This window comes from Candidatus Dormiibacterota bacterium (assembly GCA_035532035.1).
GTDB lineage: Bacteria > Vulcanimicrobiota > Vulcanimicrobiia > Vulcanimicrobiales > Vulcanimicrobiaceae > Tyrphobacter.
In genome coordinates this window covers 1-115,343 of sequence record DATKRS010000019.1, presented here as the reverse complement: position 1 = coordinate 115,343, position 115,343 = coordinate 1, and the positions used below count along the sequence as shown (strand labels likewise).

Here is a 115,343-nt window from a genome sequence, read left to right as displayed (position 1 = left end):
GTAGTCGGCGAATCGCAATGGGACGAGATGGCGCCACTTCTCGCTGCTGTCGAGGCGGTCGACGACGAGAATGTCGTCGATGCCGCGGCGGTTGAGTGCCCAGATGACGGCGCTCCCGATGAGGCCAGCGCCGCCCGTGACGGCAATCGTTCCGCGCGCGAGATCGTGCTTACGAGAGATAGTCGACCTCCGTCATCATTCCGTCCATCATGTGGACTTCGTTGTGGCAGTGGAGCAGCCAACGCCCGGCAGGCGACGTGGCGTCGAACGTCCAGCTCAACGTTCCGCCGTTTGCAGGAACGAGGGAGACGTCCTTTGCCAGCGGTCGCAGCAGAGCCTTGCCGTTGATCGCGACGATGGAAAAGACGTGCCCGTGAAGGTGCATGGGATGCTCCATGTCGGTCTTGTTCGTGAACGTCACGGCGACGCGGTCGCCGCGCCGAACGTGAATCTTCGGCGTGTTGGGCCATTGCTTTCCGTCGATCGACCAGATCGACGTCCCGTACGTGCCGCCGCCGAGGGTCAACGCTTTGCGCACGTCGGCCGGGCGTTCCCGGTAGTCACCGCCGACGCCGCAGGCTTTCTCGTAGGTGAAATAATCGACGCCTTCGAGCGATTGCGAACTGCTCTGCGGCGAGACGTTCTCCATGCCGGGCGTGCGAACGACGACGGCCTGTTCGAATGCGAGCGGATCGCTCGAGAGGCCTTGGAGGAGCCACGCTCCCGGCCGCGTTACCTCGAACCATGCATCGTAACGCTCGGCAACGCCGATGCGCAACGCGTCCACGTCGACCGGTCGCTCGAGCGGATTGCCGTCGGCGTGCGTAACGGTGAGGCGATGCGCCGCCAAGCGCACGTATCGCGTCTGCGTTGGGTTGGCGTTGAGAATGCGCAGCCGCACGCGCTCTCCGACGTTGACGGTAAGCGACTGCGTTGCGGGATAGCTTTCGCCGTTGATGCAGTGCGCACGATACGAAACCTCGTCCCCCATACGGTCGTTGGGCATCATCTCTGCCATCTCGGGAGAGCCTACCGGGTCCGTCATCGGCGCGGAGCTGCGCCCGGCCATGGCCGCGTGCACGCTCTGCATGTCCGGCACGTCGTGGAAGACCAGCGCGAACTCTTTGTCCGCGCGCTGCTCCTTCGGATCGTCGACGACGAACATGCCGAAGAGCCCACGCACCGCGCCGAGCATCATGCCGTGATCGTGGTACCAGCGCGTTCCGGGTGGCCCCGGCGCGAACTCGTAGCGAAAGCTCCCGCCGTGCAGCACCGGAGCTTGCGTCACCCCGGGAACGCCGTCCATCGCGTTGGGCAGGATCATCCCGTGCCAGTGCACGGTGGTCGCAACGCCGGTGAGATTTCGGTAGAGGACGCGTACGCGCTGGCCGTGGACGACCCGAAGAAGCGGACCGGGAACGCGCCCGTTGTACCCGAGCGCGGGGAACGCGATACCGGGCGCCGGCGTGAAGGTCAGCGCTGCGGCCGTGAGCGCGTACTCGACCACGTCGCTCGCGAGCGCGCGTTCCGAAAGCGGCGCGATCGACGCGACGGCCATCGCGCCGGCGCTGCGCCGCAGGAACGCGGCGCGGTTCACGAGCCGCCCCCGACTTCGATCGGTTTGTCAATGACCGTACTCCCGTAGCGGACCTCGACGACCCACGGTCCTGCCATGTTGAAGCGCAGAACTCCGCTCAGGACGTGTGGGTCGCTCGTCGGCCGAAGCGTGACCGCGTATTGATGCGTCTCTATCCCCATGTGCATGATCGCGGCGGCGGTTACCAGCGCCGGTATGGTGCCCGGAAAACGAACGGTCAGCGTCGCGGTCGTCGCAGGGTTCTGCGGGCTCAGCGAGATCGTCGGGCCGGCTCCCGCGGCTCCGCCGTCGAGACTCGAGAGATAGGCGGCGATATCCGCTACTTGCGCCGCGGTGAATCCGAAGTTCGGCATCGGTGGATGCGGATGCAAGATCGCAAACGCGATTCCTTGCGGCGTCAAGCGATGCTCGATTCCGAAGAGCGCCGGACCGATCCCGCCTTGGAAGTTCGTGCCGTGGCAGCCCGTGCATCCGTTCTGCGCGACGAGCCCTGCGCCGGCGTTTGCGGACGCGGCGGGGGCGAGAGGCGAGGCTGCGGCAACGCGGGGTACGATCGGCTCGACGGTGACCCCGGCGGGTTCGCTGAACAAGAAACGCTTCCCGGGCTCGTACGGTCCCGCGAAGGCGAGCTGGAGTCCGATCTGCGGCGCCGCGTTCGGCCCCACGAGCAGCTCGCCGATAAGTGCCATATTCGGCTGGAGATTGTGCGAGAAGTCGAGCACGTACTGCCGGTTGAGCGTGTCGGAGCTCGCGACGTCGTAACGGAGCAGGACGTGATTGCGCCAACCGATGTCGCGCTCCACCTCCAGCATGAAGCCGTTGAGCGGGACGTCGCGCTCCGAGAGAGCAGGTTGCGCGTCGAAGCCGTGATAGAACATCGTTTGGAAATGCCACTGCGGCGTCTGGTAGCCGTAGTAGAGACCTTCGCGCGTGAAGGGATCGGTGCCGGCGAACGCTCCGAGCGCGTCGTGCAGCGGCGCGAACCCGCGCATGCCCACGATTCCAATGCTCCACGGCTCCGACATGCCGCCGTAGGAGACGTTCGCATCGAGCGTTCGTGGATTCACGGTCTGGTTGTAGTCGAGCGCGTCGCCGGTCGCCCCGCTCCCGGTGAGGTACGATAGATTGTACATGAACTCGTTCGACATTCCGCTGAAGGCCATTCCCCAGCGCGCTTCGTTCGGGTTGAAGACGTTCTGCCCGGTCTGCTGCGTCGCGAGCAGGTAGCTGCCGAGCGTCCAGGCGTGCGCCGGCATGAACGGGAAGGGCGTGTGAAACTTTCCGAGCTGCAGCGAGTTCGTTCCATGGAAGAGGCCGTTCCACGAAAGCCACATCTGCTCGGTCTGTCCGATTTGCCCGGAGTCGATCGCATGCTGCTCGAGGTACCACGTGAAGTTGCGGCCAAGGAAGCCGCCGCCCAAGAGCGACAGATCCGAGACCATCAGCGCGCCGGGCCGATCCTTGTTGGCGAGATACGATGTGACGTACGCGCGCACCGCAAAGGGCAGCGCTTGATCCTGCAGGTGACGGTTGAGCGTTTGGAAGTTCGTCATCATGACCATCATGCCGTACGGCGTCATGCCGGGAAAGGTCGTGTGGCACTCCTCGCACGAGACGCCCTGCCCGTTTGCGAAGACCGGTACCGCCCGGGCCGCGCGCGCAGCAATCAGGAACAAGAATGCACACGCGCAGCAGAGCCACGCGATCGAAATGAGGCGCCTCATCGGAGCTCCTTATTCATTCGTTGCACCAGCAGTCCTCGCTAGAAGGCCTCGGTCAATCGCACGAGCGCACTGCGCCCGGGCGCGATCTGCGTCGTGTTGAAGCCGTTGGCTATCTTGAGGACGTATTGATGGTTTAGCAGATTCTCGACGTCGACCCGAACGCCGAGGCCGTGGTTCGGCGTCCCGACGAGCGTTCGGCCAAGGGATGCGTCGAACGCGAGATGCGAGGGGAGACGCCCCGAGAGCGATGTCGTCGCGTTCTCGAATGCGACTGGATAGCCCGTACCGTAATCGCCCTGCAGCGTTGCGTACCACTCCCGCGCGGGCCCGAAGCGCGCCGTGTATCCTGCCGTCGACGCAACCGTTTGGTCGTGATCCTCCGGCGAAAGCAGTTCGGGCGAGGTCAGCGGCACTCCCGGCGGATTCGGCGCGGGTCCGAAGAGGAACGTCGAGCCCGATATGCCGCCGGCCTGCGACGACGAGACCGTGGTCGTGACGTACCACGAGTTGCCGTTCTCGAGGCGATCCTCGAGGCGCATCTCGACGCCCGTATAGCGGCCGAGCGCATTGTTGAAGACGGCGAAGAGCGGCGTATTCAAGAGCTGCGTCGTGTCGAGCACGTTGATGACGTTACGCTCGTCGAGGTTCACGTAGCCGGTCATCGTCGGAGAGAACGCGTGCTGCAAGCCCATCTCGAAGTACGCGTCTCGCTCGGGCTGCAGGTTGTAGACGGGATTCGCCGGGCAGCCGCCGGAGCCGGCTCCCAACAACGCGCAGGCTTGGCGAACGTCCTCCAATTGAGGCGCTGCGTAGAACCGCCCGTAGTAGACATGGACGATGTTTTTGGGATCGGCTTGGAGGTTCGCTGCGATTCGCGGTTCGAGCATGTCCCCGCCGACGTAGCCGGTCGAGCGATCGTATCTCAGGCCGTACTGAATGGAAAGGATTCGTATCGGCGTCCACGTGTCTTGCGCGTAGAGTCCGATCGCGGAGCCCGCCCGAGCTTGCGCCGTGTAGACCGGGTAGTACGGCGATACCGGTGAGAGCGTCGAATTGCACTGGACGTAGTAGCATGCGAAGGTCTCGTTCGCCGTAAAGTTCTCGCGATCGGCATCGATCCCGATCTTCCACGCATGCGTTCCCGTCGCGCGAAAGTCGCTGACGCGGATCCCGGCGTAGGCGGCCAGGCGATCCTGATCGAGTCCTACGAGGTGGTCCAGCGTTCCCGTGTTGGGATCGAACTGGGTTGCGAGCACGTCATTGGCCAAGTCTCCCGCGTAGACGACGCGCGTCATGCGATACCACGGAATCACTTGGAAGACGCCGCTTCCGTCGCGCGACGCAAGCGTGTAGTTCGCGCTCGCGAAGCGGTCGTACTCGCGCTGTACGTCGTCGGTCCCGGGAGCGCTCGTCACGGGGTCGAGCGGATTGCTCGGGTCGGCGTTGATCGGAATCTCGAACTGCGAGAACTGATTGCCGTAATCGAAAGCGAGCGTGGAGCGGCTGTCGATCTGCGTGATCGCACGCAGGAACTCGTCACTCGAGGAGCTGTTGTCGTGGATGGGCACGTACGTCGGCGCGTCGATTCCATAGTTCGTCTGCTGGGTGTTCACGTCGAGAAACACCTCGGTCGAGCCCGAGCGTGCCTCGTCGGCCAGCTCTGCGATGGCTTGGCCGTAGTTGCCCACGCCCTCGGTTAACCGGCCGAAGTTTCCCTGTCCGATGTCGCTCGAGCGGTCGGTGATGACGTTGACGAGGGCGCCCATGCGCTCGCCACCGTACTCGGCCGGAAAATCACCCGTATATATCTCGATCGAATCGATGTCGGCAGGATCGACGATCTGCGCGAAGTTGGAGCTGGTAGCGAGCGGGAGCGGAGCCCCGTCGATATTGTAGGTGACGCCGTGAAAACCGAGCGCAACCGGCTCGTCATAGGAGAAACGCACGATGCCCGGCATCGTCTCGATCAACCGGTTCAGATCGTTTTCATCGGGGGAAGCCTGGATCGCGCTACGGTCGATCTGGTTTACGCCGACTGGCGTCCCCGTGACGCCTGCGTTCGCGGCGACCGTCGCGTGGGCGATCGCGTGCAGATGAGAGAGTGCGACGTCGACGGTGACGATGGAGTCGCTCGAGACACTCAGTGTATAGGAGCGGGCCAACGCGCTGTCGGCGTGCGCGGTCAGAAGGTAGTCGCCGAACGGAACGGTTGAGAAGACGTACACCCCGTGTGCGTCGGTCGTCGCGACGAAGCGCGAGCCCTCGCCCACGAGCGTGACGCGCGCTCGCGGCGCCGGCGCGCCATCGAGCGTAACGGTGCCGCGGACGAGACCTGTCGTCGCCGCGCCGGCGACGGCAAATGCGAAGGCGAAGGTTGCAACCTCGATGCTGAGTGCGGCAAAAAGCGCCGCAAGAATGCGAAACACAGACTCCCTTTCGAAAGGAACGCGGTAGCGGTTGGAAGAGGCGCTTACGCGCCGAGTACCGCGGTCGGGGGAGGACGAGCGTAACGGCGGGCCGCGCGCAGGATGCGTGAGACCGTCGGCGTCGGGCAAGCGCGGATGCGCCACGCGAGAGGGCGCTGGGCGAAGCGGCCGCAGCGAATCGCGATGGCGGCTGCAGCCAAGAGGGAGATAGCACCGCGCGCCAGGACCAGCAGCAGCCATGCAGCTAGCGCGACGGCTGCGAGCAGCAACGGCGGCGAAACGGTTTGATGCCGCGGTTCGAGATGCTCGGCGAGCGCCAGCCACGAGGCGGCAGCCACAGTGAGAGCGGGCCAGCTCGGAACCGCGGTTTTCAGCCGGGCGGCCAGAATGGAGCCCTCTTGCGTTCGTCCGGCGCCCGCCCAAGCGAGCGCCCCAACGGCAAGCACTCCTCCGAGCAGCGCGAGCGCGCTCAGCACGAGGAGTAGCTCGTGGTAGGAGCCGCCTATCGCGTGGCCGCTGCCGTAGCCGGCAGCATGGGCCAAAAGCGAAGCAATAAGCCCGAATACGACGGCTCCTGGGAGCTCTCTCGCCCTCATCGAGGCCGCAACTTTCGTCCAGTCGCAAGGGTTGGCCTTGAGCGGGCGTCGTACACTCCCGGCCCCTCCCCCTAGGCGCAGCCCGTCTTTTGGGGGATACGTATCTCCAAGAAAGGCATGGCGACAGCACCTAACGTGAACTCCCGCCTCCCGGTCGAGAATGCCGACACGGTCAGCTTGGTCTGCGCGCTCCTGGCGCGCTTTCCGGAGCTGGCTTCGATTCGCGCCATGCCGGCAGAGGGTACGGTGCGTCTCACCTTCGCCGTGCGGCAGCGGCTCGACCGCGCCGCCCAGCGGCAGATCGCCGAGCTCGTGAGCGATCACGTCGGCGCTTTCGTTCTGCTCTCCGGCGGGGCGCCGGAGAGTCTGCGGGTCGAGTGCGAGAGCGAGCGGCCGATGAGCTTTATTCACGTGACTCGGGATTTGGAGAGTTTCTCGAAGGACGAGCTGGAGATGCTCGGGGCCTTCTTTCTTGCCCGCTTCGAAGACGCACTCGTCTGTAGTCCTCGCGCCGACGACGGCTTCGAGGAGGACGAAGCCGCCCAAGATGAGGCGGCGCTCTACGCGATCGAGGCGCTACGCGATCCCACGCAGTCGAAGAATCTCGTCGGCTTTCGCGAAGAGAAACGCGTCTTGGTGTATTTCCTGAAGGCCCAGAAGAAAGCAAAGGCATCGGCTCGCCGCTAAGCTCGCTGAATCTCCTCATCATCGGCGACGTCGTCGGATCCCCTGGGCGCGATACCCTCAAGCGCCTGTTGGCGTTGCTTCGGGAGCAGCACCGCGTGCACGCGTGCATCGCGAACGGCGAGAACGTCGCAGGCGGCTTCGGGCTTACCGCGCAGACCGCGCAGGAGCTCTTCGATACCGGGGTCGACTTCATCACCGGCGGCAACCACATCCTGGACAAACGCGATTTCGGCGCGTATCTCGACGCGTCAGAGCGCGTCCTTCGCCCGGCGAACTATCCCGAAGGATTTCCGGGCCACGGGTACGGCACGTTCTCGGTCGAGGGCGTCACGGTAGGTGTGATCAACGTCATGGGCCGCACGTTCATGCCACCCGTCGACGATCCGTTTCGCGCGGCAGACGCCTGCCTCCAGGGATTGAGCCCGCAGACGCGCGCGATCGTCGTGGACGTGCACGCCGAAGCGACGTCGGAGAAGGTGGCGCTCGGGCGGTATCTCGACGGCCGCGTCTCGCTGGTCTACGGTACGCACACCCACGTCCAGACCGCGGACGAGCAGATCCTTCCCGGCGGAACCGCCTTTATCAGCGACGTCGGTATGACAGGTCCGACCGACGGCATCATCGGCATGGAGCAAAAAGCCGTGCTCGACCGGTTCCTGGTGGGCGTCTCGGACCGCTTCTCGGTGCAGAAGACCGGGCCACGGCAGTTTTGCGCGATCGTCGTTGCCATCGATACGGCCAGCGGTAAGGCGACGGAGATCAAGCGGCTCTTCCTTCGCGGCATCCCGTGATCGTCGATTTTCACTGTCACACGATCGAGAGCGACGGCTCTCTTACGCCGCAGGCCTTGGCCGACTACATGCGCGATCGCCGCGTCGACGTCTTCGCGATATCCGACCACGACACGCTCTCGGCGTACGGCGCCTTTCGTGCGGCCGCCGGGACGCGCGTCGTCACGGGGATCGAGATCAATACCACCTGGCGGGACAATGAGGTACACCTGCTCGGCTACGCGCTTCCTTTAGATGATGCCGCGCTGAACGCGATGCTCGAGCGCAACCGCGCCGAACGCCGTGCGCGCGCAGAGCGCATGGTCGTGCAGCTTCAGGCCGCCGGCTACCGGATCACCTTCGGCGCGGTGCTCGAAGAAGCGCGCGGCTCGAAATCGCTCGGGCGCCCGCACGTCGCCAAGGCGCTCGTCCGCGCCGGCGAGGCCTCGGACGTGGCTGCGGCGTTTCGCGGCCTGCTACGACGTGGGCGCCCCGGCTACGTTCCCTCGACGCACGTAACGCCGCCGGAGGCCATTGCGTGCATCCGCGATTGCGGGGGCATTGCCGTGCTGGCGCATCCTGGCCGCTTGAAGGACCGGGGGATCATCGATGCGCTCGTCGAGCACGGCCTGCACGGCTTGGAGGTGTTCTACCCGCTCCATGACGACGACGACGTCCGCTTCTTCCGCGAGAAGGCGAAGGAACGTGGGCTCGTCATGACGGCGGGATCGGATTTTCACGACATCCGCTATCACGCCCACGGCGTCGGGATGCGCGTGGACGACGAGGCTATTGCGCCTTTTCTCGCGCTTGCCGGAGCAGCATAGCGCTCTCGGTTTCGTAGGCTTCCATCGCGTTGCGCTGGTCGTCCACGACCGCCCGATCGTTCATGGCGCGGTGGTTGATGCGCACGTTGTAGGCGCACGCGGCCAGTGCAGCCGCAGCGAACTCGCTTGCGCTCGCGGCATCGCTCGCAAGATGCGGGTTACCGAGGTCGAGCGCCTCGACGGCGAGGCGCTGCACGTCGAGTGCGAGCGACATCGCGCGCAGAGGCTCTTGCGCGGCGCGTATTAGTGCCTGCTGCCGAGCATCGCCGCGCGCTGCCACGACGGCCGCGAAGGCATCTTCGTCGCGCGACCCAGCCTCCAACAGCCGCTCGCGCAGCAGGTCGGCGCGCGACGCTATGCCGTGCGCGCGCCCGCGCTGCGGTGCGTAGCGCGGATTGCCCGCGGTGATGCGCGCAGCCATTGCAACGAGCGATGCCCCGAGCGCTGCGACGATGGTCGCAGCACTACCGCCGCCGGGCGTGGGGCTCGTCGAAGCAAGCTGTTCGAGGTATGCTGCGAGGCTCTTCACGAGAGGTGCATTTTTGCAACGGGGATGAGGGGCCTTTCGGCGAAGGAGCGCGGATGCAAACTGCCGTTGCGCCGCAAGGTGACGTCAAAGACCGTACGCTCGCCGAGCAAGGACGCGCGCGGATCGCGTGGGCCGGCGCGTACATGCCGGTCCTCGCACAGATTCGCGAGCGTTTCGAGCGCGACAAACCGCTGCGCGAGGTGCGGATCGGGGCGTGCCTGCACGTCACCACGGAGACGGCGAACCTCATGCTCGCGCTGCAGGCCGGCGGGGCGCAGATCGCGCTCTGCGCCAGCAACCCGCTCTCGACGCAGGACGACGTTGCGGCAGCCTTGTGCGAGAACGGCATACCCACGTTTGCGATCAAGGGCGAAGATCACGCGCGGTATTACGCACACATCGAGTCGGTGATCGCGACGCGCCCCCAGATGTCGATGGATGACGGCTGCGATCTCGTCACCACGATCTTCAAGAGCCACAAAGAGCTGCTCCCGCACATGATCGGCGGCTGCGAGGAAACGACGACCGGCGTGATTCGGCTACGCGCGATGCAGCGCGACGGCGTCCTGCCGTATCCCGTGGTTGCCGTCAACAATGCGCTGACCAAGCACATGTTCGACAACCGATACGGAACCGGGCAATCGACGCTCGACGGGATCATCCGAGCGACGAACGTGCTCCTCGCCGGCCGCACCGTGGTCGTCGTCGGCTACGGATGGTGCGGGCGCGGCATCGCCTCGCGTGCGGCGGGGATGGGTGCGCACGTCGTCGTCATCGAGGTCGACCCGCGCAAGGCGATCGAAGCGGTGATGGACGGTTACCGCGTGATGACGATTGCCGAGGCGGCGAAGATCGGGGACGTCTTCGTGACCGTGACCGGTAACTATCACGTCATTCGTGAGGAGCATTTCCGCGCGATGAAAGACGGCGCAATCGTCTGTAACTCCGGCCACTTCAACGACGAGCTCGATCTCGACGCGATTGCTCGTCTCGCCGTACGCAGGACGCAGCCTCGCGCCTTCGTCGAACAGTTCGAGCTCGCCGACGGCCGGCGGGTGTGCATCCTCGCGGAAGGCCGGCTCGTCAATCTCGCGGCGGGCGAGGGCCATCCCGCTGCCGTGATGGACATGTCCTTTGCAAATCAGGCGATGTGCGCGGCGTTCCTCGCTGCGGAGCACGCACGGCTCGAGAAGAAGGTGTACGACGTACCGATCGAGATCGACGAAGAGGTCGCGCAGCTCAAGCTCGCGTCGATGGGCATCGGTATCGACACGCTGACGCCGGAGCAGGAGAAGTACATGGCATCCTGGAGCGAGGGAACGTAAGTGGCATATCGTCGGCTCTTTACCTCTGAGTCGGTCACCGAGGGGCATCCCGACAAGCTCGCCGATCAAATCTCGGACGCTGTTCTGGACGCATTGCTGAAAGACGACCCGCAATCCCGGGTTGCCGTCGAGACGTTTGCGATCACCGGGCAGATCCATATCGCGGGTGAGGTGACGACGAAGACCTACGTCGACATTCCGCGCCTCGTGCGCGAAACGATTCGCGAGGTCGGATACACGCGCTCGTCCATCGGCTTCGACGCCGAGACGTGCGGCGTGAGCGTCTCGATCGACGAGCAGTCACCCGACATCGCGCTCGGCGTCGATAAGTCGCTCGAGGCGAAGGCCGGCGACGATGACGCGTTCGAGCTCACCGGTGCCGGCGATCAGGGCATGATGTTCGGCTACGCGTGCCGCGAGACCGACGAGCTCATGCCGTTGCCGATCGTGCTCGCACACAACCTCACCCGTCACCTGGCTGCGGTGCGGAAGAACGGAGCGATTCCGTACCTTCGCCCGGACGGCAAATCGCAGGTCACCGTCGAGTACGATGGCGACAAGCCCGTCCGTGTGGATGCGGTCGTCGTCTCGGCACAGCACGACCCCGAGATACCGCTCGAGGTCATTCGCAACGAAATTACCGAGCGGGTGATCAACCACGTGATTCCCGAGGCGATGCACGATGCGCGCACGCGCGTGTTCGTGAATCCGACGGGACGTTTCGTCATCGGCGGACCGAAGGGCGACGCGGGCTTGACGGGACGCAAGATCATCGCCGACACGTACGGCGGCATGGCGCGCCACGGCGGCGGTGCGTTCTCGGGGAAGGACCCGACCAAGGTGGATCGCTCGGGCGCCTACGCCGCGCGCTGGGTTGCGAAGAACGTCGTCGCGGCAGGGCTTGCGGACCGCTGCGAGGTGCAGCTGGCATATGCCATCGGCGTCGCGCATCCGGTGAGCGTGCTCGTGGAAACGTTCGGCACCGGGAGAATGCCGGACGAGACGATTGCCCAAGCGATTGCGGACGTGTTCGATCTGCGGCCGGCCGCGATCATTCACCATCTCAACTTGCGGCGGCCAATGTATCGGCAGACCGCATCGTATGGGCACTTCGGCAGACCCGAGCTCGATCTGCCGTGGGAGAAGATCGATCGCGTGGAGGCCCTGCGCCGGGCCACGCGTTTTACCGGCGAGTCTCTGCGCGTACCGAACTTCGCAAGCTAGCTCCTGCAGGCACCGCAAGGTGCCGCTCGAATGGACCCCCTCGGGCAACTACGCACTTGCCCATCGGAGGTACATGGTATGCGGCGTTTCCTCGTTTTTATCGCATTCGCCGGCCTGAGCTTCGGCCTGGCGAGCAGGTTGCCGGCTGTCGCGCAGCAGCAGCCATCCATCGCAGTAATGAACTTCTCAACGCAAGGTCTCACCGGTGACTGGTGGGGTCAGTTCCAACCCGGGGTTGCGCTCTCTGATCTCGTCACCGACGAGCTGGTCAACGAAGGCAACTTCAACGTTGTGGAGAGAGCGAAGCTCGGCGACACGATGCAAGAGCATCAGCTCGACACGTCAGGTGCGGTCGATCCCGAGACCGCCGTTCGGGCCGGTCGCTTGGTCGGAGCACACTTCCTGGTCGAAGGTAACGTTCTGCAGTTCGAGCAGACGGGAGCCTCGGGTGCCAACGCCGGGCAGGCCATCGGCGGAATTCTCGGCGGCGTCGCCGGAGGCTATCACAGCACGCGCGTAACGATCAAAGTCGCGGTGCGCGTCGTCGACACGCAGACCGGGCGTATCGTGCAAGCCTTTGACGACGAGCAAACGCAGACGGCGAACTCATGGGGCGCCGGCGGCATCAGCTTCTTGAGCGGCACGTACGGAAGCTACCACAACTCGAACTTCACGTCGTCGACGATGGGGCATCTCATCGACGCGGAAGCGAAGCTGATCGCTGCACACATCGATCCGCATCGGCTGGCATCGGTGCCGGCGATGCCGACGCTCTGGGGGCGTATCATCGGGTTCGACAACGGCTACTACATCATCAACGTCGGGTCGTCACGCGGCGTCTCGGTGGGACAATACTTCCAGGTCAACAAGGTGATGCAGGTTCGTGACCCGGGCACCGGACGTTATCTGACGGTGAACGAACCCACGGGCCGGTTGCAAGTTACGGCGGTGAGCGGCGAGACCGCGATCGCTCGACGCGTTTCCGGCGCTCCGAAAAAGGGAGAGCAGGTACAGTCGGAACCGTAACGCGCCTTTAGTCGCCGCAGCAGTTGGCCGCGAGCTGACCGCAATCGGCGCAAAAGGCCTTGGCGTGCTTGTAGATGAACGTCGTGCCGCCGCACTGGTAGCAGCGCAGGACATCGGCCTCGTTGGAATTTGCCTGGTTGATTTCCCTGCCTTATACTGCTGATGCGGCGGCCCCTTGCCGCACGTTCCGGATTAGCTCAGTTGGTAGAGCAGCTGACTGTTAATCAGCGGGTCGCTGGTTCGAGTCCAGCATCCGGAGCCACTTACAGGAGTGGAAACCCTTGATTTGTCGAGGGTTTTCGCTTTTGTAGGGATTGCGCAAGCGAGCGTGTCCGACGTTCTGGTCACCATTTGGTCACAGGAAGTCTCGGACGGCTGCATGAGCGAGGCTTCGAGCCGGTCTGCAGCAGCACGCTTCGCTCGCGTCGTGGCCTTGGCATAGACGCGCATCGTCATGTTCAGGGTCGAGTGTCCAAGGAAGTGCTGCACTGTTACCGGATCGACTCCCGCTTCGATGAGCAGGCTTGCGAACGTAGCCCTTAGGTCATGGAATCGAACCCGACGCACGCCGCACGTCTTTGCGAACTCGATCCACGCTTGGCCGAATGTATCCGGGTGCCACGGCTGGCCGTCCCCACGATCAAAGACCAGGGTCTCTGACTCCTGATCCAAGCCCAGAACCTGCAGTCGCTGTGCTTGAGCGACTTTGTACTCTCGAAGCTCCTCAACGACCGAGGCCGGAATCGGTATGGCGCGTTTGCTCGACGCGCTTTTTGGCGCCTTCTCTTTGATGGCGTAGCCGTCCAGTCTGTCAACTTCTAGCGAGCGTCGCACAGTGAGGGAGCCATCCACGAGGTCGAAGTCCTCCCACTTAACTGCGAGCAGTTCGCCTCGCCGAACGCCGGAGTATAAGGCGATTAGGACAGGGCAGAACAGAGCCGTGTTTCTTGCAGCGGAAAGCAGCGAGCGTACTTCCTCTGCCTCTAATGGCCGCTTCTCTGACTCGGACGCTTTTGGGGGTTTGACGTACCTGGCGGGATTCTCGTCCAGCCATTTACGCTCTATCCCAAACGTGAGCGCCGTTTTAAGGGTGCGGAGGACATATCGGGCCGTGGTTCCTGAGATTGTCCCCTTTCGCTTATCCTTGCGGCTGGCGCTCATCCAAGCGTCTCGCGCGGAAGAGATTGCCTCTGCCGATAGCTCGCAGAGTCTATCGGGACCTAGCTCTGGTCGTAGATACAGCCGGACCACGCTTTCGTATGAAGCGTAAGTCCGCGATTCAATCGAAGGGCGCACGTCGGCCAACCACGCATCGAGTAGATCGCCGACTGTTCGCGTCTGCGGTTGTGCTTTCTTTGCCTTAGCTTCGGCCAGGTACTTCAGCGCGAGTCGCTCGGTTTCGCCCTTAGTGCGCGAGGTAAAGCGTTTCTGCTTCCGCCTTCCGTTCTTGCGTGGCAGGTCAATGAGCACGCTCCACTTGTCGCCGCGTGCTTTGGCCTTGACTTGCAAGGTTGTTCTCCTTTCTCCGCCCGCGTAAGGGTCAGGCGGTGCCGGTCGGTTCGGCGTCCATACGGAGGACACTTTCAAGCCCGGCTATCGGGACCACTACGCGCCTTCCGAAACGCACGGCGGGAAGTTCTCCGCGCCTCACGGCCTCATAGGCGGTATTTATTCCGATGCCAAGCATTCCAGCGGCCTCAGCCACGGTCATGGTAAGACGCTTGTGCTCGGGCATGTTTGCAGAAAGCGGCGACGAGCTTTCGTCCCGCTTGGATCGTGTATGCAAGTTTGGTTTACCTTGGTCGCGCCCTACGGCCCTACGGTTCGAGGTTTTAGACGTATACCTCGAAGGCCGGTGCGCTCGCGCTATAGGCGGCGCTCAGTGTTTACGCGCTTTTTCGCTTTGTATTCTCCACAGAATACCTTTTGCCCCAGAATTGCGAATCGCGCCGACGCACTGCGCCTCGCGATTGTGTGACTGCTCCCCTTACCAGTATAGTACCGCGAAACAGGCCTTTTGTCGAGCACCTCTGTTGGATTTTTTCCTTCGGTGTACACCCGAAAAACTGGTCTACTGAATGGTAATGACGCAGCCGGGACTTTTTCGAGTGTAATTCGGTGGTTGGGCATCAGCCGGGTTACTGAAAGAGCGACAGTAGCCACCCGGCTAGGAGTAAGACCGGAATCGCGACGATGATCACGACCACCGCGATCCATGTCGCCGAGGCATTCTGTGGCTGTTGGCAGGGTTGTATTCGAGGCCGCGCGCTCAGGTCATCACTCCCTATCTCCGTCGCGTCGTCGTCATAGTACGCGCCGCGGAACGTGCCGAGGCTGGAGACGTTGCCGGGTTCGAATGGGTCGCTGCTCATGGGTTTGGGTAAGCCGCTTTGCGGTCGTAGTCGTCAGTCATACAGAACCCGACTCCCTTGAAGTTTTTCGCGCAAGCATCATGCACGTTGCGTGCTCGGTCTTTATCTCCAAGTGTTACAAAGCAGGCTTCCAGCGCTTTGGAGTACTCAGCAAGGGATAAGAGCACCACAGCGGCCGGATTCCTTGCATCCCCCGTCCATGTCTCAAGAAACATCGTCGCTGCTTGCGACTCGTCGCACGCTTTCCATACGGCCTCATAAGTCGTATCATCCAGGGACTGAGCACATTCGTCGCTTTCGAGCAAGCCTTCCAGAACTTTGGTAATTCGTTTCCATGCGGGGACAGAAACTCGTGCCTTGGCATCCATGCGCGACGTGTTATGTAGACGCCGCACGGTTCGCACCAGTTTTCTCTGAAACGCTGACGCTCGATGTTCTCGCTCCCGCGCCTCAAGTTGTTTACGGTATTCGAATTTTCGTTCTTCGAGTTGCAGTTGGTTCCCGAGCGATCCCCGCAAAGTCACGAAAGCGACAGCAGCGCTGATAAGACCGCCGACTATGGTCCCGATTAGCCCTTGAATCAATTGCTCCACATTCGCTAAGCAGGTCCTTCGGTACTGCGACGCCGCTGCCCTTTGGTGTGGTCTAGCATCACTGCCTAACGTCGCCACGCAGCGCGGGCTGAACGTCCGAACCAATGTCGCAATAATCGCTCGCACACGTTGACTCCGTTTCGACGAAGCGGTCGTGAGCGGCGCGGCCAAGTTGCACGACCTGATCCTCCGTGAGCGCGCCGCGCATCCAATAGCGCGAAGGCGCGACCAAGAGCCAGAAGCACTGCCGGTACGCGGCGTCAGTTCCAAACTCGACGCCCAAGAGCTTCTCGTACACGTAGGCTTGGCTCGCGAGTGCAGGTGCACGCTCCAGCGTGTTCGGCGTGTCGGCTTCAGTCACGCGACGGCCTTCAGTGCTGCGCGGCCTTCAGCCGTCAGGACGTAGACGCGCTCACCCTCTTGGACGTTATGGAGGCGCAATAGCCCGCGCGAGCAAAGCTCTTCAAGCGCACTGCTCGAATCAGATTCGAGGAATGCAGAGACCGCGGCGGCCCAAGCGCATTGCTCTTGCTCCTCGATCCAACTGGCGGCCTGAAGTGTTTCCATGAGGTCACCCGGAATTTTCAGCAGAGAGGCTTCGCCGGAGTCGCTCGCGCGAACCTCAGCAGAACCATCCCCCCTCTTAGTGCGCTGCTTCGCTTTCTTCGCGGCCTCCGCGCACTTGGCGGAACACGTTGACGACCGCCTAGCTCGGGCGGATGGTACTGGTTCGGAGCAGCGTTCACACTTGGCCGGAAGTCTTTTCATGTTCGATCCTTTTCGAGGAAGTCGGGACACGCCGAATGTCCCGACATAGCAAAATGTCCCGGGTTGTGTCCCGACTTTTGTCCCGGGTTAGGTTTTCGAATGGGAGGACGCAGTAGGTGTGGTGGTGGCCGGGCGACGATGTTTATCGTGCGCATGCTGCAACCCTACCCCGTCGACGTGACTTAGGTCATATCACTTCAGCGGTTCGACGATGTAGGATTGATACATGATGAACTTAAACGCAGTTCTCGGCCACATAATCGCTCGCTCCACAGTGCCGAACGTACCTGATATGAGAGTGCGCGACGCGTGCGCCATGATGGCGTATCTGTTCCTTCAGCGCTTACTGGCCGGTGCAGGAAGCTCAGTCGTGGTGCTCCGCCTATTTCAGTACTCCGGCCTCGGATATATGGCGCTCACGAAGTCTCGCTCGCTGCGCGCCGCGCTTGTCGCGCGCGGTTTCTAGTGACCAAGTTCATCGCGTACTACCGCGTTTCAACGAAGAAGCAAGAACGCTCAGGGCTTGGGCTTGACGCCCAACAGTCAGCCGTCAGCGAGTACGTAAGGCGCGAGGGTGGGCGCCTTATAGACTCCTACCGCGAGACGGAGTCCGGCCGTGTTAGCTCGCGGCCCGAGCTTACGAAAGCGGTTGCTCACGCGCGACGAGCCGGTGCAACCCTCGTTACCGCAAAGCTCGACCGGCTGAGCCGTGACCTTGCGTTTCTATCGGCCTTCATGAAGAACGGCGTCTCGTTCGTATCCTGCGACTTCCCACAGGCAAACGTGTTCATGCTCCAGGTCATGGGTGCAGTGGCAGAGTACGAAGCTAAACTCATTCGCGAGCGCACTTCGGCGGCTTTAGCAGCGCGCAAGGCCCGCGGCTTGCCCCTGGGATCGCATATCCCCGCATGCCGCAACAACCTCCGCGGAAAAGCCGCAGCACGTGGGCGTAAACTAGGCGCCAGCGCAATGCGGGCCAAGGCTACCGAAGCCTATGCGGACCTGCTACCCATCATCGAGTCATATCGTGACCAGGGTAAGTCGTTCGAGTGGATCGCGCACAAGCTAAACCGGCGTCACACCACCCGTACGGACAAGCCATTTACGCCTATGACGGTGCACCGCATCTTGGGTCGTGCTTCCAGAAAGCGCGCATTGCCACTTCTTTTCGCGCAGGCGCGGCTCTAACCGTTTGGACGACTCAGAGGTCATCGAACCCATGCAAAAACTTGCATACGGGCTAAATCCGAAAGTGAGGCTGGCGTGAAGATAAACCACGGCCCAGGGTTTGCTGGCAACTTTTACCACGCGGCGCGTCGGTACGCGTTCGTGAAGCCGCCCGATGGGCGAATCGGTAAGGTGAAAGGGTGGTTTCCGGGGTGCGTGCCTGGGCCTAAGAAACCGCGAATCCGCGTCCGTAGGAGCGTGGCGAAGCCGGTCGATCCCGTTACCGGGAAAAGGCCTTACCGCAAGCGCTACAACAGTGCAGAAGCGTTCGCAGAGTGGCTTGAAATGCTGCGCGCTCAGCAGTAGTCCCGTATGTCAGAACACCGGCAGAATCATGCGTCCTCGGCGCAGTTTGAACTTTTGTCCCCCTGTGCCTCCAGAAAGAAAACCGTCCTATAGCGCTAGGGCTTTGTCATCACTGCGTTAGTCGCCTGGAGTCTTACCACAGACTTCGGTCGCTAGTAATAGGTGTTCGTTACGTTTATCAAAAGTGCGGCTTTCCCGCGTGTATTATTCCAAACGGTCCCGTCTGTGTATCGTGCATTTTGCACTATCACGGCGATGCTCGCCAGGGTTGGAACATTCCATGAACCGGTCCAACAGTTTCGCGCGACTTGCTTCCCGCTGTAAACGTCGTCAACGCTGCGGCCTCCCTGGATTAGAATTCCAGGAGCAAAATCGCCAGTTCGGGCGCTCGTTGCGTCCCAAACCACTTCGTTGAACGCGTCTGCAAACACCACACGAAACCGAACAGCGCTCATTTCGCGAGTGGTGTTATTCGTGAAGTCTAGGCACCAGCCCCAGTCGTCCGTTTCCGTACGGTCGTGATACCATCCCACGTAACTAATCCCGATGGGTAATTGCGACGCGGCCTTGGGGAAATGCGAAACTTCGCACCAGTTGTATTCATCCGCATCGTTTGCTAGGTCGGAGAGCCCGACAGAGCACTTCTCCGTCTGAACGGTGTCAGTCGGTCCAGTTGGCTCTGCCATTCCAGTCTCGTCGGTCCAAGCTCGGCATGGGAAAAGAGAAGCTAGCAAGACCAGCGCCACAGCTAGGAGGTGTCTCACGGTATGTCGACTTTCAGAGCCGCTTCGTCGACTACCTTCCGTAGCCAACAGTGTCGAATCTGTTGCATTCGTTGGCGCAACTCGATCCGTCTTTCACGGCTCGGTCTATACCACGCGATCCGGCTCGCGGTCTTCGGGAATCGCTTCCTCAGCTCGCGCAGCGTCAATCGGTGCAGTCGCGCAATGTGCCCCCAAAGCCCCTTGGCCTGAATCTTTCGGTGTACACCCGAGGCCTCGCAAGGTTCACAAACGACGGGAGTCTCTGCCCATCCCGGCGGAGACGAGAACGTACCTCCCGATGGTGCTCGGCGAGGGCGACGCGCGTTCACCCTCTCATACGTCGCCAGCCTTCGCTTTCGCTTACACGATCCGCAGTACAGCCGGTTACGTCGCGGACTCGGATCGTGGAATGGCGCGGCGCAGTCGCGGCAGCGCTGCTCCACGAAGGGGTACAGAGCTAACCCGCCAATACGGCGAGCAGTTACGCTTGCTGCTCTTGAGCCAGGAAGGGTGAGACTTTGTTTAGGAATCTGCTTCTCCTTATGTTTCTAGCCGGTACAGGGCTAGCCCTTGCGCAAACGACTCCTGGCCCGATGCAAACACCGCGCACAACGGCCATCAGCATCCCGCGCGGCGTCGTCGTCCCCGTACTCGTTACGAAGGACGTTCGCGTCGGTGGCAATTCGAGTCTTAACGGCGTCGCAAACACGCCGGTGGAGTTTGCTGTCGCCCAGGACGTGATCTGGAACGGTTATGTTATTGCGAAGGCAGGCGACCCGGTAGAGGGTCAGTTTACAAATGAGCGCAACGCGACAGGCCGTGTCTTTTCTAGCTCAACTTCCCAAGAGGTTGACCTAGGCATGGACACCCTCATTAATTTCTGCGGGGACACGATCCATCTGCACTTTACCCGCACGTTCGTTGGCGGCTCCTACAATAACCATGTGGTTTCATTTTTCACCTTTGGGCTTACCGGGCATCATACGAACGATGCGGTTTTTAAGGCTGGCAAAGTTCTGGAAACCCGCACCGATCGCTTCGAAAAGACCATCTGCGCAGAAAAGACGACCGCGCTGCCCCTACCGTTGCCGACCGATATGATCGCGCCCGATGACGAGTTGACCCCGGCACCTAATTAGGAATCGCTACGGCCTCCGCCATTGCGCGAAACTCAAGTGCCATTCTGGAATATTACCTTCGTAGCTGGTCGCGTACTCGTCCAGCGTTACGCCGTGTTCTCTGAGGAGGTGCACCTCGACCTCAAGGGGCCGAAGTTCGGCGATTCGATTAGCTCGCGAGCACATGTCGCAAGTGTGCCACGTCTTCAGCCACGCTTCGGGATATGGGGCGTTTGTGCGCCAGCAGTACCATCCAGCTTTTCGACTGTCAAAGCACACCTCGTACTAGCAACCCTTTCACCTGCTCGCGCGCATCATCCGGCAGTGCGAAGCTTGGCGGCCTCCGATCCCGACGCCGGAAGTAACGAACCTCCACGATTTCGGTTTTGCATTTGCAGGAAGCGTGAGTGCACCCGCTATCGTCGTGGCCGTTCTTCGCATGGCCGCAGCGCATGCAGTGATACGTTCGGTTTTCCGCCACGTTAGACCAGGCGCCGCATTCGCTGCTTCGTACCGATGGGTAGCGAATTGGCCCATGCAGTCGATACTCCGCCCAAGCGTGCACCCTCAGCGATGACGTAAGCCTCGCTGAAGTCGGCAGACTTGACGATGCCAGTCTGCTGTTCGAGCTTTACAAGACCGGCGAAGAGCGCGCTTAGGCGTTTTGCCTCGCGCTCGTTTTCGCTACTGCACCCTAGCGCATTCGCGATAGCTGCGTCGAGTTTTCCTAACTGTGCTTTCTTGTGCGCAGTAGGCGTGAACGCGGGTGCGGAGGCAAGCTCCCTCTCACGTTTTGCGCGTTTGCGCCGTAAGAAGCCTAGATGTAGTTTGTCGATGAACGACTGCGATTCGGTCGCGCTACCGCGTTCAGTTTCAGTTGCGAGGCTCACGTGCGCTTACCCGTAATGGCTGCGATGATCTCGGTAGGTTTCGCAGTTCGTGGATTTACGCGCTCGGACTTGGGGCCTTCGCCAATGAGTGCGGCCTCTGCTTCACTGAGTTCGTGGTCTTCTGCGAGGATGCCATCCGCATCTTCGACGATTTCGACGACAGCACCGCCAGGCTGATTGGCGTCTGCATAGAGTTTTACGCGCTTCACGATCTGCGAGACTTTGGCGCGGTTCTCAATCGCCTGGGCGTATGCGGCTTCTTGAACTTTCGCGAAGAAGCCGTCGCTCCATTCGTCGCGGCGCTTCGGTATCTGCGGGGACATGTTGGGAAGCTCGATGAGGTGCACGTGACCCATGTCGAAGTCATGCAGCAGAACTTGCGAATCCCCGTACGGCGTGTTAACGGGCACCATGCGCGCGGATAGCACCGGGATCGCGTGATAGACTCCGTCGTCGAAGTCAATCATTTGGTTCTTCTTGTATTTGAACTTGATGCTGCTCACGTTATGCGGCCTCATCGGCGACTTGGTAGAGGTGCCTAAACGGCTCGCGCAAGCAGTCCTTGTGGATCAGTTTTGACAAGAACTCAGCGCGCACGCCGAGCACGACCGCAATGCGTCGAGCCTGGTTCGGCTTTAGAGTTTGGTTATTGTGTTTGGCGCGGCTGAGAGTGTATTGGCTCACCTTTGCGCGCTTCGCGAGTTCTTTCTCTTTCAAGCCCTGCGTTTGCCAAAGCAATGCAAGGTGCAAACCTGTGATGCAGTCACTGGGCTCGGTAAGTAGTTGGCTCATCGTATCCTTTGATGGTAGAGAGTGTAATGGTCGCGGCGCACAATATGGCCCGCGTGTTTCGCGAGTGTTGTCGCACTGGCAAAAAAGAGAGAGGGAGCCTCACCCGCTCGACCCGTGAGGAACAGGGAGCGGGTGCAGACTCGGCGCTACGCGCGGGCTGAACGATCCGCACGAAGCGTTGCCGCAGCAGTTCTCACAGTGCGGCACGTCGTCCGCGTTTCCATGTCCGAGGAGCGCGGGCGACGATCCGCCCAGGAAGCTGGGCGGACGTTAAAGACCAGCGAGCCGTGTTGGCGGTCGGCTCACTGGACATTTTTGTATGTTCTCTCAGCGCGTGACATACGCGAGCGCAGAGGCATAGCGCGTTTCGGCGTGCATGTCGCTCCACGACCGCAAAGGCATGCACACAGCAAGCCGTTTCATCGGGCCTGTCTTTCTTGTTTGGAGGCGAACGGCTGGAAACTTTAATCTAGCCGCCGCGGTTGCAGAATCACTGGCAGAAGTTAGGCACGAGTCGTGCATACGCGCAAAGTCGAAAGTACGCGCGAGCCTGAGTACATTGGTCGTGCGTTCCCGCGGCGTAGCCGTCTGATGGTTTGCGCTGTTGGGTTAGCGCATGCTAGGCTACCTACATGTTTGACGAAGCCGCAATGCCGACGCTTCTTTTCGAGGACATGAGCACGCAGGGGCGCGCCATGCTGCTAGATCACAGGTTAGCCGATTTGAGCACTGACCACCGCGAGTCTCTGCTGACAGACCCCGAACACCTGGGGCTTCACGCCGAGGCGTGGTGCGCCGACGTTGACCCGTGCTGGTTAGCGGAGGTGCTGTCCCGCGACGATCTGCAACGCCTTGCGAGTCTTGCCTGGGAGTCGCTGCTCGCGCGGCTGCCGTCGTGGCGCTAGGGCGCCACATTATTCTTCCCCTACACTGTGCAAGGCTGTTCGCGCACGCTACTTCGGGACAACGGCTGCACAACTTTGTTCTGAAGTTTGCGTCTGCATGAGGAGGCCGCTCAGTACGGCATCCGATAGGTAGCGCATCTCCCCGCCGGAGCGCCTACCGTCTGCGCCACGTCGACGACCTGCTACCCAGCGTCCGTTGCAGCTCGTGCAAACGAGGACGCGCCCCAGGCGAGCGCGGAGCTTTTCGAGCGGGCGCTCACGGCTGCACAGGGCGCAGCGTGGGCCCCACTTGACCAGCGCGGCTGCTCGCACGCGTTGTCGCTTGTTCGCCGGGCGTTTCGTGCCTCGTGGGTCCGTCGGATGCTGCTTTCTGTAAGCGGCCCTCCGACATTTTGGTAGACAAAACCTCGACGCATCGCGCTTGGCGATGTAGGCCTTGCCGCAGTGGTTGCACTCACGCCGACGCAGGCGCAGCGATCTCAGGCGTTCATCCGGCAATGAGAGGATAGACACGGCGCGTTGCGTGCTCATGCTGCGGCGCCCGTTTCTTGCTCTATGGCGCGCTTCACGTCGTCGCGCAAGTGCTCGGGTACGTCGTCAAGGCTCATGAAGCCTTTTAAGCCCCCCATATCCTCGATTTCCTCGACCCATCCGACGACCTCGCGTTCACGTTTCATCGTCAAGGCGATAGCGTGCTCGTTCTTCGTGGGACGGTCGCCGTTGGCTACGATCTTGGCGACATACGGGACGGGCTTCCTAATCGGGCAGTCCTTGCCGGTGCGCTGCGCGTTCCAGAGTCGCGTGAGGAGCATCTCGGTCGCGACGATGGCTTCGGGCAACTGCTCGAGCCAGTCATTTATCAGCGAGGCGTTAGGCTCTTCGTACCACGTCGCTCCGAAGCCGGGATCGTACAGCGTGGTCTTGACCCAGTCGAGACCGGCATCTTCCGGCGCGATCCCGAGGCCGTGCTGCTGATAGAACGGCGACGCTATCGCAGCGCTGCGCTCGTCTCCCAACCGGAACGTAGGTTCCGGTTCGCAATGCGTTTGGTTCTGAAGAGGATCACCCATCGTGGTGCCGATTGTCGCATCGGAGCCGTGCGCGACGGTCTCAGTCTCAGCCGAACAATCGAAACCATCCGGCTCGTCTCCAGCAGCGGCATTCGGTGCTGGCTCTAGCTCGCGGGCTTCAGACTCAGCACACGATCCGAACTCATCGTCACGATCCGGCTCGGCACTGGCATTCGCTGCTGAGTCGAGCGTGCGCAATCTGTCTTTTTCTTTTGTATCTATTTCCCTGAGTCTGATTACTGGCTCACTGGAGATACTTTGGTCGTGATCGCTTTTGATACTTTGGTCGATGCGATTTGATACGTTGGTCCACTCGACCAACGTATCACTCGCGATACCTTGGTCATCCCCGGACCTAGGGATCACCTGTGATACTTTGGTCCCGGCCTTGAGCGCCGAAACGTCGTACACGTTCAGGACGCCTTCGCGCTTCTGCTTGTCGCGTGCCTTGCGCCGAACGCCGATGCGTCCCTGAGAGCGCAGGTGCTCGAAGTGGCGCTTCGTGGTGATGAGCGGCCATCCAAGGTCATCGGCGAGCTTCTGCTGCGACGGCCAGCACGTCGCCTTGTCGCGCGCGTAGTGCAGCAGGCGCAACGCGAGCAGTCGGCAGCGCACGTCGAGCGTCGAGTCTGTGAGTAAGTGGTTTGGGGCTTTAACGAAGTTCTTGGTTACGGACATGCGGAGTTGGCCTCTCGAAGAAGGGTAGGAGTCCGGCCTGGCGCAGCTTACGGCGACGTTGCCGGACTGAAGTGTCTCTGATTCCGAGGGTGCGGCCTATCTCGAAGCTACTGCGCCCGGAAAGGATGAGCGAATCGAGCCGCTCGATGAAGCGGTCGGCATGGTCTCGCATATTGATGCGAACCTCGTTGTGGTTTTAGGTATCCTCGGCGATCATGGCCGCCGGTTATGCGCGCTCGCGTAGGGCGGCGCCGAATATGAAAAGTCGCTCAGGCGCTGCCGGGCGAGGGGATCATCTTTTATGCAGAGGCGACGGACGGTTCTCCCTCTACACCAGTATAATAGCATACAAGCAAGCGGTTGTCAACTAAACACTGCGAATGCGGAGTCCTCTTACAGGATTTTTTGGGTGTACACTAGGCCTGAAAATGCGAACCAGTCCGGATGCCGCTGAGAACTAGGCAGCCAGGGCAGAGTCGCCATCTATTTCTTCATCCAGGTCGTCACCGGCATGGCCGACGCGGGGCGTTTGGTCCTCATATAGGCGCACCTGTGGACGCATCCGTCCCGCCCGTCTTTCTGGTCATGATCTTCTTTCTCGCCTGGATTGCGATTCAGTTCCAGCAGTTCGCGTGGGAACACTCCACGCAGCCGCACCAGTCGCTGACGGACTTCCTGGACAAGCTCCCGGGCATGAAGCCCGATGATGAACCCGAGACTGAGAACGTGGAGAAGCCGTAGTCGAGACATTCGTTAGAGCTTTGTTAGATGGCTTGCACTGTTCCGGGAACTCACCCGCCTCTGCTACCGTCTAACATTCGTCTAACAGACTCGTCAGAAACGGGTGGTAACGACGGGAATCGGTCGGGATGCGCAGCGCCGGAAAGCCGAAATGACACTCGCCAGTGCGATCAGCGCCGGTCACCGTTTGGTCACAAGAAGTCGGGAAACGCGGTGAAAGGATGGTGCTTAACGTGACAGGCGAGCCCCATTTCCCTCAGGAGACGAGGCTCGCCGTGACTCTCAGTGACTCGCTGGGACTACTTTCGCGCCCTGTTAATCAGCGGGTCGTTGGTTCGAGTCCAACATCCGGAGCCAGCTTTTCGAGAAGCCTCGATACGGGGCTTCTCGATTTTCAAAGGCGCACTCAGGCAGAGGGCAGGAGAAGAACCGGCGTTCCCTGATTCTCCGCGAGTCGAGATAACGTCAGATCGGCCGTAGCCAGCGCGGCGCCGTCGCGCTGCGCGAGCGCAAGATACACGCAATCCGGAACCTTGTGCTCGAGCGTGAGCGCAAGCATGAGTGCAGGCGCGACGAGGTCTTCATCCTGGACGAACTGCACGATGCCGTCCGAGGCGGCTTGTCCAAGGATTGCGAGCGCCTGAACCGCATGTTCGACGCGCAGCTCGTTCGCGACGACCTTGCGGCGCAGCGCCGAAGCAACCTCCGTAACCAGCAGGCGCGGCGCGATCCAGGTGACTGGCCGTTCCATGAGAGCCGCTGCCTCGTCGCTCCCCCGCTCCGGCACGAGCCAGCGAACAGCTACTGAGGCGTCGAGGACGGCAGAGGACGGCTCGTCAGCCCCGGGCATCGCGTTCTTGCCGTATGATGCGAGCGCTATCGAGATCCCGATCCTTTGGTGGCGACCCCGCAGCTGCACGTAGGGCTGCCGCACGCCGGACGACGGCACTTCGCCGCCAGATCACGGAGCTGCCGAGCACGCGGCGCGCCTCCTCTTCGAGCGAAACGCCGTGGTGCTTTGCGCGCACTCGCAAGCTTGCGGCAATGCGGTCGTCGAGGTTACGCACTTTGAGGTCTGCCATTGCCCCGAGCATAACGCGTGACCCCACTCGGGGTCAACTTTCTATACTATATTGACAAATACCGATTCAATAAGTAATATCGATGCGTGTCAATGCAATATGCCTCTCCACCTCGGGTCAGCGACGAGGAGTTCAATCCAGCCGCGGCGCTCTTCAAGGCCGTAGCGGATCCGTATCGCGTGAGCATCCTCGCAACGCTCGCCGCCGCCGAGGGCGAGGTGTGCGTCTGCGAGTTCACCGATGCGCTCCCGGTCAATCAACCCACCGTTTCTCATCATTTGCGTATCTTGCGGGAGGCGGGACTGGTTGCGTGCGAGCGTCGCGGGACGTGGGTGTTCTATCGGTTGGCACCGGACGCGCACGAACGCCTCGGCAACGCATTGACCGGCATCTTTCAGCAGAAGGCACGGGCGTGAAAACGCATTTGAGCTTAGCTACGGTAGAGCGCGCGGAAACGTGCTGCTACGCCAACCGAACCAAGGTATGGGCCAGCGACCCGGAGGGCCGTCGCTGGGAAGTCTACGCGGTTCACGAGGACACCGAGGAGCGCGACGATGCCGGTATGCCCTGCTGCCCATCGAGGACGCCGGATGCCGTCACGTAAACCGCTCGTCCTCTTCGTGTGCCGCCACAACACCGGACGGAGTCAAATGGCCGAGGCCTACCTGCGCCGATTCGCCGGCGATGCGATTGACGTCGTATCGGCGGGCACGCAGGCTGCGGATGCGCTCGACGCAGGCGTCGTGACCGCGATGCTCGAGGATGGGATCGACATCTCGTCTGCGCGGCCCAAGCGCATCGACCCGGCGGTTGCATCGCGCGCGGACCGAATCATTTCGATGGGCTGCGACGTCGAGGGCATCGCGCGCATCGACGACGATTGGGAGCTGCCAGACCCGAAAGGCCAGCCGCCCGAGCGCGTGCGCGCGATCCGCGATACGATCAAAGCCAAGGCGATGCGGCTCGCAGACGATTTCCTCTCCGCGCAGGCGTAGCCGCTCCATGTCGACATTCGAGCGCTACCTCACCGCGTGGGTTGCGCTGTGCATCATCACCGGCGTCGCGCTCGGGCATTTTCTGCCGGGAGCGTTTCACGCCATCGGCTCGATGGAGATCGCCAAGGTCAACCTGCCGGTTGCGGCACTCGTCTGGCTCATGATCGTTCCGATGCTGGTGAAGATCGACTTCACCGCGATCGGGCGCGTGCGCAGGTACTGGCGCGGCATGGGCATCACGCTGCTCGTCAACTGGGCGGTGAAGCCGTTTTCGATGGCAGTGCTCGGGTGGTTCTTTCTCGGTCACGTCTTCGCGCGCTATCTCCCTGCGGCGCAGATCGATAGCTATATCGGCGGGCTCATCGTGCTTGCCGCAGCTCCGTGCACGGCGATGGTCTTCGTTTGGAGCAGCCTTTCTGACGGCGATCCATACTTTACGCTCACGCAAGTAGCCCTCAACGACACCATCATGGTGTTCGCGTATGCCCCGATCGTGGGGTTGCTGCTCGGGCTATCAGCCATCACGGTGCCGTGGCAGACCTTGGTGCTGTCGGTGAGCCTCTACATTGTTGTGCCGGTCGCGATCGCGCAGGTGTTGCGTTATCGTACCCTGTTTGCGGGTGAAGCCGCGTTGCAAAGGCTCTCACGCGCGTTGCAACCGATATCGCTCGTCGCTTTGCTCGCCACGCTGCTCCTGCTGTTCGGCTTCCAAGGCGAGGAGATCACCGCGCAACCCGTCATCATCGCGCTCCTTGCGGTTCCCATCCTGGTTCAAGTGTATTTCAACTTTGGCCTCGCCTACATGCTCAATCGTCTTGCCGGCGAAGCACATTGCGTCGCGGCTCCATCCGCTTTGATCGGTGCGAGCAACTTTTTCGAGGTCGCGGTTGCCACCGCGATCAGCGTGTTCGGCTTCGCATCGGGTGCCGCGCTCGCAACCGTCGTGGGCGTCTTGATCGAAGTGCCCGTGATGTTATCGGTCGTGAAGATCGTCAAAGCGAGCAAGGGCTGGTACGAGCGCGGCAGCGCCGTGCGGCACAACGCGGGTGGAAGGCCGTCGTCTCAGGCTACGTGTGTTGCATCCGTCCCGCCGCGTTGAGATGGTAGGCTGCGGCGAGATCGTGCATCGATGTGGCCGGATTCGTCATCGCTCGCGGTCGGGCGCGTCGTATTCGGTGATCTCATTGCCGTGACGCACGGTCGACAGCCTTGCGCGTGATGAATGGGCGAGCGAGTTGCGCGAGGAGTGCAATCCAAGCTGCGAGCCCAAAGATGGCCGCGAGCGGTTGCCGCGCGAGGAGCGCGACGACTCCCGCAAGCACCCAGAGGACGAGAATCGCATACCCTAGGCGTGAATCGTTCATTTCGCCAAGCGTCGGGATACTACGCGTGCCCTCGATACGAGAGCGACGAATCCACCAGATGAACGGCACGATGCGTTGTAGGTACCCCACGACGGCGGTGCCGATGTACAACCATACGGCGCAAATGACGGCCGCCGCCATTGCACCGGCGGTATAGGCCGCAGCTGCTGCCACTGCTCCGAGGGAACTCGTTAGGGCGTAGAGCAGCGTTTCACGCTGGTAGGCCGGGTTGCGTACGCGGGCGATCGCCACGACGTTGACGGCAACCGCCGCGGAGGCCGCAAGCAATGCATAGCGGCCGTAGCGCCCTCCTAGCGCAGCAAGGATCGCGGCAAGGCTTACCGCAAGCGCCAGCATTCCCGTGCGGCGCTCCACGTTTACGCGCTCGAACATGCGCAGAAGGCGGAGGCTAACTGCGGTAATGAGCGTTCCGAAGAAACCCGCGACGCCGAAGAGCGCGTGGAAAAGGGTTACGCCGTCGACGCCTCGATGGCGCAGGAATCGGTCGGCGAGCCAAACACCGAGGCCTGCCGTCGCGATTAGCCACAGCAGGGAGAGCGCAGCGCCCGCGGCCGGAGCAGGCGGAGTGTGGCCGCGCAGCGTCGCGCCGAGGACGATGGCTTCTATGCCGATACCAACGAGATGGAGCGAGCCGCCAAGGCGCACGAGCGCGAAGTCTGAGTGCTGGAACCCGCCAACAATGCAGAGCGTTCCCGTCAGAGCCAAAGCGAGATGAAGGAACGCGAGGTAGGGCAGACGCAGCGGCGCCATCGCGACGACGGGAACGAACTGATACAATAATCCCATTGCGATCGTTAAGAAGACGCCGACAACGAGGGCGTGCAGCAACGCGAGCGGCGCCGGGAGCGCAGCGATCGTCCATACGAGCGTCGCCACTAACGTCGCGAGTGCAGCAGCCACGAACGCGAGCGGGATTCGAGGCGATGGAACGGTGCTAGCCGCGGCGCTCCGAGCCTTCCCGAGCGTGAACCAGCGCTAGCACGCCGCGCGCGCCGTGCACAGCCGCAAAGCCGAGTACGAATCCGGTTGCCACGTCGATCGGCCAATGCAGATGAGCGAGCACGCGCGCTGATGCTATCGCTGCCGCGATAATTACCGTCACGCCGGCCATGCTCCGCGAGCGTGGCCAGAGGTAGGCGAAAGCTAGCCCGCACGCTGCCAGATGATCGGATGGGAACGCGTTGTCGGCGGCATGCGAAACAAGTGGGTGGAGATGTTCGACGACGAAGGGGCGCTTCTCGAAGACGAGTGCGCCGGCGATCTTCACGAGCGCTATCGTTGCGCCCCCGGCGACCGCCGCTTCGAGCACATCGTTCTTCCAATGTCTGCGCAACAGAATGCTTGCTGCGACGAGGGCGGCGGGAATGAGTATGCCCCATTGCGCAACGATGGCGATTACGAGGGTCATTGCCGTACGCTCCTATACCCGTGCAGCGGAGCGCTCAGAGGCGGAAACATACCCAGGACGAATGTGTATCATAGTGATGAAGCTCGTCGTTTGTGCCTTGGCCGCCGTTGCGTTGCCGGCCTTCCTTCTCGGTGCTGGCGCGTGGGGCCCGGCCTCATCGATGCACGTGCAGAACGTTCCCGGAATGGAGGTCGTCGTCGTCGACCACGGCCGGATCGTGACCGACGCTGCATACGGCGTGCGAAACGTCGACACGCAACAACCGGTCGACACGCACACCCGCTTCGAGATCGGCTCGATTACGAAGCAGTTCACCGCAGCGGCGATCCTTCAGCTCAGGGAGCGTGGACGGTTGTCGCTCGACGACCGCCTGGGCAAGTACGTTCCGCAGTACGTGCAAGGCCGTAACGTCACGCTTCGTCAGCTGCTGATGCAGGTCAGTGGGATTCCCAACTATACCGATACGCCCGCATTCAGATCCCTCGTCACCCTGCGCGGCACGACCGTCGTGCTGCGCCGCAGTGGCAACTTCGACGCCATACTCGCGCTCTTGCACGGGAAGCCGCTCGGGTTCAGGCCGGGGACGAGGTTCCAATACAGCAACAGCAACTACGTGCTGCTCGGGCGCATCGTCGAGATCGTCTCCGGCATGTCGTGGCAGCGCTACGTCGAGAAGAACGTGTTTGCACGGGCGGGCATGACGGAGTCGACGTTCATGGAGAACGAGGGCAACACTCCCGATATGGCGACGGGCTATCTGATGTTCCGAGGGCACATCCGTGACGCCGGCGGCACCCGCGGCACGTTCACCGGATGGGCCGAAGGTGCCGGCGCCATCGTCTCGACCGCGACGGATCTCGCGAAATGGGACGCCGCGCTCTTCGGCGGCCGGATCGTAAGTAGTGCGGATGTGCGCCTCATGACGGCGCCCGGCCGGCTCGCGGCCTTCGGGCCAGATGCGCATTACGGCTTCGGCTGGGTCGTCGACCGTTACGACGGCCAGCCGCGCATCTGGCACAACGGTGGAACGCTCGGGTTCTCCTCCAGCAACGAAATCTATCCCCGGCAGCATCAGATCGTGATCGTTCTGCTCAATACAACGGTCGCGAACGCCGACACGATAGCGGGTGCGCAGTTCGAGCGACTCCATCCGCGACTCGCGGCCGCAAGCCGAAGAGCGGTCGCCGGCGAAGATCCGGCGGTCACGAACCGCGCCAAAGCCGTCTTGGCGCAGCTCACGAACGGCTTGGTCGACCGCACGCAGTTCGACGCAGATATGAACGCACACTTGACGCCGGACCTTCTCGCCGGGGCGAAGGCACAGTTTTTGCAACTCGGCTCCGCGACGACGTGGGTCTATCGTGGAAAGCATGCTGTGGGCGCGCAGACGACGTACGCGTACCACGTGTCCTTCAGCTCGGGCGCTCAGCTCAACGTCTACATGTCCGTCAACGCAGCAGGCAAGATCTCGGGCTACCTTCTCTCACCCGGCTCCTAGTTGGTATCGGTGTATTGGCCACGTGTTCAATGCGAGCGATTTTGGCCATGTTCGAGGGGCGAGGAGTGCGGAATACCAGCGTCATCTGAGCGGCGAGCGACGACGAAATCGAGCAAAAGGACCGCAGCCGTAGCCCATTTTGTTGAACACGTGCGCAATACTCCGGCAGGTTCCTAGGCGAGGACGAGGCGCTCGATTGCAGAAATGCACGAGCGTATGTGGAGAATCTTCGTCTTGATTGCCGTCCTCGGTTCGACGGCTACGCTCGCCGCTTCAGCGGATGCCCCTATCCCGGCACAGATCCTTTCGGGGTTGCACTGGCGCAGCATCGGGCCGGCGGTCGGCGGACGGGTCGTCGCCGTTGCCGGCGTCGCGAGCAATCCGAATCTCTTCTACATGGGTGGCGTCGACGGCGGCGTCTGGCGGAGCACCGATTACGGCAACGTCTGGACGAACCTCACCGACGGCAGATTTCCGTCGTCGAGCGACAGCATCGGAGCGCTCGCGGTCGCGCCCTCGAACGCCAGCGTCATCTACGTGGGAACGGGCGAGAGCGACATCCGTGCAAACTTCGTGACGGGCGACGGCGTCTTCCGGTCCGCCGACGCGGGCAAGACGTGGCACTACGCCGGGCTGCGCGACACGCACACGATCAGCGCGCTCGTCGTCGACCCGCGCAATCCCAACGTCGTCTATGCGTCTTCCATGGGTCACGTCTTCAAGCCAAATGCCGAGCGCGGTGTCTTCAAGTCGACCGACGGTGGTCAGACGTGGCATAGGGTGCTCTTCGTCAATGCCGAGACGGGCGCAATCGACGTCGTCATGGATCCGCACGATCCGTCGGTGCTCTACGCCGCGACGTGGCAAGCGTATCGCACGCCGTGGACGTTGCAAGACGGCGGCCCCGGGAGCGGGATCTACAAGACGACCGATGGCGGTGCGCATTGGACGAATCTCACGCGCGCACCGGGCTTCGCGCGCGGGGTGCTCGGCCGTATCGGTCTGAGCGTCGCGGCAAGCGATCCGCGCATCGTCTACGCAATCGTCCAGGCGCACGATGGCGGCGTCTTCCGCTCCGCCAACGGCGGCGCGAGCTGGACGCGCGTGAACGACGAATGGAAGCTCCGTCAACGCGCGTTCTACTACATGAGCATCTTTGCCGACCCGACGAACCCGAACACCATCTACGCGCCACAGGTCGACGCGCTCTGGGTTTCGCACGACGGCGGCAAGAAGTGGACCGAGCTGCACACGCCGCACGGCGACAATCATATCGTTTGGATCAATCCGCACGATCCGCACATTCTGTTGGAAGGCAACGATGGCGGTGCCACGATCTCGAGCGACGGCGGCAGAACGTGGAGCGGCGAACACAATCAACCGACGGGACAGTTCTATCACGTCGCACTCGATGATCGCTTTCCTTTCCACGTCTATGGGGCACAGCAGGACGAAGGCTCGTTCGAGGGTCCGAGCGCCACGCCGGACGGAATGATTCCACTGGAAGACTGGCAACGCGTCGCCTACGGAGAGAGCACGTTCGTCGCACCGCAGCCCGGCGATCCTGAGGTTACGTACGGAGCAGGCTACTTCAGCATCTTCTTGCGCTACGATGAGGCAACAGGCGAGTACAGCAGCGTGAGCCCGTGGCCTCTCTACCAAGAGGGCGCCTCGTCCGGCGAGCTGCGGTATCGGTTCGGCTGGACGCACCCCATCGTTTTTTCGCCCGCGAACCCGAAGCAGCTCCTGATCGGCGCGCAGTACGTGCTCGTCAGCGACGACTACGGCAAGACCTGGCATCGTATCAGTCCCGATCTCACGCGCAACGACAGAGCGACGGAGGCACCGAGCGGTGGTCCCGTCGACCTCGATCAATCGAGTGCCGAAGTCTTCCCGGGGATGGCTTCGCTCGCCGTTTCACCGCTTGACGGAAACGTGATCTGGGTCGGCTCGGATGACGGTCTCGTGCACGTGACCACCGACGGCGGTACGAGCTGGTCGCTCGTAACGCCGCCGCAGCTGCCGCAATGGGCGCAGATCAGCTCCATCGAGCCCTCCCACACGGTCGCGGGCGCAGCCTATCTCACCGCCTCACGGTACATGTGGGACGATTTCCACCCTTACGTCTACGAGACGGCGGATTACGGCCGCCATTGGCGTTCGATCTCTGCCGGCCTGCCCGGCGACGAGTACGCCTTCGCGATCCGGCAGGATCCGAACGACGCCGATCTGCTCTTTCTCGGCACGAAGAACACCGTCTACGTGAGCCTCGACGGCGGCGCGGTGTGGCGTTCGCTCTCCCTCAATTTGCCGCACGTCCAGGTGCGCGACATCGCGATCGACACGCGTCAGGGAGACGTCGTGATTGCAACCCACGGCCGGTCGTTCTGGGTGCTCGACGATCTAACGTTGCTCGAGCAGCTCTCGAAGAATGGCGGCGAAGGCGCAGGCGGCGCGCGGCTTTTTGCTCCGCAAACAGCGTGGCTCAGCCACGCGTACGGCGCGGGCGAGTACGCACGGTTCATCCCTGCCGTGGGAGAGAATCCACCGTTCGGCGCGACGGTCTACTTCGATCTTCCGTCGAGCTACGACGGCCGTACGCCGGTCCGACTGAGCTTCCTCGATGCGAGCGGCGCAACGATTCGCACCGTCATGCTCCATCGTAAGGCCAAAGGCGTTGAGAACGGCGTCGTTCCCGGAGCGAATCGTTTTCAATGGGATCTGCGCTATCCCAGTGCGACCGACGTCACGGGGTTTCGCGCGCCGGTAGCTGCCGGAGGACTGGACGACAGCGTTCTCGGCCCGACCGTGGTGCCGGGAACCTACACCGTCGCGCTCGCGTACGGTGAACGCACGGTGCGGCAGCCGTTTGCGGTTGCGCTCGATCCGCGGCTTCACGCCAGCCAAAGCGATCTCGCAGCGCGGCTCGCGCTCGGCTTACGCATTCATCGTGCGCTCGATACGCTCGACCGGACGCTGAACCGCGCGATTGCGATGCGCAGTCGCATGCACGGATCCGAACGTACCGCGCTCGATCGCGAGATCGGCGATCTCGTGCAACTGGACATCCACTCAAGCGAAGGAGACCTGCTGCACGAGAGCAAGCTGCACAGCCATCTCGCCTATCTCGCTGCTGAGGTGGAGCTGAGTTACACAGCACCGACCGATGCCGAGAATGCCGTTGCCGAACAGCTCATCGGCGATGCCAAGCGCGGCGAAGCGGCGCTGGAAGCGGCGATGTCAGCGGCACCTCACTGACGAATACTACTTCGCTCGATGGGGTGCCATGATCTGCGCGAGCATGTCGGGCGTTCCCGGGATGCGCTCCAAGTGCGGATAGCGCAATCCGCCGTGATAGCGCACCTCATAGGTGTTCACCCAGCCGTCTTGCTCCACGACGAAGGGAATCGAGCCGCTCGCGTGCTCCGTCTCGCGCAGGAGGTAGTGCAACGCCTCCGGTGAGAACGTCTGGCCGCCAACGGCAAGAATCGTCATGTCGGGTCCGAGGCCCGCGTTCCACGCCGCGGAGCCCTGCGTAACGGCGAGGATCTTTCCTTGGTCGTCTGTGAAGAGCCCGACGCCGAAGCTCTCGTCGTCCGTATGTCGTGCGCGGTCGCGTGCTGCGATGAACTCGTTGGGGTGCTCGTTCCAGACGAGGCGCCATCCGGCGCGCGCGAGGTCGTCGTTCGGCGGGTGCGGCGAGACGCTGTACACGTAACGCTCGAAGAAGGCGTGCCAGTCGTAGGGCTGCACGTCACCGAGCAGGTGCTCGATCTCCGCGCGCGTGTACGGCTTGGTGATCGGCCCGGTGAGCGCCGGAGCGCTGTATAGATGCAAGAAATCGTCGAGTGACTTGTGGCCGTGCGAGTCTTCCCGAATGATCGTGTCGGCGTCGAGCCAAATCAGTTCGCCCTCCGTGTAGAAGTCGCCGGCGGTGCGGCGGAGGTTCGACCACGGCCCCCGCGCGGCGTAATAGTAGGGCGCGCCGGTCGTGAGGTCGATGAGCGGCGTCGCTTCGCGTCCCGACTCGGCGTCCATGCGCGCGTAGATCGACGCGAGGTACTCCGGGTACTTCGACGGCGCACGGATTCCCATGCGGAACGAAAGAAGATCGCCGAGGTACTGATTCATTCCCTCGTATACCCAGAGAAGCTCGGTATGTTCGGGTATCTGGAAGTTCGGTTGCCATAGATCGAACGGCCGCCGATACTTTCCGTTCCAGGAGTGCGAGAACTCGTGCGTCAGCAGATCGCCCGCCGTCAGCTGCCACACCGGGTTCGTCATGAAGTCCGCCGGCGCGCGATTGTCGCTCGACTGATGGTGCTCGATGCCCTCGAATCCGATCGCGTCCGAGAGCGTCAGGAGCGAGTGATAGACGTTCCAGTGACGCGAGCCGTACAGCGCCAGCGCCTCCGGCGTCATGTTCTCGTACGCATCGATGAGGCTGCTCGGAAAATCGAGATCCTGCGGCGCGTCCGCAAAGGCGTCGAGCACTTGCTCCGTGCCGTCACCGGACCACAGCGTCACGTGACGATAGTAGCGACCCATGTCGAGCGGCGAATCGACGAGCAGATTCAGCGCGGCGACCTCGAAGTCGACGCGATCGCCGTGCTGCGTCGGTCCGGGCAGCGCGGTGCCGTATCCCCACGCGTGCGGCAGGTCGAGGCTCACCTTGAAGAAGTCGTCTTTCGAGGCGGTGCCGTTCTGATAGAAGAGCATGCGATTCCAGTTGACGATCGCGACGTTCTTGGTCGACATGGCGTCGGGGGCGTTGAGAGCCACGTGAAAGTCGACGTCGATACGGCTCACGCCTTGCGGTACGCGTACGTGAAAGGCGTACATGTCGACCTGATCGCGCTCCCAGTGCAGCGCGTGGCCGTTTGCGCTCACGCGCATCTCCGTGATGTTTTCGAGCGGTCCCGTCGGCCCGTGTTCCCCCGGGATCCATTCGGGATAGACGAACGTGAACGTGCCGGGACGCACCGGGATCGTCAGGTGCGAGACCATGAGGCCGCGCGCGGCCTCGCGGGCGTCCAGAAGCAGGGTCTCCGGATCGCTTGCGGTGGCGTACGAGACGGCGCTCGCGTTAGGCTCCGCCGCGCGCGCCGTCGCGGGAACGAGGATCGTGAAGGCGCCGGCAACGGCCAAAAGGGCGCCGAAAAATCGACGAAGCTGCATGGCGGGATGCGTTACCCCGCCGCGGTGAACTCCCCTCCATGCGCTTTCTCGGCAGGCTCTTGGCACTCGTGGGGCTGCTGGCTCTGATCTATTTCGGCGTTACCGCGTATTTGGGATACCGCGTCGGAAGCGCCATTCACGCGGCGGAGCGTCGGCGCATCGTCCGAGCGGGGGCGCACGTCGTCGGGCGGCCTGCGGTCGAGCGTTATGCGATCAAACGCAGCGGCATCCCGGCCTTTCTCGTCGAGTCGCCGGCGTTCTGGTACGCGCTACACCGGACGGAGTAAGCCGAAGAGAGCCGGCGTCCTACACGCTGCGCAGCACGGTTCTGGAGCGGAACGGGATCTGATCGAGCGTGGCTGGGAGCCGGAGCAGAACCCGGCTCAACGCGTCGATAGCGTAGTGCGTCTCTAACGGCTTCAGCATCCCGGCGATCTCGGTGACGCGCCTCATGAGCATGGCGCCCAGCGCATCGCGCAGCCACGCGCGGTTCCTGGCGATGTCGCTCGCGGTTGGGCGTTGTGGCGCGACACGTTCTCGAAGAAGGACCAAGACGACGTTGTCCTCGACGCCGCGTGCGAAGTCGCGCTCGGCATCCATCCAGTCGTCGATGTGCGCGCAAATCTCTCCGAACGCACCGGTGGCGGCGATGGCGACGCGCACGCGCTCCTCCGGCCACAGGCCGTCGAGCACCGAACCAGCAATGAGCCGGAAGAAGGCGCCGATGCGCTCTCCACGCCGTACGATGGCATCGCTTGCGATCGACGCATGGGGGTTGAGGCAGATCTCGAGCGCGCGGTACAGCTCCGAGGACGCGCGCGCGTCCGGCGCACAATCGACGAATGCGGCGTGGCCGATCAAGACGTAGAGGAAGGCCAAATACGCCGAGCTGAAAGGCTCGTCACCGTCGGCGAGGTCGTCGACGATCGACGTCGAGAGGCTCACGGCGATCGTGGCTCGCGCTCGTTCGATGAGCGCTTCGCGCGTGGTGCCCGTTTCGGCAAGCAGACATTCTAGAAACCACACCGCCGGATAGCCCATGCACTTTCCGCCGACGTACGCCGCGATCGATTCGAGCTGCGAGGAGAGCGGCTGCCCGACGTCGTCGAGCATCGCGACGCAATACGCACGCAGCGCGGCCCTCGTCTCGCTGGCACCGAGCAACCCTTCGAGAACGTCGGACACGTAACGTCCGCCCGAGTTCGAACCCTCGGGGATCTGCGGCTTCATCACCCAAGCCGTTCTGCGATGGCGCAGTACCATCCCCCGGGCAGGGCTGCACCGCGAGCCCGTTCAAGGTGAATCCAAGGGAGAAGGGTCAATCACCATCGCACAGAGCCGGCGTTGGTGCCGTGCAATTTTGAAACGAGAGGCGAAGAGCTTCTTTCTTGCTACGCGCCTCTTGCCGCGTGCCAAACGCCAAGCCGTCGAAGCGGTCTACGGCCTCTTTCGTACGGTCGACGACGTTGCAGACGAAGGGAACGCCACCGGCGACGAGCGCCGTCGCAAGCTCGATGCGATCGCGCTCACCGTCGAGCGTATTCGCGATCCCGGCCACGAAGCGGACGATGCGTGGTTTCCCGCCGTGCGCGACGCGTTCGCCAGCTTTCCCATCCAAAGCAAGGATGCGCTTCGGCTCATTGCGGCCTGCCGTGCGGAGGTCGACGGCGTCGTCTGCGATACGCCCGAGGCACTCGAGGCATACTGCGCAGCCGTTGCCGGCACGGTCGGGCGGTGCGCGATGGCGATTCTCGGGGCCGGTGACGCGGACGCACTCGATCGTGCCGAGCGCTTGGGCATCGCGCTGCAGCTCACGAATATTCTGCGCGACCTCGGAAAGGATCGGGAGATCGGGCGCAACTACCTTCCCGGCGTGCTGTCGTCGGACGACGTCATTGCGCGTGCGCGCACGTACTATAAGGAAGCCGGCATCTTGGCGCGCCGGCTTCCGGATCTCGGCTCGCGCCTCGCCGTCATCGCGGCGGCGAAGCTCTACGAGCGCAAACTCACACGCTTACGGATATAGTCCCCGGAGTCTTGTCGCTTCCGCGACGCGCTCGACCGCGACCGCATAGGCACCGGTGCGCATGTCCACGCCGTGCCGCTCCGCCTGCTCCTGCGTTTCACGGAAGGCGCGCGTCATCTTCTGCTTGAGTCGTGCGTTGATCTCGTCTTCTTCCCAGAAATTCTCTTGCAGATCCTGGACCCATTCGAAGTACGAGACGGTAACGCCGCCGGCGTTTGCCAGAATGTCGGGAAGTACCATGATGCCGCGATCGTGAAGAATCGCGTCGGCCTCCGGAAGCGTGGGACCGTTTGCGGCTTCGGCGACGATCTTCGCGCGAATCTTGGGTGCGTTCTGAGCCGTGATGACCTTTTCCAGCGCCGCCGGAACGAGCACCTCGCAATCGCATTCGAGCACGTCTTTGTTCGATATCGCGTCGCCGCCGCCGAAGCCCACCACGGAACCCGTCTCGGTCTTGTGCGCGACAAGGCCGCGCACGTCGAGCCCCTTCGGATTCGCGACGCCCCCGCGCGAGTCGGAAACGGCGACGATCCGATATCCGCGCTCGCCCATGAGCGTTGCCGCGTGCATGCCGGCGTTGCCGAAGCCCTGAATCGCGACGCGCGCGCCCTCGATCGGCAGCTTACGCTCCTGCATCGCTTCGTCGACGATATAGAGGCAGCCGCGAGCGGTCGCTTTATCGCGTCCGAGCGATCCGCCGATTGCGATCGGCTTCCCAGTGACGACGCCGGGAATCGAATACCCCTTCTGCATCGAGTACGTGTCCATGATCCATGCCATGATCTGCGGCGTCGTGTAGACGTCGGGCGCCGGGATGTCTTTCTCGGGGCCGATGATGATCGATATCTCAGTCGTGAAACGACGAGTCAGATGCTCGAGCTCCTGCATCGACATCGCCTTGGGATCGCAGATCACCCCTCCCTTGGCACCGCCGAACGGAATGTTCACGAGTGCGCATTTCCACGTCATCCACATGGCGAGTGCCTTGACCTCGTCGAGGCTCACGTCGGGGTGGAAGCGGATGCCGCCCTTGGCGGGGCCGCGCGCCATGTTGTGCTGAACGCGGTAGCCGGTAAAGACGCGAATGCGTTTGTCGTCCATGTGCACCGGCACGGAAACCTCGAGCACGCGCTTGGGCTGACGAAGAAAGAGATGGATACCTTCGGTGAGACCGATGAGGCGCGCCACCTCGTCGAGCTGCTGTTGCGCCATCTCCCAGACATTTTGCTGTGCCTGAACTGCGGAACGGTCGATTGAAGTCGTCATGCGCCCGACTTAGCCTGGTGGCTCGCTCGGGCCTTCTCAGCGCTCACCGAAGGCGGCGCACTATCTCGGCTTGCGCTTCACCGCTCGGTGGACCGCTTCTTTGATCGAGGCGGCGCCCATGCCGTAGTGCTCGATGAGTTCCTTGGGGTCGCCGGATTGCCCGAAGGTGTCGTTGACGCCGATGAACTCGATGGGCACCGGGTGTTTGCTCGCGAGCAGCTCCGCGACCGCCGAGCCCATACCGCCGTGGATTTGGTGCTCCTCGACGGTGACGACCGCGCCGCACGCGCGCGCGGCGTCGAGGATCGCAGCGTCGTCCATCGGTTTGACGGTGTGGTTGTTGAGGACGCGGCACTCGATGCCGTCCTCTTCGGCGAGCTCGTCCGCCGCGACGAGCGCGTTGTAGACGAGGATTCCGCACGCAACGATCGCGGCATCGGATCCATTGCGAAAGATCTGCGCCTTTCCAATTTCGAATGGCGTCGCCTCGGTCGAGATGACCGGAGATTTCTCGCGTGCGAAACGCAGATACGCCGGTCCCCACGTCTCGGAGAGCGCGAGCGTCGCTTTCTTCGTCTGAATCGAATCGCACGGCACGACGACGCGCATGTGCGGGATCACGCGCATGATCGCGATGTCTTCGATCGCCTGGTGTGTAGCACCGTCGGGTCCCACGGAGACGCCCGCGTGCGCGCCTGCGATCTTCACGTTCGTTTCGTTGAGCGCCATGATCGTGCGCACTTGCTCCCACGATCGACCAGGATTGAACATCGCGTACGACGCGATCCACGGGATCTTTCCGCAAGCCGCGAGGCCGCCCGCCAGCGCGACGAGCATTTGCTCCGATACGCCGATCTCGAAGTACTGATCTGGATGCGCTTTCTTGAAGCCCTCCATGCGCGTCGATTCGGAGAGGTCGGCGCAAATCCCGACGACGTTGCGATTGCGGCTGCCGGATTCGATCAGTCCTTCGCCGAAACCGTTGCGCGTCGGCACCTGCTCGAGGGTGGCGGCGTCGCGGCGCGCTACGAGGTGCATGGACGCGGCGTCGCTCTGCGGAGCCGTGCTACGCATGGGCTAAAATCCTCGTCCGCTCCGCCTCCAACTCGTTCAGCGCGACGTCTGCTTGCGTGCTGTTCGGCGGCTTGCCATGCCACGTGTAGTCGCCTTCCATGTACGAGACGCCTTTGCCGGGCACGGTGTGCGCGATGACGACCGAGGGTTTGCCCGTGACTCGCTGAGCGCGTTCCACGGTATCGATGAAGGCGACGATATCGTTGCCGTCGCACTCGAAGACCTCCCAGTTGAAGGCGCGGTATTTGTCGGCGAGCGGCTCTAGCGGCATGACGTCCTCCGTGCTGCCGTCGATCTGGATGAGGTTGCGATCGACGATGCTGATGAGGTTGTCGAGCTTGAACTTGGCGCCGGTAAGCATGGCTTCCCAGTGGAGACCACACTGATGCTCCGCGTCGGACGTCACGACGTAGACGCGCCATGACTTCCCGTCGGTCTTTGCGGCGAGCGCCATGCCGACGCCTTGCGCGAGCCCTTCGCCCAGTGGTCCGGAGGTCGTCTCGGTGCCAGGTAACCGGACGCGTTCAGGGTGGCCCTGGAGACGCGTTCCGAACTTGCGCAGCGTTAGCAGCTCGTCGACGGGGAAGTATCCCGCATACGCCATGGCCGAGTACTGCACGGGCACGATGTGTCCGCACGAGAGCAGCAGCCGGTCGCGCTCTGGCCAGCCGGGGCTCTTCGGATCGTGCCGCAAGAGATGAAAGTAGAGCGCCGCGAAGACGTCCGCCATGTCGAGAGGTCCGGCGGAATGACCGGACCCTGCGGAGAGCAGAGCGCGAATGATGCCTTGGCGTACGTCGTTGGCGCGCAGTTTCAGCTCCGTGACGCGCTCGGGGGAGAGAGCCATGCGGCGCAATACCGGCTTCTCCCCGACAAGCCCTTCAGGGCCGATGGCGAAGGAGGCAACGATGGAGCATGGAGATGCGAATCCTGCGGTGGTGAAGCCGGAAGAGCAATGGAGGACCGAGCTTGGCGAAGAGCGCTATCGCGTGCTGCGTCGAGCCGGTACGGAGCGGCCGTTCACCGGGGCGCTGCTCGACGTGGATGCGGAGGGCGCGTATAGATGCGGAGCGTGCGGCGCCGCACTCTTCTCGTCGGAGGCGAAATTCGAATCGCATTGCGGCTGGCCGAGCTTCACGCATCCGGAACAACAAGAGAACGTCAGGCTCGTCGACGATGACAGTTTGGGAGTGCACCGCATCGAAGTGCGTTGCAAGCGCTGCGACTCACATCTAGGCCACGTCTTCGACGACGGACCGGGACCGCGGAACACGCGCTACTGCATCAACTCGCTGGCCTTGAACTTCACGCCCGAGCAGTAGCGAAAACTTGCGTCATCGTAGTGCCATACAGTCGGCACGTCAGCGCGCCATGATGAGCGTATGTACAACGATGAATGCGACCGTCTTGCCTTTGCTATGTGCTGCTTCGAGGCCGTGCTGTACGGCTCACGCGCCACGCTTCCATCCGTTCGAGGCGCCGGCGCAAATCACGTAGTTCCTCCGCAATCGCGATGTTTCCGACGGAGAGCAACCGATCGGCAGAACGTGATCCCGTTTCCGCTTCACCCGCCGTGAACGACGGGCGCCCGCACAACCGATCGAGGGAGACGTCGAGAACGTCGGCGATGCGCCGAAGCGCATCCGCGCGCGGAACCGCCTTCCCACCTTCGACGGAGGAGAGCTGCGCGAGATCGTACCGCGCCGCGGCGCTCAGCTCGCGCTGCGTGAGGCGGCGCTCTTCGCGCCAGAGGCGGATATTCGCGCCGAGCTCTTTGGGAAACGTGTCGCCGCGACGGGCGCGCTTCTTAGGCATCATAGTCGATTCGCTAAGTTTTCCACCGGTCTTTTAGTGAAAGGGCAAACTTACAGGAATGAATCTCGCCAAAGCAATTGCGAGACATGGCCAAAAGCCCTATAGTATGCTCGAACTCATGGCCAAAGCACGGACTCTACGGGAGTGGCGTGTCCTGCGAGGCGAGACGCAGAAGCAGGCGTCTGCCGCCGTCGGAATCCATCCCGTCACGTGGAGCGAGTACGAACGCGGAAGGATGGTGCCGTCCGCAACCATTTTGCGTCGGATCGCGCATCACTGCGGCTGTTCGTCCGACGACATTCTCTTGCTGGACCTTCGAAAGTCGCGAGAGCCGTGATGAGACGCTTCGGGCAGTCGCCGCGCGCACGCGAAGCAATCGAGAGCGCATACGCAGAAGCGGCGACGCAGCGCGCGCACGAAGCGCTCTTGCTGGAGGTGCTGCTCGATCTGCGCGATCTCACCGCCGAATGCGCGTGGCGGCTCTCCGACCTCCTCGATCAAGACCAACGCCGCTAACGGCCGATCTCATAGCGGCCTCGCAGGCCCCGCGTCCTTCTATGCGTAGTATCCGCGAGTGGGCTTTCTGATCGCGACGTGCTGTCTGCTGCACGGCTACGTGCACGCCGTCTCCGGGGCTTCGGTCGCAGGCGCGTCGGTGACCATCCTCGAGCGGCGCGCGACGGTGCACGCTCGGACCGGCGCGACCGGCACGTTTTCGATTCAGACACCTCCCGGGCCGGTTACGCTCGTCGTCGTCGCGCAGGGCTTTCGTAGCGTCGAGGTGGGGCCGATCGCGGTCGACGGGGATCAGCGGATCGACGTCGGGCTCGTCGTAGCCGACACGCCCGCGCTACGAACGATCGGGACCGTTCGCGTCAACGGCGCGCTGACGAACGTTCACCAGTTCGTACCGAACATCGAGATCGGGCGCGCACAGATCGACCAACTCGGCTTCGATCGCGTGATCCAAGCATTGGCCGACGTTCCGTCGGTCACGTTTGCTCGCCCCGACGGAGGCGCATCGACGGCGCCGGTCCCCATCGCGCTGCGCGGCCCCGACCCGTCGGAGACGCTGGTGATGCTCGACGGTCAGATCCTCAATGACGGCAATACGGGCGACGTCGACGTCTCGCAGCTTCCAGCATCGGCGTTCAGCGGAATCGAGATCAGCGAAGGGCTCGGGCCGATCGACCTCCAGGGAAGCAACACCTTCGGAGGAGCGGTGAACCTCTTCTCGCTGCGCCCGACGCTGCAAGCGCATGCGGCCCTCTCCGCATCGCTCGGGTCGTTTGGCAGAAGCGAGGTTTGGACGAACGCGACGGGAACGCAAGGAAGCCTCGGGTACGCGCTCGCCCTCGACGACACGCACGCGGACGGCTATGTCGACCAGGGCGTCACGCTCTGTGCGGGAGGTTACGACGCGGCGCTCGCGGCCGGCTCGCGATGCCTCGGACCGAAGGCCGTGCATCTTGGATCGACGTCGACCCAGCGTTCGGCGCTGCTGAACCTCGACGAGAATCTGTCGCAACGCTCCGACGTGGCGTTGCGCATCTTCACGCTGGGCGACCTGCGGGACATGAGCGGGAGCGAGAACGCGCCCGTCTTCCCAAACGCCCAGGGGCCGGGAGCGTACTTCGTCGGTCCGGGAAATGCCGTTTTTGGCCAAGATCTGCGCGCGTACGATCTTCGCGCGCGTTTTCCGCTCGGTGCGGGAACGGTCGTTGCCGACGCAAGCGCCGACGACGACAGCCTTAGCTTTACGGGCTCGGGCATCTCGCCGTACGACGTGACGCACACCGACCGTCGCGGAAACCTCGGACTCTCGTGGGAGCGCGACGGGGACGATTACGTCGTCGCGTTCGGCGGTTACGTTCGCCATGAGTCGCTCTTCGGCGATTTTATCGGGACGACGCTCACGCAGGAGATGCACAGTTACTTCGCGCGCGGCGAGATATCGCCGGTGGAGCGCGTCCACCTCGAGGGCGGCGCGTATCTTTCGGATTACTCGACCTTCGGAACGAGCCTTGACGGTCGCTTAGGCATCGCATACGATCTCGGGTCGTCGTCGGCGCTTCACGCGTCGGTCGGGACGGGATTCCGGGCGCCCTTGCTCGTCGAGCGGTACGTCTTTCCGCTGGCGGCCCTTCCGCGCGATGTCAACGGGGTGTACGTCGGCCAAGGGAATCCGAACGAACAGCCGGAGCGCGCAACCGAATACGAGCTAGGGTATTCGAAGCGCCTCGCCGACGCTCAGCTCGACGCGTCCGTCTATCGGACCAACCTGCGCCAGCCGATCGAAAACGTCTATCCCCTGGCTCGGGCGACGTCGGGCGCGTGTTCGAGCGGCTCGCCGCCGTGCGTCGAGTATCCGATCAACGTCGGAGACGCGGTCTATGAAGGATGGGAGATTCGTGCGACCCGCCGATTCGGCGACTTCACCGCGCGGTTGTCGTACGGCGTGAACGTCGCATATCCGGAGAATTTGCCTCCGACCGTTTCGAATCCGACGTCGGGCGGAAGCCTCGTCAACGGCGAGCAGTTTCTCGATATTCCTCAGCAGCAAGCGTCGTTCGATGCCACCTGGCGACGCGGGGCTTGGCACGCCGCGCTGAACGGGATCTATCGCGGGCGCAACAACGAGCTGAACGCCGCACCGTTCGGCATCGTCAACGCTGCCTTCGGACGCGCCGTGGGTGCGATCGACATAAGCGTCGCCGGCACCAATCTCACGAACGCCGTCTCCGGAAAGTTCACCCTCCTGGGCCACGGCGTAGCGTACAGCGGTGCAGGCGGCGAGATTCCAACCAACCTGTACGCGGTCGAGCCGACGGGTTTCCGTGTCATCGTTACTGCCCGGCGGTAAGGCCGCCGCGCTGATCGACGCGCAGCTTCTCGACCCTGACGGCTCTCTGCCCGGGCTCGTCACGTCTCTGCTGGCGCATCCGCCGCCGAACGACGCCGCGCGCCCGTTTTATGAGGGGATGCGCGTGCTCGGGCCACGTACGCCCCAGCTCGCCGTGCTCGCGCTGCGCCTCGTCCTCGCCGGAAGACGCGCGGATGACGCTTCCGTGCGACGCCTGCGCGCGCTCGTCGAGCGCGTTCGCGCGGGAGGTTCGGATGCGGCCGTCGCGCGGCGGGAGTACGCGTCCGAGCTGGAAGGTTCTCCGGATGGCACGTGAAACGAATGCTTGCTCTGCTACGTTACGCGAATTGGATCATGACCCGCCGCATCTTTGCCGCCTGCCTGCTCGCAGCGGTCGTTCCGCTCCTGCCCGCGGTCGCTCGCAGCGACCGGAGTCCGCACGAGGCGCACGTCTCAGGACGGGTCGTCAGCGTAGACTATATGAACGCGATCATCGTCGTTCGGACCGGCGAGGGAGTCCGGACTGTCGTGGTCACGCCGAGCACGGACATCGACACGCCCGGCGGCTACGCGACGATTACAGACATTCGGCCGGGACGCTACGTTGAAATCGACGCGAGCGTCATCCAAGGCCGAATCGTGGCACAGATCATCACCATTCGCTAGTCCCTGCGAGCCCGGCCTATACGTTGCGGATCTCGCATTCGCATACGCGCGCGCGCCGCGCGCGCGCGCCGCACTCGACGGCGTGAGCTTCTCCGTCGCCGCGGGATCGACGCTGGCGGTCGTGGGACCTTCGGGAGCCGGGAAGAGCACGCTGCTTCGCGTGGTTGCCGGTTTGCTCGCGGCACAGCGCGGCGAGGTCGTACTCGACGGCAGTGCGCTGGATGCTCTCCCCGCCCGGCTGCGGCGCATCGCGTTAGTGTTTCAAGACGACGCGCTCTTTCCGACGATGAGCGTGCGCGAGAATCTTGCGTTTGCGTTGCGTCGCGGTGCTCCCCCCTCGCGCGTCGAGCAGATTGCGGTCGCTCTGCACGTCGAGGTCCACCTGGAACGAAGGCCGCGGGAACTCTCCGGTGGCGAGCGGCAACGCGTCTCGCTCGCACGCGCGCTTCTTTCCGATCCGCTCGCGCTCTTGCTGGACGAGCCGCTGGCACATCTCGACCCAGCGCTGCGGGGGCGCGTTCGCGACGCGATGCGCGATCTGCGCGGTCGCTTCGGCGGCCCCGTGGTCTACGTGACGCACGACCACGCCGAGGCGATGATGATCGCCGACGTGCTGGCGGTTTTGGTCGACGGGCATCTCGAGGACTGCGGTCCGCCGCAACGCGTTTACGATGCGCCTGCAACGCTGCGAGCGGCATCCGCTGTGGGCGTTCCGCCGATGAACGTCTTGCGCGACGGCTCATGGATCGTGGGAATTCGTCCCGAGCGGGTGTGCGTCGTGGCGGACGGCTCGCTACGCGGCCCGGTCGAGCGCTGGGAATCCGTCGGTGCCGATGCGTACGTGCACGTGCGAACGAATCGCGGCCTCGTCTCTGCTCGCGTTCCGGTCGAGCGTACCTATGCGCGCGGAGACGTGGTTGCGCTGCACTTTCCGGCAGATCACGTACGGCGATTCGATGCGACGAGCGGAGCGGCGATTCCGTGAGCGCCTCGTTATCGGACCTCGCTGCGTCGGTCGTCGTGACGGGCGTGCGTGAAGAGGACGCGTGCGACGCGCGCTGGAGCGCCTACCCGTTCGGCGGCTTCATTTTCTTCGATCGTAACACCGAGTCGCTCCGTGCGCTTCGAGCGCTGACCGACCGGTTGCGCGCCCGGTACGATCTCGCGCCGATTCTGGCGATCGATCAAGAGGGCGGCCGCGTCATGCGCTTGCGCGAAGGCGTCGCGCCGATGCCTTCGGCCGCGGAGATCGGTGGCGATGCGGCGCGGGCTGAGCGAATCGGCGCCCGCTGCGCCGACGACCTTCGCCGTGCGGGGTGCAATCTCGACTTCGCGCCTGTCTTGGATCTTGCGGTCGATCCGAGGAATACCGTCATCGGAGATCGTTCGTTCGGCTCGGATCCGCACGTCGTCACCGAATCGGCGCGCGCGTTCGCCCGCGGACTCGAGAGCGGCGGAGTCGTGGCAACGTACAAGCACTTTCCCGGGCACGGAGCGACGGCGACCGATTCACATCATGGCTTGCCCGTCATCGCACTCGACGAGAGCACGCTGCGGTCGCGCGATCTCGTTCCGTTCGCAGCGGTCGCGTCGAGCGCTCGGGCGATGATGACGGCTCACGTCGTCGTTGCCGCGCTCGATTCCGAGTATCCGGCGACGCTCTCGCCGCGCATCCTCACGACCTTGCTGCGCGAGGAGTTCGGGTTCGGCGGCGTTTGCTTCACCGATTGCCTGCAGATGGCAGCCATCGCGAACGAGTACGGAAGCGCCGAGGGGGCGTGGCGCGCGCTGCGTGCCGGGGCCGACGCGGTCACGGTGAGCCACGATCCGACGCTCGCCGTTACCATCGCGCAGCGGGTCGTGCGCGCGGTGAAAGACGGGGATCTCGCGCTCGAGCGCCTGCAAGAGGCGTCGGGGCGGCTCAAAAGACTGCGCTCGCAGCTGCAGCCGCCGCTGCCGATATGAGCCGGGCGTTCGCTGGGGTCGACGCGCTGCTGCGTGAGGCGTGCGGCACCGCGTTCACGGCGGCCGTGGCGCGAATCGAGCATGCCGGGCGGCTGCGCTTCGAGCGCGCGTACGGCGTTACGCGAACGGACGCGCAAGCGCGGGCGGTTTTTGCCGACACGCGCTTCGACCTTGCGTCGCTGACGAAGCTTTTCACGGCGACCTTGGCGCTGCGCGCCGTCTCCGACGAGCGCATCGCTCTCGACGCAAGTCTCCAGGACCTCTTTCCCGAGTGGCGCGAAACGCCGCATGCCGCGATCACGCTGCGCATGCTGCTGGCACACGACTCCGGCATGAACTCCGGCGCGGATTACCGCCTCCTGCTCGACCACAACGTCGAAGAGTTTACGATTCGCGAGCCGCTCTCGGCGCGGCCCGGCGAGCGGGTGATCTACAGCGACCTCGGATTCATCGCTGTTGGGATGCTGCTCGAACGCCTCCACCGACGCTCGCTCGCGTCGGTCGTCGCGCACGCGTTCGCGCGGCCGAACCTGGCCTTCCGCCCGAGCGCGGGCGAGCGTGGGTCGATACCCGCGACTGAAGACGACGGCTGGCGCGGACGCGTTCAGGGCTATGTCCACGACGAGAAGGCATATCTCATGGGCGGCGTGGCCGGACACGCCGGTCTCTTTGCAAGCGCGGCGGACGTCGCGTGGCTGGCGGAAGCCTATCTCGGCCCGCTTCGTGGCCGTTCCAGCAGCCTGCTGCCGCCTTCGATGGTAGCGGAGGCAACGTGCGAGCAAGCATGGGATCCCGTGTTGCGGCGCGGCCTCGGCTGGGCTCTCAAGACGACCGACGAGAACTCCTGCGGACGGCTCTTCTCGCCGAGGAGCTTCGGCCACACGGGCTTCGTCGGCACGTGCGTGTGGGCGGACCCGCAGCGCGACCTCCAATGCGTCTTGCTGACGAACGGCGTCTACTTCGGTCGCAACGATACCCGCGATCTTCGTGCCGCCTTCTGCGAAACCGCAGCGTCGGAGCTGTCGTGATCGCCGTCGGAGTGATGAGCGGCACGTCGCTCGACGGCATCGACACGGCTCTCGTGCGGATTCACCCGCGCGGCGCGCGCTACACAATTGAAGTCATGCGATTCGCGACCCATGCCTTCGACGACGATCTCTTCACCGCGCTCGCGCGCGCGCTTCCGCCGAACCGCGGAAGCTTTGCCGAGGCCGCCGAGCTCCATCATCGCCTCGGCGAGGCCTTCGGGCGGGCGGCGTGCGCGGTTTTGAACGGGGAGCGCGCCGACTACGTGGCCTCACACGGGCAGACCGTCTTTCACGACGGCGGCCGCGGGATCACGCTGCAGCTCGGCGACGCCTTTGCAATCCGCGAAGCCGTCCGTGCGAGCGTTTGCTACGATTTTCGCAGCGCGGATTGCGCGGCGGGCGGTCATGGCGCCCCGCTCGTCCCGTATGTGGATGCGCTCCTCTTCCAGAGTGAGAACGAAGATCGCGTGGCGTTGAATGTCGGCGGCATTGCGAACATCACGGTCCTGCCGAAGGGAAGCGAGGAGATCGTTGCATTCGATACGGGCCCCGGCAACATGCTGGTCGACGCGCTCGTGCGAGCGCGCACGCATGGCACCGAGCGCTTCGACGAAGACGGCGCACTCGCAGCGCGAGGACGCGTCGACGAAGGTACGCTCGCGGCGATGCTGGCGGATCCGTACTTCGCTCTACCGCCGCCGAAGAGCACGGGGCGCGAGCGCTTCGGGGAGCACTTTCTCGCGGCGCATCGCGCGCTCGAGCACCTCTCGACGGAGGACGCGGCCGCTACCCTCACGGAGCTCACCGCGACGACCGTTGCCCACGACATAGCGGCGTACGCGCCGCCGCGCGCGCGCGTGATCGTCTCGGGCGGGGGTGCGAACAATCCAGCGTTGCTGGCGCGCCTTGCGGCGCGGCTTTCCGGCTCGCGCGTCGAACGCTCGGATGCGATGGGCATCTCGCCGGATGCAAAGGAAGCCGTCGCGTTCGCCGTGCTCGGCTACGAAACGCTACGTGGGCGTTGCGCGAACGTTCCTCGCGCGACGGGAGCGCGCACGCCGGTCGCGCTCGGCTCCATCGCTCCGTACGAGTTGAGCGCGCTGCTCGCGCGCGTCGAGGCAGAGTGCTAAGCGACGACCTTCCCGAGACGGAGGCCGTCGACGAGCGCAGTACCGATCTCGACGCTCTCTCCTCCGACGCGCTCGTCACACTCTTGATTGAAGCGCAACGCGGTGCCGTCGAGGCGGTCTTCGCGCGGCGGCACGAAATTGCAGGCGTCGTCGACGAGATCGTTCGCCGTTTGGAGGACGGCGGTCGGCTGCACTACGTCGGGGCCGGAACGAGCGGAAGGCTGGCGATGCTCGATGCTGCGGAGATGCCGCCGACGTTCGGGGTTGAGCCCGGGCTCGTCCGAGCGCACCTCGCCGGTGGAGCGAGCGCACTCGTGCGGGCGGTCGAGGGCGCGGAAGACGATGCGCGGGCAGGCGAAGAGGCTGTGCGCGACGTCGATGCGGGCGATGTGGTGATCGGGCTCTCTGCCGCCGGCGGTGCGTCCTTCGTGATCGCAGCGGTGACGGCCGCGGGTGCGCGCGGCGCATTCACGGTTGCAATCGTCAACACCGACCGGTCCGCGCTTGCTGCCGCCGCGCAGCGCGCAATCGTGCTTCACACGGGAGCCGAGCCGGTCGCCGGCTCGACGCGGATGCGTGCGGGGACGGCGCAGAAGGTCGTGCTGAACGCGATCTCCACCGCCGCGATGGTCCTGCTCGGCAGAGTGTACGGGAATCTCATGGTCGACGTCGTCGCCTCCAACCGCAAGCTCTCGGAACGCGCGCGACGGCTCGTCTGCCGTATCGCCGGCGTCGACGAGGCGCGCGCCGCGACGCTCCTCGCCGCGTGTGACGGGAGCGTCAAAGTTGCCGTCGTGATGGCGCGTCACGGCGTCGATGCCGCGACGGCGCGTCGCACGCTCGAGCGCGCACGCGGCCGGCTGCGTGAGGCGTTGTGAAGTTCGCGCTCGCGTTGATGGCCGCGCTTGCGCTCTCGGCTGGGCCGGCCGCTGCGACGCCGGGCGGCCCGATCGTCTTCGTCTCGATGGACGACCGGCCGGTGACGCTGCAGCTTCCGGTGTTGCTTGGGCGCATCGCCGGGCGCAGCGTCGTCACGCCGCCGCATGCGCTGCTCGGCCATTACTTGGAGCCAGGCTCCCCGGACGCAATCGTCGCTTGGCTGAACGCGCGCGCGCCGCGCAACGCGAGCGCGTACGTGCTCTCTACCGACATGCTCGTCTACGGAGGGCTTCTCGCATCGCGGGTTCCCGGCACGACCTACGACGACGCCTACTATCGCGTGCGCGACGTCATACGGCTGCGCGATCGTCGGCCCAAAGCGTGGTTTGCCGCCTTCGGCACCATCATGCGGCTCGCGCCGACGGGAATACCGGCAATCGGGCCCGGGCAGCCGTATTTTGCATCGGGTGCGACGTGGCAGTACTTGTGGAAGTACGCCAAGCTCCACGATCCGCTCTTGCCCGACGAGCAGGCGCGTGCCGAGCAGCTCCGCGCGCTAGCCGGCTCTGCATTCGACGAGTACGTGGCGGATCGCGCGCGCGATCTCGCCGTTGACCGATTGTGGGTGGCGAAGGCTGCTGCGCCTTCTTCGGCGCTCGATCTGCTCGTGCTCGGTCAGGACGATGCCGGACCGATCGGCATCGACGTCCCGGATCGTGTAGCGCTTGAAGGCGACATCGCCTCCGACAACGCTGCGCAGCGGGTCGCGATCGAGCCCGGCGCCGACGAGCTGGGAATGGCCCTCGTCGCGCACGCCCTGGCGCGCAGCGTCCACTGGCAGCCGCGTGTTGCGGTGCGTTACTCCACGCCCGGAGGAGCGCTCGCTCAGGACCCGCTCGAGTATGCTCCCGTTTCCGTGGCGATCGCACGGCTCATCGCGCTTTGCGGAGGCGTCGAGACCGACGAAAACCCCGAGATCGTGCTTTACGTGCGCGTTCCCGCGACCTCGGCGGTGCAGGACGATGCTTTCGTGAGCGCGATGCGTGCCGACGAAACGGCAGGGCGTTCCGTCGCACTCGCAGACATCACGTTTCTGGAGGGCGGAGGGAACCCTGGATATGCCGATCAGGGCGCCTTCGCCCGGCGCATTCTCGCCGATGGCGTCGCCAGGCGGCTCGACGCGTATGCCTCTTGGAACACCAATGCCAATACGGTAGGAACGGCGCTTGCCGAGGCGGTCGCCGCAGGCGTCGGCCGGCGCTCGGGAAGGTACGATGCCTTGGCGCACAAGGAGTTCACCTTCATGCGGTTTACCGACGATTACGCCTATCACGTCGAGGTGCGGCCTCTATTGAATGCGCAGCTCAAAGCGCAGAATATCGACCGTATGCTGCTCTTGCCGCCGAGCGCTGCAGCCGTCGCCCAAGAGAATCGGGCCTTGCTCTGGAATGACGCGCAAGGAATCTTAACGCAATTATATCCCGGATATCATATAGCGGCCATGCGCATCACGCTGCCGTGGGACCGTACCTTCGAGACGAAAATCGAGGTTGGCCTCGCTCCCGACGTCGTGGGGAGATGATTTCCGCTTCTTTCGGGGAATAGACCATAAATCTCCATGCAACTTGCAAAGCGACGCCTCTGGGCTCGCAGGCCCAACTGGACGAACGGCGTAGCGCTTGCGGCAATTCACGTCTGCGCGCTCCTGGCCGTCATTCCGGCATTCTTCTCGTGGCAGGCGGTCGCCGCCGCCGCCGTCCTCGCGTATGTGACCGGCGCGATCGGCGTGACGCTCGGCTACCATCGAACGCTCACCCATCGCAGCTTACGCTTGCGATGGCCTCTGGAACATATCGTCGCGACCGTCGGGACGCTCGCGATGCAAGGAGCGCCCATCGAGTGGGTGGCGACGCATCGCGTCCATCACGCCCACTCCGATCACGCGGGCGATCCGCATACGACGCGTCGCGGGTTCACGTGGGCGCACATCAAGTGGCTCATCGTGAAGAACCGTTACGTTCCGTCGAAAGAGGAGCGCGCGCGCCATTGTCCCGATTTGGTCGCCGATCCATACTACCGAGCGCTTTCGTACCTGTCGGTTCCGCTGCAAGTGGCCCTCGCGCTCGTGTTGCTCGCGATCGGGGGATGGTCGTGGGTATTCTGGGGCGTCTTCGTACGCCTGGTGTACACGTATCACACGACGTGGTTCGTGAACAGCGCGTCGCACTGGGCAGGCTATCGGACCTACAAGACCGATGACCGGTCGACGAACTCCTGGTGGGTCGCCTTGGTCTCGTTCGGGGAAGGCTGGCACAACAACCATCATGCGTTCCCGTTCTCCGCGCGCCATGGGCTTGCGTGGTTCGAGATCGACATGACCTGGTGGCATATCAAGGTCTTGCAGATGTTGCGGCTGGCGGATCGCGTACGCGTTCCCACCAAAGCGATGATGGAGCGCTTTGCGTTCCAGCCCGTATTCGTGCGGCGCACCGTTCGCTCGATTCGCTGAGGAACTGAAGAAGGGTCAGTCGCCCGCCGTCATTCGGGCAGCCTCAAACTCATTCGGGCTCGCAGAGCTCGATCAACACGCCGGCCGTCGATGCTGGGTGGAGGAAGGCGATGCGCTTTCCTTGAGCGCCGCGCCTCGGCGATTCGTCGATGAGGCGAATGCCGTTCGCTTTCAGTTCGGCGAGCGTGCTTTCGAGGTTCTCGACGCGGTAGGCGACGTGGTGCAGTTTTGTCGGCGCGTCGCCGCGGTAGCGCGCAATGGCCGAGTGTTCGTCGAGCGCGCGCAGTAACTCGATGACCGACTCACCGGCTTGCAAGCCCGCAGCTTCGACGCCTTGATCAGCGACGATCTCCCGGTAGAGCTGCCGAAAGCCGAGGCGCTTGGTGTAGAGTGCGATCGTTGCGTCGAGGTCGTCCGCGACGATTGCGATATGGTCGATCGGCCACGAGCCCGTCACCCGAAACCCTCGTTGGAGCGATACGTGCCGAAGACGTCACGCAGCTCGTTGCTGATCTCGCCGAGCGTCGCGCCCGCATCCACTGCCTCCACGAAGTGCGGCATGAGGTTTTCGCGTACGCCTGCGGCGCGCCGCAGCTCTTCGAGGCGTGCTCGAACCTGCGTCGCGTCGCGCGATGCCCGGAAGGCGCGCAAACGCTCGATCTGCTCTCGTTCGACGCGTTCGTCGATGCGTTGCAGGGGCGGAGGCGGCGACGACGCGTCTTCGGCAAAGAGGTTCACGCCTACGACGCGCGCGTCACCGCGCTCGATCGCCTGCTGCGCGGCGTAGGCGGAATCGGCGATGCGGCGCTGCATCCAGCCGCTCTCGATCGCGGCGACCGCGCCGCCGAGAGCGTCGACCTCAGCGACGAGGGCCCGCGCTTTCTCGATCAATGCGCTGGTGAGCGATTCGACGTAGTAGGAGCCGGCCAGCGGGTCGACGACGTCGGCGACGCCGCTCTCGTAGGCGATGATCTGCTGCGTTCTGAGCGCCACCTTCGCACTCTCCTGTGTCGGGAGCGCGAAGGCCTCGTCTTTCCCATTGGTATGCAGCGATTGCGTACCGCCAAGAACCGCGGCGAGCGCCTGGAGCGCTACCCGCACGACGTTGTTGTCGGGTTCCTGCGCCGTGAGCGTCGACCCGCCCGTCTGCGTGTGGAAGCGCAGGCGCTGCGATGCAGCGTCCGCGCAGCCGAACTCGTCGCGGACGATGTAGGCCCAAAGATACCGCGCTGCGCGGAACTTTGCGACTTCCTCGAAGAAGTCGTTGTGCGCGTTCCAGAAAAAGGAGATGCGGGGAGCGACCGATTCGAGCGCGATGCCCGCCTCGCGCGCCGCCTGCAGGTACGCCTTGCCGTTGGAGAGCGTGAAAGCGATCTCTTCGACCGCCGTCGAGCCGGCCTCGCGAATGTGATATCCCGAGATCGATATCGGGTTCCATTGCGGTACTTCGCGCGCGCAATAACTCATGGCGTCCGTCACGAGACGAAGCGACGGCACCGGAGGATAGATATACGTTCCGCGCGCGACATATTCTTTGAGGACGTCGTTCTGGATCGTTCCGCCGAGCGCGCGATAGGGGATGCCGCGGCGCCGCGCGACGGCGAGAAGCAGTGCCAGCAGAATCGTCGCCGGGGCGTTGATGGTCATCGAGATCGTGACGCGATCCAAGGGAATGCCGTCGAGCAGCGTCTCCATGTCGGCGATCGAGTCGATGGCGACGCCCACCTTTCCGACTTCTCCGCGCGCCTGCGGTGCATCGGAGTCGTAGCCAAGCTGTGTCGGAAGGTCGAAGGCAACCGAGAGCCCGGTCTGTCCGCGCTCAAGCAGGTAGCGATAGCGCGCGTTCGACTCAGCCGCAGTTGCGAAACCCGCGTACTGGCGCATCGTCCACAGGCGACCCCGGTACATCGTCGGATAGATGCCGCGCGCAAACGGAAACTCGCCGGGCTCGCCCAGGTCGCGCGGTTCGTCGACTGCATCGTAGACGGCATGCAGAGGGATGCTGGATCCGTTGCTCTCCCGCACTCGACGCGGCTCGGGCATGTCGGCCATGGCCGGTTGGTTCCGCGAGGCTGTGCGAAGGCCTCGCCGAAGACTCCTCGATGATCTCGAAGTTCGTGCCCGTCGCGCTTCTCGCGGTACTCGTCGTCGGATCTCCGGCGCTCGCGCAGCAGTATCCGCCCGCTCCGCCCGACGTCGGCGGGCAGCAGCAACCGCCGCCTGCTCCGGGGCAGCATCGAGGACCGCAGGTCGCGCCGCCGGTAACTGGTTTTCATCTTCGCGGCGTCGTCTCGTACTCGGTTCCCTACTTTCTCGTGCTCGACGCTCGCGGCAATCGGATTTCCGTGCATCTGCACGATGGGACGGTGATCCTACCGACGGGTCTGACGCTCGTTGCGGGAATGCGCGTCGCCATCGACGGCTACTGGGTGCGCAGGAACTGGACTGCGCCAGCCTTCGTCGCCGATCGCATCGTGCTGATTCGGTAGCTCACTCGATCGTCAGCAGAGGCGCGTTCGACTCGACCGTCGCGCCGGGGGCGGTATGTGCCGCCTTCACAGTTCCCGCGCGATGCGCGCGTATCTCGTTCATCATTTTCATCGCCTCGATCACTGCGACGACCTGCCCTACTGCGACGCGCTCTCCTCGCGACACGGAGATCTCGACGACGACGCCGTGCATGGGCGAGCGAATCTCGTCGCCGGTCGCAGCCTTCGCGGTGCTCGTGCTCGTATCCACACGCGGCGCCTTCGGTAGGCCCGCGGGCCGCCCGAGAGACGGAAGACGCACGCGGTAGAGCTTGTCGTCGACTTCCACGGCAATCGTGTCGTCCTCCTCGTGAACGCTCGCGGGCATCGCGAACGTGGGAGTCGCGGCCTCGCCGTGCGGCGCGGCTGCACGCTGCAAGCGAAGCGCCTGGGCGAATGCCTCGAGCGTTGCCGTGCCGTAGGTTGCGTCGCGCACGGCCTCGTGTTCGCAGAGCGCGCGCAGGATCGGTAGCGTCGTCGGGACCCCTTCGATACGATATTCGCCGATCGCGCGCCTCAGGCGCGCGATCGCTTCGCTGCGCGACGGCGCCCACACGACGAGCTTTGCGATCAGCGAATCGTACTCCGGCGTGATGCGCAAGCCGGCGAAGGCTGCGGAGTCGACGCGGACGCCGGGCCCACCGGGCTCGCGATAGGCGAGAATCGTGCCCGGAGCCGGGCGAAAGTCCTCATATGGGTCCTCGGCATTGACGCGCCCCTCGATCGCCCAGCCGAAGAAACGGACGGCATCCTGAGCGTATCCGAGCGGCTCGCCCGCGGCGACGCGAATCTGCTCGCGAACGAGATCGAGCCCGCTGATCATCTCGGTTACCGTGTGCTCGACCTGAATGCGCGTGTTCATCTCGAGAAAATAGAACGCGTCACCGTCGACGAGAAACTCAATCGTTCCGACCGAGTCATACGCGATCGCGCGGGCCGCGCGAAGCCCGGCATCGCGGATGCCGGAGCGCACGCTCTCGCAGACGTCGGCCGGCGCCTCTTCCCAGAGTTTCTGGTGGCGGCGTTGCAAGGAGCAGTCGCGCTCTCCCACGTGGAGCGTCGTGCCGTGCTTATCGGCGAGGATTTGCAGCTCTACGTGCTTGGGGTTCTCGAGGTAGCGCTCTGCATATACCGTCGGATTCTTGAAGTACGCCTGCGCCTCGCGCGTTGCAGTGGAGAACGCTGCGTCGATGTCGTCGAACGTTCGCGCGACTTTCAACCCTTTGCCGCCGCCGCCGCCCGAAGCCTTGAGTGCCAGCGGCAATCCGTAGCGCTCGGCGGCCTCTCGTGCCGCGGCAGCATCGGCGAGCGGCTCGACGCCCCCCGGCACGAAGGGAACGCCGGCGGTTTCCATCGCGCGGCGCGCGCGCAGTTTGTCGCCCATTGCGTCGATCGCATCGGGATGCGGACCGATCCACGTCAAACCCTCGGCGACGACGCGGCGCGCGAAGTGGGCATTCTCCGCGAGGAATCCGTACCCGGGATGGACGGCGTCCGCGCATGCGCGCCGCGCAACCTCGATGAGCCGGTCGACGTCGAGATAGCTCTGCTCCGGGGTGGCCGGTCCCAGCAGGTAGGATTCGTCTGCCATGCGCACGTGCATCGCGTCCCGATCGGCCTCCGAATAGACTGCGACGCAGGCGATGCCCATCTCTCGGGCCGTCCGAATGACGCGAACCGCGATCTCGCCGCGATTCGCGATCAGAACTCGTCGAAACACGGAACTCGGTGGCAGTCGAGGATGCTGTCGAGCATCGCCCGGCGCCACGCACTCTCACCGTGCCTTGACGGGGCGGACGCTCCTGCGCCTCGCTGAACATGCGTACGCTCGGCTCCGGAGCGCCCGTCCCGTCCAGGCACGATGAGCGCGCCGATGGCAACAGCGATTGCTACTGCCTCCTCCCGGCTGGGCTGCGGACCTTCGAAGACCAGCGCTTCAGGGGGCATCACTCCGGCGGGTACATCCCCATCGCATGGAATCCCGCGTCGACGAAGTGCACGTCGGCCGTGACCGCGCTGGAAAGGTCCGACGCCAAGTACACCGCGGTCTTCCCGACGTCTTCGGCGGTTACGTTACGGTGCAACGGCGCGATCTTCGGGACCACGTCGAGCATCTTGGTCGCGCCTCCGACTTGCCGCATGCTCGCGGTCTTGATCGGTCCCGCGGAGATCCCGTTCACGCGAATGCCGCGCTCGCCGAGATCGTAGGCCAGATAGCGCACCTCCGCCTCGAGTGCCGCTTTCGCGACGCCCATCAGGTTGTAGTTCGGAACGATGCTCGTTGCGCCGAGATAGGTGAGCGCCATGATGCTCGCGCCGTCAGCGAGTCGGGAGCGCAGCGCCGAAACGAGCGCGATCAACGAATATGCCGAGACGTCGAGCGCGAGCGCGTACCCCGCCCGCGAGGTATCGTACACCTTGCCGGCGAGATCTTCTTTGTTCGCATAGGCGATGCAGTGAACGAGCACGTCGATGGTACCGAGAGAGGCGGCGAGGCCTTGCAGCGATTCGTCGCTCGCGACGTCGCACGGGAAGGTCGGTGCGGCGCCGAGCTCGGATGCGAGTTTTTCGACTTCATCGCGCACGCGCTCGCCCTGATAGGTGAGTGCGAGCTGCGCTCCGTGCTCGTGCAGCGCTCGCGCGACGCCGGTCGCAATCGACCAGCGGTTGGCGACACCGGTGACGAGCGCGCGCTTTCCTTGGAGCAGGCTCACAGCGAGGCCTGCAAATACGTGAAGTGCGCCTCTTGGCAGGCGTTGATCGCCATGACGCCGGCGGGCACCGCCAACGCTGCTGGAACGAGACCGTGCAGAAGACGCCCGTAGACGTCAGCCGGCCGCAGATGCAACCCTTCTGCAATGGTATCGGCCGTACCCGAGAGCGCGTTGTTGCAGACGAAGAACGTACATCCGCGCGATGTCAGCGCTTCGATCGACGCATCGTCCTGGATCGCCATCGACCGGCGGCGGTGCAGGTACGGATTGCCGCGCCCCGCCCGAGCGCCCGCCTCGTCGAATTCGGCTCTCCACGATGACGGCAAATGCGGCAGCGCCGGGATCAACAGCTCGTTCCAGACGCGATCGCTCGCGGCGAGCGCGATCGACGCGCCGTGATAGAAAACGGCAACCGCATGGAGCGCTCCTGCGCCCTGCGCGAGCGTGATCTCGTACGCGTACATCGAAGCGACCATCTCGTTGAGGACGGTGGCTTTGGCGAGCGCCGTCGCGGCGAACGCCTGCCGATGCTGCGCCGGCTTCGCAAGGATTGCCGCAAAGCGCTCTTCGTCGAATTGAAAGTGCGGGTCGCCGGCCGCACGCGCGCGTGGTGCGGCGGCGCACCCCGCCATCACGGGGGCGAGCGCGACGCCGGCGCCGGCGGCGAGAAGTTGCTTTCTGCTGAGGGTCATGGTCACTGCTCCTAGAGAGGAATGTTTCCGTGCTTGCGCTTCGGCCGTTCCACGCGTTTGTTCTCAAGCATGCGCAATGCGCGCGCGACGAGCGGCCGCGTCCGCCGCGCCTCGATGACGTCGTCGACATAGCCTCGCTGCGCGGCAATATACGGATTTGCGAAGCGCTCCGTGTACTCGTCGATGAGTTCCCGCGTTTTCGCCTGCGAGTCCTTTGCGGCTGCGATCTCGCGCCGAAAGATGGTCTTGACCGCGCCCTCGGCGCCCATGACGGCGATCTCGGCGGTCGGCCAAGCGAGGTTCACGTCTGCCCTGATGTGCTTGCTCGCCATGACGTCGTAGGCGCCCCCGTACGCTTTGCGCGTGATGACGGTAACCTTCGGCACCGTCGCCTCGGCAAACGCGTACAAGAGCTTCGCGCCGTGAAGGATAATGCCGCCGTATTCTTGATCCGCCCCCGGCAGAAACCCCGGTACGTCCACGAACGTCAGCAGCGGAATGTTGAAGGCGTCGCAGAATCGCACGAAGCGCGCCGCTTTGATCGACGAGGCGATGTCGAGCACGCCTGCGAGCACGTCCGGCTGATTGGCTACCACGCCGACGCTGCGTCCCTCGATGCGGCCGAAGCCGCACACGATGTTCTGTGCGTAGAGCGGGGCGATTTCGAAGAAGTTACCGTCGTCGAGCACCGCCGAGATCGCACGATGGATGTCGTACGGCTTGTTCGGCGCGTCGGGAACGAGCTCGTCGAGCTCCGGCGCCTCGCGGTCCGGGTCGTCGTCGGCGGCGTAGACCGGCGGATCGTCGAGGTTGTTTTGCGGGAGAAAGGAGAGCAAGAGCCTGGCCTGGTGCATGAGATCGGCTTCATCGGCTGCGACGAGATGCGCGACGCCACTCTTCGTCGCGTGGGTCGTCGCGCCGCCGAGCTGCTCGAAGCTGACGTCCTCCCCCGTCACCGTCTTGATGACGTCCGGTCCAGTGATGAACATCTGTGAGATGGCTTCGGTCATGATGATGAAGTCGGTGATCGCCGGCGAGTAGACCGCACCCCCTGCGCAGGGCCCGGCGACGAGGCTGATCTGTGGGATCACGCCGCTCGCCTGGACGTTGCGCCAGAAGATCTCCGCGTAGCCTCCGAGCGAAACGACGCCTTCTTGAATTCGCGCGCCGCCGGAGTCGTTGATTCCGATCATCGGTGCGCCGCTGCGCACGGCCAGGTCCATGACTTTACAGATCTTCTCGGCGAACGCTTCTCCGAGCGAACCGCCGAGGACGGTGAAGTCCTGCGAGAAGAGGAAGATGCGGCGGCCCGCGATCGTCGCGTGACCGGTCACGACGCCGTCGCCGAGAAACTCCTTTTCGTCGAGACCGAACGCACTGGTGCGATGGACGACGAACCGGTCGAGCTCGGTGAACGAGCCCGGATCGACGAGCATCTCGACGCGCTCGCGTGCCGTTCTCTTACCGCGCGCGTGCTGCCGTTCTACCGCCTCGGCTCCGGCGGGCGTTTCGGCCTGCTTTCGCTTTGTCGCAAGCTCCGCATACCGCTGCGCGCGCGTCTTCATCCCAAGGAAGAAGCCTCGCCGTGCAGCCGCTCCTCCCCTGCCTACGCGTGGAAGTGAAGGAGCGGCAGCTTGCCGGAAGAACCACGAAAGGGTACTTCTTCAAAGAAAGGAGCCTTTCGTGTTTCGATGGTCGCTCGCAACCGCTGCTCTCGTCGCAATGACGACGAGCGTCGCCTTTGCTCAGGATTGGTCTGGCCCCTATATCGGGCTCCAGGTCGGCAGTACGCCGACGACCGCAAACGTTTCGATCATCGGTTCGGGCGTAAGCTTCAATCCGGCCCCATCCGGCTCGGTCGGCGGCGTCTTGGGCGGCGTCAACTGGCAGCACGGTACCACCGTCATCGGGCTGGAAGCCGAATACGCGGGCGTCTGGAACGGCTCGCCGTCATCGACGCTGACGCACGCACCCGATCCGGTGATCAATACCGTCTCCGACGGCACGAACTTGCGCGTGCGCGCGCGCTTCGGCGTCAGCGATGGATCGTGGATGTTCTTCGTTGCCGGCGGCTGGAGCCAGACCAGCACCCGGTTGCAGCTCCAGGGCCAGGCGCCGTTCGCCGGCCATTCGTCGGATCAGACGCACACGCTCGGCGGCTACAACGCGGGCGGCGGACTCGAGTACGCATTCTCGCCTCACGTCATCGCTCGCGTCGAGTACCTCTACGACCATTACGGCAACACGACGTTCGTTCCGAGCGATACGTTTTTCTCGCACCGTTCTTTCACGAACATACAGTCGAACACGTATCGGGCGGCGCTGAACTTCCGTCTCTGAAAGGCGGCAGAAACTACCAGATTCCGAGCATCGCCTTCACGTCGTCGCTCGCCATCGTGGCCGGGTCCCACGGCGGCGTGAAGGTGATCTCGGCCTTCGCCGTCTTCACGCCTTCTATCGATAGCACGTGATCCTCGACGGATTTTTTGAACATCGGACCGACGGGACACATCGGCGAGGTGAGCGTCATGACGACGGTCACGTTCTCGCCGTTCTCGCCTTCCACGACGACGTCATAGACCAAGCCGAGATCGAGGATCCCGAGGTTCAGCTCGGGGTCCTTCACGTCGACGAGCGCGTTGCGGACCTCTTGCGGTGTTGGCATGCCACCTCACTCTTGGAGCCGGAGGGTCCCGATTCCCCGTGACCTAATGTGGTGGGGCATGCGGAAGACGATTGCGATCGTACCCATGCTCCTCGCCGCGCTCGCTTGCACCGCTCCCGCGCCGGCCGACGTTTCGATCGCTGCCGGGGGCTGGGTCGGCACCTCTCCAGGCCAGAGCGGTGGAGCGATCATGCTGAGCACTGCATCGTCGATTCCGGTCGTCCCGGTCGGCCTTCAGGCGACGCTGCTCGTTCCCGTAACCGGCCAAGGGGGTTATGCCGTCACCGGTGAGATCCGGGGGCTCTCCGGTGGCGGATTCGGCGGAGCCTACGTCGGCGCGGGAGCGGGAATCGGGAATCTCTCCATCGGCCGAACGACCGGCCCCGTCGTGACGATCTTCGGCGGGAAAGGGATCGCGCCGCACGCCTCCATCGAGCTGCGGCTCTATCAAGGCTTGCAGACCGGCGGCACGACCGCAGGCTTTCTCGGCTTCCGGTTCAGCTTGTGAGCGCGCCGGAAACCCACACCCCCTCGCGCAGGGTCTGGTAGACTACAGCTATGTCAATGTGGGAACCCTTCACCGAGCGTGCGCGACGCAGTATCGTGCTCGCGCAAGAAGAGGCGCAGCGTCTCGGCAATAACTATATCGGCACGGAGCACATACTGCTCGGCATCATCTCCGAGGGAGAGAGCCTTGCCGCAAAAGTCCTCGAGTCGCTCGGCGTCAACTTGGCGAAGGTACGGCAAGAGGTCGAAGCGATCGTCGGACGCGGCGGTCAGACCGTGCAGCAAGAGATGGTCTTCACGCCGCGCGCAAAGCGCGTCATCGAGCTTGCGTTCGAAGAAGCCCGTCAGCTGAACCACAATTACATCGGAACCGAGCACTTGTTGCTCGGATTGATCCGCGAAGGCGAGGGCGTTGCCGCGCGCGTGCTCACGAATCTCGGCGTCGACCCTGCGAAGGTGCGCGTGCAGACGACGTCGCTGCTCGGCGCCGAAGGGCAACCGCCGGCTCCGAAGGGCAAGGGCAAGACGCCGACGCTCGATGCGTACGGCCGCGACCTCACGCAGCTGGCTCGCGACGGAAAGCTCGATCCGGTCATCGGCCGGAACCTCGAGATCGAGCGCGTCATTCAGATTCTCTCGCGCCGCACGAAGAACAATCCGGCATTGATCGGCGAGCCCGGGGTCGGGAAGACGGCGATCGCCGAAGGGTTGGCGCAGCGCGTCATCAAGGGCGACATTCCGGAGCCGCTGCGGGACCGCCGCGTCATCACGCTCGACCTCGCCGGCCTCGTCGCCGGGACGAAGTATCGGGGCGAGTTCGAAGAGCGCATGAAGCGCGTCATGGACGAGATCCGCAACGCTGCGGGCGAGATCATCCTTTTCATCGACGAGCTGCACACGCTCGTCGGAGCGGGCGCGGCCGAAGGCGCGATCGACGCGAGCAACATCATCAAACCGGCCCTTGCGCGCGGCGAGCTGCAGTGCATAGGCGCGACGACGCTCAACGAATTTCGCAAGCACATCGAGAAGGACGCTGCGCTCGAGCGGCGTTTCCAGCCGGTCATGGTCGGCGAGCCGACGGTCGAGGAGACGATCGAGATTCTCAAGGGTCTGCGCGACCGGTATGAAGCCCATCACAAGGTTCAAATCACCGACGAGGCGCTCGCAGCCGCCGCGCGTCTCGGCGACCGTTACATCACCGATCGCTTCCTTCCGGATAAGGCCGTCGACTTGATCGACGAAGCCAGTTCCCGCGTGCGGCTACAGGCAACGCTCCCGCCTCCGGAGATTCGCGAGATCGACGCACAGCTGCGTGCGGTCGTCGCCGAGAGAGAGACGGTCGTCAACAATCAAGAGTTCGACCGGGCGGCAGCGATTCGGGAGCGGGAAGAGAAGCTGCGGCTCGAGCGCGCTCGTTTCGACCAAGAGTGGAAGGAGAAGCGTGCCGGCGGCGATCGCGTCCTGAAAGTTACGGCCGATCACATTGCCGAGATCGTTGCGTCGTGGACGAAGATTCCGGTCAGGCGCCTCGCTCAAGCGGAGACCGAGAAGCTTCTCAACATGAAGGAAGAGCTCCATACGCGCGTCGTTGGGCAAGATGAGGCAATCGAAGTCGTCACGCGCGCGATCCGTCGCTCGCGGGCCGGCTTGAAGAATCCGAGTCGCCCGATCGGCTCGTTCATCTTCCTCGGCCCCACCGGCGTCGGCAAGACCGAGGTCGCTCGCAGCGTCGCAGCGTTTCTCTTTGACGACGAGGAGTCGATGGTACGCATCGACATGTCGGAGTACATGGAGAAGTATGCCGTGAGCCGTCTCGTCGGAGCGCCGCCTGGATACGTCGGTTATGAGGAGGGGGGCCAGCTCACGGAGGCCGTGCGCCGCAGACCGTACTCCGTCGTCTTACTCGACGAGATCGAGAAAGCGCATCCCGACGTCTTCAACTTGCTCCTGCAGGTTTTGGATGATGGCCGCCTCACCGATTCTCAGGGTCGCCAAGTCGATTTCAAGAACTGCGTCATCATCATGACGTCGAACATCGGCGCGACTGGCATGCAGACGACGAGCGACATCGGCTTCCGGCTACAGAAGCAAAGTGGTGAAGACGAGCAGCGCGCGTACGAGCGTATGAAGAACAAAATCCTCGAGGAGGTCAAGACGACGTTCCGGCCCGAGTTCATCAACCGCGTGGACGAAGTGGTCGTCTTCCACCAGCTCACGCACGAGCAGATCGAGGAGATCGTCGGGCTCGAGCTCGAAAAAGTGATGCGCGAGGTGCGCGCGCAGGAGATGGAGTTGAAGGTTACCGAGGCCGCGAAGGCGCTGCTCGCCCGTAAAGGGTGGGACCCGCAGTTCGGCGCGCGCCCCCTGCGGCGCGCAATTCAACGCAACGTGGAGGACGAGATCGCGGAAGAGATGCTCAAAGGTAAGTTCCAGAGCGGCGATCACATTCTCGCCGACGTCGATTCCGGCGATCCGGAGAAGCTGAAGTTCACGAAGATCCCGTCGATCGAGGCGCCGCAAGCCCCGGAGCCTGCCGTAACCTAAGGCTCCCTGAGCCAGGCCGCTCCGAGCGTCTCTCGTGCTCGCAGCATCGGTGTAGCCAGTCGACCCGCGCCGACGGATCTCCGATCGGCGCTCGTGGTAGGCTCCTCCCCGCTCCCCAGGCGCCAGCGTCGGCGGCCTCTACGGCTGCTTCCGCCAAATTGATAAAAGTTTGAGGGTGTGCGCGACATTTGGCACAGGGTCCCCGTAGCTGCGGCAGTATTTTTGCGGCATACGTTGGGGGGAGAGCTATGGAGCGCACGACCGAACCGAAGATCATCCTGCTTGTTCGCTTGCTGAACGCCATCGACGAAGGGCGGTACAGCTTCGAGGCGCTCAAGGACCGCGTCTCCGACGGGGGGGACCGGCGGCCGAGCACGCGGAGCCTGCGACGGTATCTGGCTATTCTGGCCGCTGCGGAGTTCCCGTGGTACTTCGACCGGACCACGAACACGTATCGGTTCGCCGAAGGCTATAGCCTCAAGCGTCTGCATCTTTCGAGCGGCGAACTCTTCGGGCTCGTGGCGCTGCGCTCCGTCGCGCATTCGATTGGGGGCACGATCGGCGCGTCGATCGGTGAGGTAACGAAGAAGCTTGCAGGAGCCACCGGAAACGGGAGCATGCACGCGAACGGGCACCCTACCGTGGCCTTTCGGCTCTCGGAGATCCGCCTCGACGAACAAGGCGAACGTGCTTTCGCGCTGCTCTCCAATGCGCAACGGCATCTGCGTAGCGTGCGCTTCACCTACGTCGACAAAGAGGAAAAACGCAGCACGCGCACCGTCGATCCCTACGGCTTCGTCGTCAGCTCCGGCAGAGTCTACTGCGTGGCCTTCGATCACGGCCGCAACGACCGGCGCAGTTTCGCCGTCGATAGCATTTCGGTCGTCGAGACGCTCGGGCAGACGTTCGTGAAACCGGCGGACTTCGACATTGAAACGTGGGCGGCGTCGTCGATCAGCGGCGTGCTGCACGGTACCTCGCCGGCGCAGGTCTGCGTGCGCTTTGCGCCGCGCGTCGCCAAGGCGGCGGTCGCAGCGCGTGTCGTCGCCGAACGCGACGTGCGGCGCTGCGACGACGGATCTGCAGAGATCGTCTTCCACGTCGACGACGTAGACGAACTCGTCCGCTGGGTGCTCGGCTGGGGCGATCAAGCTGAGGTCGTGGGACCCGCGAACGTCAGAGATCGCGTCGCATCCCTCGTCGTCTCGATAGCTCAAAAGTATCGATAGGCTAAAGCTCGAGAGAGGGTAAAAGCAAGAGCCGCAGAGGCGAAGCCTCCACGGCTCTCGACGTATTCGCTCACCGGTGCTCGCTCGTTTGGCCCCCGGGTGGAAGACCCCACAGCGCCGCTCCGGCGGTTTGGCCTCTCGGCCGCGACTGATACGCTCGTCGCACTTCGTTTTACCGAAGTAGATGCATCCTAACAGGTCGAAAACAACCATGCAAGAGCTCGATGCGCCTACCCACAAGCTCTCCACAGGATTTTTTATTTATGCACGGCGTACTTTCCGGTTATCCACTTTTCGCTGCGCTGATCGTCGTCGCGCAGTCGTTCTTCGGCAGCTTGCCGATCGACGGCATTAGCTGTGACACCGCAGAAGGCGCGGTCGAACACGTGCACGTTCATCTGCAGCTTTTCGAGCGCGGACGTGCGGTCGAGATCCCGGCGGGTATCGGCATCCCGGTCGACCGCGGTTGTCTGTACTGGCTGCACACGCACGCGCCGGACGGAATCATTCACATCGAATCGCCGGTGCGGCGCACCTTCACCCTGGGGGCGTTTTTCGACGTCTGGGGCATGGACCTGAACGCGCGCCACGCCGGCCCGCTCGCGGCCGTACGCGGCCGCGAGCTTCGGGTAACCGTCAACGGCGTACGATGGAACGGCGACTCACGCGCGATACCGTTGCGCGACCACGAAGAGATCGTGATTCAGGCCGGGCCTCCCTTCGCGAGGCCAAGGCCGGCAGCGTGGTCGAACCTCTGACCTCATGCGTGCTGTCACTGCACCGGAAGTCGAAATCGACGGCCAACACCTGACGCTGGAGTGCGTCGAGGCGATCGCGGACGGCGCGCCCGTGCGGGTCTGCGCGGCCGCTCGCGAGCGCGTCGCGAAGGCGCGCGCCTTCGTCGAGCGACGCTTCAGCGACGGGGAAGCGATTTATGGCGTCACCACCGGTTTCGGGCGGCTCGCAAACGTTCCGGTCGACGCTTCCGACGCCGAACGCTTGCAGCTCAATCTCGTTCGCAGCCACGCCGCTGGAACCGGGCCGCCGCTCGAGGTCCGTGCCGTGCGCGCTGCCGGCGCGCTGCGCGTCAATGCGCTGGCAGCCGGCCATTCCGGCGTGCGGCTGGAGACCCTCGACCTTCTGGTCGGACTGCTCAATTGCGGCGTGACGCCGTACGTTCCGTCGCAAGGCTCGGTCGGCGCGAGCGGCGATCTCGCTCCCCTTGCGCACATGACGCTGACGCTGATCGGCGAAGGCGAAGCAGTTCACGGCGGCGAGCGCATGCAGAGTGCCGTCGCGCTCGAGCGCGCCGGGCTGCACCCGATCCGCCTGGGCGTCAAAGAAGGCCTTGCGCTGGTCAACGGCACGCAGGTGATGACCGCGCTCGCGGCGCTCGGCGTTCTGCGTGCGGAGCGCCTGGCTGCGGCAGCAGACGTCATCGGCGCGATGTCGCTGGAGGCTTTCCTCGGTACTGACCGCGTCTTCGACCGGCGCATCAACGCGCTCCGGCCGCACGCCGGGCAGATGCGTGTGGCTGAGAACTTGCGCGCCTTGCTCGCGCACTCTGGGATCGTGGAATCGCACCGCGAATGCGGGCGCGTACAGGACCCGTATTCGTTTCGCTGCATCCCCGTCGTTCACGGCGCGGTGCGCGACGCGGTCGCATACGCCCGCGGCATCGTCGAGACGGAGGCGAACTCCGTTACCGACAATCCGTTGGTCTTCCCCGACGACGAAGAGTTTCTCTCGGGAGGCAACTTTCACGGCGAGCCTGTAGCGCTCGCGCTCGATTTCCTGAAGTTCGCGATCTCGGAGCTCGCATCGATCTCGGAGCGCCGGCTCTACTTGCTGCTCAACGGCGAGGAACGAGGCCTGCCGCTCTTCCTAACCGGCCGCTCGGGTATCCAATCAGGGCTGATGATCGTACAGTATACGGCCGCCGCGCTCGTCAACGAGAACAAGGGCCTTTCGTGGCCCTCGAGCGTCGACTCGATTCCGACGTCGGCTGGACAGGAGGACCACGTCAGCATGGGGATGACCTCCGCGAACGCGTTACCGCGCGTGCTCGACAACGTGGAGGGCGCGCTCGCGTGCGAACTGCTCGGCGCGCTCGCCGCGACGGACTTCCGCCGTCCGTTGCGTTCGGGCCTTGGAACGCAGGCCGCGTATGATGTCGCGCGAGAGCGAATCGCAGCCTGGGGCGACGATCGCGTGCCCGCGCCGGACATCGAGCGTGCTCGCGAGCTCATCGCAAGCGGTGCGCTCACCGGCGCCGCTCAGGGTGCCCTCGGGGAAACGCAGCTTTAGCGGCCGCTATGGCTCTACGTGTCGAGGGGAAGGGCAGGTCCCACGCTAACCTCGGATGTCATGAGCACGACCATCTCGGGTAGTCGCACGATTCGGGCACCGCGGGGCAGCCAAATATCCTGCCCGGCCTGGCCGCAGGAAGCGGCACTTCGCATGCTCATGAACAATCTCGACCCCGAGGTGGCGGAGCGGCCGCAAGACCTCGTCGTATACGGCGGCAACGGTCGTGCGGCGCGCTCCTGGGACGCCTTCGATGCTATCGTGCGGACGCTACGGCGCCTAGCGAACGACGAGACGCTCGTCGTGCAGAGCGGAAAACCCGTCGGCGTCTTCCGGACGCATGCACGCGCGCCGCGCGTCTTGATCGCAAACGCGAATCTCGTGCCGAAATGGGCCGACTACGCGACGTTTCGCGAGCTCGAGGGCCAGGGCTTGACGATGTTCGGTCAGATGACTGCCGGATCGTGGATCTACATCGGAACGCAGGGTATCGTGCAGGGAACGTACGAGACGTTCGCCGAGCTCGCGCGTCAGCATTTCAGCGGGACGCTGCGCGGCCGGGTCTGCCTGAGTGCCGGCGTCGGTGGAATGGGTGGCGCGCAGCCACTTGCTATCACGATGAACGGAGGCGTCGCGCTGCTGGTCGATGTGGATCCGGCGCGCTTGCGGCGCCGCTGCGAGCTGCGCTATCTCGATCGCGTCGCTGCAACGCGAGAGGAGGCGTTGCGCGAGATCGAGCGCGCGAAGCGGGATGGCATCGCTCTTTCGGTCGGATACGAAGGCAATGCCGCAGTGGAGTTCCCCGCGCTCTACGAGCTCGGTTTTCGGCCCGACGTGGTTACCGATCAGACCTCGGCCCACGATATGCTCGACGGATACGTTCCCGCCGGCCTCACGTTGGAAGAGGCGGCCGCACTTCGTAAGCGCTCCCCTGCCGAGTACGAGCGGCGCGGCCTCGAAAGCGTTACGCGGCACGTCGAGGCGATGGTGAATTTCAAAGAAGCGGGTGCCGTCGTTTTCGACTACGGCAACAACATCCGCGCGCAAGCCGAGCGGGGCGGCTATGCGCGCGCGTTCGCATTCCCCGGCTTCGTCCCCGCTTTCATTCGCCCACTTTTCTGCCGCGGTTCGGGACCGTTCCGTTTCGCAGCACTCTCGGGCGATCCGGCAGACATCGCGCGTCTCGACGAAGAGCTCGTGCGCCTCTTCCCTCACGACGCCGCACTGCAGCGGTGGATCGCACTCGCACGCGAGCGCATCGCTTTTCAGGGCTTGCCCGCGCGCATCTGTTGGCTCGGGTACGGCGACCGCGCGAAGGCCGGCGTCGCGTTCAACGCGCTCGTCCGGTCCGGAGCGGTTGCGGCGCCGATCGTCATCGGACGCGATCACCTCGATACCGGCAGCGTCGCCTCGCCGTTCCGCGAGACCGAGGGCATGAAGGACGGAAGCGATGCGATCGCCGATTGGCCGATCCTCAATGCCCTGCTCAACACCGCCGCGGGAGCGCACTGGGTGAGCTTCCATCACGGCGGCGGCGTCGGTATCGGCTACAGCCTGCACGCCGGGATGGTCGTAGTTGCGGACGGCTCCGAGGACGCGCGCGAACGTCTCGAGTGCGTGCTCACGACCGATCCCGGCTTGGGCGTGGTTCGCCACGCCGATGCCGGCTATGAACTCGCCGCCGAGACCGCGGACGAAAAAGGGATCGACTGGCGCCTTTGAGCGGCGCGCTCCTCATCCGCGCACGCGACGTCGTCACGTGTGATACGACCGCGTCTCAGGGCGACATCCGCTTCGAGGACCTCGGGCTCATTGCCAATGCAGCGATGCTCGTCGAGGGTGGGGCGATTGCGGCGGTCGGACGCGAACGCGACGTCGTCGCGCGCGCCCCGCGCGACGCCGTCGAGATAGACGCTTGCGATTGCACGATCGTGCCGGGACTCGTGGACGCGCACGCGCACCCGCTCTTCGCCGGAGATCGCGAACCGGATTTTGCGGCGCGCGTGCGCGGTGCGAAGGCGCGGCAAGGGATGCTCCATACCGTGGAGCAGACGCGCGCGGCGCTCGCCGACCCCGCAGCATTCTACGCGTGCGCCCTTCGACCGCGTTTGCATGCCATGCTGGCGCACGGAACGACGACGCTCGAGACGAAGACTGGGTATGCACTCACGAAGGGCGGCGAGTTCGCGTTGCTCGATCTCATCGCAGAGCATCGCCACGACAACGACGTGCCGTGGCTCGTCTCGACCTTTCTTGGAGCGCACGCGGTACCACCCGAGTTTGATTCCGCGGGTGCGTACGTCGACTATCTCCTTCGCGATTGCGTTCCGTGGGCCAAAGAGCACGGGGCCGAATACGCCGACGCGTTCTGCGAACCGGGCTACTTTTCGGTCGCGGATGCGCGCCGGTATCTCCAGGTTGCAAGGGAGCGAGGCCTTCGCTTGCGGATTCATTGCGACGAGATGGCCGATGGCGGAGCGGTACAGATGGCCGTGAAGTTGGGAGTCGACGCCGTCGATCATTGTAACTACATTGACGATGCCGCGGTCGCGGCGATCGTCAGCAGCGACACCGTGCTGGTCGCGTGTCCCGCGACGATTGCATTCTTGGGTATCGAGCGGCACGCGCCCGTGCGTGCCATCCTGGAACGCGGCGGGCGCGTCGCACTGGCGAGCGACTTCAATCCGGGAACGTCGCCGTGTTTCAATCTCCAAACCGTTGCGTATTACGGCCGCAGTCTCTTCGGCATGAGCGCGGCAGAGGCGCTCTACGGCGTGACGCGTGCCGCCGCGCACTCGCTGCGAAGGGAGGCCGGCATCATTTACGAAGGCGGCCCGGCGGATTTCGTCGCGTTGCGTATCGACGATCCGCGCGAGTTCGGCTGGCAGTTCGGTGGGAATCTGGCGAAGTTCGTCGTGAAAGGTGGCGCGGTGGTGGCGGGCATTGCGTGAGATCATCCGCTGCGCGCGGGCCGTCGCCGGCGGTGCGCTGCGCGAAGACTTCGGTTTCGTCGTCGATGGGGGCGCGATTGCGGATGCCGGCGACTTCGCCTCGGTGCGAGCGCGCCATCCCGGAGCATCCGTGCGCGCCTTTCCGGTCGACCGGCTGGTCGTCCCCGGCTTCATCAACGGGCACAGCCACGCGTACCAGATACTCTTACGCGGATGGGCCGACGATCTACCGTTCCAGCGCTGGCGCGATGACGCGCTCTATCGGGTGATCCCGCAGCTCGAGCCGGAAGACGTCTACTGGGTTTTCGTCGCAGCCTTTTCGGAGATGCTGGCCGCCGGTATCACGACGGTGGCGGAGTTCTTCTATCTCAACGGGCGGGGGAATCGGCACGCAGAGGCAGCGATTCGCGCGGCGCAACGAACCGGCATCCGTCTGGTCATGGCGCGTACGTGGATGGACGCGCCGCAGGCACCGCCGGCGTTTCGGGAGACCCTCGAGGAAGCGGCGGAGCGCACGCGCGAGCTTCGCGACGCCTTTCCGCACGCGCGGGTCTGCGTCGCGCCGCATTCTCTGCACGGTGCGTCGGAGGCGATGATTCGTTGCGCTGCGGAGTTCGCGCGCGAAGAAGGGTGCGATCTCCACATACACGTCGCGGAGACCTCATCGGAGGTCGCCCTTTCGCGCGAGCGCTACGGCGCAGAGCCGGTCGTGGTTCTGGATCGCTTCGGTGCGCTGAGCGAGCGCAGCGTGGTGGTTCACGCCATCCACGTAACGGAAAGCGAGAAGGAACTGCTCGCCGAACGTCGCGTGCGCGTGGTGCGCAATCCGACCACGAATCTCTACCTCGGCGATGGACTCGGCGACATCGTAGGATTGCGGTCACGCGGCGTCTGCGTCGGTCTTGGAAGCGACGCAAACGTCAAGCCGTCCGCGATCGACGAGATGCGTGCCGCGGCGTACGAGCAGAAAGCCACCACGCTGGACGGAAGCGCGCTTGGAGCCGGCACCGCCTTCGCGCTCGCCACCTCAGAGGGTGCTCGCGCCATCGGCGTCACGGCGGGGGACCTGGCGGCGGGTCAGGCGGCCGATTTCGTCGTGCTCGATGCTTCGTTGATCGACCCGTGGTCGCCGCCGGTCAACGCGCTGGTCTATCGCGGGGAGGACGCCTGGGTGCAAGCCTGCTTCGTAGAAGGACGCCGCGTCTACACCGGCGAGGCCTCCCCGCTCGCGCAGGAAGCGAGGCTCGAGGTTGCTGCGATCGGGCGGCGGTTGCTCTCCGTATAGTATGCATGTAAGTACTTGCATTGGTCGTTAGCCTATGGTATGGTTCGCGTGCGAAATAGGTACGAAAGCTATGGAAGGCACACGAATGAGGAATAGGCTCGAGCGGAAGAGCAAGCCGGCGCAGGTTGCGCTCGATTATCGCCCGGAGGATCCAAAAGGTATGCAACGGGAGGTCCGTGCCACGATCGAAAGTGGGAGACGGCAGATCGTTCTCACCCTCGATCACCTCGAGACGCTCGATATCGCCGGCGTGCGCGGCCTCATCGTGCTGCTGCGCAGCGCCAGGGCCGTAGGCGGCGAGCTCGCTCTGCGTACCTCGAGTCCGCAGATTCGGCGCTCGCTCGCGGTGACCGCGCTCGATCGGCTCTTCCACGTCAACCGTCAGGAGGCAGCGTGAGGATCTCCGCTGCCCTCGCGGCGGTGCTCGCATTCGCCGTTCCCGCCTTCGCCGCGGCCCCGCAGCCGCCGAGCGACGCGAGCGCCGTCATCGCGCAAATGCTCGCGAGCAACCCCGCACTCATCACGTATCGTGCGCGCGTGCACGTCGGCGTTCACATGCTGAACTTTCCGTATCTCAGCCCCGTGCTGGACGGAACGACGTACTACAAGCGCCCCGGCAACTTCGAGGTCGTCTTCGACAGCGTGCCGTTCTACATGAAGGGCTTCTCGCGGCTCTTTGCGGACATGGGCGATGCGGCCGTTTGGCAGCGCGATTCAAATGTTGCACTCTTGGGCACACGCAGCGTGGGCGGTCGGCCGCTACTCGTATTGCGCATGACGAAGAAGATTCATAGCGACATTCTCGGTTACACGGATGCGTACGTCGATCCGCGCTCGTACGAGTTGCTGCGCATGGTATGGCACTATCGCAGCGGCGGAACGATCGTCATGACGCAGTCGTATCGCCTGCAGTCGGGATTCGTGGTCCCATTCGAGCAGCACGCGACGATCGACATTCCGCACGTGCACGCGGTAGGCGACGCCGTCTACGGCAGCTATCAGGTCAACGTCGTCGTCGACGACGGGATATTCAGCAAACACCCGTGATCGCAGCGAAACCAGCATCGCCGGAGGAGACGCGCGGCCGGATACTATGCGCCGCCCGCGAGGTCATCGCTCGCAAAGGAAAGCGCGGTGCGACGACGCGCGAGATCGCGGAGGTTGCAGGAGTGAACGAAGGAACGCTATTCCGGCACTTCGGCAGCAAGAGCGCGCTCATCGTGGCGGTCGTTCAGCACGTTTGCGGCGTCGTCGAGCTGCGGGACGTCGTCGCCCAGCTGCGCGGCCCCGTCGAAGGAGACCTGCTCGCGGTGGGCCGCACCATGCTCGAGCGGATGGAGGCGCAGAAGGACATCATCCGCTGGTCCCTTGTCGAGGCGGAGTACGACAAGGACGTGTTTTCGTCGACGGCGTGGCGTCCGCAGCTCGTCATCCACGACATGATGGTCGAGCTCATGGAGCGCTACGTCGCGCGAGGCGAGCTGCACGGCGACCCCAAGGGGCTTGCAGCGCTCTTCATGGGAATCGTGTTCGTGCACGTGATCGCTCGAGAGAAGTTTCCCGATTCCGACTTTCACGATGACGCGGAGCGCGCGCTCCGATTCTACATCGACGTCTTTTTGAACGGCGTTCGGGCGAGTCGCACCGAGCAGGCCGAGCTTCCCTAACGATGGAGACGCGAGAGAAGGAGCAACTGCGCGAGCACGATGGTGCCGCCGCGCCGGCAACGGTAGAGGAGCCCGCGAGGCAGTTCCGCAAGCGTTGGCTCTTCATCGGCCTCGGCATCGTGGTCCTGATCGTCGCGCTCGTCTTCGGTGTGCCATGGCTGCGCTACATGCTTGCGCACGAGGGCACGGACGACGCACACGTGGACGCCGACATCGTGCAGATCACGAGCAAGATCCCCGAGCGCATCGGCGACATCCTCGTCGCGACGAACCAGCACGTGACGCGGGGTCAGCTGCTGATCGTTCTCGACGATCGTGACGAGCTTGCGCGTCTCCAGCAGGCAAAAGCGCAATACGACCTCGCGCTCGCGGACCAGCGAACGACGATGCAGCAGGGTCAGGGCGGCGTTGCGCAAGCGCGCGGGCAACAAGCGCAGGCAGCGGCGCAAGTCGACATCGCGCTCTCGCAGCTCCCCGGAGCGCAGCAGAATTATGATAAGGCCGAAGCCGATCTCTCGCGCGCGGCATCGCTCGTCGCGACGGGCGACGTCCCGCGCGAGCAGCTCGACGCTGCACGAGCGGAGGCAGCCGCCGCCTCGTCGCAACTGCACGCCGCGGAGAACGCGGTGGTGGCGGCGCGCGCGCAGGAGGGGGCCACAGGGGGCGGCGTCACGACTGCCCAGGGCCGTCTCGCTCAGGCCTCCGACTCGAGCCAGGCGCAGGCGGCGAAAGCACAGCTCGATTTGGCGCTCCGCAACCTGCGCTACACGCACATTGTCTCGCCGATCGACGCGTTCGTCGGGGAGAAGAGCGCCGAAATCGGCCAGACCGTCTCGGCCGGCGAGGTCCTGATGACGCTCGTGCCGAGCCGAGACATCTTCGTCACCGCGAACTATAAGGAAACGCAGATGGGCAACATGCGCGTCGGTCAACCCGTCGACATCCACCTGGACGCCTATCGCGGAGTGACCTTTCACGGCCACGTCGTCTCGATCAACCCGGCGTCCGAAAACACTTATGCGCTGGTTCCGTCGCAAAACGCTACAGGCAACTTCGTGAAGGTGACCCAGCGCATCCCCGTGCGCATTTCGATCGACGACCCGCGTCCCGATATGCCTTTGCGTCCAGGGATGAGCGTCGAGACCTACGTGAAAGTGCGTTAGGGAATCGCGGATGCGTCTCGTCACGTTCGTCGCGACCGCTGCCCTTGCGGCTCTTCCCTTTGCTGCCGGAGCGCAGCAGAGCGAACGTCTTCCGGCGCGGGCGACGATCCCGTCGCCGCCGCCACTGCCGGTTTTGCCGCCGGTACCGAGCGTTGCTCCCGGCTACAGCGCACCGAGCGTGCACGCGGGCACTCCGCGTATCGTCGGTACCGCTGGCGAGCCCGTCGTCGGCATCGTGCTCGGCGACGCGATCGCGATGGCGCTGCTGAAAAATCCGAATCTCGCGATCGCCGCCGGAAATCGCCGCATCGCGTTTTACGGCATCGAGGCGGCAAAAGGTGCATTTGACGTACGATTTCAACTCGAGCCGGAGATCCAGCGCTCGATCGCGGCGCCGCAGAATCCCTTCTTCGCGGGGCCGAGCTACGGTCCGGTCGTCACGGGAAATTCGTCCGTGTCGGGAAGCGTCTCCGGCGTCCTTCCGAATGGACAGTCGTACAGCGTTAGCCTTTCGCAGACGAGAGCGACGAACAACGAGATCGTCAATCTCCTCAACCCGACGTATTTGACCGCCCTCTCCTTCGTGCTGACGCAGCCGTTGTTGCGCGATGCCGGGATGAACGCGCCTAAGCGTGCCGTGGAGCTCTCCGTCATCAACGCGAATCAGACGCAAGAACAGACGCTGGCGACCGTTTCGGACACGATCGGCGCCGTCGAGGACGCGTATTGGGACCTCGTTTCGGCGTGGCGCAACGTCGCGATTCAAGAAGAAGCGATGCGCGAGGCGGTTGCCCAGCAGCGCAGCACGATCCGGCTCGCGCGTCACGGCGCCGGCGCTCCAGTGGATGCGGTCGAATCAGGCGCACAAGTCGACGCCGACGAAGCCGCAGTCGCGTCGGCCTTGCAGAGCGTCGCGACGGTGCAAAACCAACTCAAGAGCGAAATCGCGGCCGGGCCGTCCGATCCGGTGTGGACGGCGAACTTGGTTCCGACATCGCCGGTGCTACAGGTACCGCCGGCTCCGGCGTTTGCGCGGCTCGTCCAAGAGGCGATGCAGAACCGGCCGGAGATCCGCCAGACGCTCGACGCTGAGCTTCAGGCCGACGTCGACGTTGCGTACGCGCGCAATCAACTTCGCCCCCAGGTCGATCTGAAGCTGGGCTATACGACGAACGGTTACGCTGGAACGCTGCTGCCGCTGACGCCGAGCAATCCGCTCTACGCCTTCGTCTGCCCCACGTCGCCGTGCTCCTTCGCCGTACCGCCCCCACTCGTCGGCGGCTTCGGCCAGTCGTACAACACGCTGCTGCAGCAGCGTTACCCGTATTGGAACGCCGGCCTCGTCTATTCCCTGCCGCTGGGCAATCGCACGGCCCGCGCGCAGCTCGAGCAAGCGCTCGAGCAGCAGCGCGACGCTCAGATCGCACTGCAGGCCACCGAGGAGCGCGTCGTGGTCGAGGCGCGCAACGCGCTGCAAACCTACGAATCCGCTCTGTCGCGGCTTGCGGCCGCGCGCGCCGCACGACACGCGAGCGAGGTCGTGTATGCGAGCGAGCTGCGCAAGTTCCACAATGGCACCTCGACGACGTTTCTGGTCCTTGCGCGGCAGGTCCAGCTGGCACAGTACCGCGGCTTGGAGCTCCAAGCGCAGACCGACCTGAACAAAGCCGTCGTCGAACTGCAACGCGTGAGTGGGGCGATCCTCACCGCCAACGGCGTGAACGTGGAGACCTTAGGTTCTCGCGCCCTGCCCGCAGTGCCCTAACCGGCCGCAGCCGCTGCTGCGTCGGCGTACCAGAGAAGGCGGCCGCTATGCGGTTTGACGATCTGCGCGGGATAACGCCATGGATCGTACGGCCCTTCGCGAATCGCTTTTAGCGCGGCAGCTTTTTCGGCGCCGCTGACGCCGAAGAGCACTTCGTGGGAGGCGTTGATGACGTCCGGCGTGATCGTCAGGCGCCACATTCGAACAGATTGCGCGTAGACCGCGCGCACGAGCGCATCGTCGTCGGCGAGCGGGTTCTCGCCTGGGAAGAGCGATGCGGTGTGACCGTCGGCGCCGATACCAAGCATCACGAGATCGAGCACCGGACGCTCGCCGATCGTGTTGCGCAGCACGAGCGCGTACTCGAGCGCCGCTTGCTGCGGGTCGATCTCGCCGCGCATGCGGTGAACCTGCGCCGCCGGAATCGCAACGTCGTCGAGCAGCGTTTCCTTTGCCGTGTGATAGTTCGAGGCGGGGTCGTCGGGCGGCACGCAGCGCTCGTCTCCAAAGTACACATGGACCGCGTTCCACGCGACGAGCGATCGCCGCGGATCCTGGGCCAAGAGCGCGTAGGCACCGCGCGGCGTCGTTCCGCCTGCTAAAGCGACCGTGAAGCGGCCCCGCGTCGCGATCGCATCGCGCGCGGAAGCGACGAACGCGTCGGCCAGCCCGCGCGCGAACAGCTCGGGCGTCCGGAAGACGTGAAGGTGAGGTACGTCCGACAAACTCCTAGCCGCCATCGGCCGCGAGAAGATGCCCCGCGACGTCGAGCGACTCGCGGAAAACGGGATCGCGCTGCTCGTGCAAGATCGCGCGCTCGATGAGCGAGGCGACGTCCACGCCGTGCAGGGGCGCGACGCGCGGGGGGCGCTGCTTGGTCCCGCTGACCTCGAGCGAGACGGCATCGGTATCGCAGAGCTGCGCTTGAAAGCGCGTTGTTCCCGATTCTAGGGTGATGCGCTTCACCCGGCGTGGTTGGCCCTCACGCACGATTGCGTAGGCGATCCCTCGCGCGCGGCGCTTCTGCCGGAAGGTGCGATTGCCGTCGGGCGTCCACGAGAGCCGGCTCGCGAGCCACCCGAGCAGGTAGTAGCCTTCGGCGTCTGAACCGCTCGCAATCGTGACGCGGCGAAGGTCGAACAGATCCTCGACGAAAGCGCGCTCGTCGAAAAAATCCGCAACGACCTCTTGCCAAGGCGCTAGCCGGAGATAGGCGAGATCGTGAATCGATTCAGCGCCGCAGTTCTCGCCGCAGAACGCGACGAGATCGCGAAGCGCGGCATCGTCGTCGCGCGCGCGCGAGCTGTCGAGGAGCGTCGTGCGCATCTCCGGTGCGAGGCGCACGAAGCGTTCGTCGCTTGCGGTTTGCGGCGCCGCCCAGAGAAGAATGCGGGGCACCGCAGGCGGCAAGAGGCGCGACGCAAGCACGTGGATATTCTCCGCCGACGCTCCTTGCACGCCCACTTCGGTCCATTCCGCGCCGTCCGTCTGCTGCGGATGGCTCTGCGCAAGGCCGGCATTCAGGAGGACGACGCGCGACGCATGCCGCCGGGCCAGCCGCTGTGCGCGCTCGCGCACCCACGGCACCAGCTGTGGATCTTCGACGAAGACGAGCAGCGTCATCGTCGCGATGCGCGCGTTGACGCTCATAATCGCCGCCACTCTGGAAGGAGGCGAGAGGCCGAATCCGGGCCCTGGCTTCCGGCAGCATAGTTGGGGAAGGTGAAGTCTTTCGTGTTCTGCCACACGTCGAGAACCGGCGTGATAATCTCCCAGGCAAGCTCCACCGCATCCCAACGCGTGAACAGCGTCTGATCTCCGCGCATCGCGTCGGCGAGAAGGCGCTCGTACGCAGGCGGCGAGTGAAATCCAAAGCCCGTTCCGTAGTTGAAATCCATGAATACGCTACGAATGTGGCTCTTCGGACCGGGAACCTTCGCCTCGAAGCGCAGCGCCACTCCTTCGTCGGGCTCAATCTTGATGACGAGTATGTTTGGTTCGATTGCGTCCGTCGACTCGCCGTAGAGCCGATGCGGAATCGGCTTGAACGTGACGACGATCTCGGATATCTTTCGCGCGAGGCGCTTTCCCGAGCGCAGGTAGAACGGAACGCCGGCCCAGCGCCAGTTGTCGATGCTCACGCGCAGCGCTGCGAACGTCTCAGTGTTCGAGTTCGGTGCAACGCCGGGTTCGTCGCGGTATCCGGGCACCTTCGCGCCGTCGACGATGCCCGCGCCGTATTGCCCGCGTGTCGCCATGCTCATCACGTCTTCGTGGTGCGGCGGTGCGATCGCCGAGAAGACGTTGAGCTTTTCGTTGCGGATCGCGTCGGCTTCCGAGCTCGCCGGCGGCTCCATGGCCACGAGGGCGAGCAGGTTGAGCACGTGGTTCTGGATCATGTCGCGCAAGGCGCCGGCATTTTCATAGTAGCTGCCGCGGTCTTCGATGCCGATAGATTCCGCCGACGTGATCTGCACCGATTGCACGTAGTTGCGATTCCATATCGGCTCGAAAATCGTGTTCGCAAAGCGCAGGGCCATGATATCCTGCACCGGCTCTTTGCCCAGATAGTGGTCTATGCGATAGACGTCGTGCTCGCCGAAGACGCGATCCACGATCTTCTGGAGGGCTCGTGCGGAAGCGAGGTCGGTGCCAAACGGCTTCTCGATGACGATGCGCGTCCAGCCACGCTCGTTGTTGCGAGGGTCCAGGTTTGCGCGCCGAAGCATCTCGATGATCCCCGGAAAGACCGACGGCGGGGTCGCGAGATAGAAGAGGCGGTTGCCGCCGGTTCCAAGCCGTTTGTCGTTGTCGTCCAAACGCTTGCGCAGTTCCTGAAAGTGCGCGACCTGCTTGAAATCCGCGGTGACGTAGCTCAAACACTGTGCGAAACTCTCCCAGAGCTCGCCCTGCGGTTTCGATCCATCCGGCGCGAACGCGTCGATCTGCTCGCGGCAATAATCGCGAAACTCTTGGTCGCTGTATTTCGTTCGCGCGAATCCAATCAGCGCGAATCCGCTGGGAAGGATGCCCCGCAGCCGCAACGCCCAGATCGCGGGAAGCAACATGCGCTTGAAAAGATCGCCGCTCGCGCCGAAGAGCACGACGCTGCAGGGATCGGAGATGCGGTCGCTCTCGATGCCGGCGCGCAGGGGGTTCGTGCGCTCGCCATCGCCGGACGCAGGCGAGAGCGACGTATCAAGCACCGCTTCGAGGCTCCGACTTCACGGCGTGGCCGCCGAACTGGTTGCGGAGCGCCGCGATGACTTTGGCGCTGAAGGATTCGTCCTGACGCGACGCGAGGCGTGCGAGCAGTGCGAGCGTGATCACCGGCGACGGGACGTTCTCGTCGATTGCCGCTTGTACCGTCCAACGTCCTTCGCCGGTGTCGTCGACGTACCCGGCGATCTTTTCGAGTTTGGGGTCCTCGTCGAACGCGAGAACCGCGAGATCGAGCAACCACGAACGCACGACGCTTCCGTGCCGCCAGACCTCCGCGACCTGCCGCAGGTCGTAATCGAACGACGAGCGCGCAAGAATCTCGAAGCCCTCGCCGTAGGCCTGAAGCATGCCATACTCCACGCCGTTATGCACCATCTTCGAGAAGTGGCCGGCGCCCGGGCCGCCGACGTGAGCGTATCCTTGCTCGGGCGCGAGCGTTTTGAATATCGGCTCGCACGCCTTTACGGCGGCATCGTCGCCGCCGACCATCAGGCAGTAGCCTTCCCGTAATCCCCAGATGCCGCCGCTCGTGCCGGCGTCGACCAGAGCGATGCCGTGCTGCTTGCAGCGTTCGTACGCGAGCAAGCCTTCCTTGTAGTTGGTGTTGCCGCCGTCGATCACGACGTCGCCAGGGGAGAGCAGTGCAGCGAGCGTATCGATCGTGTCGTCCGTCGGCTTTCCGGCCGGCACCATCACCCAAACGACGCGCGGAGGTGAGAGCTGCGATACGAGATCCGGCAGGCCGGTAGACGCGAGCGCGCCCCCAGCCGCGGCCTGCTGCACGGATTGAGCGGTACGCGCGTAGACGACCACTTCGTGCCCGCCACCAAGAAGGCGCGTTACCATGTTGCCGCCCATGCGGCCGAGACCGATCATTCCAAGTCGCATCGTCCTTTAGGTCCTGACCGCGAGTGCGTCGTCGACGGCAGCCTTGAGAGACTGCAGCCCTCGTTCGATCTCGCCCTTGAGATGGACGCGGGTTCCGCGTCGCGCGCGCTTGTCCAGCGCCTGGAGGTCGCCGAGCGCTTGCGCTGCGAGCAGCGTGCGAAAGCCGACGTTCATCCCCGGAATCGCCGGATCGCTCGGCTCGTCTGCGACGATCTGCAGCAGCACGACGCTCGGCGGACCGCCCTTGTGTAGCTGACCCGTGGAGTGCAGAAAACGAGGCCCGAAACCGACGGTCGTCGCGACGCACAGCGCCTTGCGTATCGTCTCGCGCACCTCACCGAGAACTCGTGCGTGCTCCTCGTTGCGCGCGACGTACGCCGTGATCGCGACGTAATCTCCCGGGCGCACCTGGGCGAGCACGTCACGCAGGCTCGTCGCACCAGCACTTCCGGAGAGTGGGGTCAGCTCGAGTTCGCTCAGCGAGACGGATGGCGCCGGCTCGTCGATCTCTCCGGTGCGTAAGTATTGCTCGAGGAGAGCCTTGGTGTTGTCTTTCGACTCTTGGACGTTCGGCTGGTCGAAGGCATCGATGTGGAGGAGCACGCCGGCGGCAGCAATGGCAACCTCCCACAGGTAAAACTGCTCGCCGAGGTCGTACGCGTCGTTCATCGCGAGCCGCATGACCGGGTACCCCGCCGCTTCGAGCGCGCTCAGACGGCTCTCGAGTTCGCGATCGGGATTCGCAAGGGTCGCGCCGACGTAGACGAAGAGGCGGTCATCGCCGTACTCCTGCGGCGAGCCGAGCCGCTCGCCCTCGACCGGCACGACGCCTTTGCCCAGCTTGCCGGTCGACTCGGCAACGAGCTGTTCGACCCACGCGCCGAATGCCCGTACCGCCGGATGCGTGACGATCGTGAGTTTATCTCGGCCGTTGCGCGCGAGGCCGCCGATGGCAGCGCCGAGGCGAGCGCCGGGGACGTTGCGCACGTCGACATTTTTGTCGTTCGCGTGCATCGCGCCGAGCCCGCGGTCGAGTAGCAGGTTGACATCGTAACCGGCGAGCGCGGCTGGTACCATGCCGAAGAAGGAGAGCGCAGAGTAGCGGCCGCCGATGTTCGGGTCGCACGGGAAGCACGTGCGAAACGCGTTGCGGCGCGCCTCTTCGAGTAACGGCGTGCCGGGATCGGTGATGGCGATGAAGTGTTTGCCGGCATTTGCTGCGCCGACTGCCTTGACCATCTTGGCATGGAAATAGGCGTAGAAGGCGTTCGGCTCGGTCGTCGTACCGCTCTTGCTCGAGATGCAGAAGAGCGTTCGCGGCAGATCGATGGACGACTCGAGATCCTCGATCTGTTGGGGATCCGTCGAATCGAGGACGAGCAACCGCGCAAAGCGATCCGTCTTTCCGAACGTCTGCGACAAGACGTCCGGCGCGAGCGAGCTGCCGCCCATTCCGCAAACGACCACATCGTCAAAATCCGCGCGCACGTCTTGTGCGCAAGACTTCAGCTCGGCCACGCTTTCGAGCGATCGCTGCGGAATGTCCAGCCATCCGAGGGCGTGCGTGATGATCGCGGCAGCCGCCGGCTCATCGGTCCAGAGCGTCGCGTCCTTGGCCCACATTCGCTTGAGAAAGTCCTTCGATGCGAGCTCCGAGAGCGCGTTGTCGTAATGCTGCTGTGCCGAGCCGAGCGAGAGAGCGACGCGTTCTGCGCCGGACGCGAGCTGCTTTTGCTTGTAGACGATCGCGCCGAGCAGCGCGCCGTACGCATCGGAGAAAAGCTTCACGCCGTCGATTTGCAGCTGCCGCGTTACGTCGAAGAGCGAAACGTGCGCGTCGTGCAAGGCGCGCAGCATCGCCCGCGCACCATCGAGATCTCGCGAGATCGTGTTGGGGGTGATGGTGCCATGGTCGAGCAGCGCGGAGAGCGTGTTCTCGGGCATCGTGTTCACGGTCTGCGGCGCGACGACTTCCTCGACGTACATGAGATCGTCGTAGTTGGGGTTCTTCGTCGAGGTCGACGCCCAGAGCGGCCGCTGGGCGGCCGCGCCTGCCTTCCGGCACGCGGTGAACGCTGCGCCCTCGAAGATTGCACGGAAGCGCTCGTAGGTAATCTTGAGCCCTGCGATTCCGGCCTTTCCAAGCAGCGGCTCGAGGTTCTTCTCGCCTTTGTCGATGCGCGCTTGGAGAAGCTTGTCGACCGCCGTGTCGATGCGCGAGACGAAGACGGAGTTGACCGAAGCGATGCGATCGACCGGTAACTTCTCTGCAATGCGCCGCTCGAGACCGCGGATATACGCATAGGCGGCTTTCTCGTACATCTCGACCGAGAAGACCAGCGTGACGTTGATGTTGAGGCCGGCATACGTGGCCTCTTCGATTGCCGGAATCCCTTCTGCGGTACCGGGAATCTTCACCATTAGGTTCGGACGGTCGACGCGAGCCCACAGCTCCTTCGCCATCGCGATCGTGCCCGACGTGTCGTGCGCCAGCAGCGGGGAAACCTCGAGGCTGACGAAGCCGTCGTGGCCTCCCTGTGCCATGAAGACCGGAGTGAAGGCGTCGCACGCACTGCGAATATCTTCCACGGCGAGGTCCCAGAAGATCGCTTCGGCATTGCGCTCGCTGCCGATCAGCGAACGCAGCTGCTCGTCGTAGTCGCTGCCGGTTCCGATCGCCTTTTCGAAGATCGAGGGGTTGCTCGTCATGCCTCGCAGACCCATCCCGATCAAGCGGTCGAGCTCACCCGAAGCGAACATGCTGCGCCGGAGGTTGTCGATCCAGACGCTCTGGCCGGCATCGGCGAGCTGTTGCAGCTGATTCTTCACGATTCTCCCTTTCCTTTACGAGCGGCGAACCGGCAGCACGCGCTCGAGCGCGATGCGCGCGACGTTCTCGGCGGTGAATCCGTACGCTTGCGCGATCGCCGCTGCAGGTGCCGACGTTCCGAAGCGGTCGACGCCCAATGCGTACCCTCGGTCTCCGACGTACCGCTCCCACCCGAGCGTCGCGCCGGCTTCGATCGACATGCGTGCGGACACGTCGCGCGGCAGTACGCGCTCTTTGTACTCGTCCGGCTGGCGTTCGAAGAGCTCCCAAGACGGCATCGAGACGACCCTCGTCTTCACGCCTTGGGCCTCCAAGAGCTTTTTCGCTTCGACGGCAAGCGCTACTTCCGAGCCGGTCGCGATGAGGAGAATCTCCGGCGTGCCGTCGGCGTCGGAGAGAATGTAGGCTCCTCGCACCACGGGCGCTTCGCGCGCGCCGAGAAACGGCAGTTTTTGACGAGAGAGGACGAGCGCCCACGGTCCGGTCGCTGGATCGACGCAGAGCTTCCACGCCTCCAGAGCTTCGAGCGCGTCCGCAGGGCGCACGACGATGACGTTCGGGGTTGCGCGCAGGTGCGCCAGATGCTCGACCGGCTGATGCGTCGGCCCGTCCTCACCGAGAAAGATCGAATCGTGCGTGAAGACGTAGATGACGTGGAGGTTCGTCAGCGCGGAGAGACGCAGCGCCGGCTTCAGGTAATCGAGAAAGTTGAAGAAGGTCGAGCAATACGGCATGACGCCGCCGTGCAGTGCGAGCCCGTTCGAGATCGCGGCCATTGCGTGCTCGCGAACGCCGTAATGCACGTTGCGGCCGGCGTAGTTGCCCGGTTCGAAATCGCCGAAACCCTTGAGGTAGGTCTTCGTCGAAGGGTCGAGATCGGCGGACCCGCCAACGAGCTCGGGCAGTGCGGCAGCCACCGCGTTCATCACCGTGCCGCCCGCGTCGCGCGTCGCGACCGAGCCATTGTGCGCGTCGAACGCAGGCCACGGAATCGTTGCCGGCAGCGCTTTACGATCGACGCGCTCGTACTGTGCCGCCAGATCCGGGAATGCCGCCTTCCACGCATCGTAACGGCTCTGCCATACCGCGTGCTTCTCGCCACCCTTCTTCCCGAGATCGCGAAAGTACGCGAGCACCTCATCCGGCACCAGGAAATCGGGCTCGAGAGGCCAGCCGAGGCGTTCTTTCGTCTTCCGAACGTTCTCCGGGCCGAGCGGCTCGCCGTGCGCCTGGAACGTGTCTTGCCGCGGCGACCCGAAACCGATGTGGGTGCGAATCAGGATGAAGGACGGCCGGTCGGCGGCATTCTGCGCGATCGTGAGCGCTTCGTCCACGGCCTCGACGTCATTACCATGCGCGGCGTCGACGAACTGCGTGTGCCAACCGCAGGCGTCGAAGCGCGCGATCTGATCGTCGGTGAACGTGACGTCGGTAGGTCCGGCGAGTGTCGTTTGATTGGCGTCGTAGAGAACCGTGAGCTTGCCCAACCGGAGATGCCCTGCAAGGGAGATCGCCTCTTGACTGATGCCTTCCATGAGATCGCCGTCGCCCGCGACGCAGTACGTGCGGTGGTCGACGATCTCGTGACCGGGACGATTGTAGACCGCCGCGAGGTGCGCTTCCGCGATCGCGAAGCCGACGGCGTTCCCGACGCCTTGCCCAAGCGGGCCGGTCGTCGCTTCGATACCCAGCGCGTGCGTCGCTTCGGGATGTCCCGGCGTCTTGCTGTGGAGCTGACGAAAGTTTTTCAGATCGTCGAGCGACATGGGATAGCCCGTGAGGTAGAGTAGCGCGTAGAGGAGCATCGAGCCGTGACCGGCCGACAGCACGAAGCGGTCGCGATCGGGCCAATGGGGATCGGCGGGGTCGAAGCGCAGCGTACGCGACCAGAGGGCATACGCGAACGCCGCGGCGCCAAGCGGCATGCCGGGATGCCCGGAGTTTGCCTTCTGCACGGCGTCGACGGCGAGAAAGCGAATCGTGTTAATGCGTAGCTCGTCAGCCCGCGAGTTCGGCACGTGGGATCTCCTCTTCGATAATGGTAAACGCCCTTGGGATATCTACCCGCTTTTGACGTAGGGGCCTCCCGCCCGGCAGCCGTACCAGCCTTCGATGAACGATCGGCATCTCCGTGAATCCATCGAGAGGCTCTCTGCGGGCGAGGGGGACGCGCGCGGCCCAGAAGGGGGCGTCATCGACGACGTCATCGCGGCCCTCGACGAAGGGCGCATTCGCGTCGCCGAGCCCGACGCCGGCGGCGTATGGCACGTGAACGCGTGGGTGAAGCAAGCGATCCTGCTCTACTTTCGTCGTCGCGACGTGCAGTGGATGCACGCGGGCGACGCACTCTCGTTTTACGACAAGCTTCCGCTGAAGACGAACTACGACGTCACGGGGGCGCGCGCCGTGCCGCCGGGCGTGGCGCGGTACGGCAGCTACCTCGGGCACGGGGTCGTGCTCATGCCTGCGTACGTCAATATCGGAGCGTACGTCGGCGACGACACGATGGTCGACACGTGGGCGACGGTCGGGTCGTGCGCGCAGATCGGTAAGGGCGTGCATCTTTCCGGCGGCGTGGGCATCGGCGGCGTTCTCGAGCCGCCGCAGGCCGCTCCGGTGATCGTGGAGGACGGGGCGTTCATCGGCTCTCGCTGCATCGTCGTCGAAGGCGTACGCGTCGGACGCGAAGCGGTCCTCGGCGCCGGCGTGGTGCTGACGGCATCGACGCCGATCGTCGACGTCCGCGGCTCGCAAGCGCAAACGACAAAAGGCGTCGTTCCGGCGCGCGCAGTCGTGATTCCGGGAATGATGCCCAAGCGCTTTGCGGCAGGCGAGTTCGCGACCCCTTGCGCGCTCGTCATCGGCGAGCGGAGCGAAACGACGGATCGGAAGGTTTCGCTCGAGCGCGCGTTGCGCGACCATGGAGTTGCCGTGTGAACCCGCGCGTCCTCGATATTTCCGGCTCGATGATTCGCTGCGTTGCCTCACGTAAGCGCGCATCGTCGATCGATCTCGGTCTCGGTGAGCCGTCGCTGCCTCCGAACCCCGCGCACTTCGATGGCGCTATGGAGTACGTGCGCGCGCACGGCATCCGGTACACGCCCAACGCAGGCGATCCGGAGCTGCGGACCGCGATTGCGGCGCACTACGCCTACGCGGGCCTGCTCGACGCGGGCAACGTGTGCGTTACCGTCGGGTCGCAAGAAGCAATGTACGTGACGATTGCGACGCTGCTCGATCCCGCCTCGGACGAGCTCCTCGTCATCGAGCCGACCTTTCCCTCGTACGTGAAGATCGCCGCGCTCCACGGCATTACCGTGCGCACCGTCGCAATGGCCGAGCGAGACGACTTCGCGTTCGACGCAGAGCGCATCGTTCGAGCGCTGGGAGAGCGTACGCGCGCGGTCGTGCTCTGCTCACCGTGCAACCCGACGGGGCGCGCGATCTCACCGGCGCAGGCGGCGCTCCTCGCGCGCGAGCTCGAGCGGCGAGGCGGAAGCATCGCGCTGATTCACGACGAGATCTACCGCGAGCAATGCTTCGTCGAGCGCGTCGATTTCGCGCGACTCTATGCCAACACGATCGTGGTCGGCTCCCTCTCGAAGAGCAACGCCCTCACGGGCTTGCGTCTCGGCTGGATTCTCGCCCCCGCCGCGTTCGTCGAACAGGCGGTGAAGGTCCATGCCTGGATTACTTCCTGTGCCGATGCGTTCGCCCAGCGCGTTGCGCTGCACGTCTTCCAGACGAACGCGCTCGCTGAGCACGCAGCGTGGTACGCGACGCGCCTCGTGCCGACGGTCGCGGCGCTACGCGCGAGCGACCTGCGCTTCATCGCGCCCGACGGGGCCTTCTACGCCTGCGTGGAACTGCCGGGCGGCGCACCGTCGCTCGAGACCGCACTCGCGCTCGTCGACGAGGATGACGTCGTCACCATTCCCGGGGTAGCGTTCGGTGCGTGCTTGGAAGGATGGCTGCGGCTTTCGTGGGTGGCGCCCGAGAACGATCTGCAGGAAGGGCTGCGCCGCATCGGCGCGCGGTGCGTTACGTCCGCGGGACCAGGAGGAACCATTCGCTGAGCGGTTAGCCTTCCTGACGCGCGGGGCCGATCCAGACGCTCTGCACGTTGACGAACTCATGAATGCCGAAGTGGGAGAGCTCCCGCCCGAAGCCGCTGAGCTTTACCCCGCCGAACGGCAGACGGGGGTCGCTCGCGACCATGCCGTTGATCCAGACGTTGCCGGCTTCGACGCGCTCCGCAAGCCGCTGCCCGCGATCGACGTCGCGTGTCCAGATGTCGCAGCCGAGGCCGTACCGCGAGTGGTTTGCGATGCTCACGGCGTCGTCCGCATTTTGTGCTCGAACGACCGCCGCAGCCGGACCGAAAGTCTCTTCGTCAAACATCCGCATTCCCGCTGCGACGTCCGCCACGACGGTCGGCTCGTAGAAGAAGCCGGCGCGCTCGACGAACGTGCCGCCGCAAACCAGACGTGCGCCGCATCCGAGCGAGTCGTGCACTTGCCGATGCAGCGTCTCGCGCAGATCCGCGCGCGCGCATGGGCCGAGCTGCGTTGCCTCGTCGATGGGGTCGCCGATCCGCAGCGCCTTCGCTGCCGAGGCAAAAGCATCGAGAAAGGCATCGTGCACGCGTTCCTCCACGACGAAGCGCTTCGCGGCGATGCAGCTCTGGCCGTTGTTCTGAAACCGCGCCGTCACCGCTGTCGAGACCGCGGCGTCCATATCGGCATCGGCGAGAACGATGAATGCGTCGGAACCCCCCAGTTCGAGCACGCACTTCTTGAGCGCTCTTCCGGCGGCAGTCGCAACGGCAACGCCGGCGCGCTCGCTGCCGGTCAACGTCACGGCCGCGATGCGTCGATCCCCGATGAGGCGATCCGCTTCCTCGTCGGAGACGAGCAGCGCCTGCAGCAGTGGCCCGGCATCGAAGACGCCGTCGAAGAGCGCTTCGGTTTCGAGCGCGCAGCGCGTCGTGCGCGCTGCGTGTTTGAGCAGAAGGACGTTGCCGGCTGCGAGGGCCGGAATACCTGCGCGAAAGGTCTGCCAGTACGGAAAGTTCCACGGCATGATCGCCAGCAGCGGGCCGAGCGCGCGAAACGCGACGTAGCTGCGCGTTGCATTCGTCTGCGCGGGCTCGTCGGTCAGCAGCGCCGCGGCGTGCTGCGCGAAGTACTCGCAGGCGAACGCACACTTCTCGACTTCGGCGCGCGCTTGCGCGATCGGTTTGCCCATCTCGCGCACGGCGACGCCCGCGAGACGATCGCGGCGCTCGCGTAAGCGTCGTGCGACGCGACGCAACGTCGCGGCGCGCTCCTCGGCCGGCGCGGCGGCCCACGACCGCTGGACCGCGCACGCCCGGTCCAGCCGGGCGTCGACGTCGGAGGCGTGCGCATACGCAATGCGTTCGAGCGTCTCCCCCGTCGCCGGGTTGACGGTCTCGATGAAGTCCGCACCCTTCATCGCCTTATCGACCCTCCGTCGCCCACGGCCCGGACGGGCCCGCGTAGATTTGAATGAGGCGATCCGGATCCAGATACTCCCGGGCTACGCGTTCGACGTCGGCCGCGGTGATGTGGGCGAGCTCCTCGTTTCGGTCGCGGTAATACGAGAGCGGGAGACCGTACTCGGCGATCTCGAGAAGCTGCTGCGCCTGGCCATCGGCCGAGCTCTCGGCGAGTAGCGCGTCGCCGGCGAGGCGCAGCTTGGCCTCCGCAAGCTCCGTCGCCGTGACCGGTTGCTCCTGAAGGCGGCGCAACTCGCCGCGAACGAAGGCCACCGCCGACACGACGTGCTGCGGTGCCGCTTCGAGCTCGACTTGAAAGTTTCCACGATATCGATCCGCGAGCAGTCTGCTGCTCGCGGCGTAGACGAGACCGCGCTTCTGACGCAACTCTTGCCACAGGCGCGACTCGAATGCTCCGGAGGCACCGAGAATCTGATTCAGCACGAGAAACGCGTCGTAGTCCGGCGACGTGCGCGCAACGGCCGGCTCGCCGAGGCGCACGTAAACTTCGTTCGCCTCGGTGCCGATGTATGCGTCGGCCGCATGAGCGGCCGGAAGCGGCTCCTGGCGGACGTTGGGCGTTGGTCCGTCGCGCTTCCAGCCGGCAAAGCTGCGCTCGAAGGCCGCGCGCACTTGTGCCGGCGTAACGTCGCCGACGACGGCGACGATCGTCAAATCCGGCCGCCAATAACGCGTCGCGAAGGCAAGGGCATCGTCACGCGTGATCGACGCGATCGTCTGCGCGCTCGCGCGGCGCAGGGCAGGGTCGTCGGGGGCGAGGAGATTCTGATTGTAGAGACGGTCGATCGCCTGTCCGGAGATCTCTTGTTCCGCGGCTACGCTGTTGGCGATCTGGCCGCGATCGCGCGAGAACCACGGCTCAGGGAATGCCGGATGCTCCTCGCCGTCTGCGACGATCGCGACGACCTTGTCGAAATCGCGCGCCAGTCCTTTGGCGTCGAAGTTCTGGCCGAAATCGATCTGCGCGCCCATGTCGTCGATCGCCTGAAGGCGCTGATCGTAGGGGTACGCTGCACTGCCGTAGTCCGCGAGATCGGAGACGAGCCGGACCATTCCTTCCTCTCCGGGCGGCTCGAAAGCAGGCGACGAAGCGATGCGCCCGATCATCGTGAAGGTCGGGCGATCGCTCTTCTCCTGAACGATGACACGCAAGCCGTTTGGCAGCATGAACGTCGTCGGGAACAAGGGGCTGCGAGCCGTGGTCGGCGTGCGAAGTGCCCGCCGAATTGACGCCGGTTCGATAATCGGGCCGTTTGGAACGCGCGTAGAGAAATCGTCGTTGATCGCCGTGCTCGAGGTGTTGGAGGTCGAACGGCGCGGGGAAGCGTGCGGGCGAAGATGGCCGACGACCGTCGGCGTTCTCAGATAGCGGCGTGCCGCCGCAAGCAACGATTGCTGCGTAAGCGCGGCCAAGCGCGCATCTTCGTCTCGAATATGCTCGCCGACGATCCCATACGTGTAGCCGGCGAGATCGCCGAAGCCCTGAATCGAGTCTTCCGAGAACAAGCGCTGTGCAATCGTCACCGATCGTGCCTGCTCGACGAGACTCGGTGAGAAACCGGTCGCGAGGGCGCGCTCCATCGTCGTTTGGAAGATCTGTTGCGCCTCCTCTCCCGTGTGACCGGGATTCAGAACGATGAAAACGTTGAGGAGTCCACCTTTCAGCTGCGTGTCGCTTTCGGCATCGATCGCGAGCGCGACGTTCGAATCGACCAGAGCCCGATGAAATGGTGAGCGCTCGTTCGCGATCAACGTGGCGAGCGTGCTGATCGCGGGCTCCCCAGGCTCGGTATCGCCGGGAACTGCGTACGCGAGGTCGAGAACTTCGAACGGAAAGGGGAACTCCGCCTCGACGACGGCGCCTTTGGCGGGCCGGGGATCGACGTAGTGGTGTGCCGGAATCCGGCGCGCCGGGATTGCGCCGAAGTAGTGCTCCGCCTCGTGAAACACCGTAGTATGATCGGCATCACCCGCGACGACTAGCGCGGCGTTGTTCGGGGCGTACCATTCGCGGTAGTAGCGAGCGATATCGGCAGCGGTTGCATGCACGACGTCGCTGCGGATCCCGATCGGGACGCGCCCGTTCGGCTCGTCCGGATACGCGGCCGCGCGAACCCGCGAGAGGAGGTCGAAAAACGGCGAACCGGCATCGCTGTCCAGTTCCGAGAGCACGGCGCCGCGCTCGATGTTCCAATCGGACTGACGCAGGAGGGCATACCGCATGCGATCCGCTTCTATCGTGAGCGCCACGTCGAGCTTGTCCGCCGGCAGGACGAAGTAGAACTGCGTGTAGTCGTAATCCGTCTGCCCGTTCATCTGCGCGCCGAGCCGCTCCGTAATATCGTCGAGGCCGCCCGCCGAAATGTGTGCCGATCCGCGAAACATCATGTGCTCGAGTGCGTGGGCGAGCCCCGTCTTACCGGGCGTTTCGTCGAGCGACCCGAAACGATACCACATGGCGCACTCGACGACCGGAGCCGCATGATCTTCAACGACGATCACCTGCAAGCCATTGCTCAAGTGCGTCGTGTAGACGCCCGGGTCGCCGCCGGCGGCGCCCTGTTGCGCGCGTGCGCCCGAGAACGGCAACGCAAGCAAGGCCAGACAAGCGGCGAACGCCGCGGAGCGAGCGATCTTCATAGCGTCGTGTCTTCAACGCCGAGGGCGTAGAGGGCTGCCGATACCACCGCGTTTCTTGGAATGCAGCCGACGAGCTCGCTGCGCAGTATCTCGACACCCCGGTCTGCCGCAAGCGCAGAGACGACCCGAACGATGCGGTAGAGCGGCGTTGCTCGCTCGTTCGTGACGTTGAGCGAGACCTGGACGACGCCGCCCGAGCGTCGAAATGCGCGTGCGCGAAGGGTGCGTAGGCCGCCGTCGCGCTCGCGTATTGCTGCGGCGATGCTCTGCGCGACGGAAAGGTCGCTGGTCGCAAGCTCGATGTTGAACGCGATGAGGATCGTGCGGGCGCCGATCGCGATCGCTCCCGCCGTTGGATGAAACGGCAGCTCGCCGGAATCGGGCGCGCCGGTTGGATGAGGCCGCACGTTCGCGAGCAAGCGCCGCTCGGGCAGCATCGCCGCCTGCTCATAATAAAAGGAGGGAATGTGATGGAGCTGCCAGATCTGCTCGCCGGCTTCATGGGCGAGAGCGATGGCCTCTTCCATGGTCGCCTCACCCAGCGGAACGAACGGCAGAACGTCGAGCGCGCCCATACGCGGGTGTTCGCCGCTGTGCGCTCGTATGTCGATTCGTCGCAGCGCAACGCCCGCGACGGCGACGCCGGCATCGAGGACGCTGCGCGCGTCCCCTGCCGCTGTGATGACGCTACGATGGTGGACGGGGTCGCTCGTGCGATCGAGAACGACCGCTCCGCATCGCTCGATCGCCGCGACGGCACTATCGACGACGCCTGCGTCCTTTCCTTCGGAAATATTCGGGACGATCTCGAAGAGCCGCTTCATTTTGTGCCGCTCATGCGAACGCACGATGCAGCGCATCGTCTATGTCGCGTAGCGTCTGCGGCGACCAGAGCGTGCGGTACCCGAGCTTACGCGCCTCGGACTCGCGTCGCGCGGCCGCACTAACCGCGCGAAGCTCGCCCGAAAGACCGAGCTCGCCGTAAGCGACGGCATCCGCGCCGAGCGCGGCGTTGCGAAACGACGATGCGATTGCGAGCGCGATGCCGAGGTCTGCCGCGGGCTCGACGACGCGCAGTCCACCCGCTATGGACACGTACACGTCGTGGCTGCCGAGCTGCAGGCCCGTACGCCGCTCGAGAACCGCGATGATCATAGCCAGACGTTGCTGATCGACGTTGTTCGCGAGCCGGCGAGGCGTACCGAAGGCCGTCTCACCGACGAGCGCTTGCACCTCGATGAGAACCGGACGCGAGCCGAGGATCGAGGCGACGATGCACGATCCGCTCGCACGCTCCGCGCGACGTCCGACGAAGAGCTCCGAAGGATTTCCGATCTCACGAAGGCCCGCGTCTCCCATGGCGAAGACGCAAATCTCGTCGATCGAGCCGAAACGGTTCTTGTACGCGCGCAGGATCCGGTATTCGCCGCTCGCCTCGCCTTCGAAATACAGCACGGTGTCGACGAGATGCTCGAGCAGCCTGGGCCCGGCGATCGCGCCGTCCTTCGTGACGTGCCCGACCACGAGGGTAGCGCAGCCGCTGCGCTTGGAGAACTCCATCAACGCGTGCGCGCAGTCGCGAATCTGCGTGACGCTTCCGGCATACGACTCCGACTCGGGAAGCCAAACCGTCTGAATGGAGTCGACGACGAGGGCAATGGGAGCGGTACGTTCGAGCTGGTCGAGCACGCTGCGCAGATTCGTTTCGTTTGCCACGAGGACGTCGGCATCGACGTTGAGGCGGAGCGCTCGCAGCTTCACCTGTCCCGCGGATTCCTCGCCGCAGAGATAGACGACGGGGCCGCGGGAGCACAGCCGTGCAGCGATCTGCAGCGCGAGCGTCGATTTCCCGGCTCCCGGTGCGCCGCCGAGCAGCGTCAGGCTCCCGGGAACGATGCCGCCGCCGAGCAGGAGGTCGAATTCGTGTAAGCCCGTTTCGATGCGCTCGACGCTTTTCTCGTCGATCTCTCGTAGCGGGACCGGTGCCTGGGCGCCGCGCGGCGAGCGCGCCGGCCGTGCGGCGCCCACGGTCATGGGGCGCTCGTCGAAGGAGTTCCACGCTTCGCACTGCGGGCAGCGCCCGAGCCAGCGAGGCGATTCGAAACCGCAGGCCGAGCAGAAGTATATCGAGCGCGTTCGTGGCATCGCCGCATCCTTTGCCACCGCGACTGCCGGCGCCTAGAGGTTCCGACAGTTCGATTGCGCGAATGCCGCGCATCGCATGCCCGAGCCGCAAGCGCTCCATATCGCTATCGACGGACCCGCCGCGGGCGGAAAGACGACCGTCGCGCGGCTCGTCGCGCAGCGGTTGCACCTTCTGTACTTGGACACCGGAGCCATGTATCGCGCGCTGGCGTACCTGGCGCTGCGCACGCAGACCGAGGCGGACAACGCGGAAGCGCTGCGACGCCTCTGTGAGACCGGACGCATCCGCGTCGAGCTGGATGGTACCGCGCCGATGGGTTTTCGCGTCTTCGCCGGAGAGACGGAGATGAACGACGCGATGCTGCAATCGAACGAGGTCAACGCCGTCGTCTCGACGGTCGCCGCGCATGCCGCCGTGCGGGACGCAATGGTGGCCGCGCAGCGCGCGGCCGCCGCGCGCGGTGCCGTCGTGATGGCCGGCCGTGATATCGGAACGGTGGTACTGCCCGACGCGCAAGTGAAGATATTTCTGACGGCGTCAGTCGATGCGCGGGTCGCGCGCCGTCGCGCCCAGCTTGCGAGCGCGGGCATCGACGCGGGGGCACATCGGCTCGAAGACGAGATCGTGGAACGCGACCGGCTCGATCGCACGAGAGCGACCTCGCCCCTCGAGCCGGCTCGGGACGCGCACCTCCTCGATTCGAGCGCGATGTCGGCCGAGCAGGTTGCCGACGAGATCGTCGCGATTGTCGATCGTACGCGCGCCGCATGACGCTCTACGGATGCGCCAAAGTAGGCATCCGGGCGTTCTCGCGCGTGGTGTGGCGCGTGCGCGTCGAAGGCGCGCAGAACGTTCCCGCCGTTGGTCCGTTGATCGTCGCCTGTAACCACCTGTCGCTTCTCGACCCGCCGATTCTCGGCGCGTATTGCCCGCGTCCGCTACGCTACATGACGAAGCGGGAGCTCTTCGAGATCCCGCTGTTCGGGCCGTTGATTCGAGCGGTAGGCGCATATCCCGTCGACAGGGAGGGCAGTGCGTTCGGTGCCGTCAAGCGCTCGATCGAGATGTTGCGCGCCGGCGAAGCGATCGGAATCTTTCCCGAGGGCGGGCGCAATCCCACCGGCGAGGCGCGCGCGCGCGAAGGAGTGGCGCTGCTGGCATCGCTGGCAAAGGCGCCCGTCGTTCCCGCAGCAATCGTCGGGAGCGACCGGGCGCTCCGCCTTCATGCGATGAAAGTCGTATTTGGGCCCGCGCTGCGGCTCGATGGCGGCCGGAAAGCAACGCGCGACGAACTGGCGAAGTTCACGGCGACCGTCATGGGAGAGATCCGCGCGCTCGCAAAGCGTGTCAACAGCGAGGAGACGCCGCGCGCGTGAAGATCGCAACGCGCTCCGAAACGCCCGTCTACGAACGCGCGCTCCCATGGGCGCTGCCGGCGATACTCTTCCTCGGCCTCGTCCTGCGCCTCGTCTATCTTCGCGCGCAAGGCTTTCCCAACGACGTCGCGAGCTTCGAAGCATGGGCGATGGCGCTCGTGGCGCACGGACCGGGCGGCTTCTACGCCTCGACGAGCTTCCTCGATTACCCCCCGGGATATTTCTATATTCTCGGGGTCGTCGGAGCGTTCTGGTCGCAGTTCTTCAGCGCGCACGACGCCGGATACGGCGTGCTCTCCGTTCTCGTCAAGCTTCCAGCGATCGCGTTCGACTTGGCGCTCGGCACGCTGCTGTATGCACTCGTACGGCGTTTCGCCTCCCAGACCGTGGCGCTCGGCGCGGCGGCATTCTACATATTCAATCCTGCGGTTATCTTTGTCTCGGCTCTCTGGGGGCAGGTCGATTCGATCGCCTGCTTCTTTGCGCTGCTCGGCGTCTACGCGCTCGTGCGCAGCGATGATTTCGACGTGCCGCAGCGTGCGACGACGTGGATCGCGTGCGGATGGCTCTCGCTCGCATATTCGCTGCTCGTGAAGCCGCAAGCGGCGGTACTGCTCCCGCTCTTCGTTGCCTTCGCCTTCACGAGCCAAACGCGACGAGATTTGCGTTTGCGCGCAACCGCGTACGGAATCGTCGCCGCGGTCATCCTCACGATCGTGCTCGTCGAACCGTTCCATCCCTCGAATCCGGTTGCCGCGATCGCGTGGCTCTTGGAGCGCCTCAGCTTCGGAACGAACGTCTATCCGTTCAACTCGGTCAACGCGTTCAATATCTGGGCTTTGCGCGTCTGGAACGCGGGCGGCGTCTTCTGGCAGCCGGATAGCGCGCGCATCCTCTTCCTGCCGCAGGCGGCGTGGGGCATCATCCTCGTCGTCGCTGCGGTCGCGCTCCTCGTCTGGCGCTACATCCAGCTGAAGACGTCGCAGGCGTTGCTGGAAGCGGCAGCGATCTCACTCCTCGGCTTCTTTACGCTTGCGACGCGCATGCACGAGCGTTACGTCTTCGACGGCGTCGTTTTCACCATCGCGTGCCTCCCGTTCGCGCGGCGCTATCTTTGGTGCGGCATCGGATTGTCGATCGTCTTCTGGGCGAATCTTATCTACTCGTATCAGTATATCGCCCTGCTGACCTCGCATGCGCCCTCGAACGTCAGCGCCTACAATCTGTGGGGACCGGTGGCGACGTTCCTGTCGCTTGCGAACGTCGTGCTGTTCTTCTACCTCGGATACGTGTTCTTGGGGAGTACCGCGGAGGAACGCGGAGCGATGCCGGCCCAGACGCACGGCGATTTCCTCGGGCGCGTTCGCAATTGGTTCGATCCGGGCGAAGGCTTGGCCGCGATGCGCAAGCCTCTGGACTACATCGTGATGGCGGTCTTGGGCGCGGCCACCTTCGTGCTTTCGCTCGCGATTCCCACGTGGTACTGGAAGCCGACGGAGAAGATCTTCGACGAGGTCTACTTCGCGCGCGCCGCCGAGGAGTATCTGAGAAATCTTCGGATCTATGAGAACACCCATCCGCCCCTGACGAAGCTGCTCGTCACGGTCTCGACGTGGATGTTCGGAGGCTTGCCGCACGGTGACCACTCGTGGGGATGGCGCTTCCTCGACGTCGTTTTCGGCGCGCTCGTCGTGATGCTGCTTTACGTCTTCGCGAAGCGGGTCACGCGCTCGACCGCCTGGGCCGCAGTCGCCGCCGGACTTCTCATGCTCGACGGTATGCACTACGTGCAATCGCGCATTGCGACGCCGGAAGGATTCGTCGTCTTCTTTTCGCTCGCTGCGGTGTACGCGTTCTATCGATTTTGGATCGCGTCGCAGACGGGAGAGCGACCGCACGTCGCGGTCGGCTGGCCGCTCCTGACGGCGGCCGTCGTCGCGTCGATCGGGCTCGGCGTCGCCGCGATGTTCCTTCTCGACGGTGCCCAGCACTGGATCTTCGGCTGGCCATGGTTCGTTTCGTGGATGACCGCCGGGCAGACGTCGGGGCCCGGAGCGATCTACGTGTGTGCGGCCTACTTCGCGTGCGGCTTCTATCTGCTCTTTCGTTACGTCGTCATTCCGGCGAACTTCGCCTCGGGAGCGCGCGAGCTGACATTCCCGGAAGGATCTCTCGCGCTGCACGATGCGGGCGAGAGCGAAATGCGTACGGTCGACGGCGGCGTCGTGGGCAAGGGTGCGGCGCGTCGGGGGCAGCTCACGCTGAGCAAGGGCGGTACGCTCGTGTACGACGACGACGACGTCGAGATCGTCTACCGTCGCGACGCAGTCACATATGAGACGCCGGCAGGATCGGCAACGTATGCGAAAGCGCGGATTACCGCCGGCGACCGCGTGGAGGACGGCCGCACCGCCAAGCTCTGGCTGCTGCTCTTCACGCTCGCGCTCGGCGCTCTCGTCAGCTCGAAGTGGTACGGCGTCATGGGCTTCGGCGTCAGCTTCCTGCTGCTCATCCTCATCTGGTTGCAGCCGTATTTGCGCCCGATGCGCCCCGCGCTCTGGGGTAACCCGCACGGCTTTCGCCTCGACGGAGCGCTCGTGACGATCGCGTTCGTGGCCATGACCGTCTACGGCATGGTCTGGTTGCCCGACCTCATCCGTCAGGCACCGGACCCGAATGAAATTCACAACATCAACGACGTCGTTCTGCGCCAGTACGCCATGTTCGATTATCACGACCACTTGAAAGCGACGCACCCGTACGCATCCAAGTGGTTCGAATGGCCGTTCGATTACGTCCCCGTGGCATACTACTACGAGGACCATCGCAGTCTCGACCGCACGCAACACGATCCGAACAAGCAGTGCTGCATCACCGAAATCACCTCTATGCCAAATCCGATCAATCTCTGGTTCGGCTTGATCTGCGTGCCTCTCGTGGGTATTCTCGCATGGCGCGAGCGCAACAAAGGGTACGCGCTGCTCGTCGTCACGTATCTGTTGCAATGGTTGCCTTGGGCGAAATCGCCTCGCCTCGCGTGGGAGTACCATTTCTACGTGGACATTCCGCTCATTTGCCTTTGCAACGCAATCGTGCTGCAGCGGATCTGGCGATGGGCCAATGCTCGAGAGGGACGCACCGCGGACGAGCGGCGCTCGGCGTTGATCGTGGGGCGCGTCGCCGTCTTCGGCATTCTCGGCGTTATCGCGGCGGCGTTCGTCTTCTTTTTACCGGTGCTTTCCGCGTGGCCACTCTCGTACGACGCGTGGCACGCTCGCATGTGGTTTCCCACCTGGATCATCGGCCCAGGGTAAAGCGCGCCGGTGAGGCGAAACCAAGCTAGACACTATGTCGGGGCACTCGAAGTTCCACAACATCCGGCTGCGCAAGGGAAAGGCCGACGCACAGCGCGGCGCGTTGTTCACCAAGCTGAGCAAGGAAATCATCGTTGCCGTGCGTTCGGGCTCGCCCGATCCCGAGGCAAACTACCGCCTGAAAGTGGCGGTCGAAAAAGCGCGCGAGAGCAACATGCCGCAGGAAAACATCAAGCGCGCGATCGCACGTGCATCCGGTCAAGCCGATGCGGCGCAGATCGAAGAGCTGCGCTACGAAGGGTACGGCCCGCATGGGCTCGCGGTCGTCGTCGACGTTGCGACGGACAACCGCAATCGCACCGCGGGCGAGCTGCGCTTCGTGTTTTCGAAGCACGACGGGTCGCTCGGCGAAACCGGGAGCGTCGGATGGATGTTCGAGCCGGTGGGTATTCTGGAGGTCGATTCGAAAGATCGTTCGGAGGAGCAGCTTACGGAGGACGTGCTCGTCGACGGCGTTGAGGATCTCGAGTTCGACGCGTCGGGATCGACGGTGTACACGCGGCCCGCCGCGCTTGCCTCTGTGCGGGATGCGCTGCGCGCTCGCGGCGTTGCCGTCACCGACGCATATCTTGGTATGCGCCCCCGTACGAAGCTCGAGCTGCACGGCGCGCCGCTCTCGCAGGCGCTCGCATTCTTGGAGGCGCTCGACGATCATGAAGACATCCAACGGATCTTCAGCAATCTCGACCTCTCCGATGCCGCCGTTGCAGAGGCCCTGGCGTAGCGGTGGATCCGGACGAGCTGCGGCCGCTCGCGCCGCTTCCTTACGAGGAAGAGGAGAGACGCCGCACGTGGGGCGAGGTGCTGAGAGCGTATCTTCCGCGGGACTGGATCTTTCCGATCGTCCTGTCCTGCTTCGTCGGAGTCGTCGTTTGGTTCGGTCACGCGATTCACGAGTTTCTCGTGCCGCCGGCAACGACCGTCACCGTGCCGTCGATGGTCGGCACGTCACTGTTGGACGCGAGCGAGGCGCTCGCGCATCTCGGGCTCACAGTGCAGGTGGTCGAGCATCTGACTAGCGATCGCTATTCGGCTGACACGATCATTAACCAGCAGCCGGCGGCGGGAACCCAGGTGCGCCAGGGACGGCAGATATCGTTCGTCGTGAGCTCGGGTATCGTTGCGCGTTCGATGCCGGATCTGCGCTATCAGTCGATGCGTGAGGTCGGGCTCGATCTCTCTCGCACGCACTTGCAGCTCGGTAAGATCACCTACGCGCGCAGCGATATCGTTCCCGAGGGGCACGTCATCTCGCAGAGCCCGGATCCGCTCGCGAGCGTCGAAGAAGGTGAGGTCGTCAACGTCGTGGTGAGCCGAGGCGGCGCCGCGCTGTTGAGCGTGCCGAACTTCGTTGGAATGACGATCGACGGCGCACGCTCGCTAGCAAGCCGAAGCGGTATCAAGCTCGGGCAGATCGTCTGGACGCCGCTTGGATCGTCGGGCCCGGCACATGGCGTCGTCGCGCGGCAGAAGCCCGATCCGGGATCCCAGATCGCTTCGTTCGATCCCGTCTCGTTGCAGGTGAGCGCCGGGCCGTTCGAGTCCGGATACATCGTCCGACAGGTTCACGTGCTCGCTTCCGTTCCCGTTCCGGATCAGATTCGCCCGGGACAGCAGATTCGCGTACGCCTCGTCGTGCACGACGCGACGGGGTCGTACGACCTGTACGACGCCTACGCACAACCCGGGCAGAAGCTCGATTTCACCGTGACGGCGCTCGGAACGTCCCTCGTCGACATGTATGCGGACAACGTGCTCGTCGGCGAAACGCGTCTCGGCATCGAGCCCGCCGGCATCTACGGCACGCGCGCGCGCGCGATCCCGGGTGCGAAGCAATGACGAAGCTCGCGCCATCGATCCTCTCGGCCGACTTTTCGCGCATCGGGGAGCAGATTGCGCAGGTCGAGCGCGCGGGAGCGGACTATCTCCACGTCGACGTCATGGACGGACACTTCGTTCCGGCCATCACCTGGGGACCGAAAATCGTTGCGGATCTCCGGCGGCTCTCGCGGTTGCCCTTCGATTGTCACTTGATGGTTTCGCAGCCGCAACGCAGCGTCGATGCGTTTCGAGAGGCGGGTGCCGACCTCATCACCTTCCATTTGGAGGCAACGCCGCATGCGCAAGGCCTTCTCACGCACATCCGCGCATCGGGAGCGCGAGCAGGCGTGGCCATTTGCCCGCAGACGCCGGTAGAGATGCTCGACGACGTCATCGACGATTGCGATCTCGTCCTCGTCATGTCCGTGAATCCCGGCATGGGGGGTCAGCGGTTCATCGCGCACGCCATGGAGAAGCTGCGCTCGGCGCGTGCGCTCATCGACCGGCGTAACCCGGCCTGCGAGCTCGAGGTCGACGGCGGCGTCGGGGAAGCGAACCTGCGCGACGTCGTCGGTGCCGGTGCCGACGTCATCGTGATGGGAACTGCCGTTTTCGACGGCGGGGACCCGGGCGAAAGGCTCCGGCGCTTGCGCGCCCTGCTGTGACGTCCCCGCGGCTCTCCGAGGACTCGCTCGTTTCGGAGTTTCGTACGATCGTCGACGCGACGCTGACGACGCGCGTGCGTTTGGGAATAGGCGACGATGCCGCGATCTGGCAGCCGTCGCGCTCGCATCGAAGCGTCATCACGACGGACGAACTCGTGGAAGGAGTGCACTTCACCCGCGAGACTATGGCGCCGGCCGACATCGGATGGCGCACCGCGGTCGCGAGCTTGAGCGATCTCGCGGCGATGGGAGCGCGTCCCGTTCTCGCGACGATAGCGCTCGGGGTGCCGCCGCAATCCGGCGTCGAGGAGCTGCTCGAGATCTATCGCGGGATCGCGCGATGCGCGGCAATCGACCGTCTCGCGATCGTGGGAGGCGATCTTACGCGCGCGCCGGTACTTTCACTGACGATGACGGCGGTAGGCGAGGTTCGGCCCGCGCACGCAAAGACGCGTTCCGGAGGCCGGAGCGGCAACGTCATTGCGGTGACGGGTGACCTCGGCGCGGCGCGCGCGGGCCTCGACGTCGCACGCGGTGCCGTCTCGCTCGGCGACGCGGAGCTCGAGCGTGCAGCGCTTCTCGCTTTTCGTCATCCCAGCGCGCGGGTTCGCGAGGGTCGATGGCTTGCCGCGAGCGCGAGCGTGCGCGCGATGATGGATTGTTCGGACGGGCTCTCCATCGATCTCGCGCGACTCTGCGATGCGAGCGGCGTTGGAGCGCAGATCACTGCCGTGCCGGTCGCTCCGTGCGCGCTGGCGGCGGCTCGTGCGTTGGAGGAAGATCCCCTTACGTACGCGCTCTCGGGAGGCGAGGAGTACGAGTTGATCGTCGCTATCGAGCGACGCGCCTTCTCACATCTCGCGTCGCGGTTCGCTGCGCGGTTCGGGCGCACTCTCCACGACCTCGGTACGCTGCGGCCGCAGCGAGGCGTCGTCCTGTCGCGCAATGGCGTACAGACGCCCGTGCCTCGCACGGGATGGGAGCACTTCGAAAGCTAGACGGAGCGCGTGACGCGCTTCGAGCGCAGGCAGGCGGTGCAAACGCGCGCCGTGCGGTGGGTTCCGTGGTCGTCGATCTTCACGGACTGAAGGTTGGGCAGCCAGCGCCGTTTCGTTTTGTTCATGGCATGGCTGACGCGATTGCCGGCTTTCGGGCCTTTGCCGCAGATCTCGCAAAACTTCGCCATGTGACTCCTCCCCTTCACGAGGTGCTGCGCGCCGAGCCCAGCCCCATAAATGCGTCGGCCGGCTCCTCGGAGCCGGACAACGACGGGATGATAGCACGGGCCGCCGCGGGCACGCAACCAGGATTCGCCTACCTCCCCCCAAAGACGGGCGTCCGTGGACGTAACCACCCTGGATGGTCGCGGATATGCCAGGTTCCTCGCGGCCGGGAGTTACTTCTTAAGGAAGTACCGTTTGGTGCTCAACGATCTCAACGTCTATCCGGTGCCAGACGGCGACACCGGAACGAATATGTATCTGACTTTGCGCTCGGCGGCACTGGAAGCCTACGCAGCGGGGGCCGGCCCGGTTTCGTCGGTCGCCGCTGCTGCTGCGCAGGGTGCGCTCATGGGGGCGCGCGGCAACTCCGGAGTCATTCTCTCGCAGATGCTCCGCGGCTTCGCGCACCACGTACGGCACCGCGAGGCGGTCGACGCCTTCGGCGTGGCGATGGCTCTGCGCGAAGCAGCCCTTGCGGCGCGGCAAGCGTTGCTCAAACCGGTGGACGGCACGATCGTCTCGGTTGCCGATGCCGCTGCGGATGCGGCCTATCGTCTGGCGTTGCACGAACGCGATCTCGTCCGGCTCCTCTCGGGTGTGCTGCGCGCGGCAAACGACGCGCTCGAGCGAACGCCGGATCAGCTCCCCGCGCTCAAAGAGGCCGGCGTGGTGGACGCGGGCGGCGCCGGATTCGTGTACGTCTTGGAAGGTGCTCTGGCATTTCTGCCGGAGGTGCGCGTGCGTGCAACCGCGTTCCCGCGCCGCCCCGTGCGCGCGCATGTGTTTACGGCGAGGCAGGACGTTGGGGAGCTGCGCTACTGCACCGAGCTCGTTCTCGAGGATGCGACGTGCTCGGTCTTCGAGCTGCGCCGGGCACTCGAGCCTCGCGCCGAGTCGCTGCTAGTCGTCGGCGCTCCGCCAACGATCAAAGTCCACGTGCACACGGACGAGCCGGAGCGCGTCAGAGCCGTCGCGGCTCGATATGGTACGCCGACACGGGTCAAGGTCGACGATATGGAGCATCAGCACACGATGCTCCTCGTCGACCGTCCGCACGTCGAGCGCTCGATCGTCGCCGTCGTCCCGGGTCCTGGATTCGAAAAAATCGCGCGCGAGCTCGGCGCGGAAGTTACGGTCGCGGGCATGGTGAATCCGAGCGTACGCGACCTGCTGCTCGCATTCAACAAGTGTTTGAGCGAGCGCGTCTACGTGTTTGCCAACGACGAGAATGCGGTTCCCGCTGCAACGGCGGCGGCCGCCCTCTCGACGAAGTCGGTGGAGGTCATCCCTACGGCAAACGTGGTTGAAGGCATCAACGGGCTGATTGCGATGCGCGCCGGCGAGCACCCGAGTGCCAAGGCGCTGCAGCGCGCCGTCTCGGAAACGCGCAGCGCCCGGCTATTCGTCGCGAACAACGACATCGTGCTCGACGGCGCGTCCCCGGCACGCGGCAAGCCGGCGGCGATCTATCGCGGCAGGCTCTTCGCAGGCGAGACGCTCGCGCAGGTCGCTTGCGCGGTCATCGGGGAAATGCGCGAGGGTAGCGATGGCCTCGTGACACTCTACTACGGCGGAGGGCAACGCGAGAAGGACGCGCAGCGCTTGGGCGAAGAGCTTCGGACGGCGAATGCGGGAGTCGACATTGAATACTACTATGGTGGAATGAAAAACGCTGAGTATTGGGTAGGGTTCGATGCCTGAAGAGCCGTCGAAGCCGCGCATCGTCGTCGACGCGATGGGAGGCGATCACGCTCCGGAGGAGATTGTCGCCGGAGTCCTGCTCGCCGCCGCCGATTCGGACGCGGAGATCATTCTCACGGGTGACGAGGCGCGGGTGCGCCCGCTGTTGCGCGGCGAGGCGGGACGGCGTATCCAGGTGTGCCATGCTCCGGAAACCGTTCCGATGGATCAGTACGCGTCCCAGGCCTTGCGCTCCGCCGATCGGAGCTCGCTCGGTGCGGCCGTTGCGATGCTCAAGGATGGCACGGCGGACGCCGTGATCTCGGCAGGAAACAGCGGCGCGTTTCTTGCGATTGCGCTCGTCAAGCTACGTACGATCGAAGGCGTGGCGCGACCGGCAATTGCGACGGTGTGGCCGGCGCTGAATGGTCCGACGGTCCTGCTCGACTCCGGGGCGAACGTCGACTGTCGACCCGAGTGGCTGATGCAGTTCGGCATCATGGGCTCTGCGTACGCAAAGGAAGTGCTCGGCATCGAACGGCCGCGCGTCGCGATCATCTCCATCGGCGAGGAGCGCACGAAAGGAAACCAACAGGTGCTCGAGGCAGCCAAGCTGCTCGATGCCGCGCCGGTGCATTTCATCGGAAATGTCGAAGGAAAAGACCTCTTTCACAACGTCGCAGACGTCATCGTCACCGACGGATTCGTCGGCAACGTCGTACTGAAAGCTGGGGAAGGTATCGCTTCCGATCTCGGCAGGGTCCTGCGCGAGACGCTGCTTGGCGGAAGCCTCTTGACGAAGCTTGGCACGATGATGCTCGCGCCGGAGTTGCGCAGGCTGCGGCGCCGCTTCGACTACGAAACCTACGGCGCGGCGCCCCTGCTGGGCCTGCGCGGCAACTGCTTGGTCACGCACGGACGAGCGAGTCGCAACGCGATCAAACATGCGATCGCAGCGGCGATCCAGGAAGTGCGCCACGACGTCGTCGGCACGATTGCGGGCCTCCTCGCTCCCAACGCGAACGCACCGAGCGTCGACTGACGTGGCCGTCGCCGTGGTCACCGACAGTACCTCGGACATCGATCCCGCGCGAGCCGCCCGGCTCGGCGTGACCGTCGTTCCGCTGTTCGTTACCTTCGGCGACCGGAGTTATCGCGACTACGTCGATCTCTCGCGCGCGGATTTCTATAGCAAGTTGCTCTCCGAGCGGGAGCTCCCCGCCACGTCCCAGCCGACGGCGGCGATGTTCGAAGAGGCGTTTACCCGGCAGCACGCCGAGGAGCTGCTCTGCATTACGATCTCCTCGCATCTCTCGGGAACGATCAACTCCGCGCAAGTCGCTGCCGATCGTCTCATCGGCCGGCGCGTCGAAATCTTCGATTCGCAGAGCGCGTCGGCGGGGTTGGGACTCATGGTCCTTCGCGCGTGTGAGATGGCCGGCCGTGGCGCGAGCCTGGACGAAATCCTCGCAGCGTTGGAGGCAGAACGCGCGTCGCAACGACTCTACGCCTGTATCCCGGACCTCTCGCATCTTCAGCGCACCGGCCGGATCGGTCGGGCGCAGGCCGCTCTCGGGACGTTGATGCGCATCGTTCCCGTACTGTCGTTCGAGAACGGGCAGGTCGTCGCAAAGGCTCAGGTTCGGACGTTCTCGCGCGCGCAGGAAGCGATGCTCGATCTCGTGCTCGCCGACGTCGAGGACGTCGCAAAAGCGCGATTCGTCGTGATGCACACGAACGCGCCGGAGCTCGCAGCCGCGAACCTTCAGCTGCTGCTCCAGCGGTTGGGTAACGCGCGGCCTCACTCGGCGGAAATTTGGGAGGCCGGACCCGTCATCGCGACCCACGGAGGCCCGGGCGCCGTGGGCATCTGCATCGGATAGCGTCGATCGTGCCGCTCGGCGTCTACGTTCATCTTGCCTTCTGCCCGTATCTCTGCCCGTATTGCGACTTCGCGAAATGGCCGTATCGCGCGAGCGCGGCGAGGCGCTATTTGGAGGCGCTCGAAGAGGAGCTAGACTCCGTGCCGAAGCGCCCGGCGGCGACGGTCTTCATCGGCGGGGGAACGCCGAATACGTACGACGCAACGACGCTCGCCGCCCTCGTGTCACGTGTGCGCGCACATTTTGCAAGCGACATCTCGCACGAGGTCACCGTAGAGGTAAATCCGGAGCTCGTTCGCGCCGATGATTTCCCGGCGTATCGCGACGCAGGTGTGACGCGTCTTTCGATTGGAGTTCAGTCCTTCGACGCGGACGAAGCGCGAACCCTAGGCCGAAAACACTCGCTGCGTGACGTCGAGCGCGCAGTAGCCTGGGCCCGCAAGGCGCGGGTTCCCTCGGTGAGCGTAGACCTCATCTTCGCCGTTCCCGGGCAGACGCCGCATTCGTGGCGCACCTCGCTGCAGCGAGCGATTGCGCTCGGCGTCGATCATATTTCGACGTACGGCCTTACGGTCGAAGAAGGAACGCCGTATGCGAGCGTACGCGCGCGCGACCCGGGCTGGTTTCTCGACGATGCCGTCGAGGCCCAGCTCTACGAGATCGCGATGGACGAGCTAGGCACGGCGGGATACGAGCAGTACGAGATCAGCAACTTTGCACGCCCGGGTCATCGCTGCGCACACAACGAGAACTACTGGGCCAACGGTGAGTACGTCGGGATGGGTGTGGGCGCGGCGTCGTACGTCGGCGGCGTGCGTTCGACACACGCGCGGAACTTGAGCGCTTACGTGGATGCGGCGCTCGCGCACGTGCCGATTCCAGGGGAAAGCGAGCGCCTCGATGGTACGCGCCGGGCAGGGGAGGCGATGATGCTCGCGCTTCGAACGGCGCAAGGGGTCGGGCTTCGAGCGTTCAAAGAACGATACGATATCGATGTTCTTACGCTGTACGCAAACCCCATCGCAGAGTACACGTCTACCGGCCTGCTCGAGCGGCACGGCGACTTCGTGCGGCTGACGCGCCGAGGAAGGCTTTTTGCAAATGACGTATGCGCGGCGTTCTTAGAGGTTCCGCCATCCGCATAGGCGACCGCCCGCACGTGGTCTTGCGCGCGGTCTTCGGGTTGCTCTTTGGCATCGTAGGATTTCTCATCGGGCGCGAGGCGTACGTCAACGTCTTCTCGATCCACTTCACGAGCCAATGGACGCAGGTCGCACTGCTCGTGCTCGCGCCCGTCGCCGGCGCCGTCGTGGGCGTGCTCGTCGCGCCGCTTGCGCAGAGCCTCTTCGAAGAGCAGCTAGCGGCGTTCGAAGAGGCGATCGAGCGGCTCGCACCGTCGGAGATCGCAGGCGGCGCGATCGGCTTGATCGCCGGTCTGGTGATCGCATTCCTCATCAAAAGCGTCGTCGTCGAGTTCGTGACGGTCGGCGGACGAACGGGGACCTACCTCGCCATCGCGGTGTATCTGCTGGTGGCGATCTTTACGTCGTATCTGGGAGCGCGCGTCGGTGCGAAAATGCGGATACTCCCCGTACCGCTCGCTGCCGCCACGGGATCGCCCCTCGCCAAAGTCGTCGACACGTCGGTGATCGTCGACGGACGAATCGTCGACATCGCGGGTAGCGGATTTCTCGAAGGGACGCTGATCGTGCCCCGTTTCGTGCTGCGAGAGCTGCAGGCGATCGCCGATTCGAACGATCCGCTCAAGCGCACGCGCGGACGGCGCGGGCTCGAGGTGCTGGGGCGCCTTCAAGAGCTTTCCGCAATCGAGATCGGGGAACGGGACTACGACGACATGCCGCCGGGGAGCGTCGATGCGAAGCTCGTGCGGTTCGCGCGCGAGATCGGCGCCCGCCTGCTAACGAACGACTACAATCTCAATCGTGTCGCCCAGCTCGAGGGGGTTGCGGTGCTCAACGTCAACGAGCTGGCGAATGCCGTCCGCGCCGCCGTACTCCCCGGTGAGGAGCTGCGCGCGACCGTCATCAAAGAAGGGAAAGAGCCGCACCAGGGTGTTGCCTATCTCGACGATGGAACGATGATCGTGGTGGAGCATGGCCGGCATCTGCTCGGGGAGAGTGTAAACGTCATCGTAACCTCGGTGCTGCAAACGGTTGCCGGCCGCATGATCTTCGCGCGGCCGAAGAAGGAATAGGACGATGGCTATGCGTTGGGGAGCGGTCGTCGCGGCCGGAGGACGAGGCGAGCGATTCGGACAGCCGAAACAGTTCGTCGAGATCGCCGGGCTGCCGATGCTGGGCTGGTCGATCCGCACGTTCGCGGGGATGCAAGAGATCGCCGAGATCGTCATCGCGATCGATGCAGGGCTCGTCGATCGGGCCGAAGAGATGCTTGCGGAGCTTGCCCCGGAAATGCTCTCTCGCGTCGTCGTGGGCGGACACACGCGCCAGGAGTCGGTCGCAAACGGCATCGCCGCGTTGAGCGCGCGTGTCGACGCGGTATTGGTTCACGACGGAGCGCGTCCGTTGGTTCGCGCGCAGAACGTGCGGGCGGCAATGCGAGAGGTCCGCCCCGGTCGCGGCGCGGTGATCGCCGCCCCCGTCGTGGACACGATCAAGGTCGTGGATCGCGCGACGATGCGCGTGCGCCAAACCCTCGAACGCTCGGATCTGTGGGCGGCGCAGACGCCGCAGCTCGCAACGCTCGCAGATTTTCGCACGGCGTTCGCCGGCGACATTCATGCGACCGACGACACCGCTCTGCTCGAACACGTCGGCATAGAGGTTGTCGTCGTTCCCTCTCGGCATGCGAACTTCAAGGTGACGCTCCCTGAAGACGTCGCGCCGGCGGACGTCATCTTGCGCGAGCGGTTGCAGCAAGGCATGCCGGAGCACGAGGCGCTTCTCGTGGAGGTCTTTGCGAGCTTGGAGCACGTCGATGCGATCTGCCGGGCAATCGAAGCGCATGCGGGTCGCGTCGATGCGATAGAGCGGGATTTGCCGCGCGGGGCCGTGGTTCGCGCCTACATCGATGCCGCCCGGCTGCACGATTTCGAGAGCTCGTTCGTTCCGCTTGCTGAGGGCTCGGCCACGATCACGGTACACAATAGCGGCGGCCTCCCATGACGCGGATAGGGCACGGTTTCGACGCACATCGTCTCGTCGAAGGTCGGCGCTTGGTGCTCGGCGGCGTCCCCATACCTTTCGAGAAAGGATCGCTCGGCCACTCCGACGCGGATGCGATCGCGCACGCGCTCTCCGACGCGATGCTCGGCGCCGCAGCACTCGGCGATTTGGGAGGGCGTTTTCCCGACACGGATGCGCGGTGGAAAGATGCCGACTCGATGCTGCTTCTCGAGCGCTGCGCGCGCGAGATACGCGATGCGGGATATCGCATTGCAAACGTCGACGTCACCGTCGTGCTTCAGCGCCCGCGACTCGCTCCGCATATCGAGCGCATGCGACGCAACGTCGCGCAACGGCTGGATCTTCCGTTCGACCGCGTGTCGATCAAGGCGAAGACGAGCGAGGAGATGGGCTATACCGGCGACGGCACCGGCGTCGCTGCCTACGCGGTTGCGCTACTGGAGTCAGAGCCTCATCGGTGATGACGATGTTTCGCGCCGATCTTCGCGCAGCCTTGGAGCGTGACCCGGCGGCTCGCAACGCGCTCGAGGTCATTCTCTGCTACCCGGGATTCCACGCGCTCGTCGCCCATCGCGCCATTCATGCTCTGCAGCGAATCGGGCTGCGGCTCATAGCGCGGCTTCTCTCGACCTGGATGCGCTTTTTGACCGGAATCGAGATTCATCCCGCCGCCCGAATCGGCAAGGGCGTCTTCATCGATCACGGCATGGGCGTCGTGATCGGGGAGACGGCCGAGGTTGGCGACGGCTGCACGATCTATCAGGGCGTGACGCTCGGCGGAAGAAGCTTGACGCGCGGTAAGCGTCATCCGACGCTCGGGCGAAACGTCACGGTTGGCGTTGGAGCCGCCGTGCTCGGCGCGATTCGCATTGGAGACGGCGCTCGCATCGGTGGAGGGTCGGTCGTCGTCAAGGACGTTCCGGAGAATGCGACGGTTGTCGGCATTCCGGCGCGCATCGTTATGCAGGACGGCAAGGCGTTGGAGGCAGATGGCGGCGAAGACGAAGCCTGGTCGTGGGTGATCTAACGCCGCTGAGGCTCTACAATACAAGAACGCATGCCGTCGAGGCGTTCTCTCCGCTGCTCGACGATGAGGTTCGCGTCTACGTATGCGGCTTGACGCCGTCAGGCGAGGCGCATCTTGGCCACGCGCGGTCGTTTCTCTTTTTCGACGTTTTGCGCCGTCATCTCGAGCATCGCGGATACCGCGTGACGTACGTGCAAAACGTCACCGACATCGACGACCGCAGCATCGCGACGGCGCGCGAGGAAGGCACGACGTATCGCGACGTCGTCGAGCGTCATTACACGTCGTTCAAGAAATCGATGCGCAAGCTCGGTGTGCGCGAACCGGACATCGAACCCTGTGCCACGCAGTTCGTGCCGCAGATCCAAGCGATGATTCGCGCGCTGATCGAAAGAGGTCACGCGTACGCTGTGGACGACGGCGTGTACTACGCGGTGCGGTCGTTTCCCGGATACGGCTTGCTCAGCCGGAGAAATCTCGAAGAGCTGGAGGCGGGTGCGCGCATCGAGATCGACGAGTTCAAGCGCGACCCGCTCGACTTCGCGCTGTGGAAGTTTGCCAAGGAGGGCGAGCCGTCGTGGAAGTTCGATCCGTACGGCGCCGGCCGGCCGGGATGGCACATCGAGTGCTCGGCGATGTCTCGCGAGCTGCTGGATCCGCCGGGGAACGGGTTCGACATCCACGGCGGCGGGGCGGACCTCATCTTTCCGCATCATGAAAACGAGATCGCGCAGAGCGAGCCCTTGATGCGGCATCCGCCCATGGCAAACCTTTGGGTGCACGGCGGGCTCTTGCTCTTCGATAATCGCAAAATGTCGAAGTCGCTCGGAAACTTCGAGCCGCTGAGCGCCTTGCTCGAACGTCACGATCCGCAAGCGATTCGCCTGCTTTTCCTGCAAACGGGATATCGCAAGGTGATGAACTTCACGGAAGAATCGGTGTCGGCGGCGCGCGTGGTGCTGGAGCGCTTGAAGAAGACGTATCGGACGCTGAAGATCGCCGGAGCGCTGGACTCCGGAGCGAATGGCGACGTGTTCGATCGCGTCGCGGCGGCACTCAACGACGACATGAATACGGCGGTTGCACTCGCAGAAGTACTGCGCGCGGAATCGCCGTCGTTCGGTGCCTTCGAGCGAGCGCTCACGCTTCTGGGCATCACCCCCGATGAAACGTGGCTCGCCGAATCGCCGGCGCTCTTGCCTCAGGATTTCGTTCGTCGACTGGCAACGCTGCTCGCAGGCGAGATCGAGGTCGACGGCGTTTCTCCCGAGCAAGCGGTGGAGCGGATCATCGCTTCGCGCCGGCAAGCGCGCGAGCAGCGGGACTGGATGAAATCGGATCGGCTCCGAGACGCACTCGCCGCGTGCGGAGTGCGCCTTCATGACACAAAGGAAGGAACGACGTGGAGCGTCGCCTGAATCGCCGCGGGCATCGCCCCGCTCGATCGATGCAGCTCGATTTCGACGACGTGGTCTACGGTATTCACACCGTCTACGAAACGCTCGCCGCCGGCGAAGGGCTGCGTACGATCCACGTCGCACGCGATCGCAAGAAGGACCCGCCGCTGCGCAAATTGCTCGATCGTGCGCGCGAAGGAAACGTGCAGGTGCGCTTCGAGGATCGCGCGTTCTTCGCACAACTGCCGTTCAAAGCGCATCAAGGCGTCGTCGGCATCGCGCCGCCATTCGACTATGCCGCTCTCGAAGACGTCCTACACGCGACGCGCGGGGGACCCGCGTTGTACGTCGTTCTCGATCATCTCACGGATCCACACAACGTAGGCGCGATTCTGCGAACCGCAGAAGCCGCCGGTGCGAGCGCCGTCATCCTTCCCGAACGGCGCGCCGCCGGCGTCAATGCAACCGTACGCAAGTCGGCTGCGGGAGCTGCGGCTCGTATCCCGGTTGCGCGCGTTGCAAATGTCGCGCGCACCATCGCGCGATTGAAAGAAGCGGGCGTCCTCGTGCTCGGTGCGGACGCCGGGCCGGACGCGCTTGCGATGGGCAGAGCCGATCTCTCCGGCGACGTCGCCATCGTCATCGGAGCCGAGGGTGCCGGCCTAGCTCCCTTGGTCAAGCGTGAATGCGACGCCCTCGTGAAGATCCCGATGCTCGGCGCACTTGCTTCGCTCAATGCATCGGTTGCCGCGGCCGTGCTCCTTTACGAGGCGGTCCGGCAGCGCTCTCCCCGTTGACTCTGTGAAAGCAGGAAGGATTGACGGCGGCAGGGGTGTCCTCCTATACTGAGGAGGACGTGCCGCGTCCGTTTGGCTTCGGCTGAGGTTTTTGCGGCAAGTCCTCCCACGAGGCAACACACAACCATGGCAATGACCCATCCCGCGCCGGATGGACTCGACTACCAGCAGAGAGTCGACGAGGACCTTGTCGCCATTGCAAAGACCGGCGACAACCTGGCGATGGAATACCTGCTGAACAAGTATAAGAACTTCGTCCGTATCAAGGCCAAGAGCTACTTTCTCATCGGCGCCGATCGCGAAGACATCATCCAAGAAGGGATGATCGGTCTCTACAAGGCCGTACGCGACTTCAAGGCCGACAAGCTTTCGAGCTTTCGCGCCTTTGCCGAGCTCTGCATTACGCGTCAGATCATCACGGCGATCAAGACCGCAACGCGGCAAAAGCATATCCCGCTCAATCAGTACATCTCACTGAACAAGCCGATCTACGATGAAGACAGCGAGCGGACGCTGCTCGACGTCATGGCGTCGCAGAAGACGTCCGACCCGGAAGAGTTGGTCGTGACGCAAGAGGTCTCAGACGACATCCGTCAGCGTATTCGCCAGAATCTCTCGGAGCTGGAGTCTCAGGTCCTCGAGTCGTACCTCGAAGGCAAGAGCTATCAAGAGATGGCGCGCGATCTCGGGCGTCACGTCAAGTCGATCGACAACGCGCTGCAGCGCGTGAAGCGGAAGATCGAGAAGAATCTCGCTGAGTTCGAGTTCCAGTAATTGCGAGTTTAGGGCGACTTCAGCCTGTCGACGATCCGTTGGAAGATCGCTTCGCGGTCTCCCAACGGATCGAGGGCGAACGTCTCGAGTTCGCCGCGCGCTCCGAGAGGGAGAATCGTCACGGTCACGCGGCCGATCGAGCAAATGTCTTGACACGTCGTACCGATGACGCGGACGCGTTTACCGAATCCCGCCTCCCTGCAGCGAACCTTGAGCCACTCGCGGAGCTGAAATTCACCGATGCGCTCGGCGATCTCGGGCGTCTCTTCGGGGATGCGGACGCGATAGCATTTTTCGCAGACGAGCACGGCGCCCGACTCGGCCCACGGCGGCGTTACGGGCTTCACGGAGGCGGCGTTCGCCGCCGGGGCGGCGGCATCATTGAACGGGGAGAGGGCGGCTGCTATCAGAAGATTGGCGCCTAAACGCCGGCGTGGCTCAGCGGCTACAGCACCAGTTTTGTAAACTGGCATTTCGTGGGTTCGAGTCCCACCGCCGGCTTTTTCAGCACTCGCGCGTCTTTAGCGGGCTGCGATGCGTGCGATGCGTTCGAAGTGCGACCCGCGATAATGCCGGTGCACCCATGCGAGCAGATGCGCGGACCAAGAGCGAGCGCCCGCAGTGTGAATGCGCATGTAGAGGTGCTCCAATGCGAGGATCATTCCCGGCAGCCACGCGTCGCGGGGATATTTGTCGCCCCAGTCCTCTATTGCGTTCTCGAGCCAGCGACAAGCGGCTAAGCGTGAAGCGGCATGGCGCGGATCGTACGCGATGCGTAGAGCAGTGTCGTTGAGTCCGTTGCGGATACCGAGAACGCTCATCTTCATGCGGCCGAAGTACTCGTCCGCGGGAGCCGGCCCGGCGCGCGGCTGCGCGCGAAGTCCCGAGGTACATGCGAGCACTAGCAACGCGCAGGCAAACAAACGATGCAACGGCGAGCCCCTCCAACAGGCGACGCGTTCGTCGGCGGGAGCCTTCGCCGCAGAGCTCACGCCGCCTTCGCAGGGCGGCCAGGTCCGGGCGACGTTACCCTTGGCAGTCGTTCCGCGCTCCCGTGGGTAGGTGGCCGAGTGGTTAATGGCACGAGACTGCACCGCCTATTGCAAAGCGGTAGCGAACCCAAAGCAAAAAAGCAGAGGGTAACGCCGGGCGCGG

109 protein-coding genes and 2 tRNA genes (1 of these 111 running past the window's edge) are annotated in these 115,343 nt (G+C 64.3%); 67 read left to right on the top strand and 44 right to left on the bottom strand.

Annotation, left to right across the window (positions count from 1 at the left end; translation table 11 throughout):
* The 5 genes in view from rfaD to VMV82_06150 are tightly spaced (at most 44 nt apart) and all read right to left on the bottom strand, a layout consistent with a single transcriptional unit that may run on beyond the window.
* Window positions 1-147, bottom strand: the 5' portion of a protein-coding gene (gene rfaD / locus VMV82_06170; GenBank protein HUY41137.1) for an ADP-glyceromanno-heptose 6-epimerase. Its footprint begins 855 nt before the window's first position; only the first 147 of its 1,002 coding nucleotides appear in the window; it begins with the start codon at window positions 145-147; its stop codon lies beyond the left edge, outside the window.
* Between the two features lie 22 nt (window positions 148-169).
* Window positions 170-1,597, bottom strand: a complete 1,428-nt coding sequence (locus VMV82_06165) for a multicopper oxidase family protein (GenBank protein HUY41136.1) — start codon at window positions 1,595-1,597, stop codon at window positions 170-172.
* Window positions 1,594-3,321, bottom strand: coding sequence for a cytochrome c (locus VMV82_06160; protein ID HUY41135.1), 1,728 nt, complete (start codon window positions 3,319-3,321; stop codon window positions 1,594-1,596). Before VMV82_06160 ends, VMV82_06165 begins: the two co-directional genes overlap by 4 nt.
* A gap of 38 nt (window positions 3,322-3,359) precedes the next feature.
* Window positions 3,360-5,747 carry a TonB-dependent receptor gene (locus tag VMV82_06155; protein ID HUY41134.1) on the bottom strand — a complete coding sequence of 796 codons (2,388 nt, stop codon included), beginning with the start codon at window positions 5,745-5,747 and terminating at the stop codon, window positions 3,360-3,362.
* 44 nt (window positions 5,748-5,791) lie between these two features.
* Entirely contained in the window at window positions 5,792-6,343 is a 552-nt protein-coding gene (locus VMV82_06150; protein HUY41133.1) for a hypothetical protein, read from the bottom strand.
* A gap of 135 nt (window positions 6,344-6,478) precedes the next feature.
* On the opposite strand from VMV82_06150, the gene VMV82_06145 reads away from it, so the two are divergent.
* From VMV82_06145 to VMV82_06135, 3 genes are read left to right on the top strand one after another with little or no spacing between them, the layout of a single operon-like run.
* Window positions 6,479-7,030: a hypothetical protein gene (locus VMV82_06145; protein HUY41132.1), complete on the top strand. Its 552-nt coding sequence runs from the start codon at window positions 6,479-6,481 to the stop codon at window positions 7,028-7,030.
* On the top strand, window positions 7,015-7,821 hold the full coding sequence (locus VMV82_06140) for a TIGR00282 family metallophosphoesterase (GenBank protein ID HUY41131.1): 807 nt from the start codon (window positions 7,015-7,017) through the stop codon (window positions 7,819-7,821). Before VMV82_06145 ends, VMV82_06140 begins: the two co-directional genes overlap by 16 nt.
* Window positions 7,818-8,627, top strand: a complete 810-nt coding sequence (locus tag VMV82_06135) for a phosphatase (GenBank protein HUY41130.1) — start codon at window positions 7,818-7,820, stop codon at window positions 8,625-8,627. Before VMV82_06140 ends, VMV82_06135 begins: the two co-directional genes overlap by 4 nt.
* On the opposite strand, the gene VMV82_06130 is transcribed toward VMV82_06135, so the two are convergent.
* On the bottom strand, window positions 8,590-9,156 hold the full coding sequence (locus tag VMV82_06130) for a cyclodeaminase/cyclohydrolase family protein (protein HUY41129.1): 567 nt from the start codon (window positions 9,154-9,156) through the stop codon (window positions 8,590-8,592). The two genes, VMV82_06135 and VMV82_06130, sit on opposite strands and share 38 nt — an antisense overlap.
* 53 nt (window positions 9,157-9,209) lie before the next feature.
* Here VMV82_06130 and VMV82_06125 point away from each other — a divergent pair, with 53 nt between their 5' ends.
* From VMV82_06125 to VMV82_06110, 4 genes are all read left to right on the top strand, one after another.
* Window positions 9,210-10,481, top strand: coding sequence for an adenosylhomocysteinase (locus tag VMV82_06125; protein ID HUY41128.1), 1,272 nt, complete (start codon window positions 9,210-9,212; stop codon window positions 10,479-10,481).
* The gene (gene metK, locus VMV82_06120; protein HUY41127.1) at window positions 10,482-11,705 is read left to right on the top strand and encodes a methionine adenosyltransferase; all 1,224 of its coding nucleotides are present in this window, start codon (window positions 10,482-10,484) and stop codon (window positions 11,703-11,705) included.
* 78 nt (window positions 11,706-11,783) lie between these two features.
* Window positions 11,784-12,731, top strand: a complete 948-nt coding sequence (locus VMV82_06115) for a CsgG/HfaB family protein (GenBank protein HUY41126.1) — start codon at window positions 11,784-11,786, stop codon at window positions 12,729-12,731.
* A gap of 186 nt (window positions 12,732-12,917) precedes the next feature.
* A tRNA-Asn gene (locus VMV82_06110) sits at window positions 12,918-12,993 on the top strand.
* A 1,278-nt stretch (window positions 12,994-14,271) separates the two neighbouring features.
* On the opposite strand, the gene VMV82_06105 is transcribed toward VMV82_06110, so the two are convergent.
* From VMV82_06105 to VMV82_06090, 4 genes are all read right to left on the bottom strand, one after another.
* On the bottom strand, window positions 14,272-14,442 hold the full coding sequence (locus VMV82_06105; protein HUY41125.1) for a helix-turn-helix domain-containing protein: 171 nt from the start codon (window positions 14,440-14,442) through the stop codon (window positions 14,272-14,274).
* Window positions 14,443-14,869: 427 nt separating this feature from the next.
* A complete protein-coding gene (locus VMV82_06100) occupies window positions 14,870-15,103 on the bottom strand; it encodes a hypothetical protein (protein ID HUY41124.1) in 234 nt (77 codons plus the stop codon).
* Window positions 15,100-15,696: a hypothetical protein gene (locus VMV82_06095; protein HUY41123.1), complete on the bottom strand. Its 597-nt coding sequence runs from the start codon at window positions 15,694-15,696 to the stop codon at window positions 15,100-15,102. Before VMV82_06095 ends, VMV82_06100 begins: the two co-directional genes overlap by 4 nt.
* Before the next feature lie 58 nt (window positions 15,697-15,754).
* Complete coding sequence (locus tag VMV82_06090) at window positions 15,755-16,057, bottom strand: hypothetical protein (protein HUY41122.1); 303 nt, start codon at window positions 16,055-16,057, stop codon at window positions 15,755-15,757.
* 699 nt (window positions 16,058-16,756) lie between these two features.
* On the opposite strand from VMV82_06090, the gene VMV82_06085 reads away from it, so the two are divergent.
* The 3 genes from VMV82_06085 to VMV82_06075 all read left to right on the top strand — a co-directional run bounded on the left by VMV82_06085 (window position 16,757) and on the right by VMV82_06075 (window position 19,900).
* On the top strand, window positions 16,757-16,930 hold the full coding sequence (locus tag VMV82_06085; GenBank protein ID HUY41121.1) for a hypothetical protein: 174 nt from the start codon (window positions 16,757-16,759) through the stop codon (window positions 16,928-16,930).
* Window positions 16,930-17,652: a recombinase family protein gene (locus VMV82_06080; GenBank protein HUY41120.1), complete on the top strand. Its 723-nt coding sequence runs from the start codon at window positions 16,930-16,932 to the stop codon at window positions 17,650-17,652. The genes VMV82_06085 and VMV82_06080 overlap by 1 nt, the downstream gene beginning before the upstream one ends.
* 1,702 nt (window positions 17,653-19,354) lie before the next feature.
* Window positions 19,355-19,900 (top strand): hypothetical protein, encoded by a 546-nt coding sequence (locus VMV82_06075; GenBank protein ID HUY41119.1) that lies wholly within the window; start codon window positions 19,355-19,357, stop codon window positions 19,898-19,900.
* A gap of 461 nt (window positions 19,901-20,361) precedes the next feature.
* Here VMV82_06075 and VMV82_06070 read toward each other — a convergent pair whose 3' ends face one another.
* From VMV82_06070 to VMV82_06060, 3 genes are read right to left on the bottom strand one after another with little or no spacing between them, the layout of a single operon-like run.
* Window positions 20,362-20,769 (bottom strand): hypothetical protein, encoded by a 408-nt coding sequence (locus VMV82_06070; protein ID HUY41118.1) that lies wholly within the window; start codon window positions 20,767-20,769, stop codon window positions 20,362-20,364.
* Window positions 20,766-21,272, bottom strand: coding sequence for a hypothetical protein (locus tag VMV82_06065; protein ID HUY41117.1), 507 nt, complete (start codon window positions 21,270-21,272; stop codon window positions 20,766-20,768). The genes VMV82_06070 and VMV82_06065 overlap by 4 nt, the downstream gene beginning before the upstream one ends.
* Before the next feature lies 1 nt (window position 21,273).
* The gene (locus VMV82_06060) at window positions 21,274-21,561 is read right to left on the bottom strand and encodes a helix-turn-helix transcriptional regulator (GenBank protein HUY41116.1); all 288 of its coding nucleotides are present in this window, start codon (window positions 21,559-21,561) and stop codon (window positions 21,274-21,276) included.
* 632 nt (window positions 21,562-22,193) lie between these two features.
* Here VMV82_06060 and VMV82_06055 point away from each other — a divergent pair.
* Complete coding sequence (locus VMV82_06055; protein ID HUY41115.1) at window positions 22,194-22,466, top strand: hypothetical protein; 273 nt, start codon at window positions 22,194-22,196, stop codon at window positions 22,464-22,466.
* 527 nt (window positions 22,467-22,993) lie between these two features.
* Here VMV82_06055 and VMV82_06050 read toward each other — a convergent pair.
* Complete coding sequence (locus VMV82_06050) at window positions 22,994-24,214, bottom strand: hypothetical protein (GenBank protein ID HUY41114.1); 1,221 nt, start codon at window positions 24,212-24,214, stop codon at window positions 22,994-22,996.
* Between the two features lie 552 nt (window positions 24,215-24,766).
* Between VMV82_06050 and VMV82_06045 the strand changes: the two genes are divergently transcribed.
* Window positions 24,767-24,955 carry a hypothetical protein gene (locus VMV82_06045; GenBank protein ID HUY41113.1) on the top strand — a complete coding sequence of 63 codons (189 nt, stop codon included), beginning with the start codon at window positions 24,767-24,769 and terminating at the stop codon, window positions 24,953-24,955.
* A gap of 406 nt (window positions 24,956-25,361) precedes the next feature.
* Here the strand turns inward: VMV82_06045 and VMV82_06040 are convergent, their stop codons facing one another.
* Complete coding sequence (locus VMV82_06040) at window positions 25,362-25,805, bottom strand: type II toxin-antitoxin system VapC family toxin (GenBank protein ID HUY41112.1); 444 nt, start codon at window positions 25,803-25,805, stop codon at window positions 25,362-25,364.
* Window positions 25,792-26,064: a plasmid stabilization protein gene (locus VMV82_06035; protein HUY41111.1), complete on the bottom strand. Its 273-nt coding sequence runs from the start codon at window positions 26,062-26,064 to the stop codon at window positions 25,792-25,794. Before VMV82_06035 ends, VMV82_06040 begins: the two co-directional genes overlap by 14 nt.
* Window positions 26,065-26,129: 65 nt before the next feature.
* On the opposite strand from VMV82_06035, the gene VMV82_06030 reads away from it, so the two are divergent.
* From VMV82_06030 to arsB, 3 genes are all read left to right on the top strand, one after another.
* Window positions 26,130-26,453: a metalloregulator ArsR/SmtB family transcription factor gene (locus VMV82_06030; GenBank protein ID HUY41110.1), complete on the top strand. Its 324-nt coding sequence runs from the start codon at window positions 26,130-26,132 to the stop codon at window positions 26,451-26,453.
* 174 nt (window positions 26,454-26,627) lie between these two features.
* Window positions 26,628-27,032, top strand: a complete 405-nt coding sequence (locus VMV82_06025; GenBank protein HUY41109.1) for a heat-shock protein HtpX — start codon at window positions 26,628-26,630, stop codon at window positions 27,030-27,032.
* Window positions 27,033-27,039: 7 nt separating this feature from the next.
* Window positions 27,040-28,131: an ACR3 family arsenite efflux transporter gene (gene arsB, locus VMV82_06020; protein ID HUY41108.1), complete on the top strand. Its 1,092-nt coding sequence runs from the start codon at window positions 27,040-27,042 to the stop codon at window positions 28,129-28,131.
* Window positions 28,132-28,213: 82 nt separating this feature from the next.
* On the opposite strand, the gene VMV82_06015 is transcribed toward arsB, so the two are convergent.
* A complete protein-coding gene (locus tag VMV82_06015; GenBank protein HUY41107.1) occupies window positions 28,214-29,317 on the bottom strand; it encodes a hypothetical protein in 1,104 nt (367 codons plus the stop codon).
* 34 nt (window positions 29,318-29,351) lie between these two features.
* On the bottom strand, window positions 29,352-29,825 hold the full coding sequence (locus VMV82_06010) for a phosphatase PAP2 family protein (protein HUY41106.1): 474 nt from the start codon (window positions 29,823-29,825) through the stop codon (window positions 29,352-29,354).
* A gap of 76 nt (window positions 29,826-29,901) precedes the next feature.
* On the opposite strand from VMV82_06010, the gene VMV82_06005 reads away from it, so the two are divergent.
* Together VMV82_06005 and VMV82_06000 are read left to right on the top strand one after the other, a co-directional pair.
* Window positions 29,902-31,323: a serine hydrolase domain-containing protein gene (locus VMV82_06005; protein ID HUY41105.1), complete on the top strand. Its 1,422-nt coding sequence runs from the start codon at window positions 29,902-29,904 to the stop codon at window positions 31,321-31,323.
* 216 nt (window positions 31,324-31,539) lie between these two features.
* Window positions 31,540-34,581: a glycosyl hydrolase gene (locus tag VMV82_06000; GenBank protein HUY41104.1), complete on the top strand. Its 3,042-nt coding sequence runs from the start codon at window positions 31,540-31,542 to the stop codon at window positions 34,579-34,581.
* Between the two features lie 6 nt (window positions 34,582-34,587).
* On the opposite strand, the gene VMV82_05995 is transcribed toward VMV82_06000, so the two are convergent.
* Window positions 34,588-36,501 carry a hypothetical protein gene (locus VMV82_05995; GenBank protein HUY41103.1) on the bottom strand — a complete coding sequence of 638 codons (1,914 nt, stop codon included), beginning with the start codon at window positions 36,499-36,501 and terminating at the stop codon, window positions 34,588-34,590.
* 38 nt (window positions 36,502-36,539) lie between these two features.
* Between VMV82_05995 and VMV82_05990 the strand changes: the two genes are divergently transcribed.
* Entirely contained in the window at window positions 36,540-36,788 is a 249-nt protein-coding gene (locus VMV82_05990) for a hypothetical protein (protein ID HUY41102.1), read from the top strand.
* A gap of 19 nt (window positions 36,789-36,807) precedes the next feature.
* Here the strand turns inward: VMV82_05990 and VMV82_05985 are convergent, their stop codons facing one another.
* Entirely contained in the window at window positions 36,808-37,731 is a 924-nt protein-coding gene (locus VMV82_05985; GenBank protein ID HUY41101.1) for a hypothetical protein, read from the bottom strand.
* A 130-nt stretch (window positions 37,732-37,861) separates the two neighbouring features.
* On the opposite strand from VMV82_05985, the gene VMV82_05980 reads away from it, so the two are divergent.
* Window positions 37,862-38,527 (top strand): squalene/phytoene synthase family protein, encoded by a 666-nt coding sequence (locus tag VMV82_05980; protein HUY41100.1) that lies wholly within the window; start codon window positions 37,862-37,864, stop codon window positions 38,525-38,527.
* Here VMV82_05980 and VMV82_05975 read toward each other — a convergent pair.
* Genes VMV82_05975 through VMV82_05965 form a run of 3 tightly spaced genes read right to left on the bottom strand, consistent with a single transcriptional unit; the run spans window position 38,516 to window position 41,714 of the window.
* Window positions 38,516-39,793 carry a Glu/Leu/Phe/Val dehydrogenase gene (locus VMV82_05975; protein HUY41099.1) on the bottom strand — a complete coding sequence of 426 codons (1,278 nt, stop codon included), beginning with the start codon at window positions 39,791-39,793 and terminating at the stop codon, window positions 38,516-38,518. The genes VMV82_05980 and VMV82_05975 overlap by 12 nt on opposite strands.
* Window positions 39,794-39,853: 60 nt before the next feature.
* Window positions 39,854-40,867 (bottom strand): transketolase C-terminal domain-containing protein, encoded by a 1,014-nt coding sequence (locus VMV82_05970; GenBank protein ID HUY41098.1) that lies wholly within the window; start codon window positions 40,865-40,867, stop codon window positions 39,854-39,856.
* Window positions 40,860-41,714, bottom strand: a complete 855-nt coding sequence (locus VMV82_05965) for a transketolase (protein HUY41097.1) — start codon at window positions 41,712-41,714, stop codon at window positions 40,860-40,862. The genes VMV82_05970 and VMV82_05965 overlap by 8 nt, the downstream gene beginning before the upstream one ends.
* 61 nt (window positions 41,715-41,775) lie before the next feature.
* Between VMV82_05965 and msrB the strand changes: the two genes are divergently transcribed.
* Complete coding sequence (gene msrB, locus VMV82_05960; protein ID HUY41096.1) at window positions 41,776-42,189, top strand: peptide-methionine (R)-S-oxide reductase MsrB; 414 nt, start codon at window positions 41,776-41,778, stop codon at window positions 42,187-42,189.
* A 94-nt stretch (window positions 42,190-42,283) separates the two neighbouring features.
* Here the strand turns inward: msrB and VMV82_05955 are convergent, their stop codons facing one another.
* Window positions 42,284-42,685 carry a helix-turn-helix transcriptional regulator gene (locus VMV82_05955; protein ID HUY41095.1) on the bottom strand — a complete coding sequence of 134 codons (402 nt, stop codon included), beginning with the start codon at window positions 42,683-42,685 and terminating at the stop codon, window positions 42,284-42,286.
* 330 nt (window positions 42,686-43,015) lie between these two features.
* Between VMV82_05955 and VMV82_05950 the strand changes: the two genes are divergently transcribed.
* The 11 genes from VMV82_05950 to VMV82_05900 all read left to right on the top strand — a co-directional run bounded on the left by VMV82_05950 (window position 43,016) and on the right by VMV82_05900 (window position 53,722).
* Window positions 43,016-43,198: a hypothetical protein gene (locus VMV82_05950; GenBank protein ID HUY41094.1), complete on the top strand. Its 183-nt coding sequence runs from the start codon at window positions 43,016-43,018 to the stop codon at window positions 43,196-43,198.
* A gap of 58 nt (window positions 43,199-43,256) precedes the next feature.
* Entirely contained in the window at window positions 43,257-45,545 is a 2,289-nt protein-coding gene (locus VMV82_05945; protein HUY41093.1) for a TonB-dependent receptor, read from the top strand.
* Window positions 45,520-45,861, top strand: coding sequence for a hypothetical protein (locus VMV82_05940; protein ID HUY41092.1), 342 nt, complete (start codon window positions 45,520-45,522; stop codon window positions 45,859-45,861). The genes VMV82_05945 and VMV82_05940 overlap by 26 nt, the downstream gene beginning before the upstream one ends.
* A gap of 38 nt (window positions 45,862-45,899) precedes the next feature.
* A complete protein-coding gene (locus VMV82_05935) occupies window positions 45,900-46,211 on the top strand; it encodes a hypothetical protein (GenBank protein HUY41091.1) in 312 nt (103 codons plus the stop codon).
* 82 nt (window positions 46,212-46,293) lie between these two features.
* The gene (locus tag VMV82_05930; protein HUY41090.1) at window positions 46,294-47,196 is read left to right on the top strand and encodes an ABC transporter ATP-binding protein; all 903 of its coding nucleotides are present in this window, start codon (window positions 46,294-46,296) and stop codon (window positions 47,194-47,196) included.
* Window positions 47,193-48,176, top strand: a complete 984-nt coding sequence (nagZ, locus tag VMV82_05925; GenBank protein ID HUY41089.1) for a beta-N-acetylhexosaminidase — start codon at window positions 47,193-47,195, stop codon at window positions 48,174-48,176. Before VMV82_05930 ends, nagZ begins: the two co-directional genes overlap by 4 nt.
* Window positions 48,173-49,204, top strand: coding sequence for a serine hydrolase (locus VMV82_05920; GenBank protein ID HUY41088.1), 1,032 nt, complete (start codon window positions 48,173-48,175; stop codon window positions 49,202-49,204). Before nagZ ends, VMV82_05920 begins: the two co-directional genes overlap by 4 nt.
* Window positions 49,201-50,334 (top strand): anhydro-N-acetylmuramic acid kinase, encoded by a 1,134-nt coding sequence (locus tag VMV82_05915; GenBank protein ID HUY41087.1) that lies wholly within the window; start codon window positions 49,201-49,203, stop codon window positions 50,332-50,334. The genes VMV82_05920 and VMV82_05915 overlap by 4 nt, the downstream gene beginning before the upstream one ends.
* Window positions 50,328-51,212 (top strand): N-acetylmuramic acid 6-phosphate etherase, encoded by an 885-nt coding sequence (locus VMV82_05910; GenBank protein HUY41086.1) that lies wholly within the window; start codon window positions 50,328-50,330, stop codon window positions 51,210-51,212. The genes VMV82_05915 and VMV82_05910 overlap by 7 nt, the downstream gene beginning before the upstream one ends.
* On the top strand, window positions 51,209-52,795 hold the full coding sequence (locus VMV82_05905) for a DUF4127 family protein (GenBank protein ID HUY41085.1): 1,587 nt from the start codon (window positions 51,209-51,211) through the stop codon (window positions 52,793-52,795). The genes VMV82_05910 and VMV82_05905 overlap by 4 nt, the downstream gene beginning before the upstream one ends.
* 36 nt (window positions 52,796-52,831) lie before the next feature.
* Window positions 52,832-53,722 carry a fatty acid desaturase gene (locus tag VMV82_05900; protein HUY41084.1) on the top strand — a complete coding sequence of 297 codons (891 nt, stop codon included), beginning with the start codon at window positions 52,832-52,834 and terminating at the stop codon, window positions 53,720-53,722.
* A 49-nt stretch (window positions 53,723-53,771) separates the two neighbouring features.
* Here VMV82_05900 and mce read toward each other — a convergent pair whose 3' ends face one another.
* Window positions 53,772-54,179 (bottom strand): methylmalonyl-CoA epimerase, encoded by a 408-nt coding sequence (gene mce, locus VMV82_05895; GenBank protein ID HUY41083.1) that lies wholly within the window; start codon window positions 54,177-54,179, stop codon window positions 53,772-53,774.
* Window positions 54,176-55,774, bottom strand: a complete 1,599-nt coding sequence (locus VMV82_05890; GenBank protein ID HUY41082.1) for a methylmalonyl-CoA mutase family protein — start codon at window positions 55,772-55,774, stop codon at window positions 54,176-54,178. The genes mce and VMV82_05890 overlap by 4 nt, the downstream gene beginning before the upstream one ends.
* 50 nt (window positions 55,775-55,824) lie before the next feature.
* Between VMV82_05890 and VMV82_05885 the strand changes: the two genes are divergently transcribed.
* A complete protein-coding gene (locus VMV82_05885; protein HUY41081.1) occupies window positions 55,825-56,211 on the top strand; it encodes a hypothetical protein in 387 nt (128 codons plus the stop codon).
* A gap of 1 nt (window position 56,212) precedes the next feature.
* Here the strand turns inward: VMV82_05885 and VMV82_05880 are convergent, their stop codons facing one another.
* The 4 genes from VMV82_05880 to VMV82_05865 form a co-directional block, all read right to left on the bottom strand.
* Window positions 56,213-57,970: an acetyl-CoA carboxylase biotin carboxylase subunit gene (locus tag VMV82_05880; protein ID HUY41080.1), complete on the bottom strand. Its 1,758-nt coding sequence runs from the start codon at window positions 57,968-57,970 to the stop codon at window positions 56,213-56,215.
* A 226-nt stretch (window positions 57,971-58,196) separates the two neighbouring features.
* Window positions 58,197-58,964: an enoyl-ACP reductase gene (locus VMV82_05875; protein ID HUY41079.1), complete on the bottom strand. Its 768-nt coding sequence runs from the start codon at window positions 58,962-58,964 to the stop codon at window positions 58,197-58,199.
* The gene (locus tag VMV82_05870) at window positions 58,961-59,656 is read right to left on the bottom strand and encodes a hypothetical protein (protein HUY41078.1); all 696 of its coding nucleotides are present in this window, start codon (window positions 59,654-59,656) and stop codon (window positions 58,961-58,963) included. Before VMV82_05870 ends, VMV82_05875 begins: the two co-directional genes overlap by 4 nt.
* Window positions 59,657-59,667: 11 nt before the next feature.
* Window positions 59,668-61,221 carry an acyl-CoA carboxylase subunit beta gene (locus VMV82_05865; protein HUY41077.1) on the bottom strand — a complete coding sequence of 518 codons (1,554 nt, stop codon included), beginning with the start codon at window positions 61,219-61,221 and terminating at the stop codon, window positions 59,668-59,670.
* Window positions 61,222-61,339: 118 nt separating this feature from the next.
* On the opposite strand from VMV82_05865, the gene VMV82_05860 reads away from it, so the two are divergent.
* Window positions 61,340-61,996, top strand: coding sequence for an outer membrane beta-barrel protein (locus VMV82_05860; GenBank protein ID HUY41076.1), 657 nt, complete (start codon window positions 61,340-61,342; stop codon window positions 61,994-61,996).
* Between the two features lie 13 nt (window positions 61,997-62,009).
* Here VMV82_05860 and VMV82_05855 read toward each other — a convergent pair whose 3' ends face one another.
* On the bottom strand, window positions 62,010-62,321 hold the full coding sequence (locus VMV82_05855) for a metal-sulfur cluster assembly factor (GenBank protein ID HUY41075.1): 312 nt from the start codon (window positions 62,319-62,321) through the stop codon (window positions 62,010-62,012).
* Between the two features lie 58 nt (window positions 62,322-62,379).
* Here VMV82_05855 and VMV82_05850 point away from each other — a divergent pair, with 58 nt between their 5' ends.
* The 13 genes from VMV82_05850 to VMV82_05790 all read left to right on the top strand — a co-directional run bounded on the left by VMV82_05850 (window position 62,380) and on the right by VMV82_05790 (window position 77,739).
* Window positions 62,380-62,829, top strand: a complete 450-nt coding sequence (locus VMV82_05850) for a hypothetical protein (GenBank protein ID HUY41074.1) — start codon at window positions 62,380-62,382, stop codon at window positions 62,827-62,829.
* 56 nt (window positions 62,830-62,885) lie between these two features.
* Window positions 62,886-65,372, top strand: coding sequence for an ATP-dependent Clp protease ATP-binding subunit (locus tag VMV82_05845; protein ID HUY41073.1), 2,487 nt, complete (start codon window positions 62,886-62,888; stop codon window positions 65,370-65,372).
* Window positions 65,373-65,620: 248 nt separating this feature from the next.
* Window positions 65,621-66,601, top strand: a complete 981-nt coding sequence (locus tag VMV82_05840) for a WYL domain-containing protein (protein ID HUY41072.1) — start codon at window positions 65,621-65,623, stop codon at window positions 66,599-66,601.
* Window positions 66,602-66,864: 263 nt separating this feature from the next.
* Entirely contained in the window at window positions 66,865-67,359 is a 495-nt protein-coding gene (locus tag VMV82_05835) for a hypothetical protein (GenBank protein ID HUY41071.1), read from the top strand.
* A gap of 4 nt (window positions 67,360-67,363) precedes the next feature.
* A complete protein-coding gene (gene hutH / locus VMV82_05830; protein HUY41070.1) occupies window positions 67,364-68,908 on the top strand; it encodes a histidine ammonia-lyase in 1,545 nt (514 codons plus the stop codon).
* 60 nt (window positions 68,909-68,968) lie between these two features.
* Entirely contained in the window at window positions 68,969-70,630 is a 1,662-nt protein-coding gene (hutU, locus tag VMV82_05825; protein HUY41069.1) for a urocanate hydratase, read from the top strand.
* Complete coding sequence (locus VMV82_05820; GenBank protein ID HUY41068.1) at window positions 70,627-71,859, top strand: amidohydrolase family protein; 1,233 nt, start codon at window positions 70,627-70,629, stop codon at window positions 71,857-71,859. Before hutU ends, VMV82_05820 begins: the two co-directional genes overlap by 4 nt.
* Window positions 71,831-73,144: an amidohydrolase family protein gene (locus VMV82_05815; GenBank protein ID HUY41067.1), complete on the top strand. Its 1,314-nt coding sequence runs from the start codon at window positions 71,831-71,833 to the stop codon at window positions 73,142-73,144. Before VMV82_05820 ends, VMV82_05815 begins: the two co-directional genes overlap by 29 nt.
* An 85-nt stretch (window positions 73,145-73,229) precedes the next feature.
* On the top strand, window positions 73,230-73,541 hold the full coding sequence (locus VMV82_05810; GenBank protein ID HUY41066.1) for an STAS domain-containing protein: 312 nt from the start codon (window positions 73,230-73,232) through the stop codon (window positions 73,539-73,541).
* Window positions 73,538-74,191 (top strand): hypothetical protein, encoded by a 654-nt coding sequence (locus VMV82_05805; GenBank protein ID HUY41065.1) that lies wholly within the window; start codon window positions 73,538-73,540, stop codon window positions 74,189-74,191. Before VMV82_05810 ends, VMV82_05805 begins: the two co-directional genes overlap by 4 nt.
* Window positions 74,188-74,811, top strand: coding sequence for a TetR/AcrR family transcriptional regulator (locus tag VMV82_05800; protein ID HUY41064.1), 624 nt, complete (start codon window positions 74,188-74,190; stop codon window positions 74,809-74,811). Before VMV82_05805 ends, VMV82_05800 begins: the two co-directional genes overlap by 4 nt.
* Before the next feature lie 2 nt (window positions 74,812-74,813).
* The gene (locus VMV82_05795) at window positions 74,814-75,974 is read left to right on the top strand and encodes an HlyD family secretion protein (protein ID HUY41063.1); all 1,161 of its coding nucleotides are present in this window, start codon (window positions 74,814-74,816) and stop codon (window positions 75,972-75,974) included.
* A gap of 10 nt (window positions 75,975-75,984) precedes the next feature.
* Window positions 75,985-77,739 (top strand): TolC family protein, encoded by a 1,755-nt coding sequence (locus tag VMV82_05790; protein ID HUY41062.1) that lies wholly within the window; start codon window positions 75,985-75,987, stop codon window positions 77,737-77,739.
* On the opposite strand, the gene pgl is transcribed toward VMV82_05790, so the two are convergent.
* From pgl to tkt, 6 genes are read right to left on the bottom strand one after another with little or no spacing between them, the layout of a single operon-like run.
* The gene (pgl, locus tag VMV82_05785) at window positions 77,736-78,464 is read right to left on the bottom strand and encodes a 6-phosphogluconolactonase (protein ID HUY41061.1); all 729 of its coding nucleotides are present in this window, start codon (window positions 78,462-78,464) and stop codon (window positions 77,736-77,738) included. The two genes, VMV82_05790 and pgl, sit on opposite strands and share 4 nt — an antisense overlap.
* Before the next feature lie 4 nt (window positions 78,465-78,468).
* Window positions 78,469-79,389: an OpcA/G6PD domain-containing protein gene (locus VMV82_05780; protein ID HUY41060.1), complete on the bottom strand. Its 921-nt coding sequence runs from the start codon at window positions 79,387-79,389 to the stop codon at window positions 78,469-78,471.
* Window positions 79,386-80,945 carry a glucose-6-phosphate dehydrogenase gene (zwf, locus tag VMV82_05775; protein HUY41059.1) on the bottom strand — a complete coding sequence of 520 codons (1,560 nt, stop codon included), beginning with the start codon at window positions 80,943-80,945 and terminating at the stop codon, window positions 79,386-79,388. The genes VMV82_05780 and zwf overlap by 4 nt, the downstream gene beginning before the upstream one ends.
* Window positions 80,938-81,849 carry a decarboxylating 6-phosphogluconate dehydrogenase gene (gene gnd / locus VMV82_05770; GenBank protein HUY41058.1) on the bottom strand — a complete coding sequence of 304 codons (912 nt, stop codon included), beginning with the start codon at window positions 81,847-81,849 and terminating at the stop codon, window positions 80,938-80,940. The genes zwf and gnd overlap by 8 nt, the downstream gene beginning before the upstream one ends.
* 6 nt (window positions 81,850-81,855) lie before the next feature.
* Window positions 81,856-84,678 carry a bifunctional transaldolase/phosoglucose isomerase gene (locus VMV82_05765; protein HUY41057.1) on the bottom strand — a complete coding sequence of 941 codons (2,823 nt, stop codon included), beginning with the start codon at window positions 84,676-84,678 and terminating at the stop codon, window positions 81,856-81,858.
* Window positions 84,679-84,693: 15 nt separating this feature from the next.
* On the bottom strand, window positions 84,694-86,697 hold the full coding sequence (gene tkt, locus VMV82_05760; GenBank protein HUY41056.1) for a transketolase: 2,004 nt from the start codon (window positions 86,695-86,697) through the stop codon (window positions 84,694-84,696).
* Between the two features lie 94 nt (window positions 86,698-86,791).
* Here tkt and VMV82_05755 point away from each other — a divergent pair, with 94 nt between their 5' ends.
* Window positions 86,792-87,616: a 2,3,4,5-tetrahydropyridine-2,6-dicarboxylate N-succinyltransferase gene (locus VMV82_05755; protein ID HUY41055.1), complete on the top strand. Its 825-nt coding sequence runs from the start codon at window positions 86,792-86,794 to the stop codon at window positions 87,614-87,616.
* 29 nt (window positions 87,617-87,645) lie between these two features.
* On the top strand, window positions 87,646-88,755 hold the full coding sequence (locus VMV82_05750; GenBank protein ID HUY41054.1) for a pyridoxal phosphate-dependent aminotransferase: 1,110 nt from the start codon (window positions 87,646-87,648) through the stop codon (window positions 88,753-88,755).
* A gap of 4 nt (window positions 88,756-88,759) precedes the next feature.
* Here the strand turns inward: VMV82_05750 and VMV82_05745 are convergent, their stop codons facing one another.
* From VMV82_05745 to radA, 4 genes are read right to left on the bottom strand one after another with little or no spacing between them, the layout of a single operon-like run.
* On the bottom strand, window positions 88,760-90,154 hold the full coding sequence (locus VMV82_05745; protein HUY41053.1) for an aldehyde dehydrogenase family protein: 1,395 nt from the start codon (window positions 90,152-90,154) through the stop codon (window positions 88,760-88,762).
* 4 nt (window positions 90,155-90,158) lie between these two features.
* Window positions 90,159-92,858, bottom strand: a complete 2,700-nt coding sequence (locus tag VMV82_05740; GenBank protein ID HUY41052.1) for a pitrilysin family protein — start codon at window positions 92,856-92,858, stop codon at window positions 90,159-90,161.
* A complete protein-coding gene (gene ftcD / locus VMV82_05735; protein ID HUY41051.1) occupies window positions 92,855-93,682 on the bottom strand; it encodes a glutamate formimidoyltransferase in 828 nt (275 codons plus the stop codon). Before ftcD ends, VMV82_05740 begins: the two co-directional genes overlap by 4 nt.
* 10 nt (window positions 93,683-93,692) lie before the next feature.
* Window positions 93,693-95,003, bottom strand: a complete 1,311-nt coding sequence (radA, locus tag VMV82_05730) for a DNA repair protein RadA (GenBank protein HUY41050.1) — start codon at window positions 95,001-95,003, stop codon at window positions 93,693-93,695.
* A gap of 76 nt (window positions 95,004-95,079) precedes the next feature.
* On the opposite strand from radA, the gene cmk reads away from it, so the two are divergent.
* The 7 genes from cmk to thiL are packed head-to-tail and all read left to right on the top strand — an operon-like array spanning window position 95,080 to window position 103,238.
* Entirely contained in the window at window positions 95,080-95,775 is a 696-nt protein-coding gene (gene cmk / locus VMV82_05725; protein ID HUY41049.1) for a (d)CMP kinase, read from the top strand.
* On the top strand, window positions 95,772-96,380 hold the full coding sequence (locus VMV82_05720) for a lysophospholipid acyltransferase family protein (GenBank protein HUY41048.1): 609 nt from the start codon (window positions 95,772-95,774) through the stop codon (window positions 96,378-96,380). Before cmk ends, VMV82_05720 begins: the two co-directional genes overlap by 4 nt.
* Window positions 96,377-99,694, top strand: a complete 3,318-nt coding sequence (locus VMV82_05715) for a phospholipid carrier-dependent glycosyltransferase (GenBank protein ID HUY41047.1) — start codon at window positions 96,377-96,379, stop codon at window positions 99,692-99,694. Before VMV82_05720 ends, VMV82_05715 begins: the two co-directional genes overlap by 4 nt.
* 34 nt (window positions 99,695-99,728) lie before the next feature.
* Window positions 99,729-100,478: a YebC/PmpR family DNA-binding transcriptional regulator gene (locus tag VMV82_05710; GenBank protein HUY41046.1), complete on the top strand. Its 750-nt coding sequence runs from the start codon at window positions 99,729-99,731 to the stop codon at window positions 100,476-100,478.
* A 2-nt stretch (window positions 100,479-100,480) separates the two neighbouring features.
* The gene (locus tag VMV82_05705; protein ID HUY41045.1) at window positions 100,481-101,593 is read left to right on the top strand and encodes a PASTA domain-containing protein; all 1,113 of its coding nucleotides are present in this window, start codon (window positions 100,481-100,483) and stop codon (window positions 101,591-101,593) included.
* Complete coding sequence (rpe, locus tag VMV82_05700) at window positions 101,590-102,240, top strand: ribulose-phosphate 3-epimerase (protein ID HUY41044.1); 651 nt, start codon at window positions 101,590-101,592, stop codon at window positions 102,238-102,240. The genes VMV82_05705 and rpe overlap by 4 nt, the downstream gene beginning before the upstream one ends.
* Complete coding sequence (gene thiL / locus VMV82_05695; protein ID HUY41043.1) at window positions 102,237-103,238, top strand: thiamine-phosphate kinase; 1,002 nt, start codon at window positions 102,237-102,239, stop codon at window positions 103,236-103,238. The genes rpe and thiL overlap by 4 nt, the downstream gene beginning before the upstream one ends.
* Here the strand turns inward: thiL and rpmB are convergent.
* Window positions 103,235-103,426 (bottom strand): 50S ribosomal protein L28, encoded by a 192-nt coding sequence (gene rpmB, locus VMV82_05690; protein ID HUY41042.1) that lies wholly within the window; start codon window positions 103,424-103,426, stop codon window positions 103,235-103,237. The two genes, thiL and rpmB, sit on opposite strands and share 4 nt — an antisense overlap.
* Window positions 103,427-103,580: 154 nt before the next feature.
* Between rpmB and VMV82_05685 the strand changes: the two genes are divergently transcribed.
* The 11 genes from VMV82_05685 (at window position 103,581) to sigH (ending at window position 114,188) form a co-directional block, all read left to right on the top strand.
* Window positions 103,581-105,164 carry a DAK2 domain-containing protein gene (locus tag VMV82_05685; GenBank protein HUY41041.1) on the top strand — a complete coding sequence of 528 codons (1,584 nt, stop codon included), beginning with the start codon at window positions 103,581-103,583 and terminating at the stop codon, window positions 105,162-105,164.
* The gene (gene plsX, locus VMV82_05680) at window positions 105,157-106,185 is read left to right on the top strand and encodes a phosphate acyltransferase PlsX (GenBank protein ID HUY41040.1); all 1,029 of its coding nucleotides are present in this window, start codon (window positions 105,157-105,159) and stop codon (window positions 106,183-106,185) included. The genes VMV82_05685 and plsX overlap by 8 nt, the downstream gene beginning before the upstream one ends.
* Before the next feature lies 1 nt (window position 106,186).
* Window positions 106,187-107,026: a DegV family protein gene (locus VMV82_05675; protein HUY41039.1), complete on the top strand. Its 840-nt coding sequence runs from the start codon at window positions 106,187-106,189 to the stop codon at window positions 107,024-107,026.
* Window positions 107,027-107,034: 8 nt separating this feature from the next.
* Window positions 107,035-108,171 carry a radical SAM family heme chaperone HemW gene (hemW, locus tag VMV82_05670; protein ID HUY41038.1) on the top strand — a complete coding sequence of 379 codons (1,137 nt, stop codon included), beginning with the start codon at window positions 107,035-107,037 and terminating at the stop codon, window positions 108,169-108,171.
* A gap of 14 nt (window positions 108,172-108,185) precedes the next feature.
* Window positions 108,186-109,241, top strand: a complete 1,056-nt coding sequence (locus VMV82_05665; GenBank protein ID HUY41037.1) for a PIN domain-containing protein — start codon at window positions 108,186-108,188, stop codon at window positions 109,239-109,241.
* A gap of 4 nt (window positions 109,242-109,245) precedes the next feature.
* Window positions 109,246-110,172: a 2-C-methyl-D-erythritol 4-phosphate cytidylyltransferase gene (ispD, locus tag VMV82_05660; GenBank protein HUY41036.1), complete on the top strand. Its 927-nt coding sequence runs from the start codon at window positions 109,246-109,248 to the stop codon at window positions 110,170-110,172.
* Window positions 110,169-110,654, top strand: a complete 486-nt coding sequence (ispF, locus tag VMV82_05655) for a 2-C-methyl-D-erythritol 2,4-cyclodiphosphate synthase (GenBank protein HUY41035.1) — start codon at window positions 110,169-110,171, stop codon at window positions 110,652-110,654. Before ispD ends, ispF begins: the two co-directional genes overlap by 4 nt.
* The gene (gene cysE, locus VMV82_05650; protein ID HUY41034.1) at window positions 110,654-111,220 is read left to right on the top strand and encodes a serine O-acetyltransferase; all 567 of its coding nucleotides are present in this window, start codon (window positions 110,654-110,656) and stop codon (window positions 111,218-111,220) included. The genes ispF and cysE overlap by 1 nt, the downstream gene beginning before the upstream one ends.
* Window positions 111,208-112,638, top strand: coding sequence for a cysteine--tRNA ligase (gene cysS / locus VMV82_05645; protein HUY41033.1), 1,431 nt, complete (start codon window positions 111,208-111,210; stop codon window positions 112,636-112,638). The genes cysE and cysS overlap by 13 nt, the downstream gene beginning before the upstream one ends.
* On the top strand, window positions 112,623-113,414 hold the full coding sequence (gene rlmB / locus VMV82_05640) for a 23S rRNA (guanosine(2251)-2'-O)-methyltransferase RlmB (protein ID HUY41032.1): 792 nt from the start codon (window positions 112,623-112,625) through the stop codon (window positions 113,412-113,414). Before cysS ends, rlmB begins: the two co-directional genes overlap by 16 nt.
* 126 nt (window positions 113,415-113,540) lie before the next feature.
* Window positions 113,541-114,188: an RNA polymerase sporulation sigma factor SigH gene (sigH, locus tag VMV82_05635; GenBank protein HUY41031.1), complete on the top strand. Its 648-nt coding sequence runs from the start codon at window positions 113,541-113,543 to the stop codon at window positions 114,186-114,188.
* A gap of 8 nt (window positions 114,189-114,196) precedes the next feature.
* Here the strand turns inward: sigH and VMV82_05630 are convergent, their stop codons facing one another.
* The gene (locus tag VMV82_05630; GenBank protein HUY41030.1) at window positions 114,197-114,535 is read right to left on the bottom strand and encodes a hypothetical protein; all 339 of its coding nucleotides are present in this window, start codon (window positions 114,533-114,535) and stop codon (window positions 114,197-114,199) included.
* 80 nt (window positions 114,536-114,615) lie between these two features.
* Between VMV82_05630 and VMV82_05625 the strand changes: the two genes are divergently transcribed.
* Window positions 114,616-114,689: transfer RNA gene (locus VMV82_05625), tRNA-Thr, on the top strand.
* Between the two features lie 20 nt (window positions 114,690-114,709).
* On the opposite strand, the gene VMV82_05620 is transcribed toward VMV82_05625, so the two are convergent.
* The gene (locus VMV82_05620) at window positions 114,710-115,015 is read right to left on the bottom strand and encodes a hypothetical protein (GenBank protein HUY41029.1); all 306 of its coding nucleotides are present in this window, start codon (window positions 115,013-115,015) and stop codon (window positions 114,710-114,712) included.
* Window positions 115,016-115,343 lie beyond the last annotated feature (328 nt).

What these genes read in the sequence shown, in the direction of transcription:
- VMV82_06005 (HUY41105.1), top strand. Translation starts at nt 29,902, where the DNA reads ATGAAGCTCGTCGTTTGTGCCTTGGCCGCCGTTGCGTTGCCGGCCTTC.
- VMV82_05790 (HUY41062.1), top strand. Translation starts at nt 75,985, where the DNA reads ATGCGTCTCGTCACGTTCGTCGCGACCGCTGCCCTTGCGGCTCTTCCC.
- sigH (HUY41031.1), top strand. Translation starts at nt 113,541, where the DNA reads ATGGCAATGACCCATCCCGCGCCGGATGGACTCGACTACCAGCAGAGA.
- VMV82_05740 (HUY41052.1), bottom strand. Translation starts at nt 92,858, where the DNA reads ATGAAGATCGCTCGCTCCGCGGCGTTCGCCGCTTGTCTGGCCTTGCTT.
- VMV82_05920 (HUY41088.1), top strand. Translation starts at nt 48,173, where the DNA reads ATGAGCCGGGCGTTCGCTGGGGTCGACGCGCTGCTGCGTGAGGCGTGC.
- VMV82_06060 (HUY41116.1), bottom strand. Translation starts at nt 21,561, where the DNA reads ATGAGCCAACTACTTACCGAGCCCAGTGACTGCATCACAGGTTTGCAC.
- msrB (HUY41096.1), top strand. Translation starts at nt 41,776, where the DNA reads ATGGAGCATGGAGATGCGAATCCTGCGGTGGTGAAGCCGGAAGAGCAA.
- VMV82_05720 (HUY41048.1), top strand. Translation starts at nt 95,772, where the DNA reads ATGACGCTCTACGGATGCGCCAAAGTAGGCATCCGGGCGTTCTCGCGC.
- VMV82_06000 (HUY41104.1), top strand. Translation starts at nt 31,540, where the DNA reads ATGTGGAGAATCTTCGTCTTGATTGCCGTCCTCGGTTCGACGGCTACG.
- VMV82_05955 (HUY41095.1), bottom strand. Translation starts at nt 42,685, where the DNA reads ATGATGCCTAAGAAGCGCGCCCGTCGCGGCGACACGTTTCCCAAAGAG.
- VMV82_05855 (HUY41075.1), bottom strand. Translation starts at nt 62,321, where the DNA reads ATGCCAACACCGCAAGAGGTCCGCAACGCGCTCGTCGACGTGAAGGAC.
- VMV82_06105 (HUY41125.1), bottom strand. Translation starts at nt 14,442, where the DNA reads ATGACCGTGGCTGAGGCCGCTGGAATGCTTGGCATCGGAATAAATACC.
- arsB (HUY41108.1), top strand. Translation starts at nt 27,040, where the DNA reads ATGTCGACATTCGAGCGCTACCTCACCGCGTGGGTTGCGCTGTGCATC.
- VMV82_06030 (HUY41110.1), top strand. Translation starts at nt 26,130, where the DNA reads ATGCAATATGCCTCTCCACCTCGGGTCAGCGACGAGGAGTTCAATCCA.
- VMV82_05935 (HUY41091.1), top strand. Translation starts at nt 45,900, where the DNA reads ATGACCCGCCGCATCTTTGCCGCCTGCCTGCTCGCAGCGGTCGTTCCG.
- VMV82_05985 (HUY41101.1), bottom strand. Translation starts at nt 37,731, where the DNA reads ATGAAGCCGCAGATCCCCGAGGGTTCGAACTCGGGCGGACGTTACGTG.
- VMV82_05780 (HUY41060.1), bottom strand. Translation starts at nt 79,389, where the DNA reads ATGAGCGTCAACGCGCGCATCGCGACGATGACGCTGCTCGTCTTCGTC.
- VMV82_05965 (HUY41097.1), bottom strand. Translation starts at nt 41,714, where the DNA reads ATGGCTCTCTCCCCCGAGCGCGTCACGGAGCTGAAACTGCGCGCCAAC.
- VMV82_06075 (HUY41119.1), top strand. Translation starts at nt 19,355, where the DNA reads ATGCAAACACCGCGCACAACGGCCATCAGCATCCCGCGCGGCGTCGTC.
- VMV82_05990 (HUY41102.1), top strand. Translation starts at nt 36,540, where the DNA reads ATGCGCTTTCTCGGCAGGCTCTTGGCACTCGTGGGGCTGCTGGCTCTG.
- VMV82_05900 (HUY41084.1), top strand. Translation starts at nt 52,832, where the DNA reads ATGCAACTTGCAAAGCGACGCCTCTGGGCTCGCAGGCCCAACTGGACG.
- VMV82_05795 (HUY41063.1), top strand. Translation starts at nt 74,814, where the DNA reads ATGGAGACGCGAGAGAAGGAGCAACTGCGCGAGCACGATGGTGCCGCC.
- cmk (HUY41049.1), top strand. Translation starts at nt 95,080, where the DNA reads ATGCCCGAGCCGCAAGCGCTCCATATCGCTATCGACGGACCCGCCGCG.
- VMV82_06040 (HUY41112.1), bottom strand. Translation starts at nt 25,805, where the DNA reads ATGCCCGGGGCTGACGAGCCGTCCTCTGCCGTCCTCGACGCCTCAGTA.
- VMV82_06050 (HUY41114.1), bottom strand. Translation starts at nt 24,214, where the DNA reads ATGTCCGTAACCAAGAACTTCGTTAAAGCCCCAAACCACTTACTCACA.
- ispF (HUY41035.1), top strand. Translation starts at nt 110,169, where the DNA reads ATGACGCGGATAGGGCACGGTTTCGACGCACATCGTCTCGTCGAAGGT.
- VMV82_05750 (HUY41054.1), top strand. Translation starts at nt 87,646, where the DNA reads ATGATTCGCTGCGTTGCCTCACGTAAGCGCGCATCGTCGATCGATCTC.
- VMV82_05810 (HUY41066.1), top strand. Translation starts at nt 73,230, where the DNA reads ATGAGGAATAGGCTCGAGCGGAAGAGCAAGCCGGCGCAGGTTGCGCTC.
- hutH (HUY41070.1), top strand. Translation starts at nt 67,364, where the DNA reads ATGCGTGCTGTCACTGCACCGGAAGTCGAAATCGACGGCCAACACCTG.
- plsX (HUY41040.1), top strand. Translation starts at nt 105,157, where the DNA reads ATGCCTGAAGAGCCGTCGAAGCCGCGCATCGTCGTCGACGCGATGGGA.
- VMV82_05850 (HUY41074.1), top strand. Translation starts at nt 62,380, where the DNA reads ATGCGGAAGACGATTGCGATCGTACCCATGCTCCTCGCCGCGCTCGCT.
- VMV82_05975 (HUY41099.1), bottom strand. Translation starts at nt 39,793, where the DNA reads ATGACGACTTCAATCGACCGTTCCGCAGTTCAGGCACAGCAAAATGTC.
- VMV82_06115 (HUY41126.1), top strand. Translation starts at nt 11,784, where the DNA reads ATGCGGCGTTTCCTCGTTTTTATCGCATTCGCCGGCCTGAGCTTCGGC.
- VMV82_05835 (HUY41071.1), top strand. Translation starts at nt 66,865, where the DNA reads ATGCACGGCGTACTTTCCGGTTATCCACTTTTCGCTGCGCTGATCGTC.
- radA (HUY41050.1), bottom strand. Translation starts at nt 95,003, where the DNA reads ATGCCACGAACGCGCTCGATATACTTCTGCTCGGCCTGCGGTTTCGAA.
- VMV82_06010 (HUY41106.1), bottom strand. Translation starts at nt 29,825, where the DNA reads ATGACCCTCGTAATCGCCATCGTTGCGCAATGGGGCATACTCATTCCC.
- VMV82_06025 (HUY41109.1), top strand. Translation starts at nt 26,628, where the DNA reads ATGCCGTCACGTAAACCGCTCGTCCTCTTCGTGTGCCGCCACAACACC.
- ispD (HUY41036.1), top strand. Translation starts at nt 109,246, where the DNA reads ATGGCTATGCGTTGGGGAGCGGTCGTCGCGGCCGGAGGACGAGGCGAG.
- rpmB (HUY41042.1), bottom strand. Translation starts at nt 103,426, where the DNA reads ATGGCGAAGTTTTGCGAGATCTGCGGCAAAGGCCCGAAAGCCGGCAAT.
- VMV82_05755 (HUY41055.1), top strand. Translation starts at nt 86,792, where the DNA reads ATGAACGATCGGCATCTCCGTGAATCCATCGAGAGGCTCTCTGCGGGC.
- rpe (HUY41044.1), top strand. Translation starts at nt 101,590, where the DNA reads ATGACGAAGCTCGCGCCATCGATCCTCTCGGCCGACTTTTCGCGCATC.
- VMV82_05890 (HUY41082.1), bottom strand. Translation starts at nt 55,774, where the DNA reads ATGGCCGACATGCCCGAGCCGCGTCGAGTGCGGGAGAGCAACGGATCC.
- VMV82_05870 (HUY41078.1), bottom strand. Translation starts at nt 59,656, where the DNA reads ATGACCCTCAGCAGAAAGCAACTTCTCGCCGCCGGCGCCGGCGTCGCG.
- VMV82_05995 (HUY41103.1), bottom strand. Translation starts at nt 36,501, where the DNA reads ATGCAGCTTCGTCGATTTTTCGGCGCCCTTTTGGCCGTTGCCGGCGCC.
- VMV82_06160 (HUY41135.1), bottom strand. Translation starts at nt 3,321, where the DNA reads ATGAGGCGCCTCATTTCGATCGCGTGGCTCTGCTGCGCGTGTGCATTC.
- VMV82_05745 (HUY41053.1), bottom strand. Translation starts at nt 90,154, where the DNA reads ATGAAGGGTGCGGACTTCATCGAGACCGTCAACCCGGCGACGGGGGAG.
- VMV82_06100 (HUY41124.1), bottom strand. Translation starts at nt 15,103, where the DNA reads ATGAGCAGCGACCCATTCGAACCCGGCAACGTCTCCAGCCTCGGCACG.
- VMV82_06055 (HUY41115.1), top strand. Translation starts at nt 22,194, where the DNA reads ATGTTTGACGAAGCCGCAATGCCGACGCTTCTTTTCGAGGACATGAGC.
- gnd (HUY41058.1), bottom strand. Translation starts at nt 81,849, where the DNA reads ATGCGACTTGGAATGATCGGTCTCGGCCGCATGGGCGGCAACATGGTA.
- VMV82_05620 (HUY41029.1), bottom strand. Translation starts at nt 115,015, where the DNA reads ATGAAGATGAGCGTTCTCGGTATCCGCAACGGACTCAACGACACTGCT.
- VMV82_06150 (HUY41133.1), bottom strand. Translation starts at nt 6,343, where the DNA reads ATGAGGGCGAGAGAGCTCCCAGGAGCCGTCGTATTCGGGCTTATTGCT.
- VMV82_05840 (HUY41072.1), top strand. Translation starts at nt 65,621, where the DNA reads ATGGAGCGCACGACCGAACCGAAGATCATCCTGCTTGTTCGCTTGCTG.
- VMV82_05970 (HUY41098.1), bottom strand. Translation starts at nt 40,867, where the DNA reads ATGCGTAGCACGGCTCCGCAGAGCGACGCCGCGTCCATGCACCTCGTA.
- VMV82_06125 (HUY41128.1), top strand. Translation starts at nt 9,210, where the DNA reads ATGCAAACTGCCGTTGCGCCGCAAGGTGACGTCAAAGACCGTACGCTC.
- cysE (HUY41034.1), top strand. Translation starts at nt 110,654, where the DNA reads ATGACGATGTTTCGCGCCGATCTTCGCGCAGCCTTGGAGCGTGACCCG.
- ftcD (HUY41051.1), bottom strand. Translation starts at nt 93,682, where the DNA reads ATGAAGCGGCTCTTCGAGATCGTCCCGAATATTTCCGAAGGAAAGGAC.
- VMV82_06085 (HUY41121.1), top strand. Translation starts at nt 16,757, where the DNA reads ATGAGAGTGCGCGACGCGTGCGCCATGATGGCGTATCTGTTCCTTCAG.
- hutU (HUY41069.1), top strand. Translation starts at nt 68,969, where the DNA reads ATGAGCACGACCATCTCGGGTAGTCGCACGATTCGGGCACCGCGGGGC.
- VMV82_05710 (HUY41046.1), top strand. Translation starts at nt 99,729, where the DNA reads ATGTCGGGGCACTCGAAGTTCCACAACATCCGGCTGCGCAAGGGAAAG.
- VMV82_05845 (HUY41073.1), top strand. Translation starts at nt 62,886, where the DNA reads ATGTGGGAACCCTTCACCGAGCGTGCGCGACGCAGTATCGTGCTCGCG.
- VMV82_05865 (HUY41077.1), bottom strand. Translation starts at nt 61,221, where the DNA reads ATGAAGACGCGCGCGCAGCGGTATGCGGAGCTTGCGACAAAGCGAAAG.
- VMV82_05885 (HUY41081.1), top strand. Translation starts at nt 55,825, where the DNA reads ATGATCTCGAAGTTCGTGCCCGTCGCGCTTCTCGCGGTACTCGTCGTC.